General features: G+C 59.9%; 115 protein-coding genes (1 of these 115 only partly in view). 64 read left to right on the top strand and 51 right to left on the bottom strand.

What is annotated here, in order from left to right; genetic code table 11:
* Positions 1 to 236, bottom strand: the 5' portion of a protein-coding gene (locus tag ACXHRN_RS16200) for a transglycosylase domain-containing protein (RefSeq protein WP_488637340.1). 1,930 nt of this gene lie to the left of the window's left edge; the window shows 236 of its 2,166 coding nt (coding positions 1–236); the start codon lies at positions 234 to 236; the stop codon falls past the left edge of the window.
* A 72-nt stretch (positions 237 to 308) separates the two neighbouring features.
* Here ACXHRN_RS16200 and ACXHRN_RS16195 point away from each other — a divergent pair, with 72 nt between their 5' ends.
* From ACXHRN_RS16195 to ACXHRN_RS16180, 4 genes are all read left to right on the top strand, one after another.
* Positions 309 to 776: a YcgN family cysteine cluster protein gene (locus ACXHRN_RS16195; protein WP_488637339.1), complete on the top strand. Its 468-nt coding sequence runs from the start codon at positions 309 to 311 to the stop codon at positions 774 to 776.
* Positions 777 to 915: 139 nt separating this feature from the next.
* Positions 916 to 1,935: a sulfotransferase family protein gene (locus ACXHRN_RS16190; protein WP_488637338.1), complete on the top strand. Its 1,020-nt coding sequence runs from the start codon at positions 916 to 918 to the stop codon at positions 1,933 to 1,935.
* Between the two features lie 144 nt (positions 1,936 to 2,079).
* Positions 2,080 to 3,138, top strand: coding sequence for a hypothetical protein (locus ACXHRN_RS16185; protein ID WP_488637337.1), 1,059 nt, complete (start codon positions 2,080 to 2,082; stop codon positions 3,136 to 3,138).
* Between the two features lie 34 nt (positions 3,139 to 3,172).
* The gene (locus tag ACXHRN_RS16180) at positions 3,173 to 4,228 is read left to right on the top strand and encodes a hypothetical protein (RefSeq protein ID WP_488637336.1); all 1,056 of its coding nucleotides are present in this window, start codon (positions 3,173 to 3,175) and stop codon (positions 4,226 to 4,228) included.
* A gap of 3 nt (positions 4,229 to 4,231) precedes the next feature.
* Here the strand turns inward: ACXHRN_RS16180 and ACXHRN_RS16175 are convergent, their stop codons facing one another.
* Positions 4,232 to 4,558 (bottom strand): MmcQ/YjbR family DNA-binding protein, encoded by a 327-nt coding sequence (locus tag ACXHRN_RS16175; RefSeq protein ID WP_488637335.1) that lies wholly within the window; start codon positions 4,556 to 4,558, stop codon positions 4,232 to 4,234.
* Positions 4,559 to 4,768: 210 nt separating this feature from the next.
* A complete protein-coding gene (locus ACXHRN_RS16170) occupies positions 4,769 to 5,302 on the bottom strand; it encodes a hypothetical protein (RefSeq protein ID WP_488637334.1) in 534 nt (177 codons plus the stop codon).
* 169 nt (positions 5,303 to 5,471) lie between these two features.
* On the opposite strand from ACXHRN_RS16170, the gene ACXHRN_RS16165 reads away from it, so the two are divergent.
* On the top strand, positions 5,472 to 5,819 hold the full coding sequence (locus ACXHRN_RS16165) for a hypothetical protein (protein WP_488637333.1): 348 nt from the start codon (positions 5,472 to 5,474) through the stop codon (positions 5,817 to 5,819).
* 240 nt (positions 5,820 to 6,059) lie between these two features.
* On the opposite strand, the gene ACXHRN_RS16160 is transcribed toward ACXHRN_RS16165, so the two are convergent.
* The gene (locus ACXHRN_RS16160; RefSeq protein ID WP_488637332.1) at positions 6,060 to 7,043 is read right to left on the bottom strand and encodes an IS1595 family transposase; all 984 of its coding nucleotides are present in this window, start codon (positions 7,041 to 7,043) and stop codon (positions 6,060 to 6,062) included.
* Positions 7,044 to 7,237: 194 nt separating this feature from the next.
* Between ACXHRN_RS16160 and ACXHRN_RS16155 the strand changes: the two genes are divergently transcribed.
* From ACXHRN_RS16155 to ACXHRN_RS16135, 5 genes are all read left to right on the top strand, one after another.
* Entirely contained in the window at positions 7,238 to 7,777 is a 540-nt protein-coding gene (locus tag ACXHRN_RS16155; RefSeq protein ID WP_488637331.1) for a hypothetical protein, read from the top strand.
* A gap of 334 nt (positions 7,778 to 8,111) precedes the next feature.
* Complete coding sequence (locus ACXHRN_RS16150) at positions 8,112 to 9,386, top strand: DNA-packaging protein (protein WP_488641924.1); 1,275 nt, start codon at positions 8,112 to 8,114, stop codon at positions 9,384 to 9,386.
* A 266-nt stretch (positions 9,387 to 9,652) separates the two neighbouring features.
* Positions 9,653 to 10,306 (top strand): hypothetical protein, encoded by a 654-nt coding sequence (locus ACXHRN_RS16145; RefSeq protein ID WP_488637330.1) that lies wholly within the window; start codon positions 9,653 to 9,655, stop codon positions 10,304 to 10,306.
* 22 nt (positions 10,307 to 10,328) lie between these two features.
* A complete protein-coding gene (locus ACXHRN_RS16140; protein WP_488637329.1) occupies positions 10,329 to 10,646 on the top strand; it encodes a Dabb family protein in 318 nt (105 codons plus the stop codon).
* A gap of 199 nt (positions 10,647 to 10,845) precedes the next feature.
* Positions 10,846 to 12,558, top strand: a complete 1,713-nt coding sequence (locus tag ACXHRN_RS16135) for an SGNH/GDSL hydrolase family protein (RefSeq protein ID WP_488637328.1) — start codon at positions 10,846 to 10,848, stop codon at positions 12,556 to 12,558.
* A 21-nt stretch (positions 12,559 to 12,579) separates the two neighbouring features.
* Here ACXHRN_RS16135 and ACXHRN_RS16130 read toward each other — a convergent pair whose 3' ends face one another.
* Positions 12,580 to 12,960 carry a hypothetical protein gene (locus ACXHRN_RS16130; protein WP_488637327.1) on the bottom strand — a complete coding sequence of 127 codons (381 nt, stop codon included), beginning with the start codon at positions 12,958 to 12,960 and terminating at the stop codon, positions 12,580 to 12,582.
* A 136-nt stretch (positions 12,961 to 13,096) separates the two neighbouring features.
* On the opposite strand from ACXHRN_RS16130, the gene ACXHRN_RS16125 reads away from it, so the two are divergent.
* The gene (locus tag ACXHRN_RS16125) at positions 13,097 to 14,260 is read left to right on the top strand and encodes a phage portal protein (RefSeq protein ID WP_488637326.1); all 1,164 of its coding nucleotides are present in this window, start codon (positions 13,097 to 13,099) and stop codon (positions 14,258 to 14,260) included.
* A gap of 177 nt (positions 14,261 to 14,437) precedes the next feature.
* Here ACXHRN_RS16125 and ACXHRN_RS16120 read toward each other — a convergent pair whose 3' ends face one another.
* Positions 14,438 to 15,415, bottom strand: coding sequence for an isopenicillin N synthase family dioxygenase (locus tag ACXHRN_RS16120; protein WP_488637325.1), 978 nt, complete (start codon positions 15,413 to 15,415; stop codon positions 14,438 to 14,440).
* Here ACXHRN_RS16120 and ACXHRN_RS16115 point away from each other — a divergent pair.
* Positions 15,414 to 15,596, top strand: a complete 183-nt coding sequence (locus ACXHRN_RS16115; protein WP_488637324.1) for a hypothetical protein — start codon at positions 15,414 to 15,416, stop codon at positions 15,594 to 15,596. The two genes, ACXHRN_RS16120 and ACXHRN_RS16115, sit on opposite strands and share 2 nt — an antisense overlap.
* 173 nt (positions 15,597 to 15,769) lie before the next feature.
* Positions 15,770 to 16,090 carry a DUF6107 family protein gene (locus ACXHRN_RS16110; protein WP_488637323.1) on the top strand — a complete coding sequence of 107 codons (321 nt, stop codon included), beginning with the start codon at positions 15,770 to 15,772 and terminating at the stop codon, positions 16,088 to 16,090.
* Here the strand turns inward: ACXHRN_RS16110 and ACXHRN_RS16105 are convergent, their stop codons facing one another.
* The 3 genes from ACXHRN_RS16105 to ACXHRN_RS16095 all read right to left on the bottom strand — a co-directional run bounded on the left by ACXHRN_RS16105 (position 16,091) and on the right by ACXHRN_RS16095 (position 17,517).
* Positions 16,091 to 16,372: a type II toxin-antitoxin system YafQ family toxin gene (locus tag ACXHRN_RS16105; protein ID WP_488637322.1), complete on the bottom strand. Its 282-nt coding sequence runs from the start codon at positions 16,370 to 16,372 to the stop codon at positions 16,091 to 16,093.
* On the bottom strand, positions 16,359 to 16,622 hold the full coding sequence (locus ACXHRN_RS16100; RefSeq protein ID WP_488637321.1) for a type II toxin-antitoxin system RelB/DinJ family antitoxin: 264 nt from the start codon (positions 16,620 to 16,622) through the stop codon (positions 16,359 to 16,361). The genes ACXHRN_RS16105 and ACXHRN_RS16100 overlap by 14 nt, the downstream gene beginning before the upstream one ends.
* A gap of 61 nt (positions 16,623 to 16,683) precedes the next feature.
* On the bottom strand, positions 16,684 to 17,517 hold the full coding sequence (locus tag ACXHRN_RS16095; RefSeq protein ID WP_488637320.1) for an AraC family transcriptional regulator: 834 nt from the start codon (positions 17,515 to 17,517) through the stop codon (positions 16,684 to 16,686).
* Between the two features lie 143 nt (positions 17,518 to 17,660).
* Between ACXHRN_RS16095 and ACXHRN_RS16090 the strand changes: the two genes are divergently transcribed.
* The 15 genes from ACXHRN_RS16090 to ACXHRN_RS16020 all read left to right on the top strand — a co-directional run bounded on the left by ACXHRN_RS16090 (position 17,661) and on the right by ACXHRN_RS16020 (position 29,248).
* Complete coding sequence (locus ACXHRN_RS16090) at positions 17,661 to 18,221, top strand: HK97 family phage prohead protease (protein WP_488637319.1); 561 nt, start codon at positions 17,661 to 17,663, stop codon at positions 18,219 to 18,221.
* A 102-nt stretch (positions 18,222 to 18,323) separates the two neighbouring features.
* Positions 18,324 to 19,577 carry a phage major capsid protein gene (locus ACXHRN_RS16085; RefSeq protein ID WP_488637318.1) on the top strand — a complete coding sequence of 418 codons (1,254 nt, stop codon included), beginning with the start codon at positions 18,324 to 18,326 and terminating at the stop codon, positions 19,575 to 19,577.
* Positions 19,578 to 19,780: 203 nt separating this feature from the next.
* A complete protein-coding gene (locus tag ACXHRN_RS16080; protein WP_488637317.1) occupies positions 19,781 to 20,350 on the top strand; it encodes a head-tail connector protein in 570 nt (189 codons plus the stop codon).
* A gap of 1 nt (position 20,351) precedes the next feature.
* Positions 20,352 to 20,681 (top strand): phage head closure protein, encoded by a 330-nt coding sequence (locus ACXHRN_RS16075; protein WP_488637316.1) that lies wholly within the window; start codon positions 20,352 to 20,354, stop codon positions 20,679 to 20,681.
* A gap of 1 nt (position 20,682) precedes the next feature.
* The gene (locus ACXHRN_RS16070; RefSeq protein WP_488637315.1) at positions 20,683 to 21,075 is read left to right on the top strand and encodes a DUF3168 domain-containing protein; all 393 of its coding nucleotides are present in this window, start codon (positions 20,683 to 20,685) and stop codon (positions 21,073 to 21,075) included.
* Positions 21,076 to 21,153: 78 nt separating this feature from the next.
* Positions 21,154 to 21,561, top strand: a complete 408-nt coding sequence (locus ACXHRN_RS16065) for a phage major tail protein, TP901-1 family (protein WP_488637314.1) — start codon at positions 21,154 to 21,156, stop codon at positions 21,559 to 21,561.
* Positions 21,561 to 21,941: a gene transfer agent family protein gene (locus ACXHRN_RS16060; protein WP_488637313.1), complete on the top strand. Its 381-nt coding sequence runs from the start codon at positions 21,561 to 21,563 to the stop codon at positions 21,939 to 21,941. The genes ACXHRN_RS16065 and ACXHRN_RS16060 overlap by 1 nt, the downstream gene beginning before the upstream one ends.
* The gene (locus tag ACXHRN_RS16055) at positions 21,938 to 22,168 is read left to right on the top strand and encodes a rcc01693 family protein (RefSeq protein ID WP_488637312.1); all 231 of its coding nucleotides are present in this window, start codon (positions 21,938 to 21,940) and stop codon (positions 22,166 to 22,168) included. The genes ACXHRN_RS16060 and ACXHRN_RS16055 overlap by 4 nt, the downstream gene beginning before the upstream one ends.
* Entirely contained in the window at positions 22,155 to 22,694 is a 540-nt protein-coding gene (locus ACXHRN_RS16050; RefSeq protein WP_488637311.1) for a phage tail tape measure protein, read from the top strand. Before ACXHRN_RS16055 ends, ACXHRN_RS16050 begins: the two co-directional genes overlap by 14 nt.
* An 11-nt stretch (positions 22,695 to 22,705) precedes the next feature.
* Positions 22,706 to 23,344 (top strand): phage distal tail protein, Rcc01695 family, encoded by a 639-nt coding sequence (locus ACXHRN_RS16045; protein ID WP_488637310.1) that lies wholly within the window; start codon positions 22,706 to 22,708, stop codon positions 23,342 to 23,344.
* Entirely contained in the window at positions 23,341 to 24,225 is an 885-nt protein-coding gene (locus tag ACXHRN_RS16040) for a DUF2163 domain-containing protein (protein WP_488637309.1), read from the top strand. The genes ACXHRN_RS16045 and ACXHRN_RS16040 overlap by 4 nt, the downstream gene beginning before the upstream one ends.
* Positions 24,218 to 24,649: an NlpC/P60 family protein gene (locus tag ACXHRN_RS16035; RefSeq protein ID WP_488637308.1), complete on the top strand. Its 432-nt coding sequence runs from the start codon at positions 24,218 to 24,220 to the stop codon at positions 24,647 to 24,649. Before ACXHRN_RS16040 ends, ACXHRN_RS16035 begins: the two co-directional genes overlap by 8 nt.
* 49 nt (positions 24,650 to 24,698) lie before the next feature.
* Positions 24,699 to 24,947: a FitA-like ribbon-helix-helix domain-containing protein gene (locus ACXHRN_RS16030; protein ID WP_488641923.1), complete on the top strand. Its 249-nt coding sequence runs from the start codon at positions 24,699 to 24,701 to the stop codon at positions 24,945 to 24,947.
* The gene (locus ACXHRN_RS16025; protein ID WP_488637307.1) at positions 24,944 to 25,369 is read left to right on the top strand and encodes a PIN domain-containing protein; all 426 of its coding nucleotides are present in this window, start codon (positions 24,944 to 24,946) and stop codon (positions 25,367 to 25,369) included. Before ACXHRN_RS16030 ends, ACXHRN_RS16025 begins: the two co-directional genes overlap by 4 nt.
* Positions 25,370 to 25,405: 36 nt before the next feature.
* A complete protein-coding gene (locus tag ACXHRN_RS16020; RefSeq protein ID WP_488637306.1) occupies positions 25,406 to 29,248 on the top strand; it encodes a baseplate multidomain protein megatron in 3,843 nt (1,280 codons plus the stop codon).
* On the opposite strand, the gene ACXHRN_RS16015 is transcribed toward ACXHRN_RS16020, so the two are convergent.
* Positions 29,238 to 30,140: a LysR substrate-binding domain-containing protein gene (locus tag ACXHRN_RS16015; protein ID WP_488637305.1), complete on the bottom strand. Its 903-nt coding sequence runs from the start codon at positions 30,138 to 30,140 to the stop codon at positions 29,238 to 29,240. The genes ACXHRN_RS16020 and ACXHRN_RS16015 overlap by 11 nt on opposite strands.
* A 128-nt stretch (positions 30,141 to 30,268) precedes the next feature.
* Here ACXHRN_RS16015 and ACXHRN_RS16010 point away from each other — a divergent pair, with 128 nt between their 5' ends.
* The 14 genes from ACXHRN_RS16010 (at position 30,269) to ACXHRN_RS15945 (ending at position 45,902) form a co-directional block, all read left to right on the top strand.
* Positions 30,269 to 31,417 carry a TDT family transporter gene (locus ACXHRN_RS16010; protein ID WP_488637304.1) on the top strand — a complete coding sequence of 383 codons (1,149 nt, stop codon included), beginning with the start codon at positions 30,269 to 30,271 and terminating at the stop codon, positions 31,415 to 31,417.
* Between the two features lie 97 nt (positions 31,418 to 31,514).
* The gene (locus ACXHRN_RS16005) at positions 31,515 to 31,697 is read left to right on the top strand and encodes a hypothetical protein (RefSeq protein WP_488637303.1); all 183 of its coding nucleotides are present in this window, start codon (positions 31,515 to 31,517) and stop codon (positions 31,695 to 31,697) included.
* 133 nt (positions 31,698 to 31,830) lie between these two features.
* Complete coding sequence (locus ACXHRN_RS16000; RefSeq protein ID WP_488637302.1) at positions 31,831 to 32,118, top strand: hypothetical protein; 288 nt, start codon at positions 31,831 to 31,833, stop codon at positions 32,116 to 32,118.
* A 49-nt stretch (positions 32,119 to 32,167) separates the two neighbouring features.
* Positions 32,168 to 32,836, top strand: coding sequence for a response regulator transcription factor (locus tag ACXHRN_RS15995; protein WP_488637301.1), 669 nt, complete (start codon positions 32,168 to 32,170; stop codon positions 32,834 to 32,836).
* Positions 32,829 to 34,277 carry an ATP-binding protein gene (locus ACXHRN_RS15990; protein WP_488637300.1) on the top strand — a complete coding sequence of 483 codons (1,449 nt, stop codon included), beginning with the start codon at positions 32,829 to 32,831 and terminating at the stop codon, positions 34,275 to 34,277. Before ACXHRN_RS15995 ends, ACXHRN_RS15990 begins: the two co-directional genes overlap by 8 nt.
* A gap of 131 nt (positions 34,278 to 34,408) precedes the next feature.
* Positions 34,409 to 34,864 carry an RT0821/Lpp0805 family surface protein gene (locus ACXHRN_RS15985; RefSeq protein ID WP_488637299.1) on the top strand — a complete coding sequence of 152 codons (456 nt, stop codon included), beginning with the start codon at positions 34,409 to 34,411 and terminating at the stop codon, positions 34,862 to 34,864.
* An 84-nt stretch (positions 34,865 to 34,948) separates the two neighbouring features.
* A complete protein-coding gene (gene ccmI / locus ACXHRN_RS15980; protein ID WP_488637298.1) occupies positions 34,949 to 36,085 on the top strand; it encodes a c-type cytochrome biogenesis protein CcmI in 1,137 nt (378 codons plus the stop codon).
* Positions 36,082 to 36,537 carry a cytochrome c maturation protein CcmE gene (ccmE, locus tag ACXHRN_RS15975; RefSeq protein WP_488637297.1) on the top strand — a complete coding sequence of 152 codons (456 nt, stop codon included), beginning with the start codon at positions 36,082 to 36,084 and terminating at the stop codon, positions 36,535 to 36,537. The genes ccmI and ccmE overlap by 4 nt, the downstream gene beginning before the upstream one ends.
* Entirely contained in the window at positions 36,534 to 38,549 is a 2,016-nt protein-coding gene (locus tag ACXHRN_RS15970) for a heme lyase CcmF/NrfE family subunit (RefSeq protein ID WP_488637296.1), read from the top strand. The genes ccmE and ACXHRN_RS15970 overlap by 4 nt, the downstream gene beginning before the upstream one ends.
* Positions 38,546 to 39,001 (top strand): cytochrome c-type biogenesis protein, encoded by a 456-nt coding sequence (locus ACXHRN_RS15965; RefSeq protein WP_488637295.1) that lies wholly within the window; start codon positions 38,546 to 38,548, stop codon positions 38,999 to 39,001. Before ACXHRN_RS15970 ends, ACXHRN_RS15965 begins: the two co-directional genes overlap by 4 nt.
* A gap of 127 nt (positions 39,002 to 39,128) precedes the next feature.
* Entirely contained in the window at positions 39,129 to 40,697 is a 1,569-nt protein-coding gene (locus tag ACXHRN_RS15960; protein ID WP_488637294.1) for a Do family serine endopeptidase, read from the top strand.
* A 92-nt stretch (positions 40,698 to 40,789) separates the two neighbouring features.
* Positions 40,790 to 41,467 carry a response regulator transcription factor gene (locus ACXHRN_RS15955; protein WP_488637293.1) on the top strand — a complete coding sequence of 226 codons (678 nt, stop codon included), beginning with the start codon at positions 40,790 to 40,792 and terminating at the stop codon, positions 41,465 to 41,467.
* Positions 41,467 to 42,891, top strand: coding sequence for a sensor histidine kinase (locus ACXHRN_RS15950; RefSeq protein WP_488637292.1), 1,425 nt, complete (start codon positions 41,467 to 41,469; stop codon positions 42,889 to 42,891). Before ACXHRN_RS15955 ends, ACXHRN_RS15950 begins: the two co-directional genes overlap by 1 nt.
* 29 nt (positions 42,892 to 42,920) lie before the next feature.
* Positions 42,921 to 45,902: a bifunctional [glutamine synthetase] adenylyltransferase/[glutamine synthetase]-adenylyl-L-tyrosine phosphorylase gene (locus ACXHRN_RS15945; RefSeq protein ID WP_488637291.1), complete on the top strand. Its 2,982-nt coding sequence runs from the start codon at positions 42,921 to 42,923 to the stop codon at positions 45,900 to 45,902.
* Here the strand turns inward: ACXHRN_RS15945 and ACXHRN_RS15940 are convergent.
* From ACXHRN_RS15940 to ACXHRN_RS15930, 3 genes are all read right to left on the bottom strand, one after another.
* The gene (locus tag ACXHRN_RS15940) at positions 45,892 to 48,201 is read right to left on the bottom strand and encodes a PAS domain-containing sensor histidine kinase (RefSeq protein WP_488637290.1); all 2,310 of its coding nucleotides are present in this window, start codon (positions 48,199 to 48,201) and stop codon (positions 45,892 to 45,894) included. The genes ACXHRN_RS15945 and ACXHRN_RS15940 overlap by 11 nt on opposite strands.
* Before the next feature lie 139 nt (positions 48,202 to 48,340).
* Positions 48,341 to 50,989 carry an aminopeptidase N gene (gene pepN, locus ACXHRN_RS15935; RefSeq protein WP_488637289.1) on the bottom strand — a complete coding sequence of 883 codons (2,649 nt, stop codon included), beginning with the start codon at positions 50,987 to 50,989 and terminating at the stop codon, positions 48,341 to 48,343.
* A gap of 356 nt (positions 50,990 to 51,345) precedes the next feature.
* Positions 51,346 to 52,449: a methyl-accepting chemotaxis protein gene (locus ACXHRN_RS15930; protein ID WP_488637288.1), complete on the bottom strand. Its 1,104-nt coding sequence runs from the start codon at positions 52,447 to 52,449 to the stop codon at positions 51,346 to 51,348.
* A 211-nt stretch (positions 52,450 to 52,660) separates the two neighbouring features.
* On the opposite strand from ACXHRN_RS15930, the gene ACXHRN_RS15925 reads away from it, so the two are divergent.
* Positions 52,661 to 53,593 carry a DMT family transporter gene (locus ACXHRN_RS15925; protein ID WP_488637287.1) on the top strand — a complete coding sequence of 311 codons (933 nt, stop codon included), beginning with the start codon at positions 52,661 to 52,663 and terminating at the stop codon, positions 53,591 to 53,593.
* On the opposite strand, the gene ACXHRN_RS15920 is transcribed toward ACXHRN_RS15925, so the two are convergent.
* The 3 genes from ACXHRN_RS15920 to ACXHRN_RS15910 form a co-directional block, all read right to left on the bottom strand.
* The gene (locus tag ACXHRN_RS15920; RefSeq protein WP_488637286.1) at positions 53,590 to 54,732 is read right to left on the bottom strand and encodes an MFS transporter; all 1,143 of its coding nucleotides are present in this window, start codon (positions 54,730 to 54,732) and stop codon (positions 53,590 to 53,592) included. The genes ACXHRN_RS15925 and ACXHRN_RS15920 overlap by 4 nt on opposite strands.
* 78 nt (positions 54,733 to 54,810) lie before the next feature.
* A complete protein-coding gene (locus tag ACXHRN_RS15915; protein ID WP_488637285.1) occupies positions 54,811 to 56,142 on the bottom strand; it encodes an Hsp70 family protein in 1,332 nt (443 codons plus the stop codon).
* A gap of 146 nt (positions 56,143 to 56,288) precedes the next feature.
* Complete coding sequence (locus ACXHRN_RS15910) at positions 56,289 to 56,498, bottom strand: hypothetical protein (protein ID WP_488637284.1); 210 nt, start codon at positions 56,496 to 56,498, stop codon at positions 56,289 to 56,291.
* A gap of 246 nt (positions 56,499 to 56,744) precedes the next feature.
* Between ACXHRN_RS15910 and ACXHRN_RS15905 the strand changes: the two genes are divergently transcribed.
* The 3 genes from ACXHRN_RS15905 (at position 56,745) to ACXHRN_RS15895 (ending at position 59,659) form a co-directional block, all read left to right on the top strand.
* A complete protein-coding gene (locus ACXHRN_RS15905) occupies positions 56,745 to 58,406 on the top strand; it encodes an electron transfer flavoprotein-ubiquinone oxidoreductase (protein WP_488637283.1) in 1,662 nt (553 codons plus the stop codon).
* A 41-nt stretch (positions 58,407 to 58,447) separates the two neighbouring features.
* On the top strand, positions 58,448 to 59,047 hold the full coding sequence (locus ACXHRN_RS15900) for a hypothetical protein (RefSeq protein WP_488637282.1): 600 nt from the start codon (positions 58,448 to 58,450) through the stop codon (positions 59,045 to 59,047).
* 93 nt (positions 59,048 to 59,140) lie between these two features.
* Positions 59,141 to 59,659, top strand: a complete 519-nt coding sequence (locus tag ACXHRN_RS15895) for a GNAT family N-acetyltransferase (RefSeq protein WP_488637281.1) — start codon at positions 59,141 to 59,143, stop codon at positions 59,657 to 59,659.
* 3 nt (positions 59,660 to 59,662) lie between these two features.
* Here the strand turns inward: ACXHRN_RS15895 and ACXHRN_RS15890 are convergent, their stop codons facing one another.
* Positions 59,663 to 59,875, bottom strand: a complete 213-nt coding sequence (locus tag ACXHRN_RS15890) for a type II toxin-antitoxin system VapB family antitoxin (RefSeq protein ID WP_488637280.1) — start codon at positions 59,873 to 59,875, stop codon at positions 59,663 to 59,665.
* A 59-nt stretch (positions 59,876 to 59,934) separates the two neighbouring features.
* Here ACXHRN_RS15890 and ACXHRN_RS15885 point away from each other — a divergent pair, with 59 nt between their 5' ends.
* Positions 59,935 to 60,192 (top strand): hypothetical protein, encoded by a 258-nt coding sequence (locus tag ACXHRN_RS15885; RefSeq protein WP_488637279.1) that lies wholly within the window; start codon positions 59,935 to 59,937, stop codon positions 60,190 to 60,192.
* A gap of 75 nt (positions 60,193 to 60,267) precedes the next feature.
* Positions 60,268 to 60,885 (top strand): L,D-transpeptidase, encoded by a 618-nt coding sequence (locus tag ACXHRN_RS15880; RefSeq protein WP_488637278.1) that lies wholly within the window; start codon positions 60,268 to 60,270, stop codon positions 60,883 to 60,885.
* A gap of 18 nt (positions 60,886 to 60,903) precedes the next feature.
* On the opposite strand, the gene ACXHRN_RS15875 is transcribed toward ACXHRN_RS15880, so the two are convergent.
* Entirely contained in the window at positions 60,904 to 61,320 is a 417-nt protein-coding gene (locus ACXHRN_RS15875; protein WP_488637277.1) for a winged helix-turn-helix transcriptional regulator, read from the bottom strand.
* A 103-nt stretch (positions 61,321 to 61,423) separates the two neighbouring features.
* Between ACXHRN_RS15875 and ACXHRN_RS15870 the strand changes: the two genes are divergently transcribed.
* Positions 61,424 to 62,437, top strand: coding sequence for a zinc-binding alcohol dehydrogenase family protein (locus ACXHRN_RS15870; protein ID WP_488637276.1), 1,014 nt, complete (start codon positions 61,424 to 61,426; stop codon positions 62,435 to 62,437).
* Positions 62,438 to 62,484: 47 nt separating this feature from the next.
* Here ACXHRN_RS15870 and ACXHRN_RS15865 read toward each other — a convergent pair whose 3' ends face one another.
* Together ACXHRN_RS15865 and ACXHRN_RS15860 are read right to left on the bottom strand one after the other, a co-directional pair.
* A complete protein-coding gene (locus tag ACXHRN_RS15865; RefSeq protein ID WP_488637275.1) occupies positions 62,485 to 62,868 on the bottom strand; it encodes a nuclear transport factor 2 family protein in 384 nt (127 codons plus the stop codon).
* Positions 62,869 to 62,879: 11 nt separating this feature from the next.
* Positions 62,880 to 63,356, bottom strand: a complete 477-nt coding sequence (locus ACXHRN_RS15860; RefSeq protein WP_488637274.1) for an Lrp/AsnC family transcriptional regulator — start codon at positions 63,354 to 63,356, stop codon at positions 62,880 to 62,882.
* Positions 63,357 to 63,488: 132 nt separating this feature from the next.
* Here ACXHRN_RS15860 and ACXHRN_RS15855 point away from each other — a divergent pair, with 132 nt between their 5' ends.
* The 3 genes from ACXHRN_RS15855 to ACXHRN_RS15845 all read left to right on the top strand — a co-directional run bounded on the left by ACXHRN_RS15855 (position 63,489) and on the right by ACXHRN_RS15845 (position 66,878).
* Positions 63,489 to 64,403 (top strand): DMT family transporter, encoded by a 915-nt coding sequence (locus tag ACXHRN_RS15855; RefSeq protein ID WP_488637273.1) that lies wholly within the window; start codon positions 63,489 to 63,491, stop codon positions 64,401 to 64,403.
* Between the two features lie 255 nt (positions 64,404 to 64,658).
* Complete coding sequence (locus ACXHRN_RS15850) at positions 64,659 to 65,867, top strand: MFS transporter (RefSeq protein WP_488641922.1); 1,209 nt, start codon at positions 64,659 to 64,661, stop codon at positions 65,865 to 65,867.
* Positions 65,868 to 65,975: 108 nt separating this feature from the next.
* Positions 65,976 to 66,878, top strand: coding sequence for a diacylglycerol/lipid kinase family protein (locus ACXHRN_RS15845; protein WP_488637272.1), 903 nt, complete (start codon positions 65,976 to 65,978; stop codon positions 66,876 to 66,878).
* A 31-nt stretch (positions 66,879 to 66,909) separates the two neighbouring features.
* Here ACXHRN_RS15845 and ACXHRN_RS15840 read toward each other — a convergent pair whose 3' ends face one another.
* From ACXHRN_RS15840 to ACXHRN_RS15820, 5 genes are all read right to left on the bottom strand, one after another.
* Entirely contained in the window at positions 66,910 to 67,674 is a 765-nt protein-coding gene (locus ACXHRN_RS15840) for a class I SAM-dependent methyltransferase (RefSeq protein WP_488641921.1), read from the bottom strand.
* 2 nt (positions 67,675 to 67,676) lie between these two features.
* The gene (locus ACXHRN_RS15835) at positions 67,677 to 69,179 is read right to left on the bottom strand and encodes an AMP nucleosidase (protein ID WP_488637271.1); all 1,503 of its coding nucleotides are present in this window, start codon (positions 69,177 to 69,179) and stop codon (positions 67,677 to 67,679) included.
* Between the two features lie 76 nt (positions 69,180 to 69,255).
* Positions 69,256 to 69,429, bottom strand: a complete 174-nt coding sequence (locus ACXHRN_RS15830) for a hypothetical protein (protein WP_488637270.1) — start codon at positions 69,427 to 69,429, stop codon at positions 69,256 to 69,258.
* Positions 69,430 to 69,440: 11 nt separating this feature from the next.
* Positions 69,441 to 69,611 carry a hypothetical protein gene (locus ACXHRN_RS15825; RefSeq protein ID WP_488637269.1) on the bottom strand — a complete coding sequence of 57 codons (171 nt, stop codon included), beginning with the start codon at positions 69,609 to 69,611 and terminating at the stop codon, positions 69,441 to 69,443.
* A 251-nt stretch (positions 69,612 to 69,862) separates the two neighbouring features.
* Positions 69,863 to 70,198: a DUF2147 domain-containing protein gene (locus tag ACXHRN_RS15820; protein ID WP_488637268.1), complete on the bottom strand. Its 336-nt coding sequence runs from the start codon at positions 70,196 to 70,198 to the stop codon at positions 69,863 to 69,865.
* A gap of 255 nt (positions 70,199 to 70,453) precedes the next feature.
* Here ACXHRN_RS15820 and ACXHRN_RS15815 point away from each other — a divergent pair, with 255 nt between their 5' ends.
* The 3 genes from ACXHRN_RS15815 to ACXHRN_RS15805 all read left to right on the top strand — a co-directional run bounded on the left by ACXHRN_RS15815 (position 70,454) and on the right by ACXHRN_RS15805 (position 71,647).
* On the top strand, positions 70,454 to 70,924 hold the full coding sequence (locus ACXHRN_RS15815; protein ID WP_488637267.1) for a group III truncated hemoglobin: 471 nt from the start codon (positions 70,454 to 70,456) through the stop codon (positions 70,922 to 70,924).
* A gap of 47 nt (positions 70,925 to 70,971) precedes the next feature.
* Positions 70,972 to 71,142 (top strand): hypothetical protein, encoded by a 171-nt coding sequence (locus tag ACXHRN_RS15810; RefSeq protein WP_488637266.1) that lies wholly within the window; start codon positions 70,972 to 70,974, stop codon positions 71,140 to 71,142.
* Positions 71,143 to 71,383: 241 nt separating this feature from the next.
* A complete protein-coding gene (locus tag ACXHRN_RS15805; RefSeq protein ID WP_488637265.1) occupies positions 71,384 to 71,647 on the top strand; it encodes a sel1 repeat family protein in 264 nt (87 codons plus the stop codon).
* A gap of 128 nt (positions 71,648 to 71,775) precedes the next feature.
* Here the strand turns inward: ACXHRN_RS15805 and ACXHRN_RS15800 are convergent, their stop codons facing one another.
* The 4 genes from ACXHRN_RS15800 to ACXHRN_RS15785 all read right to left on the bottom strand — a co-directional run bounded on the left by ACXHRN_RS15800 (position 71,776) and on the right by ACXHRN_RS15785 (position 74,455).
* Complete coding sequence (locus ACXHRN_RS15800) at positions 71,776 to 72,294, bottom strand: hypothetical protein (protein ID WP_488637264.1); 519 nt, start codon at positions 72,292 to 72,294, stop codon at positions 71,776 to 71,778.
* 127 nt (positions 72,295 to 72,421) lie between these two features.
* Positions 72,422 to 73,534 carry a pyridoxal phosphate-dependent aminotransferase gene (locus ACXHRN_RS15795; RefSeq protein WP_488637263.1) on the bottom strand — a complete coding sequence of 371 codons (1,113 nt, stop codon included), beginning with the start codon at positions 73,532 to 73,534 and terminating at the stop codon, positions 72,422 to 72,424.
* Between the two features lie 66 nt (positions 73,535 to 73,600).
* Positions 73,601 to 73,960: a PilZ domain-containing protein gene (locus tag ACXHRN_RS15790; RefSeq protein ID WP_488637262.1), complete on the bottom strand. Its 360-nt coding sequence runs from the start codon at positions 73,958 to 73,960 to the stop codon at positions 73,601 to 73,603.
* 126 nt (positions 73,961 to 74,086) lie between these two features.
* Positions 74,087 to 74,455 (bottom strand): hypothetical protein, encoded by a 369-nt coding sequence (locus tag ACXHRN_RS15785; protein WP_488637261.1) that lies wholly within the window; start codon positions 74,453 to 74,455, stop codon positions 74,087 to 74,089.
* A 277-nt stretch (positions 74,456 to 74,732) separates the two neighbouring features.
* Here ACXHRN_RS15785 and ACXHRN_RS15780 point away from each other — a divergent pair, with 277 nt between their 5' ends.
* On the top strand, positions 74,733 to 76,103 hold the full coding sequence (locus ACXHRN_RS15780) for an MATE family efflux transporter (protein WP_488637260.1): 1,371 nt from the start codon (positions 74,733 to 74,735) through the stop codon (positions 76,101 to 76,103).
* Positions 76,104 to 76,120: 17 nt separating this feature from the next.
* Here ACXHRN_RS15780 and ACXHRN_RS15775 read toward each other — a convergent pair whose 3' ends face one another.
* The 7 genes from ACXHRN_RS15775 to ACXHRN_RS15745 form a co-directional block, all read right to left on the bottom strand.
* Positions 76,121 to 76,519: a type II toxin-antitoxin system VapC family toxin gene (locus tag ACXHRN_RS15775; protein WP_488637259.1), complete on the bottom strand. Its 399-nt coding sequence runs from the start codon at positions 76,517 to 76,519 to the stop codon at positions 76,121 to 76,123.
* A complete protein-coding gene (locus ACXHRN_RS15770) occupies positions 76,519 to 76,752 on the bottom strand; it encodes a type II toxin-antitoxin system Phd/YefM family antitoxin (protein ID WP_488637258.1) in 234 nt (77 codons plus the stop codon). The genes ACXHRN_RS15775 and ACXHRN_RS15770 overlap by 1 nt, the downstream gene beginning before the upstream one ends.
* A gap of 51 nt (positions 76,753 to 76,803) precedes the next feature.
* Positions 76,804 to 77,601, bottom strand: coding sequence for a 5-deoxy-glucuronate isomerase (gene iolB, locus ACXHRN_RS15765; protein WP_488637257.1), 798 nt, complete (start codon positions 77,599 to 77,601; stop codon positions 76,804 to 76,806).
* 230 nt (positions 77,602 to 77,831) lie between these two features.
* Entirely contained in the window at positions 77,832 to 78,731 is a 900-nt protein-coding gene (gene iolE, locus ACXHRN_RS15760) for a myo-inosose-2 dehydratase (protein ID WP_488637256.1), read from the bottom strand.
* Between the two features lie 18 nt (positions 78,732 to 78,749).
* Positions 78,750 to 80,600, bottom strand: coding sequence for a 3D-(3,5/4)-trihydroxycyclohexane-1,2-dione acylhydrolase (decyclizing) (gene iolD / locus ACXHRN_RS15755; protein WP_488637255.1), 1,851 nt, complete (start codon positions 80,598 to 80,600; stop codon positions 78,750 to 78,752).
* A gap of 254 nt (positions 80,601 to 80,854) precedes the next feature.
* A complete protein-coding gene (locus ACXHRN_RS15750; RefSeq protein WP_488637254.1) occupies positions 80,855 to 82,786 on the bottom strand; it encodes a bifunctional 5-dehydro-2-deoxygluconokinase/5-dehydro-2-deoxyphosphogluconate aldolase in 1,932 nt (643 codons plus the stop codon).
* 89 nt (positions 82,787 to 82,875) lie between these two features.
* Positions 82,876 to 83,751: a MurR/RpiR family transcriptional regulator gene (locus tag ACXHRN_RS15745; protein WP_488637253.1), complete on the bottom strand. Its 876-nt coding sequence runs from the start codon at positions 83,749 to 83,751 to the stop codon at positions 82,876 to 82,878.
* 192 nt (positions 83,752 to 83,943) lie between these two features.
* On the opposite strand from ACXHRN_RS15745, the gene ACXHRN_RS15740 reads away from it, so the two are divergent.
* Together ACXHRN_RS15740 and ACXHRN_RS15735 are read left to right on the top strand one after the other, a co-directional pair.
* Positions 83,944 to 85,056, top strand: a complete 1,113-nt coding sequence (locus ACXHRN_RS15740; RefSeq protein ID WP_488637252.1) for a Gfo/Idh/MocA family protein — start codon at positions 83,944 to 83,946, stop codon at positions 85,054 to 85,056.
* A gap of 98 nt (positions 85,057 to 85,154) precedes the next feature.
* Complete coding sequence (locus tag ACXHRN_RS15735; protein WP_488637251.1) at positions 85,155 to 89,018, top strand: caspase family protein; 3,864 nt, start codon at positions 85,155 to 85,157, stop codon at positions 89,016 to 89,018.
* 37 nt (positions 89,019 to 89,055) lie between these two features.
* Here ACXHRN_RS15735 and ACXHRN_RS15730 read toward each other — a convergent pair whose 3' ends face one another.
* Entirely contained in the window at positions 89,056 to 89,637 is a 582-nt protein-coding gene (locus tag ACXHRN_RS15730) for a cation efflux transmembrane domain-containing protein (RefSeq protein WP_488637250.1), read from the bottom strand.
* Positions 89,638 to 90,035: 398 nt separating this feature from the next.
* Positions 90,036 to 91,061, bottom strand: a complete 1,026-nt coding sequence (locus ACXHRN_RS15725) for a calcium-binding protein (RefSeq protein ID WP_488637249.1) — start codon at positions 91,059 to 91,061, stop codon at positions 90,036 to 90,038.
* 311 nt (positions 91,062 to 91,372) lie between these two features.
* On the opposite strand from ACXHRN_RS15725, the gene ACXHRN_RS15720 reads away from it, so the two are divergent.
* Entirely contained in the window at positions 91,373 to 92,023 is a 651-nt protein-coding gene (locus ACXHRN_RS15720; protein ID WP_488637248.1) for a class II aldolase/adducin family protein, read from the top strand.
* A 28-nt stretch (positions 92,024 to 92,051) separates the two neighbouring features.
* Here the strand turns inward: ACXHRN_RS15720 and dhaK are convergent, their stop codons facing one another.
* The 12 genes from dhaK to ACXHRN_RS15660 form a co-directional block, all read right to left on the bottom strand.
* Entirely contained in the window at positions 92,052 to 93,041 is a 990-nt protein-coding gene (gene dhaK / locus ACXHRN_RS15715; RefSeq protein WP_488637247.1) for a dihydroxyacetone kinase subunit DhaK, read from the bottom strand.
* A gap of 238 nt (positions 93,042 to 93,279) precedes the next feature.
* Complete coding sequence (locus tag ACXHRN_RS15710) at positions 93,280 to 93,690, bottom strand: hypothetical protein (RefSeq protein WP_488637246.1); 411 nt, start codon at positions 93,688 to 93,690, stop codon at positions 93,280 to 93,282.
* Positions 93,671 to 95,293 (bottom strand): phosphoenolpyruvate--protein phosphotransferase, encoded by a 1,623-nt coding sequence (gene ptsP, locus ACXHRN_RS15705; protein WP_488637245.1) that lies wholly within the window; start codon positions 95,291 to 95,293, stop codon positions 93,671 to 93,673. Before ptsP ends, ACXHRN_RS15710 begins: the two co-directional genes overlap by 20 nt.
* On the bottom strand, positions 95,283 to 95,579 hold the full coding sequence (locus ACXHRN_RS15700; RefSeq protein ID WP_488637244.1) for an HPr family phosphocarrier protein: 297 nt from the start codon (positions 95,577 to 95,579) through the stop codon (positions 95,283 to 95,285). Before ACXHRN_RS15700 ends, ptsP begins: the two co-directional genes overlap by 11 nt.
* Before the next feature lie 58 nt (positions 95,580 to 95,637).
* Positions 95,638 to 96,042: a dihydroxyacetone kinase phosphoryl donor subunit DhaM gene (gene dhaM / locus ACXHRN_RS15695; RefSeq protein ID WP_488637243.1), complete on the bottom strand. Its 405-nt coding sequence runs from the start codon at positions 96,040 to 96,042 to the stop codon at positions 95,638 to 95,640.
* Positions 96,039 to 96,674, bottom strand: a complete 636-nt coding sequence (gene dhaL / locus ACXHRN_RS15690; RefSeq protein WP_488641920.1) for a dihydroxyacetone kinase subunit DhaL — start codon at positions 96,672 to 96,674, stop codon at positions 96,039 to 96,041. Before dhaL ends, dhaM begins: the two co-directional genes overlap by 4 nt.
* 2 nt (positions 96,675 to 96,676) lie before the next feature.
* The gene (locus ACXHRN_RS15685; protein WP_488637242.1) at positions 96,677 to 97,693 is read right to left on the bottom strand and encodes an ABC transporter ATP-binding protein; all 1,017 of its coding nucleotides are present in this window, start codon (positions 97,691 to 97,693) and stop codon (positions 96,677 to 96,679) included.
* The gene (locus ACXHRN_RS15680; RefSeq protein ID WP_488637241.1) at positions 97,686 to 98,783 is read right to left on the bottom strand and encodes an ABC transporter ATP-binding protein; all 1,098 of its coding nucleotides are present in this window, start codon (positions 98,781 to 98,783) and stop codon (positions 97,686 to 97,688) included. Before ACXHRN_RS15680 ends, ACXHRN_RS15685 begins: the two co-directional genes overlap by 8 nt.
* Positions 98,784 to 98,791: 8 nt before the next feature.
* Positions 98,792 to 98,995: a hypothetical protein gene (locus ACXHRN_RS15675; RefSeq protein WP_488637240.1), complete on the bottom strand. Its 204-nt coding sequence runs from the start codon at positions 98,993 to 98,995 to the stop codon at positions 98,792 to 98,794.
* Entirely contained in the window at positions 98,992 to 99,945 is a 954-nt protein-coding gene (locus tag ACXHRN_RS15670; protein ID WP_488637239.1) for a carbohydrate ABC transporter permease, read from the bottom strand. Before ACXHRN_RS15670 ends, ACXHRN_RS15675 begins: the two co-directional genes overlap by 4 nt.
* A complete protein-coding gene (locus ACXHRN_RS15665) occupies positions 99,942 to 100,910 on the bottom strand; it encodes a carbohydrate ABC transporter permease (protein WP_488637238.1) in 969 nt (322 codons plus the stop codon). The genes ACXHRN_RS15670 and ACXHRN_RS15665 overlap by 4 nt, the downstream gene beginning before the upstream one ends.
* 169 nt (positions 100,911 to 101,079) lie before the next feature.
* Positions 101,080 to 102,411: an ABC transporter substrate-binding protein gene (locus ACXHRN_RS15660; protein ID WP_488637237.1), complete on the bottom strand. Its 1,332-nt coding sequence runs from the start codon at positions 102,409 to 102,411 to the stop codon at positions 101,080 to 101,082.
* Positions 102,412 to 102,834: 423 nt separating this feature from the next.
* Here ACXHRN_RS15660 and ACXHRN_RS15655 point away from each other — a divergent pair, with 423 nt between their 5' ends.
* The 5 genes from ACXHRN_RS15655 (at position 102,835) to ACXHRN_RS15635 (ending at position 109,454) form a co-directional block, all read left to right on the top strand.
* Entirely contained in the window at positions 102,835 to 103,122 is a 288-nt protein-coding gene (locus ACXHRN_RS15655) for a type II toxin-antitoxin system TacA family antitoxin (protein ID WP_488637236.1), read from the top strand.
* Positions 103,119 to 103,604 carry a GNAT family N-acetyltransferase gene (locus ACXHRN_RS15650; RefSeq protein ID WP_488637235.1) on the top strand — a complete coding sequence of 162 codons (486 nt, stop codon included), beginning with the start codon at positions 103,119 to 103,121 and terminating at the stop codon, positions 103,602 to 103,604. The genes ACXHRN_RS15655 and ACXHRN_RS15650 overlap by 4 nt, the downstream gene beginning before the upstream one ends.
* 141 nt (positions 103,605 to 103,745) lie before the next feature.
* Positions 103,746 to 104,675: an ImuA family protein gene (locus tag ACXHRN_RS15645; protein ID WP_488637234.1), complete on the top strand. Its 930-nt coding sequence runs from the start codon at positions 103,746 to 103,748 to the stop codon at positions 104,673 to 104,675.
* Positions 104,587 to 106,125, top strand: coding sequence for a Y-family DNA polymerase (locus ACXHRN_RS15640; protein ID WP_488641919.1), 1,539 nt, complete (start codon positions 104,587 to 104,589; stop codon positions 106,123 to 106,125). The genes ACXHRN_RS15645 and ACXHRN_RS15640 overlap by 89 nt, the downstream gene beginning before the upstream one ends.
* On the top strand, positions 106,122 to 109,454 hold the full coding sequence (locus tag ACXHRN_RS15635) for an error-prone DNA polymerase (protein WP_488637233.1): 3,333 nt from the start codon (positions 106,122 to 106,124) through the stop codon (positions 109,452 to 109,454). The genes ACXHRN_RS15640 and ACXHRN_RS15635 overlap by 4 nt, the downstream gene beginning before the upstream one ends.
* Positions 109,455 to 109,560: 106 nt before the next feature.
* Here the strand turns inward: ACXHRN_RS15635 and ACXHRN_RS15630 are convergent, their stop codons facing one another.
* Positions 109,561 to 109,980 (bottom strand): hypothetical protein, encoded by a 420-nt coding sequence (locus ACXHRN_RS15630; protein ID WP_488637232.1) that lies wholly within the window; start codon positions 109,978 to 109,980, stop codon positions 109,561 to 109,563.
* Positions 109,981 to 110,016: the final 36 nt, after the last annotated feature.

Genomic DNA, 110,016 nt, shown 5'->3' with positions numbered 1-110,016 from the left:
GCCAGCATCACGACCAGGCCCACCGAGCCCCAGGTCAGCGCCTCGCCGACAAGTTCGACGGGTATGCGCTTCCAGCCCTTGACCCGGAACTTCCGGAAGAAAATGGTGACGTCTTCCCATATATCGACGAAGTTGAAGCCGGCGTTCCAGAGCGTCGAATCGAGCCAGGCATCCAGCTTGAGGAAAAAGTGCTTCCTGAGCTTGGGTTCCTTGTCTTTCTCCGATGCATCACTCATATGGGGGAAATCCGATCGCGACCCTGGGAATTCAATGTTCCTAAAATAGGCTGAGACCTCTATAACATCTCAATGAACAACACAAAAATGGAAAATACCGCGCCGTTCTGGAAAACCAAGACGCTGCGCGAAATGAGTGACACGGAGTGGGAAAGCCTCTGCGACGGCTGCGGCCGCTGCTGCCTGAACAAGCTGGAATACGAGGATACCGGCGACATCGTCTTCACCAATATTCGCTGTCACATGCTCGATTCGGAGAGCTGTCGGTGCTCCGATTACGTCAACCGCAAGCAACATGTGCCCGAGTGCATCCGGCTGACGGTCGAGGAAGTGGAAACGCTGACCTGGCTGCCGCCGACCTGCGGCTACCGGCTCGTCAAGGAAGGCCGCGACCTCTACTGGTGGCACCCACTGCTGTCGGGCGACCCCGAAACCGTCCACGCCGCCGGCATCTCCGTCCGCGGCCGGACGGTCAACGAAAAGGACGTCGATTTCGAGGATTACGAAGACTACGAGGTGAACTGGCCGGCGGAGGAGTGAGGGGCGAAGACCCGGCGCCTGTCGTGAGCGCACTGCTTTTGCTGGGGCGTTGAGCTTTCCATCTCTCTCGCGGTCAGCAAGAGCCGAAAGGCACGCGCAAGATGTCATGCCTATCCCGGGAATGAACCGGAGTCCCGACATGGCGATCAACAGTCCGCAGGAATTGGTGCAGCGTTTGCGTGGGCAGAACAAGCCCAAGGCGATCCGTGCAATCGCCAATGAGGCGCTGTCGCAATGTGCGCCCGACCAGCAAAGCAGGCTGATGATGATCGGCTCCAACACCAGCCCGTTCTTCATTCCCAACACCGAACCTGGATCGCCCGGCATCAATCTTGCGCAATGGCTTCTTGCCATCGGCCAGGCGCGAACTGCCGCTGCCAACAGCGCCGCCGAGCACATTCTTGTCGCAGCCCCGATGAAATCCGGATCGACCTTCGTTGTCAGGGCGCTGGCGCAGGCCTTCAGCCTGCAGCGCAAGGGGCTCGCGATGCTGACCGGCTCGCCCTATGATTTCACGCTGTTCGGCGCCGGCCTGCAAGCGTTTCGCATCGATGAACTGTCGTTGGTGACCAATTGCCTCGCCGGCCCCCTGATCGCGCACCACCATGTCGTCTGCTCGCCACTGCTGGCGGGGCAACTGGAGGTCTATAACCTCCGTCCTGTGCTCCTAAAGCGCAACATTTTCGATTGCCTGGTCAGCCTTGACGAATTCTACCGGAAAGACAACGACGCTACGCAGAGCGGCGACGGCCTTTATTTCAATTCCGGTATGCCACCGCACTGGTCTGGCTTGGATGACGAGACGCGGATGCGGGCCATTCTCGACCGGTACCTGCAGTTTTATGTCGACTATTATGTCAGTTGGACGATGTGCGAGAAATACGGCCTGACGAGGCCGCTTTGGCTTTCCTATGAGAGCGATATTCTTGGCGATAAGGAGCGCCTGGCTGTTAAGGTTTGCAGCTATCTGGGTCGGCCGGAGCCCGATGTGGACAAGGTCGTCCGCGCGCTTGCCTCCTTCGACAAGGCGGAGAATGCCCTTTTCAACAAGGGCGTCAGCGGCCGTGGCGCAGTCATTCAGGGCCGGAACCGGGAGCGTGTACTGGAGGCTTTCGACATGTATCGCGACTATGCCGACTGGAGCGGGATCGTCGGCTAGGACGCTCGGCTGGCCGACGGAAAAAGGCGGTTGGCTGCGCGGACGAACGTTACTACCAAGAAACGATCGCTTGGCGATTTGCACCAGTCTCGCGAAAGTTTGCCCCGATAGCCTCGCAAAGTATTTGTTAAGATAGGGACGGACATGGAAAATCTGGCGCGGCAGGAAAATCTCGAGCAGGAAATCATGCCCTTCCTGCAAAAGATCGCGCGGATCGCCGATGTGGATCTCGTCAGCAAGCTCTGCCAGGAATTCATCTTTCGGTTTCCGCCGCAGCGCGGCCTGGAAATGGCCTCGCTGCTGAGCCATGCGAACCCATTCTTCCTGGCGGATATTCCGGCCGAAAGTGCCCGGCAACTCGCGGTCAATCTCGATCTCTTCGCCGAGATGGTCATGCGCGCCAAGCTGACGGCGTCTCATGCAAGGCAGTTGAACGTACTCGTCGCTTGCGCGCCGAAATCGGCCTCGACCTTCATTCAGAATGCGCTCATTAAGGCGCTCAGCCTGCCTTCCGGCGGCTTGTTCACGGCGACGATGGATGCTGCGTCCGGTTCGGCGCTCGGGGCGAACCTCAAGGAGCAGGAGCCGGACGAACTGGCGCTGATCCGCAATGGCCTTAACACCCGTGGCTATGTCGCGCAGCATCATGCGCGCTGCTCGCCCTACATGGCCAGGTTGCTGTCGTTCTACAATGTTCGGCCGATCGTCACCCATCGCAATATCCTTGATACGGTCGTCTCGATGGATGACATGATCATGGAATGGCGCATACCGGGCGCCTCGGCGACTGCCTATTTCTTCAACGATGGTATGCCCGGTAATTTCCAGACGCTCGACCGGACAGACCGGCTGATGATCCTCGCCCAGCGCTGGACCGCCTGGCTCGTGCAATTCTACATCACCTGGAAGAAGTGCGAAAAGCTCGGCCTGATCAAGCCGCTCTGGGTGTCGTATGAGCAGGATTTCCTCGGCGACAAGCACCTGCTTGCGACCCGCATCGCCACCTTCCTGGGCGCCGATATGGCCGCCGCCGCGCGTCTTACAGATGCGTTCGAGGATCGTTCTGATGCCGGTGCCAAGCGCCTCAACAAGGGTGTCGCCGGTCGTGGCAAGGACGTGCCGGACAAGGTGCGCGACCAGGTTCTGCGCATTGCCAGCTACTACAGCGCAGAAGAAGACATCTCGGCGCTGATCGGCGCGTGAGCATCCCGACAGGTTCGAACGGAAAGATACGCTTATGAGCATGGAACCCGCCGCAAATCCGGAAACCCTGGTTCGGCCGATGATGACCTGGATATCGACCAATACCGACCGGGAAGACATGCGCGCCAAGGCCGATCTGTTCATCAAGGACTTTTCACCGGAAAAGGCGCTCAGCATCGCCTCGGCACTGTCTTTTGCCAACCCGTTCTTCGTGCCCGATATTCCCGATGCTCCGGCACGTCAGCTTGCGGTTTCGCTCGAGAATTTCGCCGAATTCTCCATGCGCGCCAAGATGACGGCCAAGCACGCCGACCAGCCCAACATCCTCGTCGCCTGCGCGCCGAAATCGGGTTCGACCTTTCTCCAGGCGGCGCTGATCAAGGGGCTCGAACTGCCGCAGGCATGCCTGTTTACACCAACCCTCGATTGGGGATCGGCTGCAGCGCTCGGCGCCAATCTGCGCGAACAGGAGCCCGACGAGCTCGCGCTCATGCGCAACGGCCTGAACGCCAGGGGGTATGTCGCCCAGCATCATTCGCGTTGCTCGCCCTACCTCGCCCGGCTGCTCGGCGTCTACAACGTCAAGCCGATTATCACCCACCGCAACATCTTCGACACCATGGTCAGCATGGACGACATGGTGATGGAGTGGCGTTCCAATCCCAATTCCAGCCAATACGGCTACTTCAGCGACGGGTTGCCATCCAACTTTGAAACCTTGCCGCGCGAGGATCGCTTGCTGATCCTCGCCCAGCGCTGGACGCCGTGGCTGGTGCAGTTTTATGTCACCTGGAAGAAATGCGAGAAGCTGGACCTGACCAAGCCGCTGTGGATCTCCTACGAACAGGATTTTCTCGGTGACAAGCAGGTGCTGGCCAACCGCATCGCCGATTTTGTCGGACGCGACCGCGCCGATCCCGAAAAGATTGCGGCAGCCCTCGCGGACACCAGTGACGGCAAGGCCAAGCGCATCAACCAGGGCGTCGCGGGCCGCGGTCGCGACCTGCCGACCGAGGCACGCGAACACATCCTCTCGACCGCCGGCTACTACAGCGACGACGAGGACCTGACGCCACTGATCGGCGGCTGATCGTCACCGGCGTTTCTTGTTCGCAGACTTCGCAGTCACGTTCCTCCAGGCCATGGATAGCGTGTGTTCGGCGATGTCCTGCGGACAGTCCGGCAGTGCCAGATGCGTCCAGCCTTTCTGGCCCCAGGCGTTGGCAATGACTGAAAACAGCGGCCCATGCATCTCCACCATCATCGCCTGCTGGTCGGGCGAAAGTTTCAGCGCCGCCAGATCCGTTCGCGGCAGGCTGGCGAAGATTTTTGGCGCCCGAAAATCCCGCTTGCCGAAATGGGCGCTTTCGGTACTGCCGGGGAGCGCGAGCGCGAGAGTGGCGAATTCATCTTCGGTCATGGATCGGCCCCTGGTTGAGGTGGAAGTCCACCATGCCAAGGCTGCACTGACAAGAAAAATGCGACATAGGAAAATAATCCCAATTATATACTTGACGTACCACGATTGGAAATGGCATGATTCGCGAGCGTGACAGGCCGGTGGAGATTACGGAGGAGATGGTGATGGCGGGACTAGAAGTCTTCTGGTCCTATCTTTCAGATAGCTTGCCTACAAACTGGTCGATTGACTCGCGCGTTGTTCGCGAGATTTTTTCTGCAATGCAACGTGTTTCTCAATCTTTGGAATCAGGCGAACGGCACGGTCTATGATTTCGCCGATCTTGGTGTTGAGTTCTGCAAACTGTTCTGCGGTGCGATCAGGGTCGAGACTTTTGTGATAGGGCAATGATGGAGTTGGCGTTATCCGGCCTTCTTGGGTAAGGACCGACCACATTGTGTGTATGGCGGCGTTACGCTGGCCGGATAAAGTTTGGAGATCGTTGAAGACGGAAGCAAATTCAGTGGAGAGCGCATCGTCTCCCATAAGAGTAACCTTTCCAAGTTCACGGGTTACGTCTCGTTGCGCCGTATCGGCTTTCAACGCGAAGAAAATTGCTTGCGCTTCATCGTGAGTAAGTCTGGATAGGATACCGAACAAAACGAACACCAGCGATTGAGCGGTGTTCCATGCTATGGTGACGTGACCAATCACGCTAGCATGTATGTCTAGCGCGTCATTGATAAGGTCTTCAGGTTCAGACATGACAGGCACCAAAAAGACAGAGGAAGACAAAGGCGACGACGTTTTGAGACGGATGCTCAGGACGCCGCCCGATCCGAAAACCCCTCCCAAGCCAAAGCCTGGGAAGGAAGATAAGGAACAAAGTAACGATTAGCCGGTTACCCTACTGATCGTTACACGGAGTTCGGATTTGTCTTCTGAGATCGGTTTCTATCCCCTCGCGCAAGGCGAGCCCGCCGGGAACGTGGAGAGTGCAGATGTGCGTAGCTCCAGCGGCCCTAATGCTTCGCCATTTATGATGAAGCGTCAAGTTAGCGGTGAGACGTTGGTGGAAGTTTTCGGTTTCACCGATATAGACCGCATCCCAATTGCCATTGAGGGCCTTCCTACAGGTAATGTAGACGCCGGGCTTCTCGAAGTAGACGGCACCAATGGGATCAAGCTGGAACCCATAGGTCGTGCCGCTTTGGCCTCGCCAATTAATGATAGGTGGGGATGCAGGATTCGTTACAGGAAAGTTAGCCATTTTGGCTCCTAAAGTTTCGAGCCGGGCTTGACCAAATAGCGAATCCGGGAACATAACCGGGTGTACACACTACCATGTCCCGCAGCCAGACTCAGGGGTTGCGCGGGCAAATCAAGGCCGCTCGCGCCAACGAGCGGCCTTTCTGATTCGTCAGATAGCATTCTGCCGGTATTACGGGTGTGAATGTCAATCGGTACACCCGCCCGCTATTTGTTCTTCTTTCGTTTTCCCAACAGTTTGCGGGCTTTTTGCTTAGGCGTTAGCGGCTTCACCAACCCGCCGATAGGTCAAACGCTTATCGCGAGCGCCAGCAAGAAGCTGTTCGGCGCGCTCTGCATCCGAAATCTTGAGCGCAGCGCGGCGGTTATAACGGAAATCGAATTCCGAGAGATAACGGTGCAGGTGGGCTTCGCCGCAATGCTGGTAGACGCCGATCATGCCACGCTTGAAGACAGAGAACACACCTTCGATAGTGTTGGTGTGGACGATGCCATGAGCTTCGCGGCGAGCGTATTCCTTGGCGGAATGGCGCACCTTCTGGTGTGAAGCGTATTCCTCGCCTGTGCGGGTATAGAGGCGGCTTTCGTCGGTGTAGAGATTGGTATCGCGGGTTACGTTGCGGACCAGAACGTCACGAACGGTTTCAGCGGTAGCGTGGTTGATGTGGAAGGTGCGGACTTTGCCACCACGCTCGACCAGACCAACGATAACGCGCTTCTGAGCACCGCCAGCCTTGCCGCTCTTGGTGGGCGTGGCAACGCGACCACGAGAAAGCTTTGCAGGGGTTTCGCGCTTGCCGATATAGGTTTCATCGGCTTCCACGATCTTGCCTTCGCCGCCAAGAGGACCGGAGGACTTGTTATCTTCCTTCATGGCTTCGCGGATACGATGAGCCATGAACCAAGCAGTCTTGTAGGTGACGCCAAGCATACGGTGAAGCTGGTGCGCGCTCATGCCCTTCTTGGATGAAGCCATAAGGTGAGCGGCGAGTACCCACTTGTTCAATGCGATCTTGGAGCGTTCGAACACGGTGCCAACGGTGACGGTGAAAGGTTCGCGGCAATCGTTGCACTTGTAGACGCCGGGGCGCGTGGACTTGCCAGCCAGCTTGTGAATGCGCGTCTGATCGCAGTTGCCGCAATGAGGGCAGATCGGACCGTTGGGCCAGTGAATGGCTTCAAGGTGTTCGCGGGCCTTGTCTGCGTCGTGGTAAATCTCGTTGGTCAAATCGAACATTGCCGTCCCTCCGTTGTTTTCCTTATACGAAATCGAACGTGGTACGTCAAGTATATAATTAGGAAAATAATCCTTGACGGCGTAACGGTCGTTTGGTAGGTTTATGTCATGATCCGAAAAGTGCGGCAAACGCAGGCCACCGAGGCTGAAACGCCCCGGCTTTCTCGGTAAATCCGCAAATAGGAAAAAATTCCATGTTCGATCCGATCGACTTCGATCTGGCGATGGTCGCCCCATGGCCGGTTGAGCCGCGCCTGCCCGATTGGGCCGCCGAGGCGAGGGCGGCGGAAGTGGCGCGCGACATCCTGCTCGAGACCAAGGCGGCGGCCGAGCCCACGCCGGTCGAGGCGCTGCAGCTTCTCCTCAACGAGATGACGGTGGAGATGCGCCTGCAATTCGAGGCGTTCCGTACCATTCGCATGGATGCCGAGGCGCTGCTCAAGGGCGCGCCTGATGAAGCCGAGATCAAGCTCGCCAAGGCCGACATCAAGTCGGCCACGGATGCGCTGGCGCTATTGGTGCGCACCATCGAGAAAATCGACAGCCTGCAGCGGAGCCTCGCCGATGACCGGGAACGCGCCATCGAAAAGAATTTTGACGAGGCTGCTTACAACGACTTGCTGGCCGGAATCGAACGCAAGATCGAGACGCGGGCAAGGGAGCTTGCCACCATCTGGGCCGCTGAGGCTGATGATGCCAGGCTGTCAGGCACCGGGCCGCCCCTGGGAGCCTGACGAAGGGTTGAGCCAGCGCCACTGGCGGCTGGCGGAGAACGAGATTGCTGCGGAAGGGAAGGCGCGTGCGGTTGACATTGCCACCAGCTTTTTCAACGAGATGATGACGGTAGCGGACCCGGTTTTGATGCTGAGAGAAGCAGTGCGACAGAAGCTGCTCTATGCCGACGGCTATGTCGTCAAAAGCGATGTGTCCGTTAGTGCGGCTGCGCAGGCAGCGGAGAGTAGAGATGAAACTCCCTCTTCTCCCCTCGGGGAGAAGTGCCGAGCACAGCGAGGCGATGAGGGGGCGGCCACGGATGATGCGGTTTCTGTTCAATCGCCGCTTCTCCGAATGGGCGAAAGGCAAAGCGACGCGCTGCCAAGCGAGCAGACAGAGCTACTGCTAACCAGTGTCCGCGACAACTGGCGAACCCTCAATGCCCGGCCCGAACAGCTTGCGCCGCCCGGCGACTGGCGGACATGGCTGGTGATGGGCGGGCGTGGCTCGGGCAAGACCCGCGCCGGCGCCGAATGGGTGCATGAGATCGCGTCGACGGCAAAGCAGCCGGTGCGGTTCGCGCTGGTTGCCGAGACCTTGGCCGATGCCCGCGAGGTGATGATCGACGGCATTTCTGGCATCTGGCGGATCGCCACACGCTTCAGGCCGCAATTCGAGATCACCCGCCGGCGGCTGGTGTGGCCGAACGGCTCGGTGGCGCAACTGTTTTCCTCGGAGGACCCCGACAGCCTGCGCGGTCCGCAATTCGACTATGCCTGGTGCGACGAGCTGGCAAAATGGAAGCATGCGCAGGAGACCTGGGACATGCTGCAATTCGGCCTAAGGCTGGGTGTTCAGCCCAGGCAGATGGTGACGACGACACCCCGACCGGTACCGCTGATCCGGGCGCTGATTGACGATCCCGGCACCGTGACGACACGCATATCAACGCGAGCAAATGCCGCAAACCTTGCTTCCGGATTTATTGCCGCAGTCCAAAAACGCTACGGCGGCACGCGGCTCGGTCGCCAGGAACTCGACGGCGAGTTGATCGCCAATCGCGAGGATGCGCTGTGGAACCGTGAGATGCTGGAGCGGTTGCGGCTTCGCAATTCCGGTCCGCTGGGACGCATCGTCGTCGCGGTCGATCCGCCGGCGGCGGAAAAGGCATCCGGTTCTTGCTGCGGCATTGTCGTAGCCGGGCTCGATGCGACGGGCATGGGCGTCGTGCTCGCCGATCTCTCGGTCGAGAACGCCTCGCCGGGCGAATGGGGCAATGCCGTTGTCCGAGCCTTCCGGCGCTTCCAGGCTGACCGCGTCGTCGCCGAAGTCAACCAGGGCGGCGACATGGTGGCGGCAATCCTGCGGTCGATCGATGCCGGCCTGCCGGTGACCAATGTTCGGGCAACGCGCGGCAAATTCCTGCGCGCTGAACCCGTGGCCGCCCTCTACGAGCAGGGCCGGGTGGCGCATGCCGGCACCTTCGCCGCGCTGGAAGACCAGATGTGCGATTTCGGCCCCGACGGATTGTCGGGCGGTGGCTCACCCGATCGGCTCGATGCGCTGGTCTGGGCGCTGACCGCCTTGATGCTCGGCAGCCAGGGAGAGCCGCGGGTTCGGGGGATCTAGCCGACGACCGTCGTTTTGGCGGGTCGGTTTAAGGACCCCCCGAGGTTTGCTTTTCTGGCGCAAATCTATCCCCCGTCATTCCCTGCTTCATGCAGGGAATCCAGTAGCGCCGCGTCGGCGGCGCGAAAGAGTCTTTTGCGCTCAAGGACTTGAGCGCGCTGGATCCCTGTGACGAGCACAGGGATGAGGGGCGGCGAGGTTTTCGCGCACCTAGGCACTGGCCGCCACGACCAGCCACAAAAACCAACGCAAACACGGAGACACGCATGCCGATCAACCGAAAAATGTTCTTCGACGAAGCCCGGAAATCGCTGTTTTCCGGAGCGCTGACGCAAGGCCAGGTCCTGGGCACAGACGCCATTCTCGATGCCTGGGAGCAAACGCGTGCTACTGCGGATCGCCGCTTTCTCGCCTATATGCTGGCAACCACTTTTCACGAGACTGCCAGAACCATGCAGCCGGTGCGCGAGACCATGGCGGATTCCGATGACGAGGCTATTGCCATTCTCGATCTCGCCTGGCGCAAGGGCAGGCTGAACCAGGTGCGCGAACCCTATTGGCGGCGCGATGTCAGCGGCAAGAGCTGGCTCGGCCGCGGCCTCGTGCAGCTGACCCACAAGGCAAATTATGCAAAGCTGTCAGGTCCCGTCGGCGTCGATCTGGTCGCCCATCCCGAAATGGCCATGGAGATCGGCACTGCCGTCAGGATCATGTTTGCAGGCATGGAGAAGGGGCTTTTCACCGGCCGGCGGCTGGCGGATTTCTTCAATCCGCTGCGCGAGGACTGGGCAGGTGCGCGGCAGATCGTCAACGGTACGGATCGCGCGGCTGCGATCGCGGGCTATGCCAAGCGCTTCCACGCGGCACTTGGTCCGGTTGAAGTGCGGCAGGCCGCGTGCTACGCGGCGGAGCCGACTTGATCTATCGCCTCGAGGTGCCCGCGTGATCCGCCATATTGTGTTCTTTTCCGCCCGCAATCCCAGCGATATCGATGCCGTGCGCGCCGGCCTGTCGTTGCTGACGGCAAGCCCGCATGCGGACCGGCTGGAAATCGGCACCAATATCAAGACCGACCAGCTGGGCAGCGATGTCGATCTCGTCGTCTATGGCGAATTCCGCGACGAGGCCGCACTGGCCGCCTACAAGGCCGACCCGCTCTACCAGCGCTCGATCGAGATCGTCCGGCCGCTGCGGGAAATCCGCATGGCGGCGGACTATGATGTCGAGCGCGCAGTGCGCACGCCGGTCGAACGAGGCTGAGGCCCTTCGGGCAAAATCCGTTCGTGGACAGTCCAGTTTGAGCTACCGCCACCAGCGGCCGATGGCACCAATTCTGCTGCGGCAGCGTTGTTGCGCTGCACTCAATATTGAAAAACCTCGGCAATCCCGATTGCACTGACACTTTCTGATCAAATTTTACATGCTATGGTCCCCGCTTTCATTGAAGCAGGAGTCCATCATGGTTCACATCAAGAGACGAGGACTCCTCATGGCCGGCGGCCTATCACTCGGATTCGGACTGGGTCTTCCTTTTGCGCGTGCCGGGCTGGATATCAGCCTGTCGGGCCGCGGCATCGACGACACGGCAGCGCCTGGAACCACGATCGGCGTGCTATCGATGCGCAATGCCGGCGGCGGCAGCTGGACCTACAGCATACCAGACAACGCCGGCGGCCGGTTTGCACTTTCCGGCGCCAATGTCGTTGTCGGCGCCACCGCGCTCGACCATGCAACGGCGCCCACTCCGACCATCAAGATCGAGGCGACGGATGGTAGCCAGGCGGTGACGCGAACGTTTGCTTTGAATGTCCGCAAGCCATTGCCATCGCTGCCGCTGCCTGCCGGTGCGCGGCTCAACATCATTGGCCACAGCCAGCTTGCCTACACGCATTATTCCGGCATGGCCGTTCCGACCGCGGATGCTGCGGTCGGAACGGATGCCAAGGGCGTGCTTGCGGCCTATCACACGCTTGACCCGCGCTTCGACATGGACAGCTGGTACGACACCAGCGACCCGCTGGGCAGGAACATCGCCGGCGCCGATTACGCCGTGTTCGGCGCGCATCTCGATGCCATCGATGCGCAATTGACCATGGCGCTTCAACATAAGCCGCAGGCCATCGTCATGATGGGCGGCTCCAACACCATCTCAACCGGTGACGGCGATGCGGCTGCTCCCGCAAACATCCACTATTCGATCTCGAAAGTGGAGGCGCAGCTTCAGCGCTGCCGAAATGCCGGGATCCCCGTTATTCTGATGACGGATTATCCGCGTGGCACCTGGGTCGGCACCAGCCCCAGTGCGGCTGAAAAGGACGGTGCCGTGGTCGAGTACAATAAATGGGTGAAGGCCCAGACTGGGCGCGATGGCGTGCTAGTCGTCGATTTCTGGGATCTGCTTGCGCCAGGCGGCGTGCAGGATCCGTCGCTTTTCGAGGCCGATCTCACGCATCTCAGTCCAAGAGGCGCGGCGAAGGCGGCCGCCCATCCTGCAATGTCTGCGGCATTTCAGGCCGTCTTCGGCGCGGGCGAGCATTTCTCCACGGATCCGACGACTGCGGACCAGTTGCTCAGCGCCGCCAATCATGGCTGGGCCGCATCCGGTTCTGCCGCGACCGGCATGGTCACGGGCACGAAGGCGGCCGCACTGAGCTTCTTCAACACGCCGTCCGCCGGCTCCTCCGTGGTGTGCAGCATGGAGCAGATCGGCTCGACCGGCCGCTATAAGCAGGTATGCACCGTCACCCCGGGCGACAACGGATCTGGAACCCTTTACCACACGCTGTCGTTCCTGCTGCCCAACAGCGCCGTGACCGGCCTTGCTGCAGGCGACTGGGTCAGGCACTCGGTCATCGTTGAAATCGGCGGCGCAAGCGAAAACCTCGGTGAGTTGCGGGTCAAGCCGCAGGTCTGCCAGGGCTCCACGGTCCGCGCGCAGAGTTTTCTGTTGAACACAGCTTCGCCTGACTTTTCCATCTCGCCCGGATTGCCGGCGAGCACGCGAAAGGTCGTGTCTCAGCCGATACAGATTCCCGTCGGCGCAACCTTCGACCGCTGCCGATCCTTCGTGGAGCTCTATTGGCCACGGACGGTGGTGGGCTCTTTCCAGGTCAAGTTTCACAGCCCGAAATGGGCAAAGATCGCCGATCCCCGCATCGCACGGGGATATTGATCTGCAGGCTGCCTGAGGAATTTAACCCGTGATCCCCGGCTGCAGCATTTTCAGCAATCCGGCGTCCTTGAGGTCTCCCTTCAGGAAGGCCGAGAGAATGCCACGCTGGATGCACAGGATCAGATCGTCGCCAAGCTGCTTGGGAATGTCGGCCACGGTCTTGATTGGCTGCTTGGCGTGCAAGGCCAGCATCGCATTGGCCTGGCTCTGGCATCCGCCCTTTGCGAGCGTCGCCACCCGAGCCTGGAGGATTTTTGCATCGGCCAGTTTGATGTCGCTCTGCCGCTTTACCTCCAATGCCTGCGTCGTGTTTGCCGACCAGTGTGCGGAGGCACTGTAGACCGCCAGGCCGGCAACGATCGTGGCTGCTGCGACGGATAGAATCTTAAAGCGCATATCCATGCATATCTCCTGTCGCATGCGTCACATATGGCGCGCCGGCGCTGTGGAAGTCGAGCGAAATGCGTCGGCGATACCGTTTCATTCATGATCCATGCCACCGACCGGTCGCGGCGGGTCTCGTTTCGAGGAAACCAACATGAAATTTCCATTCAGGCTGCCGCGCCGCGAGGCTGCGGCGGGACGATCGGCCCCATCCGAATCCAAGGCCTTCGGCGGCTTCATCGCCTTTTCCGGCGAAGGCCGGACGCAATGGTCGGAGAAAAGCTATGCGGCGCTCGCCCGCGAAGGCTTCATGCGCAATCCGATCGCACACCGGGCTATCCGCCTGGTCGGCGAGGCGGCGGCGTCGGTGCCCTGGATGTTGACCATCGACGGGCGCGAGGAGCCCGACCATGGAAGCCTCGCGCTGCTTGCCGGCCCGAATGCCCGCCAGAGCGGCGCCGAATTCTTCGAAGCCCTGTTCGGACAGCTCATGATCTCCGGCAACGCCTTCCTGCTGCCGGTGAAATCAGGCACGCGGCTGGCGGAGTTGCATCTGCTGCGGCCCGACCGCGTGCGGATCCTCGAAGGCGCCGATGGTTGGCCGGAGACTTTGGAATATCGCCTCGGCGGGCGTGTGCGGCGCTATCCCATGCTGGGCGACGATGCCGTGCTGCATCTAAAACTTTTCCATCCGCTCGACGACCATGGCGGCTATCCGCCGCTGTCGGCCGCGACCACCGCGCTTGACCTGTTCAATTCGGCCAGCGCCTGGAACCGGGCGCTGATCGACAATTCGGCGCGCCCCTCCGGCGCTCTGGTTTACCAGCCCAAGGAGGGCGGCAACCTGTCGCCCGACCAGTATGAGCGGCTGAAGGCGGAGCTGACCGAGGGCTATTCGGGACCGGCGCGGGCCGGAAGGCCGATGCTGCTCGAAGGCGGGCTGGACTGGAAGACGATGGGGCTATCGCCCCGGGAAATGGATTTCGTCGAGGCCAAGAACGGCGCGGCCCGCGACATTGCCCTAGCGCTCGGCGTGCCGCCGATGCTGCTCGGCCTGCCCGGCGACAACACCTACGCTAACTATGCCGAAGCCAACCGCGCCTTCTGGCGGCTGACCGTGCTGCCGCTGCTTTCACGGACGGCGGCGTCGCTATCGGGTTGGCTGTCGGGGATTTATGGCGAGCCGTTGGTGCTTGGCCACGATCTTGACCAGGTGCCGGGATTGTCGCTGGAGCGCGATGCGCTGTGGGCAAGGGTGGGGGCGGCGGCATTTCTCAGCGACGAGGAGAAGAGGGAAGCGGTGGGGTATGGGAAATGAGGTTTTCCTCTCCCCTTGTGGGAGAGGATACGCAGGCCGGGCGAGCATGCGAGCCCATGGCCGAAGTTGGTGAGGGGTACATTGCCGTTGCTTCACCCCTCACCAAGCGCGCCCAGACGATCGGCTCCGCCGCTCGCGGGCTTGCTATCCTCTCCCACAGGGGGAGAGCAAGACCTCTCACATCACCGTCTTCTTGAACTTACCCATCAGATACGGCCCGGACAGGACCGGCTCGTATTTCGTAGCCTCGCCCTCCGCCAGGCAAGATGGCAGCGTCTCGATCGAGGCAAACCAGTCGGGCTGGTGGAAATAGGCCAAAGACTGTCGGCGCTTGAGGCCGCCTTCATTGGGCGAGACATTGACGACGCGATGCAGCGTCGACACCCAGCGGTCGTTGGTCCAGCGGGCCATCAGATCGCCGATATTGATGACGAAGGCCCCATCGACCGGCGGCACTTCCCGCCAGACGCCTTCCGGCGTCATGATTTCAAGACCCTTGGAACCGGGCTGCGGCGGCAGGATTGTCAGGCTGCCATAGTCGGTATGGGCGCCGGCGCGCAGCTGGCCGTCGGGTGGTGGAGCATCAAGCTCGGGATAGTTGAGCGCACGGAGTGCTGAGATAGGCGCGCCGATGAAGGACTGGAAATAGTCCTCCGGTAGTTCCAGCGCCACCGCAAAAACCCGCATGATACGCGCCGCGAGATCGGTGACGCCTGCGTAGTAGGCCTCCCATTCGGGACGAAAGCCCTGTGGGTCATCCGGCCAGATCGTTGCTGCGTAACAAAACGCAAGTGCTTCCTCGTCGGTCAGGCCGGGCGGCACGGAGAGGGGGCCGCCATTGAAACTTTCCTTGAGATCGGGTGGGGAATCCACGCCTTTTGATTTGGCCAGCGCCTCGGTGCCGGGGCCGAGATAGCCGTAGGGATAGCCTGGAAAGGGCGCACGCGACTGGTTCTTGACGCTGTAAGGCAGGTCGAAAAAGTCGTGCGCGTGGCTCCAGACGCCAGAGATTACGTCGTCCGGGATACCGTGGTTCTTGACCGCGAGAAACCCGGATGCGCGGCAGATGAGGTCCACCTCCCGCCCCATCTGCCGCCTTTTCTCTTCGCTCGTCGCCTCGAAGGCGGCGAGATCGAAAACGGGAAAGTCACTCATGGGAACGCTCCGGATGCTGCTGGGAGGCGAAACCTGCAATGATCAGAAGGGCTTGTCCAGCCATTCGGATTCAAATCGACAGCAAAGCGGTAGAAATCGCAGCGGCAGCGGCGTGCGGGATACGATGATTGATCTATCTTTTCAGGGGGATAGCGATCCAACCGGAATCATGCAGGCATGAGCCTGACCCAACTCTGCACAGATGTGACTCAACCTTTGAAGAAATGTCGCCAAGCGATTCCGGGGATTCAGCAATCCGCGATGGAGACCCGGCCGAGCAAGGTGAGGCCCGGTTGCATCCCGTCGGTTTTGAGTTGCCTTAATTAAGTACATGATAAAACAGAGGTATTAACAATGGCTGACTTTTCCGGCGATCCTGGCCTCTGGATGGAACGCACGATTGGTGCTTCGGCAGGGGCTGCGATCTCTCTCGTCTACATGCTGCCGAAGGGGCCGCGCGAGGCAGCGAGCCGCTACCTTACCGGCCTGATCTCGGGCCTGATCTTCGGTGGTCCGGCGGGCACGTTTCTGGCCGGACGCATGGGCCTCACCGCCGCACTCTCGGGCTCGGAAATCATGCTCTCGGGCGCCGCCGCCGTCAGCCTCTCGGCTTGGTGGGGGCTGGGACTGCTGCAGCGCATCGGCGAAAGGTGGGCGGCGAGGGTGAGGGGGTGATTAGAGTCCGAGCTCCGAATGAGAGCCTAGCCGCACCAACTGCAATGTATCGGCATCGGGCAGTCGATAGATCAGCACCAGATCCGGCTTGATATGGCAATCACGATGATCCTGCCAGTCGCCGGTGAGAGCGTGATCTCGGTATTTCGCGACAAGCGCCTCATCGTCTGCAAGCGCTTGAACCACGCCGGTCAGTTCTTTGCTTAGGACGTCGCGGTGGCGTCCCTTGGATTCGCGTTTGTAGTCACGTTTGAATTGGGTCGTCCGTTCAATCGTCCGCATCGAGGTCCGCCATCAGCGCCTCGACACTTTCGAATTTCGCGAGACCGCCGGCTCTCGCCTCACGCATTGCAGCGATTGTCTCGGCATTCGGCGTGAGGGGTTCGAACGGTAATGCCTTGTCGTGGGCGACTTTCGTCAGCATCAGCCGCACAGCGTCTGACACCGAAAGGCCCATGGATGCAAGGACCGCGGCGGCCTCTTCCTTGACCTTGCCGTCGATCCTTGCCTGTACCAGTGAATTCGCTGCCATTGTCATTCTCCTTCATGTGAATGACAATGTAATGCAGCAAGATGCAAATTTCAATCTCGACTTACTTCACCACCGGTATCCAGATCTCAAACCCGCCGGCGCCGGTCACGGAGTCGAACTCCGGCGGATAATACTCGATCAGCGGCACTTCGGCTGCCGAGAAGCCGGATTCCGGCAGCCAGCGGTTCCAGATCGTGCCGATCGTCTGGCGGATCAGGGTGATATGGCCGGGCTGCCTGAACTTGGCATAGGTCGCAGCAGCCACGGTGCGGCTGGTGAGTTCCGGCGGCACGTCGGTGAAGTCGGAGACTGCGACGCCGCACATATATTCGCAGCCGTTTTCCTCGGTGTAGCTGAGCGAGGCGCCATAGGCCGATTTGCCGATAGTATTGGGAATGTGGCGAGTATGGACGTTGAACTGCTGCCAGAGCGACGGAATGCCGCCGATCTTGTCCATCGGGAATTGTTTGATAAGGCCGACGAGGTGAAGTGCACCGTGCTTTTCGATGCGCGGCGGGGCGAGGTTCAGGTCTGGGGTCGTATCCATGATCATAGGCTCCATCAAGCTGAGCTGTTTCAAACTGCGGGCGTCGCGGACGCATTCCGGCGTCACGCCGAAATGCTCCCGGAACGCCCGGGTGAAGGCTTCATGCGATCCGTAGCCTGTCTCGAGAGCCAGGCCGAGGATATCGGGAACCCCGAGTGCCAGGATGCGGGCGGCTTCGCTGAGCCGCCGCGCGCGGGCATAGCGCATCAGCGAATTGCCCGTGACCGAGGCGAAGGCGCGCGTCAGGTGCGGAGGGGTAACTCCACACAGCGAAGCGATGTCTTCGAGTGACGCCTGGCTGCGGAGATTGCTCTCGACCTGCCAGATAGCGTTTTCGATCAGGTTCATGCGGCACTCATTTGGTTTCCGATGAGATGAAGTTAGCGGAACCCGCCGGGGTGCCGCTTGACCGTTCTTGTGGTGGACGAGGTTTTTTATCACTTCGCTCCTCCCGCCGCAAAATTCAGACTTTGATATCGAAAGGACATCGCATGACCGCTGACGCCATCATTGCCCGGCGCGAGAGAAAATTCGCGAAAATGGAGTTCAAGACGCTGACCGAGGCCGGCGTCTTTACCGGCTATGCCAGCCTGTTCGGCGAGGTCGATCTCGGCAAGGACCGGGTCGAGCGCGGCGCTTTTCTCAAGTCGCTCGCCCGACGCGGGGCGGCCGGCATCCGCATGCTGTTCCAGCACGATCCGGCCGAACCGATCGGCGCCTGGCGGGTGATCCGCGAGGACGGTCGCGGCCTCTATGTCGAGGGCGCTCTGTCGGACGGTGTCGCCCGCGCCCGCGAGGTGCATCAGCTGATGAAATCCCGCGCCCTCGACGGCCTGTCGATCGGCTTCCAGACGGTGCGCGCCAAGTCCGAGCCCAAGAGCGGCATTCGTCACATCCTGGAGGCCGACCTTTGGGAGATCTCCGTGGTCACCTTTCCGATGTTGCCGGGCGCCCGGATCGGTGAGGTCAAGGATGCGCCCTTTCGACGGCCGATGAACTCCGACCGCCGCCTGCTAGCATCGATCCACGAGGCGGCGCGGCGCATGGGCTGATCGCCAAATCACATTTGGCAGGCCCAATCCATATTCAGCCGGAATGTCCGGCATATCACCGGGCCGCAAGGCCTTTTTTATTGTCGAAAGGAAATTGCAGACATGAGTAAAACAGCAGCGACCGCAGCGCCGGAAATCAAGGCGGTGCCCGACACGATCGCCGACGCCTTTGACGGCTTCATGGGTGCCTTCGAGGCATTCAAGGATGCCAATGACCGCCGGCTCGACGAGATCGAGCGCAAGCTGACCGCCGACGTCGTGACCACGGAGAAAGTCGAGCGGATCAACAAGGCGATCGACGAGCAGAAGCGCGCCATCGACCAGTTCGTCATCCGCAAGGCGCGTCCGGCGCTTGGGCGTAGCGATGGCACCTCGCTTGAGGCGATGGAACACAAGGCCGCCTTCGAGGCCTATATGCGCCGCGGCGACGAAAGCGGCCTGCGCGAGATCGAAAGCAAGGCATTTTCCACCGGCACGGCCTCCGATGGAGGTTATCTCGTGCCTAATGAGACCGACACCGAGATCGGCCGTCGGCTCTTGACCGTCTCGCCGATCCGTTCTCTCGCGACCGTCCGCCAGGTCTCCGGCCATGTGTTGAAGAAGCCTTTCGCGCTGGCTGGTCTGTCAACCGGCTGGGTGGCCGAGACCGGCGCCCGCACCGAAACCACGACGCCGTCGCTTGCCGAACTCTCCTTCGAAACGATGGAGCTCTATGCGATGCCGGCGGCAACACAAGGGCTGCTCGACGATGGCGCTGTCGACATCGAAAGCTGGATCGCCTCGGAAGTCGACATCGCCTTTGCCGAGCAGGAGGGCACGGCCTTCGTCTCCGGCAACGGCACCAACCGGCCGAGGGGCTTTCTCGCCTACACCAACGTCGCCAATTCCAGCTGGAGTTGGGGCAACATCGGCTACATCGCCGCGGGCAGCGCGGGCGCTTTTGCCTCAACTGGACCGGGCGATGTGCTGATCGATGCGGCCTATGCGTTGAAGGCGGGTCATCGCCAGAACGCCAATTTCGTCATGAACCGCACCACGCAAGGGTCTATCCGCAAATTCAAGGATGCCGATGGCAACTATCTCTGGCAGCCGCCGGCAACACCCGGCCAGCCGGCCTCGCTGATGGGCTTTCCGGTGACGGAAGCCGAGGACATGCCGGATGTTGCGGCCAACGCCTACTCCATCGCCATCGGCGATTTCCGCGCCGGCTATCTGGTGGTCGATCGCACCGGCGTGCGCGTGCTCCGCGACCCCTATTCCGCCAAGCCCTACGTGCTGTTCTACACCACCAAGCGCGTCGGCGGCGGGGTGCAGAATTTCGAGGCGATCAAGCTGATCAAGTTTGCGGCGAGCTGATCGCGTCGACCATTCTGAAGATTCCCCTCCCCAACCCCTCCCCACAAGGGGGAGGGGCTAATCTGCCGCGGCGCTTCACCCAACAAAACCCGTTCCAGAGTTGGTCGCAGATGGTTTGCTGAGCGATCCGCAAGTTTAGCCCTCCCCCTTGTGGGGAGGGTTGGGGAGGGGTCTTTGTTCCCTCGCATTTCACAGGAATTCCCATGACCTATGCCCTGATCACTCCGCCGATCGCGGAGGCGCTGAGCCTTGCCGATGTCAAAGCACATCTGCGGATCGACAACCCGGACGAGGACGAGCTGCTTGAAAGCCTGATCCGCACCGCTCGCGAACATCTCGAACGGGTATCGGGCCTTGCGCTGATCAGCCAGGGCTTGCGGCTCTATCTCGATGCCTGGCTCGAGGACGGCATAGTGCCCATCCTCCGTGGGCCGGTGCAGGCGATCACCGAGATCCGCGTGTTCGACGCAGCTGGCGATGAGCAATCCATCAGCCTCGACGGCCATGTGCTGGATGGCAATGCGCGGCCGGCGCGCCTGTTCCTGCGCAATCGTCCAATCCCCGGCGAACCGTTCAACGGCATCGAGGTCGATTTCACCGCCGGCTTTGGCGATGCCGGCCTCGACGTGCCGGATACATTGAAGCGGGCGCTGCTGACGCATATCGCCGCGATGTACGAATTTCGTGGTGCGGTGACGCCTGCCGATCAACCAGCTGTCATCCCCGAGGGGTATGACAGGCTGATTGCACCTTTTCTGATCAGGAGGCTTTGACATGCAACTGACATTCTTCGATGCAGGGCAGCTGACAGCGCGGCTTGACCTTGAGTCAGACGTTGAGTCATCGGACGGCCAGGGCGGCCTGACGCTGAGTCATGCCGTAACGGCCTCGCTCTGGGCGCGGATCGAGCCCATTGCCGCCGAAATCGAGGAACTCGGCCACGCCGAGCGCGAACGGGTGACCCACCGGATCTGGATCCGTCATTCGGATGTCGTCAAGCCGGGCCTGCGCTTTCGCAAGGGTGCGCGGATATTTGCGATCCGCACGGTGCATGATCCCGACGAAAGCGGCCGCTATCTGGTCTGCCGCGCGACGGAGCAATGACATGCCAAATGCCGCCAACGCTCTGCAGAAAGCGATCTACGAAACGCTCGCCGGCGATGCCGAACTCATGTCCCTGGTCGGCGACAACGGCGTCTTCGATCACCGGGTCACCGGCAAGCCGATGCCCTACCTGGTGATCTCAGATATCACCACCAACGATTTCGGCCCCGAGGCCGAGGAGCATATGATGACCATCGAGGCCTGGTCGGACAGGCCCGGCCGGCTCGAGGTGCAGTCCATCGCCGGCCGGGTGATGGAACTCTTCGAGGAGACGCAGCCGACATTGAGCGAAGCGATCCTCGTCAACCTCCAGCACCGAACGACAAGGGTGCGGCGGGAGGCGAAGACCAACGCGCTGCTCGCCGAGATGAGCTTTCGGGCGGTGACGGAGTAACCATAACCCGCCTCATTGCATCCCCATTCAGGCGCCCTTCGTGGCGCCTTTTTCATTTCATCCCCGAAAGGAAAGATCATGACGGCCCAGAAAGGCAAGGATCTGCTTTTGAAGATCGACAATGGTGCGTCCTATGAGACCGTGGCCGGGCTGCGCTCGCGGCGGCTGGCCTTCAATGCCGCCACCGTCGATATCACCGACGCTGAAAGCGCCGGGCGCTGGCGCGAATTGCTCGAGGGTGCGGGTGTCAAGCGCGCAGCCGTTTCCGGTTCCGGCATCTTCAAGGACCAAGCGTCCGACATGTCGGTGCGTACGGCGTTCTTCGCCGGCACGATCCCGGACTGGCAGATTGTTATCCCGGACTTCGGCACGGTCACCGGCCCGTTCCAGATCACCGCGCTCGAATATTCCGGCCAATACAATGGCGAGGTGATGTTCGACCTGGCGCTCGAATCCGCAGGCGCGCTTGCCTTCGGTGCGCTCTGATGGGTGACCTCAGCAATGTCAGTCGAGCCAATGCCCGCCGGGGCGAGGTCGAGACCGTGATCGACGGCCAGCGCCGGATCCTTTGCCTGACGCTCGGGGCGCTCGCTGAAATCGAGACGGCCTTCGGCGTCGACAATATCGCTGATCTCGTTGGACGGATTTCCAGCGGCCGGCTTGGCTCCGCCGAGATGATCGCCATCTTGGGCGCTGCCCTGCGCGGCGGCGGCAACGTCGTCGCTGACGAGGACGTTGCCGATATGCGCGTCGACGGCGGGGTCGATGCAGCGGTCGGACTTGTCGCCAAACTGCTCCGCTCCACCTTTCTGCCGGAGCAGGAGGTGACTCGCCCAAACCCTCTCAAGCCGCAGCTGGCCGATTGATCGATGCCCGTCCGCCGCCTTTCCCCTGGGGCGCGGCTTTGCATTTCGGACTTGGCCTGCTGCGGCTTGCCCCCGCAAATTTCTGGATGTTGACCCCTTGTGAATTGATGGCGTTGTCGGGCGGCTCCCGCCCGCAGGCCGTAGCGACGGATCGCAACGCGCTCGAAGCGATGATGGCGCTCTGGCCGGATATACCGGCGAAAGGAGATGGCAATGGAACAGGCTGAAATGGATCATGCGCTGGAGACAGCGTCGGAATTGAAAGAGGTGCTGAATGATCTTGAGGATCGTTCGCGCTCGTTTGGTTCGGCAATCACCTCGGCGCTGCAGGGCGCGGTGCTCGATGGCGACAGCCTTAGCGAGGTGCTGCAGTCGATTGCGTCGCGGTTTTCGGCAATCACGCTCGATGCCGGCATGCAGCCGCTCGAAAATTCGCTGACTGGACTGTTTGCCGGCATGACCCATTCGCTGAGCAGCGCGATCGGCTTTGCCAATGGTGGCGTCGTCAATGCACCCACCTATTTCCCAATGAGCGGCAGCACCGGCCTGATGGGTGAAGCAGGCGCCGAAGCCATCATGCCGCTCAGGCGCGGTGCCGATGGAAGGCTGGGCGTGGCCGGCGGCGATGGCGGCGGATCGGTCCAGGTCGTGTTCAACGTTCAGGCCGCCGATGTCCAGAGTTTTCGCCGATCCGAAGGCCAGATCAACGCCATGCTGACCCGCGCCGTCGGCCGCGGCCGGCGGGGAATCTAGGAGATTTGCTCATGCCCTCATTTCATGAAGTGCAGTTTCCCCTGCGACTGGCGCTCGGCACGTCGGGCGGGCCGTCTCGGCGCACCGATATCGTTTCACTGTCCAATGGCCGCGAAAGTCGCAACCGCCGCTGGAAGGACGCGCGGCGCCGCTACGATGTCGGCTCCGGCTTGCGTTCGGTGGCAGACCTTTATGAGGTGTTGGCCTTCTTCGAAGCACGCGCCGGCCAGCTCTACGGTTTCCGTTTTACTGATCCTGTCGATTTCAAGTCCTGTGGGCCGGACGAGACGATCTCGTCGGCTGACCAGCGGATCGGCACCGGCGACGGTGAGACCAGGGTCTTCCAGCTCAAGAAGACCTATGGCGATGCCGGCGGCTCCACGGACCGGGCGATCGCTAAGCCGGTTGCGGGTTCGGTCGTCATGCAGGTCGGTGGTGTGCCGGCCGACGACACCGATTATGTGGTGGATAACACCACCGGCAAAGTGACGTTCACGTCGGCCGCGACACCTGCAAACGGCGCAGTCATTCGCGCCGGCTTCCGTTTCGACGTGCCGGTGCGCTTCGATATCGACCGGATCGAGATCGATCTCAACGCCTTCACCGCCGGCCGCATTCCCTCCGTTCCCCTGATCGAGATCATGCCATGAAGATTATAGGCGAAAACCTCAAGGCGCATCTCGCCGAGGACGCCACCACCGTCTGCCATGCCTGGAAAGTCATCCGTCGGGATGGCGTGTCGCTCGGCTTCACCGACCATGACCGTGACCTGCAATTCGGTTCGACGACGTTCCTCGCCGAGAGCGGCTACCAGGCAAGCGATTGGGAGGCCGCCAATGGCCTGTCCGCTCCCTCGAGCGACGTAGCTGGCGCGCTGAGCGCGGATGTCATCACCGAAAAGGACATATCAGCTGGAAAATATGATGGGGCAAGGGTCGAGCTCTACCTCGTCAACTGGCAGCAGCCGAGCCAGCATACCAGGCTGAAGGTACTGGAAATCGGTGAGATCACCCGTTCGCAGGGCCATTTCCGCGCCGAACTCCGTGGGCTGGCGCACAAGCTTTCGCAAACACGCGGGCGCATCTACTCGAGGCGTTGCGATGCTGCTTTCGGCGACCAGCACTGCGGCAAGAATGCCAACGCTTACAGATCCACAGGAGCTGTCGTTTCAGCTCCGGACGCTTCTCGTCTCACCGTCAGCGGCCTTGATGCCTTCGCTAGCGGCTATTTCCGCCATGGGCTGCTGACCTTCACCAGTGGCGATAGTGAAGGCGTTTCCGCCGATATCGAAAGTCATATCCGGTCGGATGGAAGGGTGACTCTGATCTTCTGGCTGCCGCTTCCGATCAAGCCGTCACCCGGCGATACATTCAGTATCGTCGCCGGCTGCGACAAGAGCTTCGAGACATGCAAGGCCAAGTTCGACAATACGGCAAACTTTCGCGGCTTCCCGCACATGCCGGGAGTGGATTTCGCCTATGCCTATGCGGACGGCGATACCGAGCATGACGGCGGGCCGCTCTATGAATGACCTCCCGCAAGTCACCATCGCCCGAAGCTGGATCGGTACGCCTTACCGGCATCAGGGCGCACAGAAGGGCGTCGGCTGCGATTGCCTCGGCTTGATCCGCGGGGTTTGGCGCGAACTCTACGGAGCCGAGCCCGAGATGCCCGGACCATATGGCATGGACTGGGCAGAGCGCTCCGGCGAAGAGCGGCTGCGTGAAGCTGCGGAGCGACATTGTGGTGGCGAAATCGGTCGAGCGGCGATGCACCCCGGCGATCTCATCCTGTTTCGCTGGCGAACTGGCTATGCCGCCAAGCACGCCGGCATCCTCAGCGGTGAACGCCGCTTCATCCATGCCTACGAGCAGGCTGGTGTCATCGAATCTGCGCTGGTTCCCGCGTGGGAAAAGCGGATCGCCGCCGTGTTTCGGTTTCCGCCTCTTGCGTGACCTGCAATCATTGATTAATTTGATTGCAGTGATTGCAAAGGTGATCCACATGGCCAGCATGACTATTCGAAATCTCGATGACACACTGAAGTCGAAGCTTCGCGTTCGAGCTGCTGCTCACGGGCGTTCGATGGAGGATGAGGCGCGCGATATCTTGCGGGCGGCGTTGGCGGGAGCTGAAAAGAAGCCCGAAAACCTTGCTGATGCCATTCGTGAGCTGATGGCTCCGTTTGGTGGTGTCAAACTCGAAATACCGCCGCGTGAGCCGATACGCGAACCACCCGATTTCGGCAAATGATTGTTCTGGACACCAACGTCATTTCCGAATTAATGGCTGCAAAGCCGTTTCAAGCGGTCCTCGATTGGTTCTCGTCGATTCCTTCCCAATCTGTTTTCACAACCTCTGTCACACAGGCTGAGATACTTTACGGTATTCGCATATTGCCGGACGGCAAGCGTAAAAACGGCCTGGATGCCGCTGCACAAGCAATATTCTCTGATAAGTTGGCGGATCGAGTCCTGTCGTTCGACATTAGTTCGGCTGACATCTACCCAGTGTTGGCAGCTAAACGACGTCAGATAGGTCTGCCGATTGGCCAGTTCGATGCGCAGATTGCTGCGATTTGCCTATCCCGTGGCGCTTCCCTTGCGACGAGGAACGTCGCCGACTTTACAGATATAGACCTCGAGATTTTCAATCCGTGGGATTTTCGCGGCTGAAGCCGCGCACCATTATTTCATTTGCGAGACACATTCATGGCAACTCTCCTGTTGCAGGCTGCGGGCGCGACGCTCGGCGGTCTGTTCGGTCCTGTCGGCGCGATCCTCGGGCGGGCTGCGGGCGCGCTGGCCGGCAATCTCATCGACCGCAGTCTGATCTCAGGCCTCACCATGATCGAGGGGACACCGCTTTCGGCTGCCCGCATTCCGGGCGCGGAAGAGGGCACGGCGATCAATCGAGTCTATGGCACCGTGCGGATCGGTGGTACCCTGATCTGGGCGACCCGCTTCGAGGAGGAGGTGACTGTCGAGCGCTCCGGCTCCAAGGCCAGTGGGCCGCGCGTCGAGACCTTCAGCTACTACGGCAATTTCGCCATCGGCCTTTGCGAGGGGCCGATCGCCGGCATTCGCCGGGTGTGGGCGGACGGGCGCGAGATTGATCTGGCCACAATCGAAATGCGGCTTCATCGCGGCACGGAGGGCCAGGATGCCGACCCACTGATCGAGGCCAAGCAGGGTATCGGCAATGCGCCGTCGTATCGCGGATTGGCCTATGTCGTGTTCGAGCGGCTGCCGCTCGACGTGTTCGGGAATCGCATTCCGGTGCTGCAATTCGAGGTCATCCGCGTGGTCGGAAGCCTTGAGAGCCGCATCAGGGCGATCACGCTCATTCCGGGCGCAACCGAGCATGGCTATAGCACTGTCACTGTGACGGAAAGGACCGGCGACGCCTCGGCCCGGATCATCAACCGCAACCAGCTCTACAAGGCGACGGATTGGGAAGCGTCCATCGACGAACTGATGATGGTCTGCCCCAATCTCGAGCGCGTGGCGCTGGTCGTGTCATGGTTCGGCACCGATCTCAGGGCAGGGCACTGTAAGATCCTGCCGGGTGTTGAAACAGATCATCGCGAGGCGGAAAGCACCGGCTGGCGCGTCTCGGGAATAACTCGCGAGGGTGCCCATCAGATTTCGCATGTCGGCGGTGGGCCAGCCTATGGCGGCACGCCGAACGATGCCAGCGTCGTCACGGCCATTCAGGATCTCAAGGCGAGGGGCCTCGACGTCTATCTCTACCCGTTCATCATGATGGATATCCCGGCCGGCAATGGTTTGCCCGATCCCTATGGGAGTGAGGCTCAACCAGCGTATCCATGGCGTGGGCGCATCACCTGCCATCCGGCAATCGGTCAGCCGGGAAGTCCGGATCAGACTGGGGATGCTGCAACCCAGGTGAACGCTTTCTTCGGCAATGCCGATGCGTCGGATTTTGATATCCTCGGCCCAACTGTCAGCTATTCTGGCAGCGACGAGGGGTATCGGCGGATGGTCCTGCACTATGCGCTGCTTGCCGAAGTCGCCGGTGGCGTCGATGGCTTCATCATCGGTTCGGAACTGCGCGGCCTGACACAGGTGCGCAATGGTGCGAACGGTTTTCCCGCCGTCTCCAGGCTCGTCGATCTCGCTGCAGATGTCCGGGCAATCGTCGGCAGCGGCACCAAGCTGACCTATGGCGCCGACTGGAGCGAGTATTTCGGCTATCATCCCGAGGGCTCCGGCGATGTGTTCTTCAACCTCGATCCACTTTGGGCATCGGATGCGATCGACGCGGTCGGGATCGACAATTACATGCCGTTGGCCGATTTCCGAGACGACGATTTCACGGCCGTCCATCCCGATGGTCTGCGGTTGGCAGCCGACAAGGCTGCGATGAAGGCGGCCATTACGTCGGGCGAAGGGTTTGACTGGTACTATGCCTCGCACGCCGACCGCATGAACCGAAACCGCTCGGAGATCTCGGACGGGCTCGCAGGCAAACCATGGGTCTATCGCTACAAGGATATCGAGGGCTGGTGGAGCCACCGACATTTCAATCGAAACGGCGGCTCGGAGGTTTCCTCGCCGACCGACTGGACGCCCGGCATGAAGCCGGTCTGGTTCACCGAACTTGGCTGTCCGGCCATCGATCGGGGTGCAAACCAGCCCAACGTCTTCGTCGACCGGAAATCCTCGGAATCCGCCCAGCCATATTTCTCCAGTGGGTTGCGGTCGGACGAAATGCAACGGCGCTTTCTCGATGCCCATCACGAATGGTGGACCAGCGATGCCGCGCCAGCCGGCATGGTCGATCCGCATCACATGTTCGTTTGGACGTGGGATTCGCGGGCTTGGCCAGCTTTTCCGGAAAACACGGATCTCTATGCGGATGGCGACAACTGGCAGACCGGGCACTGGCTGAATGGCCGCCTCGGCGCGGGCACGCTTTCGACTGTCATCGGCGCGATCCTGGAGGATAACGATATCGCAGGTTACGATGTGTCCTGCGTCTCAGGCGATCTCAAGGGTTACGTGATGGGCCGGCAGGCCTCGGCGCGGGACCTTATCGATCCGCTGATAACGGCCATGCGGCTGGATGCGATCGACGACAATGGCACTTTGCGCTTCCAGTCGCGCGGCGTCATATCCGCACCCGCGATCGAAATTGACGTCTTCGCCGATCCCGATGACGATATGCGCTGGAGCGAGACGATCGGCCAGGACGGTGATTTCGCCGGCGAGGCGATCCTCGATTTCCAGAGTGAAACCAACGAGTATGAAGAGGCGAGTGCCCGCTCGCGGCGGCTGCAACTGGCCAATGACCGGGTGCTGCGGCTTTCCCTGCCGGCCGTGCTGGGTGAGGACGAGGCCAACCATGCCGTGGAGGGACTGCTGCGCGATCACCGATTGTCGCGAAGGCAGATCACCTTTTCGATTTCGCCCGCCGACATTTCCCACGAGCCGGGTGATGTGATCTCGCTGGCCGAAGGTCCGGAAGGGCGCTTCCAGATCTTGCGGATCGAGGATGGTGCGGTGAGGCGCATCGAGGCGCGAGAGACCGGTTCGGGGGATAGTTCTGGCGATTATGGCCGGCAGAAGCGGCGAAGGACCGGCCGCAACGGAGATCGCGCTTTTGCCCCCATCATTCATCTGATGGATCTGGCCCGCTACAAGCAAGGCGAGGCCGGAGACTTTGCCGTGGCGGCGATCACGTCCAAGCCCTGGCGGCGCATCGCTCTGTCGGCGTCGCCCGAACACGAGAATTACGAGCGCCGCGCGGTGGTGACACAGCCGGCGCGCATCGGACGGCTTCGAGCAGCGCTCTCCAAGGGGCCAACAGCAGCCATCGACTGGGCCAACGAGATCCGTGTCAAGATGATCTATGGCGGTCTCTCGTCCGTCTCGGAACTGGCGATGCTGAACGGCGCCAACCGCGTGGCCATCCAGGCGCAAAGCGGCGAATGGGAGATCATCGGTTTTGCCAATGCCGAGGAGATCTCCGCCGATGTCTGGCGGGTGACGGGTCTGCTGCGTGGACTCGGTGGTACCGAGGATGCGATGGCAGCGGGCGCCTTGATTGATGCTCCATTCGTTGTTCTCGATCAATCGGTCAAAAGCCTAGGCCTCGACCCCGATGAAGCAGGGCTTGATCTCAATTGGATCGCCGAGAGCTATGGTCAAGGGGGCGGCCGCGCCGGGCCGATAAGCTTCGCCGGCAGGCTGCGGGCCGATACGCCGCTGGCGCCCGTGCATCTACGCGCTGAACGAACGGCGGATGGCGATATTGCGTTGGGTTGGGTGAGGCGCGGCCGGCTGGCAGCCGACGGCTGGAGCGGCGATGATATCCCGCTCGATGAGGATTTTGAGGCCTATCGCCTGGAGATTCTGGATGGTGGCGTCGTGGTCAGGACGGTATCGGCAACCAGCCGTGCCTCTGTCTACACATCGGTAATGGAGATCGCCGATTTCGCAGCGCCCCAGAGCGAAATTTCGTTTCGCGTCCGGCAGAAAGGATCTCGTGTGGCCTTGGGGATCGCGGCGGAAGCGACGGTCACCCTGTGACGCCGAAAGTCGCGGGCAGCTCCCATGCTAGGTCTTCAAAGGCGGACGCCGCCTTGCTGCGGTACCGCTCCTTGTGCCGGAGGAGATAAAAGGGACGCGATTGTGGCGGCCAGTCGACCTGTGACAGCAGGCCACCTCGCAACGCCGCCGATGCCGCACTTTTTGACACCAGCGTCGCACCGATGCCGGATTCGACGGCGGTGAGCACCGCCTCGTTGGTCGGCAATATCAGCGCGATATCCAGCAATGAGCGCGCAACGTTGTGCTTGTGGACGAGCGCATCGAAGGCGAGTCGCGTGCCCGAGCCGACTTCGCGCAGCACCCAGGGCGTTGCGGAGAGATCGATGGGTTCCTGTAGTGACGCCGTCCATGGATGATCCGGCGCTACCACCACGACCATTTCGTCCGTGGCGATGATCTCGGCGGAGAGCGCCTTGCGGTCGACGGTGCCTTCGACGATGGCGATCTCGCAGCGACCCGCCTCGACGGCATTGGCCGCCTCTTCGGTGTTGGTGATGTGAATATCGAGCGTGATATCCGGATAAGTCTTGCGATAGCGGGCAATGCGCGACGGCAGCCAGTAAGCGCCAACCGTCTGGCTGGCGGTGATCGACAATTCGCCCCGCATCAGGCCTGCGAGGTCATTGAGCGTGGCCTCCGCGACGCGCGCCCGCGCCAGCACCGCTTGCGCCTCGCCGAGAAAGATCCTGCCGGTCTGGTTGAGCACGATCGAACGGCCGATGCGGTCGAAGAGCTTGATATTGTGACGGTTCTCCAGCGCGCCGATCGCCGAACTGACGGCCGATGGCGTCATGTTCAAAGCCTCGGCGGCGCGGGTGATATGTTGGCGGCCGGCGACGTCAATGAAAATGCGGAGTTGTTCGAGCGTCATAGTGGAAATCCTCTCGAACGACCAATACCATATCGTTCGATTTTGTCGAATAATATGGTAGATATTATGCGATGGAGTGAATTGGTTTGAACGGGTATTCTCTTGCCAAGTAAATGAGGGGAACAAAATTGCTCGATCGACCGGTTTTAAGGCAAGTCATTTCGCGGCAGGAAGGCCGTCTGAACGAGATCATCCGCAATTTTACTCCCAACTGGTTCGCCGGAACCATGGGCACCGGCATCCTGTCGATCGCCTTGGCGCAGTTCCCCGATCATGCCGTGCTCTGGGCGCTGGGCGAAGCGCTGTGGCTCGCTAACATCGTCCTGTTCACCGTATTTTCTTTGTTCTTCGTGGCCCGTTGGGTGTTTTACTACGCCGAGGCTCGGGCAATGCTCCATCATCCGGTCATGCCGATGTTTCTCGGCTGTATCCCGATGGGATTTGCGACCGTCGTCAACGGCGTGCTGATTTTCGGCTTGCCACATATCGGCCCTAGCGCGGTCGCACTCGCCGAAATCCTCTGGTGGATCGATGTCGCCATGGCCTTCGCCTGCGGCATCATCGTGCCGTTTGCGATGTTCACGCGCCAGTCGCATGCGCTTGAGCAGATGACCGCCGTCTGGCTGCTGCCGCTTGTCGCAAGCGAGGTCGCGGCCGTTACGGGTGGTCTGCTCATCCCGCATCTCGCCGATCCCTCGCATCAGATGACGGTGTTGATGGTCAGCCTTTTCATGTGGTCGTGCTCGGTGCCGATCGCGCTCGGCGTGCTGGTTGTACTTTTCCTGCGCATGGCGCTGCACAAGCTGCCGGAGGGCACGATGGCCGCATCCTCCTGGCTGTCGCTCGGACCGATCGGAACAGGCGCACTCGCGCTTCTGGTTTTCAGTCAGGTGTCGCCTGACGTGTTGGCCGCCAATGGCTTAAGCGCGCTGTCGGCGGCAATCGCCGGCGCGTGCCTGCTCGGCGCCATCCTGCTCTGGGGCTATGCGCTCTGGTGGTTTGCCATCGCGCTGGTCATCACGGTGCATTATGTCCGGAAAGGCATTTCCTTCAATCTCGGTTGGTGGGGCTACACATTCCCGCTCGGCGTTTTCACCGTCTGCACGATCAAGCTCGGCCATGTCGTTCATTTCGCACCGTTTTCAATCGCAGGCGCCACGCTGACAGTGGCGCTCGGTGCGATCTGGTGCCTGGTGGCATCGCGGACCATCTCAGGCATCCGACACGGTTCGCTGCTCTGGGCAGGGACACCCGCGTTGCAGGCCAGCAAGGCATAAGCGCACCGCCACCCTATCTATCTCACAAGCTTCCAGCCAGCCGCGCCCGCAAGGACGCGGCTTTTTTCGTCCGTCATATCCAAGAAAGGACAATTCCATGAACGATGTGAAACAGTGGTATCAGTCGAAGACCGTCTGGGGTGCGCTGATTGCCATTCTCGCCGGTTTGCTGCAGGCTGGCGGGGTCGATCTCGACGCCGATGGTAGACCCAGCTCGTCGACAGTCTTGTGGCGATCTCGGGCGCCGTCGGTGGTCTTCTCGCGCTTTATGGCCGTCTGATGGCCGATAAGAAAGTCGGTTGACTATTTTTGCGATGATTGCAACTTAGCGGTCGCCACATTCATTTGCCATTCATTGTTGCTTCGCTAATTATGGCCTCAAGTTAAAGTTCCCGACGGGATATGTGAGAGTAATGGCCTCATTTTTGGTAACATCGCTGCTTGCTGCAGGTCTGCTGGTGAATCCACCGGCAGACGAGCAGTATATGGCCGATGATTTTGCGCCGGCTGACACGCAGGTAGTGCAGGCGCGCGGTGGCTGCGAGCGCGCAATCGAACAAGCGTTGGCGATGACGGGCGGTGAATTGTTGTCCGCGCGTCCGGCACGCAACGGGCGACCGGTCTGCGTATTGACCGTCCTCGTCGTCAATGCCAAGGGCAGGCCGAAAAAGGTCCGCATGCGCATTCCGATGGATTTCTGATAAAGATCCGCGCTACGTGCAATCAGCTTAAGGAAATCAGGACAGCAACATGCGGATACTCGTCGTTGAGGATGACCAGAACCTGAATCGCCAGCTGACCGACACGCTCAAGGAAGCGGGTTATGTCGTCGATCAGGCATTCGATGGCGAGGAAGGCCACTATCTCGGTGAATGCGAGCCATACGACGCGGTGGTTCTGGATATCGGCCTGCCGGAAATGGATGGCATCACCGTGCTCGAAAAGTGGCGCGAAGCCGGCAAGAAGATGCCTGTGCTGATCCTCACCGCCCGCGATCGCTGGAGCGACAAGGTGGCCGGTATCGATGCCGGCGCCGACGACTACGTCACCAAGCCTTTCCACATGGAGGAGGTGCAGGCGCGTCTCCGGGCACTGATCCGCCGCGCGGCCGGGCACGCGACATCCGAAATCAGCTGCGGCCCCGTCCGCCTCGACACCAAGAGCTCCAAGGTCACCGTCGACGGCTCGACATTGAAGCTCACCTCGCACGAGTTCCGCCTGTTGTCCTACCTCATGCATCACATGGGACAGGTCGTCTCCCGCACCGAATTGGTCGAGCACATGTACGACCAGGATTTCGACCGCGATTCCAATACGATCGAGGTTTTCGTCGGCCGGCTCAGGAAGAAGATGGGCATAGACATGATCGAGACCGTCCGCGGCCTCGGCTACCGTATCCAGCCGCCCAACAATGCCTAGGCTGAATTCGCTCACCGCCCGCGTTCTTGTCTACACAACGATCTGGTCGCTCTTTGCCATCGTCATCATGGGCGTTGTCATCTCGGCACTTTACGAGCGAAGCGCCGAAAAAGGCCTTCGTGATCTGCTGCGCGCCCAGCTGTTCTCGGCCATCAATTCCGTTTCCATCGATGCCAAGACGCTGAAACTCAACGGTTCGCCGCAGATGAGCGAACTCGGTTTCCAGCAGCCGGCCAGCGGCTGGTATTGGCAGGTGCTGCCGCTGGGCGACTACAAGGCGGAACCGATTTCATCGCTGAATTACGAGGGCGTGACGGTGCCGACGCTGTCGAACGCAGAGGCGCCCTTCAATCCCCGTTTCGAGCGCTATTATGCCACCGTGGACAGCGCAGGTAATCCGGTGCGCGTGGCTGAAGCGGAAATCAGCATGGATGTCGAGCCGACGGATGAGGATACCGACCTCAGTTCCGACGCCTCGGCCGAACCTGTGTCGCGGATCGTGCGTTTCCGGATGATCGGCAATCACAAGGTCGTGGAAGAGGATGTGGCAACGTTCAATCGTAGCCTTTATCTGGCGCTGCTGCTGTTTGCGGCGGGATCGCTTGGGTTGAATGCGCTGGTCATCTTGCTTGGTCTCAAGCCGCTCGATCACGTCCGCCGTTCGCTCGCGCGCATCCGCAATGGCGATGCCGAACGTCTCGATGAGAATGTTCCCCGCGAAATCCAGCCCTTGGCGCATGAAGTCAATGCGCTGATCGAGAGCAACAAGCGCGTCATGGAGAGGGCGCGCATGCAGGTCGGCAACCTCGCCCACTCGCTGAAGACGCCGATCGCGGTGCTTCTCAATGATTCCAGCCAGATGGCGGCGCCGCATGGCGATCTCGTGCGCGGCCAGGCGGAATTGATGCAAAGCCAGGTCCAGTCATATCTCAACCGCGCCCGCATCGCGGCCCAACGCGAAAGCATTCTTTCGCGCACCGACGCAGAGCCGGTGTTGCAGCGGCTTGCGCGCGTCATGCGCAAGCTCAACCCGGAAAAGACATTCACGCTTTCAGTGCGCCCAAAGGGACTGAAACTGGCAATGGAAGCGCAGGATCTCGAAGAAACGATCGGCAATCTCATTGAGAACGCCAGCCGGTTCGCGCGCAGGGAAGTAAAGGTTGAGGTCTACACGGCGCCTGCAGGCATCAAGGGGGAAGATCCTGCCCGCAAGAACTGGGCGGTTGTCACCATCGAAGATGATGGCCCTGGCCTCGAGCCCGATCAGATCCGGGAAGCGCTCAAGCGCGGCAAGCGCCTCGACGAAAGCAAGCCCGGCACCGGGCTCGGCCTTTCGATCGTCACCGAGATCGTTTCGGAGTATCAGGGACATTTTTCGCTGTCGCGCGGAGAAAGCGGTGGGCTGAAGGCCGAGTTGATCCTGCCGAGTTTGCAAGGATGACCGCCAACATTACGATATTGGCGGTGAGGGTTTTATGTTATGCGTTGGGTGATCCGCGCCATATTGCTGCCACGAGCTGGACGCAGGGAAGATGCGGGCGGCAGAAGATAAATCGATCTCAAGGGGCCATTGTGCATCGACTGAAATTCCTCGGTATTCTCCTTTTGTCGATTCCGCTTGCGGCTTGCAGCACGACATCGGGTTCCACTCGTCTTGACGAAACAGGCGAACGCCTGGCCACAGCCACAGACGATGGCACTGAGCCCGAAACCTCGGCCTACTACATCAAGGCGTTGCGCGGGGGACTGGTTGGCCGCATGCCGACCATCAAGCTTTCCAATGCCAATCTCAGCCGTGCACTGGAAGCCGAATACCGGGCTTTGGAATCTTCGCCGGGCGGTCAGCCTGTGGTCTGGGATGGCGATGGCGGCACACGCGGCGAGGTGATCGCAGCCGTACCCTATCAGGTCGGCTCGCAGAATTGCCGCCAATACAGCCATACGGTCACCTTGAAGGGCGCCGCACCACAGATCGCCCGTGGTGCCGCCTGTCGCAATGCCAGTGGCTCCTGGACGCCGTTGAGCTGATCTTGCGGCCAATCGCCTCAATTCTGCGTTATCTTTGATCTAGCGCATTGGAATGCGCGTGCCGATCAAGTAGTTGATTTCGCCATGTTCTGGTTCGTCGCAATTTTGCTCGCGGTGCTTGCCGCCCTGTTCGTCGCCTCACCACTGTTGAGGACGAGCAGGAATGATTCCAATGGCACGTCAAATGATGCCGAAGTCTATCGTGACCAGCTGAATGAAGTCGATCGGGACGAGAAATCCGGTTTGTTGCCGTCGTCAGAGGCCGCGCAGGCAAAAGCGGAAATTGCCCGGCGGTTGATCGCGGCAAGCGATAACCCGGCTGCGGTCCCGACGATCGCCCCGCGTCGAACCGCTACTCTTGCGATCACCGGGTTTCTCTGTCTTCTGATCCCCATTGTCGGCAGCTTTCTCTACGACCGGATGGGGCGACCGATGGATGCGGACCAGCCGCTCGCCGAGCGCATGGCAAGCAATGATCCCGATATCAACATCCTGATTGCCAAGGCAGAAGCCCATCTCGACACCAATCCGGGTGACGGCAAGGGTTGGGAAGTCTTGGCGCCGATCTATATGCGCCAGATGCGCGCCGCCGACGCGGCCAGGGCCTGGAAGAACGTCGTGACTTATCTCGGTCCGACTGCCGAGCGCTACAGCAATCTCGGCGAGGCGCTGGCTGCGGACCAAGGTGGGCAGGTCGGCGATGACGCCAAGGATGCGTTCAAGAAAGCCATCGCGCTTGATGCCAGGGATCCGCGCTCGCGGTTCTATCTCGCGCTCGCTGATGCGCAGGCCGGCAAGTTCGATGAGGCACTGGCCGCATTCAATGCGCTCCTCAAGGATTCGCCCGCCGATGCGCGCTGGGTCGACATCGTCAACATGCAGCTTGAGCGGGTCACCGCCGCCAAGGAAAACAAGGCCAAGGCGCCAGGCAACCCCAACGCCGCCGATGTCGAAGCAGCGGCCGGCCTCAACGATGAGGACCGCGCCCAGATGATCCGCACTATGGTAGAAACGCTGGACGCTCGGCTGAAGAATGATCCGGCCAATTTCGAAGGCTGGCAGCGGCTGATCCGCTCCTATGTCGTGCTCAATGATCGCGGCAAGGCGCTCGATGCGCTGAAAAGGGGACTTGCGGCCTTTCCGCCGGGCAGCGACAATGGCAAGGCGCTGTTGTCACTGGCCAAGGAGGTGGGTTTGCCGACGAAGGACGTTATCCAATGACCCGCAAGCAGAAGCGGTTGAGCCTGATCGGCGGCGGCCTGGCCTTCCTCATGGCGGCCGTGCTGTTGGTCATGTTTGCCTTCAGCCAGTCCGTCGCCTATTTCTACGTCCCGTCGGATCTGGCCAAGGCGAATGTACAGCCGGAGACCCGCATTCGCCTCGGCGGCCTCGTCAAGGAAGGCTCCTGGAAACGCGGGCAGGGGATGCATGAGACATTCGAGGTGACCGATACGCTGAGCACCATTTCCGTCGCCTATACCGGCATCCTGCCGGATCTTTTTCGTGAAGGCCAAGGCGTTGTCGCCGAGGGCAAGCTGAGCGCCGGCACCCCTCCGATCTTTGAAGCCGACAGTGTGCTCGCCAAGCATGACGAGACCTACATGCCCAAGGATGTCGCCGATCGATTGAAGCAAAAGGGCGTCGCGCTGAGTGGCAAGGAGACCATCAAGTGATCATCGAGCTTGGTCATTTCCTGCTGGCGCTGGCACTCGCAACTGCACTGGTTCAGGCGCTGGTTCCCATCGTTGGAACGATCCGCGGTGACACGCGACTGATGGAGATCGCTTCGACCGGTGCGCTGGCGACACTGCTGCTCGTGGCCATGTCATATGGGACGCTGACCTGGGCTTATGTCACGTCGGACTTTTCGCTGATCACCGTCTGGGAAAACTCCCATTCGAAGATGCCACTGATCTACAAGATCTCCGGCGTCTGGGGCAATCACGAGGGATCGATGATGCTCTGGCTGCTGATTCTGGTGTTCTTCTCGGCTTTGGTAGCCCTGTTCGGCCGTAATCTGCCCGATGTGCTGAAGGCCAATGTCCTTGTGGTGCAAGGCTGGATCGCATCGGCCTTCCTGCTGTTCATCTTGCTGACATCCAATCCCTTCATCCGATCCACCTCGATCGCCGAGTTGGTTCCCGCGCCTGCAGAGGGCCGGGACCTCAATCCGGTGCTCCAGGACTTCGGCCTCGCCGTCCATCCGCCGCTTCTCTATCTTGGTTATGTCGGCTTTTCCGTCTGTTTTTCTTTCGCGGTCGCGGCGCTGATTTCCGGCCGCATCGATGCTGCCTGGGCGCGCTGGGTGCGTCCCTGGACGCTGCTGGCCTGGACCTTCCTGACCGCCGGCATCGCCATGGGCTCTTACTGGGCCTATTACGAACTCGGCTGGGGCGGCTGGTGGTTCTGGGATCCGGTCGAAAACGCCTCCTTCATGCCCTGGCTTGCCGGCACGGCACTTCTCCACTCCGCTCTCGTGATGGAAAAGCGCGAGGCTCTGAAGATCTGGACTGTTCTGCTCGCTATCCTGACATTCTCGCTGTCGCTGCTTGGCACCTTCCTGGTGCGCTCGGGCGTGCTGACCTCGGTCCACGCCTTTGCCAGCGACCCCTCGCGGGGCGTTTTCATTCTTGGCATTCTGGCATTGTTTGTTGGCGGGGCCTTCGCGCTGTTCGCATTTCGCGCGCCGAGCCTTGCACCGGGCGGGCTGTTCCAGCCGGTCTCCCGCGAGGGGGCGCTCGTTCTCAACAACTTGATCCTCGTGGTGGCGACCGGTGCCGTGCTGACCGGCACGCTTTATCCGCTGCTGCTGGAATCGCTGACGGGCGACAAGATTTCGGTCGGTGCGCCATTCTTCAACATTGCTTTTGGCTGGCTGATGGCGCCGCTGATGCTGGTGCTGCCTTTCGGACCACTCCTGGCCTGGAAGCGTGGTGACATTGCCGCAGCGTCGCGGAAGCTGATGATTGCCTTCGTGGTGGCGCTGGCAGTCGCAATCGTGGTCTGGCTTGTCCGTCGCGACGGACCGATGCTGGCGATGCTTGGCGTTGTGGCCGGTCTCTATCTGATCTTCGGCGCGTTGACCGATCTTTGGCTTCGTGCCGGTTTCGGCAAGGCGGGTTTCGCCAACGGCATGCGGCGGCTTGCCGGACTGCCACGCTCGGCCATCGGCACGACCCTCGCCCATTCAGGCCTCGGCATTTCTGTTCTGGGCATCGTCCTGGTCAGCGCCTGGGCCACCGAGCATATCCTCGAAATGAAACCTGGCGAGGAGACGATCAACGGCGCCTATACCATCCGCTTCGATCGCGAAACGCAGGGCAAGGGGCCGAACTACAGTGAGGATATCGCCCATTTCACCGTCTTCAAAGACGGTGCACAGGTCGCCGAAACCAACAGCGCCAAGCGCATTTACACCGCCCGCCAGATGCCGACGACCGAAGCCGGCATCATGACATTCGGCCTTTCCCAGCTCTATCTGTCGATCGGCGACAAGACCGAGGACGGCAAGCTGGTGGTGCGCATCTGGTACAAGCCGTGGATCCTCTGCATCTGGCTGGGTGCAGTCATCATGGCAGCCGGTGGCGTCGTTTCGCTCTCCGATCGACGGTTGCGGGTTGGCGCTCCCGCGCGTCGCGCCAAGGCCGCGCCTGTTCCGGCAAGTTTACCAGAGGCCGCGGAATGAGGATTGTTGTCGCTGCACTGCTGTTCCTGCTGGCTGCGATCACCCCGGCGCTCGCCGTCAATCCGGACGAAGTTCTCTCCGAGCCCAAACTAGAAGCGCGGGCACGCACGCTCTCGGCGGAACTCCGCTGCATGGTCTGCCAGAACCAGTCGATAGATGATTCCAATGCCGATCTTGCCAAGGACCTGAGACTGTTGGTGCGCGAGCGCCTGAAGGCGGGCGACAGCGATGCTGAGGTGCTCGATTACCTCGTTTCGCGCTATGGTGAGTTCGTCTTGCTGAAACCGCACCTCAGCGCCCACACGGTGCTGCTCTGGGGCATGCCGATCCTTCTTCTGCTGGTGGGAGGGCTGGTGCTGTTGCGCCAGGCCTTGAGGAGGTCGCGCCCGGCACCTGTGCCTCCCCTCTCGGAAGATGAGCGGGCCAGGCTGGATGCCATCCTCAAGGAGTAATATTCCGTCACATTACGAAACATTCATGTGCTGGAAAGAATACTGCAAGGTGCACCGCGTTAGAGATTTCCCATCAAATGATTTCTCCGGAGTCGAACGGCTCCAAGTCAAGCGAAGGAAAATGAAAATGACCGGTAAGATTGCTTCCCGCGTGTCCCTCTCATCCATCCTCAAGGCTGGAACAATTGCCGGCGTTGCCGCAGCCGTCCTTGCGACCGGTGTGCCGATGGCTATCCACTCCGCCGAAGCCGCCGCGGTCAAGGTCGAAGGCGCGACGCAGCTTCCGGGCTTTGCCGACGTCGTCAGCGCTGTCACCCCTGCCGTCGTGTCTGTTCGCGTCCAGTCGCGCGCCACGCCCGCTTCCGACACTGAAGGCTACAACTTCGGCAACCCGAACTTCAACGACCTTCCTGACGATCACCCGCTGAAGCGCTTCTTCAAGGAATTCGGTGGCGATGACCAGTTCGGTGGCCAGATGCCCGGCCAGAACAACGACCAGGATCACTGGAAGAAGTTCGGCAACAAGGATGCGAAGCCCCGCTTGCGTCCGACCTCGCAGGGGTCCGGCTTCTTCATCTCCGAAGATGGCTATCTCGTCACCAACAACCACGTCATCTCTGACGGCAGCGCCTTTACGGTCGTTCTCTCCGACGGCACCGAACTCGACGCCAAGTTGGTGGGCCACGATTCCCGCACGGACCTTGCAGTCCTGAAGGTCGATGACAAGCGCAAGTTCGCCTATGTACAGTTTGCCGATGACAGCAAGGTGCGTGTCGGCGACTGGGTTGTCGCAGTCGGCAATCCCTTCGGTCTCGGTGGCACCGTGACGGCGGGTATCGTTTCCGCCCGCAGCCGCGATCTTGGCCAGGGCCCCTATGACGACTTCCTGCAGGTCGACGCGGCCGTCAATCGGGGCAATTCCGGTGGCCCGACCTTCAACCTCCAGGGCGAAGTGGTCGGTATCAACACCGCGATCTTCTCGCCATCTGGCGGCAATGTCGGTATCGCCTTCGCCATTCCGGCATCGGTTGCCAAGGGCGTTGTCGACAAGCTCATCAAGGGTGGTGACATCGAACGCGGCTGGCTAGGTGTGAAGATCGAGCCGGTGACGCAGGATGTAGCTGACTCACTTGGTCTCGCCGAAGCTGCCGGCGCCCTTGTCAACGAACCGCAGACTGGCTCCCCGGGTGAAAAGGCCGGCATCAAGACCGGTGACGTGATCACCGCCGTCGATGGTGAAACCGTCAAGGGCCCGAAGGAACTGGCTCGCAAGATCGGTTCGCTCGATCCCGGCAAGACGGTGGAAGTCTCCGTCTGGCGCGATGGCAAGGCGATGAGCCTCGGCGTCAAGCTCGGCACCCTGCCGGACGACAACGTCGCCTCTGCCCAGCCGCAGCAGGATGATCAGCCGCAGCCGCAGCCCGCCGAACAGGCGCTCGATCAGCTCGGCATCATGGTCGCCCCTGCCGATGATGGCAACGGCGTCCAGATCACCTCGGTCAATCCGGATTCGGATGCTGCCGACAAGGGCCTGAAGCAGGGCGAGAAGATCACCTCGGTCAACAACCAGGAGGTCACCTCTGCCGCAGACATCCAGAAGGTGATTGCTGGCGCCAAGAAGGACGGCCGCAAGAAGGCTCTCTTCCAGATCGAGGACAAGAACGGCAACCGCTTCGTCGCCCTGCCGCTCGGCTGATCCAAAGCCAAAGCCTGAATTTCATATTGCCCTTTCCCCGAATTCCGGGGGGAGGGCTTCCGGACACCTGTTTTCGCGAATATCCTATGTCAATGAAGATTCTCATCATCGAAGACGACCTGGATGCAGCGAGCTATCTCGTGAAGGCATTTCGCGAGGCTGGCCACACGATCGATCATGCAAGCGACGGCGAAAGTGGTCTCTTCATGGCCTCCGAAAACAGCTATGATGTGCTGGTTGTCGACCGGATGTTGCCGCGCAAGGATGGCCTGTCGGTGATCATGGATCTCCGTAAGAAGAATATCAACACGCCGGTGCTGATCCTCTCCGCCCTGGGACAGGTTGATGACCGTGTCACGGGTCTACGCGCCGGCGGTGACGATTACCTCCCCAAACCCTATTCCTTCACCGAACTGCTCGCCCGCGTCGAAGTGCTTGGCCGCCGCCGCGGACACCCAGAACAGGACATGGTCTACAAGGTCGGCGATCTTGAGCTCGATCGGCTCTCGCACGATGTCCGTCGCCAAGGCCGCGAAATCCTGCTGCAGCCGCGCGAGTATCGGTTGCTTGAATATCTGATGAAGAATGCCGGGCAGGTCGTCACCCGCACTATGCTGCTCGAAAATGTCTGGGACTATCATTTCGATCCGCAGACCAATGTCATCGACGTGCATGTCTCGCGTCTGCGCTCGAAAATCGAGAAGGATTTCGATCGGCCACTGCTGCGCACTATCCGAGGCGCGGGGTATATGATCAAGGATGATGCCTGATGGCTGTTCCCGGCCGGTGGCTGACGCTTTACAAGAATACCGCGGTCCGGCTGTCGGCCATCTACCTCCTGCTCTTTGCTGCTTGCGCCGCCATCCTAGTCTACTACGTCACGCAAGTCTCGGAGACTCAGCTGCAGGCGCGGATGAAGGATTCGGTTGCCCAGGAGGTCCAGCAGCTCGATGAGGTCTATTCCCAGGGCGGCATCGCTGCGCTCCTGAAATTCCTCGAAAGCCGTGCCCACCAGCCGGGCGCCAATCTCTATGTGATCGCCGGGCCGAATGGCGAGATCCTCGCTGGCAATGTCGCGGGCCTCCAGCCCGGCGTGTTGGACGAAGAGGGTTGGACGAACCGGCCGTTCCTCTATGACCGCTTCGGCGACGACAAGAAATCAAAGGATCGTCACGCAGCGATCGCGCATGTTTTCTTCTTCGAAAATGGATTGCGCATCCTCGTCGGCCGCGATCTCGGTGAGCCGGAGAATGCGCGACTGCTAGTGCGCCGCGCGCTGACGCTGGCGCTCGGCATCATGGCCATGGGCGCGTTGATCATCTGGTTCGCGATAGGGCGCAACGCTCTGAAACGCATCGATCGTACTTCGATCGCCGCGCAGAAGATCATGGGCGGCGACCTCTCCGAACGTTTGCCTGTGACAGGGGCGGGCGACGAGTTCGACCGTCTGTCAGTATCGCTGAATGCCATGCTGGCGCGTATGGAAAAGCTCAACGAAGGCCTTCGGCAGGTATCCGACAACATCGCCCATGATCTCAAGACGCCGCTCACACGACTGCGCAACAAGGCCGAAAGCGCGCTGTCGGGCGAACGCGAGGGCCAGGAATATCGCGTGGCATTGGAAGAGGTGATTAGCGAATCCGATCAACTGATCCGCACGTTCAATGCGCTGCTGATGATCTCGCGCGTAGAAGCTGGTTCGGCTGCGGCCGAAATGTCTGAGGTTGATCTCTCCGCAATTGCGGCGGAATTCGCCGAGCTTTACGAGCCTGTCGCCGAAGACCGCGACATACGACTGATGATGGATATCGAACCCGGCATCACCGTGCGTGGCAATCGCGAATTGATCGGCCAAGCGATCTCCAACCTCATCGACAACGCCATCAAGTACGGCGAGAACGACGAACGGCCGGAAATCGAAATCTCGGTCAAGATGGCCGACAAGCATGTCATGCTCGCGGTGGCCGATCATGGAACGGGCGTTCCGGAAGGCAAATACGAGGATGTGCTCAAACGCTTCTTCCGGCTCGACGAAAGCCGCTCGAAGCCCGGCACCGGTTTGGGTCTGTCACTCGCCGTGGCTGTGATGGAATTGCATGGCGGTCGGATCGAGCTTGCCGCGACCGACCCGAATGCCGTAAGCAATAGGGGACTGGCTGTGACGATGATCTTCCCGGAGGAGAAGGTCGGTTAGAGCCTGCAGGCATGGCGTGAGGAGGCGGTATGATCGTTGGAAATGTTGGTGGCGTTGCGACGTCGCCGGAAGCGCGGCTTCATGACCTCAAGCGCAATCCTCTGAAACCTTTCAGCCAACAGGACATCAAGTCGGTTCTCGCCGATCTCAAGGACTGGGCCAAGTCAGAGCAGGCAATCGCCGAGATGCTTTCCGAGGAAAGCGAGCGCAAGCAGTTCGTCATCGCTGCGCTGACGCTATCGCCCTTTCTCAGGGATGCTATTCGCGTCGATCCATCGCTGCTTGCTGTTGCGCTGACCTCGGATCTCCGAGCGGCACTGCGCGAAACCGTCGATACCGCCCGTCTCGCATGGCGTGGCGCGATCGAAGCTGAATTGATGACCGCGCTTCGCAAGGCCAAGCGCCGCGCTGCATTTCTCATCGCTATTGGCGATCTCTCCGGTCTTTTCTATGGTTCCGAGGCGACTGGTTGGCTGACCAGCCTGGCGGAGGCTTGCGTTGCCTCGGCAATCGATCACCTGCTGCTGGCCGCGCATCAGAGCGGCAAGCTCATCCTTCCCAACGAAGACCAACCTTCCCAGGCATCGGGTGTGATCGTGCTCGGCATGGGCAAGCTGGGTGGTCGGGAACTCAATTATTCCAGCGACATCGATCTTGTCGTCTTCTACGAACCCGACGCCGGTATCCTGGCTGTTCCGGAAGACGGCACCGAGACATTTGCCCGTATTCTCCGCCGCATGATCCGCATCCTGCAGGATCGCACTGGCGACGGCTATGTGTTTCGCACCGATCTGCGCCTTCGGCCCGACCCCGGCTCGACGCCGCTCGCCATTCCGGTCGAGGCTGCTCTCCTATATTACGAGGGCAGGGGGCAGAACTGGGAGCGCGCCGCCTTCATCAAGGCTAGGCCGATCGCGGGCGATATCGCTGCCGGGGACCGCTTCATTCGTGAACTCGTCCCGTTCGTCTTCAGAAAATATCTGGACTACGCGGCGATCGCCGACATCCACTCGATCAAGCGCCAGATCCATGTCCACAAGGGCCATGGAGAGATTGCGGTGAAGGGCCACAACATCAAGCTCGGCCGCGGCGGTATCCGCGAGATCGAGTTCTTTGTACAGACCCAGCAACTGATTGCCGGTGGACGGATGCCAGAGCTTCGGACGCTCAGTACCGAAACGGCGCTTGCCGCATTGGAAGATGCCAAATGGATCGACCGCGAGACCCGCGATGAGCTGACTGAGGCCTACTGGTTCCTGCGCGCGGTCGAGCACCGCATCCAGATGGTCAACGACGAGCAGACCCACAGCCTGCCGACGTCGGAGGCCGAACTGAGGCGCATCGCCTTCATGATGGGCTATGAGGATACCGGATCGTTTTCCAAGGCGCTGACACAGGTGCTGAAGACAGTCGAGAAGCGCTACGGCCGCCTCTTCGAACAGGAAAGCAAGCTGTCGACCGAGGCTGGCAATCTTGTGTTCACCGGCCAGAAGGACGATCCGGACACGCTGGACACGCTGAAGAAGATGGGCTTCCAGCGGCCTGCGGATATTTCCCGGACGATCCGTGGCTGGCACTATGGTCGCTACAAGGCGACCCAATCGGTGGAAGCCCGCGAGCGGCTAACCGAACTGATGCCGGATCTCCTGAAGATCTTCGGCCAAAGCAAGCGGGCGGATGAAGCATTGTTGCGCTTCGACCAGTTCATTTCCGGTCTGCCGTCCGGCATCCAACTCTTTTCCCTCCTTTCCACCAATCCCTCGCTACTCGCCCTCATTGCGACGATCATGTCGGCAGCGCCCAAGCTCGCCGCGATCATCTCCTCCAAGCCGCATGTCTTCGACGGCATGCTCGATCCGACGCTGATTTCGGAGTTGCCGACACGGTCCTACCTGCAGCAGCGCCTTTCGGTGTTCATCTCGGGTGCGCGGCATTTTGAGGAAACGCTTGATCGCCTGCGGATTTTTGCCTTTGAGCAAAAGTTTCTGATCGGCGTGCGTCTGCTGACCGGCTTCATTGGTGGCCAGACTGCGGCAAGGGCGTTTACCGACCTTGCCGACTTGGTCATCACGTCAACGCTCGCGGCCGTGCGCACTGAACTTGAATCCGTCCATGGCCCCTATCCCGGCGGCGAGGTGGCGATCGTCGGCATGGGCAAGCTCGGCAGCGGCGAAATGACCGCGGGCTCGGATGTCGATCTCATTCTGCTCTACGATTACGACGATGCGGCCTCGGAATCCCAAGGGCCCAAGCCACTCGATTCCAATCGCTATTTCTCCCGCCTGACCCAACGGCTGATTGCGGCACTTTCTGCCCCCACTGCTGAGGGTGTGCTCTATGAAGTCGATATGCGGCTCCGGCCGTCGGGCAACAAGGGACCGGTCGCCACGCGTATTCGCGCCTTCGAGAAATACCAGATGGAAGAGGCCTGGACCTGGGAGCACATGGCACTCACCCGTGCGCGTCTGATCGCAGGCGACGATGCTCTTGGCCGCGAGGCGGAAACGATCATCAGTGGGGTGCTCGCGCGTAAGCGGGATATCGGCAAGATCGCCGCCGATGTCGGCGAGATGCGGCAGATGATCGAGGATGAAAAGCCGCCAGCCAGCATTTGGGATGTGAAACTGATCCCGGGTGGTCTGGTCGATATAGAATTCATGGCGCAATACTTGACGCTCGTAGCACCGGCACGCGGGCTGGACACAACCAGCCATGCGCCTGGGACGGATGCGACGCTGGCGCATTTCGGAGCGAAAGAGATGGATGGCGCGGATGTCGACACGGTGCGGGCTGCGCTGAAGCTCTACTCCGACTTCGCCCAAATCGTCCGGCTCTGCATCGATGGTGACTTCGATCCCAAGGAGGCGCCGGAAGGTCTTAAGGAATTGCTCTGCCAGATCAGCGAAGTTCCCGACCTGAAGGTGCTAGAAAGCGAGATCAAGCGCTTCTCCCAGTCCGTCCGCAAGATTTTCAAGCGGACGGTCGGCACGTCAACAAAGTCTAAATCCTGACGACGATAATGGTGCCCCGGCCCTCGCGGGAGTGAATCTTCATCTCGCCACCATGCAACTGGGTCAGTGAGCGCGAGATCGCCAAGCCGAGGCCGGAGCCGCCTTGCGTCTTGGCATATTGGCTTTGCACCTGCTCGAACGGCTGACCGATTTTCTGCATCGCGGCTTTGGGAATGCCGATGCCGGTATCGGCGATCGTCAGGCAGATCGAGCCTGCCACGCGTTTGGCGCGGACGATGACGCGGCCCTTGGGATTGGTGAACTTCACGGCGTTGGAGAGCAGGTTGAGCAGGATCTGCTTCATGGCCCGGCGGTCGGCCATCAGGCTGAGATCGCCGACGATCTTCTGTTCCAACGAGATCTGCTTGTGCTGCGCCGCGACCGTCACCAGCCGCAGGCTTTCCTCTATGAGAGTCGACAAATTCGTCCGCTCTGTCTGAATCATCAGGTGACCCGCTTCGATCTTCGACATGTCGAGGATGTCGCTGATGACGTTCAGCAGATGCTTGCCGCTGTCGTGGATATCGCAGGAATACTCGTAGTACTTGTCGCTGCCGAGCGGTCCGAACATCTGGTTCTGCAGGATCTCCGAGAAGCCGAGGATGGCATTGAGTGGTGTCCTGAGCTCGTGCGACATGTTGGCGAGGAATTCGGACTTGGCCCGATTGGCCGCTTCGGCGCGTTCCTTTTCCGCCTGATAATTTGCATTGGCGGTTGAAAGTTCCGACTTCTGCCGCTCAAGCTTGACGCGTGAGGCCGAGAGGTCGCCAATCGTCGCCATCAGACGGCGTTCGGATTCGCGCAGGCGCTCCTGGTGCCGCTTCATCAGCGTGATGTCGGTGCCGACCGACACAAGCCCGCCGTCATGGGTGCGACGCTCGTTGATCTGCAGCCAGCGGCCATCGGCGAGTTGAACTTCGGTCGTCTGCGACTGGCATTGGCCGGGGTCGGCCAGCCGTCGCTCGATCACCGGACGCGACGCAGCGGCATGCACGACCGAGCGTTCCGCACCAGGCACTAGAACATGGTCGGGTAGGCCATAGGCCTGCTGATAGTGGGCGTTGCACATCACCAATCGATCGTTCTTGTCCCACAGCACGAAGGCCTCGGACGTGGATTCGATCGCGTCGGCCAGCCGCTGGTCGGCTTCAGCGTAGCGCTGCGCGAGCTTGTGCTGCTCGGTGACATCCATGGCAATGCCAATGAGGTGGGCACGGCGTGACGTCGATTGAATGATCTGCGCGCGCGCCCTGAGCCAGACATAGTGGCCGTTGGCATGGCGCATCCGGAACACCTGGTCGACCTGCATCAGGTCGCCGCGGGCGATGCCACGCGCCAGCGAATAGACCGAACGGTCATCGGGGTGCATCATCCGCGCCACATCGCCGAACGACAGCACATCCTCCTTGGGCGGCATGCCGAGCATCTCGTACATCGAACGCGACCAGAACAGCCGGCCATCGACCATGTCGAAATCCCAGAGACCACAGCGCCCACGCGACAGCGCCGACTCCACCCGCATGTTGGATTCGACGAAGATGTCATCGGCGTCGCGGGCGCGTTTCGCCTGGGTATAATAGGCATAGAGAATGACGAGGATGATCGCCGAAATGCCGGTGAACAGCGTGACGTTCAGCGATACTTCTTCGCGCCAGCGTTCGCTGATGCCGGCCGTCGGCGTTGCCGCAAGGACGTAGCCACTTTTGCCAGCCAGGATTCGGAAGTCAGTAAAATGGTCGGCGCCGCCGAGCTTGGTGATTTCGCCGCTATCGTTGGCGTCAGCATAAAGCTGCGGCACGATGCTCTGGATGTAGCGGCCCTCGTAGTATTCGGAATGGGGCGTCGCCGCGATGATGACACCGCTCCGATCGGCAATCAGCGCCAGCGTCGTGAGAAAAGCGTGGTTCTGCGGAAGGATGGAGACCAGATAGCGGCCGGCCTCATCCTGCTTGTCGCGCTCCAGCAGGTCGCCGCGCGCCGTGAAGGCAGCTGAAATGGTCGAGCCCATCAGTTCGGTCTGCAGCCGCGCCGTCGAATCCAGCCGCACCACTTCGCCATAAATGCCGAAAATGCGCGAAGCCGCGACCACCAGCAGGAATGCGGTGATCAGGATCGGAATGGAACGTTTGAGCAAAGGTTCGGCGCGCGATATCTCGATCTTTCCCGGCGCCGCAAATTGCTTCGCCTTTTCGCCGATGACCCGTTCGATCCCCGCAATCCAGCCATGTCTGAGCCGGTCGCCGGTTACGCTTCCCCGCCGCGCATCCGTCATCTGTTCCGCCTTGATTCTGCTATGCATTCGGGACGCCGCCCGCCCGAATCATAGCTAATGAATCACTGCCGAATCGCCTTGTCCAGACGCAGTTCTTAAAGCTTTTTTAACCCGTTCAAATGACTCGCAAATTTTTTCGACCGCAAGCCTGGCGAAACCATGTTTTTTAGGATTTTAGCATCCGGTCGATAAGATCGCGCACATCGGTCGAAAGCAGGCCGGATCGGTCTATTGTCAGAAGCGCCGCTTTGGCATGGGCCGCACGACCAGCTTCCAGCGAACGCCAAGAGCGCATCGAGGTCAGGATCCGTGCCGCGACCTGCGGATTGCGCTTGTCGATTTCGATGATCCTGTCGGCGAGGAAGGCATAGCCAGCGCCGTCGGCGCGATTGAAGCCGGTCGGGTTGGCCATGGCAAACGAACCGATCAACGAGCGCAGGCGATTTGGATTGTTCGGCGCGAAATGGCGGCTCGACATCAGTTCAGTGACGCGCGCCAGCGTCGTCTCGCTAGGAACCGTGGCCTGGATCATGAACCATTTGTCGAGAACCAGCGCATTGGCGCTGAATTTTTCTTCGAACGAACCAATCGCGCTTTCCGCTTCGGTAGAACCGGGGAACCGATGGGCGAGGATGGTCAGCGCGTGCGCGAGCTCAGTCATGTTATTGGCGCCGGCAAATGCCTTAGCCGCACGTTCCGGCGTAGCCTCCGCATAGGAGAGCCACGTCAGAGCGGAGTTCTTGAGCGACCGGCGGCCGGCACTCGCGGCGTCCGGGCTGAAGGCGTTGTCCGCCCGCATGGTGTCGTAAAGAGATTGCAACTGGCTTGCAATGCCGGTGGCGATCGAGGCGATCACGGCATCGCGGGCGATATGGATCGTATCTGTGTCGATATCATTGCCGATTTCGCGAGCAATGTCGGCTTCGCTTGGCAGCGCCAGCGCCTGGGCCCGGAAGGCCGGCTCCAGCGCGTCATCTGCAGCCGTGGCCGCAAGAATGGAAGCCAGCGCTTCGCTCGCAATCGCGGAGCCGCCTTCGCTGACGGTCCTGACTGCCTGCGTCAGGTCCTGGATCGCCAGGTGATTGATAGCCTGCCAACGCGAGAAGAGATCGCCGTCATAGCGCGCGATATGCACGACATCGGCGACGGGCTGGTCAAAATGCAGGTTGATCGGTGCGGAAAAGCTGCGGTTCAGCGACAGCGCCGGCCGGCTTGCCACATTGGGAAACACGAAGGTTTGCTGACGTTCGGTAAGATGCAGCACGCCATCGGCAAATTCGCCACCAGTCACGCCGGCCACCGGTGCTTCGCTGCCATCCTCCAGGATCAGGCCCATGGCGAGCGGGATGTGCATCGGCTCCTTGGTCTGCTGGCCGGGTGTCGGGGGGATTGTCTGCTCGAGCGACAGCTTGAACGATTTTGCCGCGGCGTCATAGGCGGTCGAAACCGACACCAGCGGCGTGCCCGATTGATTGTACCAGAGCGAGAACTGGCCGAGATCACGGCCGCTGACATCCTCGAAGCACTTGACGAAATCCTCGATCGTGACGGCCTGGCCGTCATGACGCTCGAAATAGAGATCCATGCCCTTGCGGAAGGTAGGCCGGCCCAAAAGCGTCGCGATCATCCGCGTCACTTCTGAGCCCTTTTCATAGACCGTCGTCGTGTAGAAATTGTTGATCTCGCGATAGACCTGCGGCCGTACCGGATGGGCGAGCGGGCCAGCATCTTCGGCGAACTGCTCGGCCTTCAGGTGGCGAACTTCGGTGATGCGCTTGACCGGGCGCGAGCGCTGGTCGGCCGAAAACTCGTGGTCGCGGAAAACCGTCAGGCCTTCCTTGAGGCAGAGCTGGAACCAGTCGCGGCAGGTGATGCGGTTGCCGGTCCAGTTGTGGAAATATTCGTGGGCGACGATCGCCTCGATATTGGCATAGTCCTGATCGGTAGCGGTCTCCGGATCGGCAAGGATGTACTTGTCGTTGAAGACATTCAGCCCCTTGTTCTCCATGGCGCCCATGTTGAAATCCGACACCGCGACGATCATGAAAATATCGAGATCGTATTCCCGGCCAAAGGTTTCCTCGTCCCACTTCAACGAACGCTTGAGCGCATCCATGGCGTAGGCGGCCTTGGCTTCCTTGCCGTGCTCGACATAGATCCTCAGCGTGACCTCGCGCTCGGTCATGGTCGTAAACGTATCTTCGACGACGCCGAGATCGCCGGCGACCAGCGCGAAGAGATAGCTCGGCTTCGGATGCGGATCGAACCATACGGCAAAGCGGCGGCCGTCACCGTAGTCGCCGGCGCCCAGGAAATTGCCGTTCGACAGCATCACCGGGTTGGCAGACGCTTCCGCAACCATGGTGATCGTGTAGACGCCCAGTACATCTGGCCGGTCCATGAAATAGGTGATACGGCGGAAGCCCTCTGCCTCGCACTGGGTGCAGTAGGTGCCGTTTGTCCGGTAAAGCCCCATAAGCTTGGTATTGGCTTCCGGATTGATGATCGTCTCGACCGTGACCTCAAAGGTCACCCCGATCGGAAGATTGCGGATCACGAGCGAGTTTGCTGTGACGGTGTACTGATCGTCCTCTATGGGATTGCCGTCGATCGCCACCGCTTTCAGATTGAGATCGTCGCCATCGAGCACGAGCGGTGCGTCGTCTGCCACGCCTTCCCGCCGATGCATCAGCGAGCGCTGGATGACCAGCGTTTCCCTCGGATCCAGCTCGAAAGTCAAATCCACGCGTTCCAGCACGAAATCGGTGGGGCGATAGTCCGCCAGGTGAATGACCTGACCAGCAGTGGCTTCCATTATTGTGTCCCGAATGGCAGTGGCCATTTTCTCGTGTTGAGCCGTCTCCCTGCGCCGCATTTCGGATCTGTGCGAAACGAAATAACGCAATTCCCGGCGGCATTATCGATGCCAATCACTGCATTATCGTTAAGCCAATCCCGAAATGGGACAGAATTCGATATTGCGCATGTTGTGCCTGCATCTTCTGGAAATGCAATATCCTGCACTCCAGTTATTGTCGATTGGCGGGACACGGTTGGTTGATAACGGTTTTCCTGTTCGGCGCGCAACGTGTCCTCCAACCGATGCGCCCAAGATGCCAGTGGCGTCCGCCTGGCAATCAATGGCGCCAAGGTGGGCGTTGCCGCCTGAGGTCAAATGCCGAGTTGGCGACGGATAAGTTCATCACTGTCCGTCTGTTGGATAATTGCGCTCGACCAGCCGAGTCCGTCATAATCCTCATAGCCCAGCGTCCTGGCGAAAGCGACGATGCTGCCATTGGGGAGATAGTAGCTGCCGCGCGCCTGGCCGCGATGATCCAGGGAAAAATGCTGATAGAGAAGCTCTGGCCTGGTGGTCGCAATCACCTTTCCCGTGCCATCGAGCAGAAGTACTGTTGTCCTGCTGGCAACCACAGGCGGTAGGTTCGCCTCTTTCTCAACGATCGCCATCCCCTGTTCCTGCCAGTCGAAATAGACGCCAAGCGCACCCAGCGACTGCCCGTCGGATTGTCCTCTCTCGCGGATCCCCGTCGCGTAGACCAGGCAATCCCTGCCAGCGTGCAGCTTCGACGGCTCGACATCCCCCACGACGTATTCTTCACCGGATTTCGTCGCCAGCGCATTTCGCACCCACCCGTCTCCGGCAAGGCTGTTATTCAAAATCGTCTTGCGAAATTTCGGGTTGGCGGAGGCCACGACCCGTCCTTGCCGGTCGGTGACGACCAGATCGAGATAGACGGTATAGAACTTGTTGATGACACCGAGCCGGTTGCATGCGTGATGGAAGGCGCCGTCGCTGGGATTGGCGAGCGCTTCCCAAAGCGCATTGTCGGTTGCCCACCAGCGCACATCGGCTGTCCGCTCAAACAGATTGCGGACGATGAGCTGCACCAGCGTCTGCGCCAGATCGACCAGCCGCTCTCCCTCCATCTGGCTTACCAGCGCCTCGGCGATGTCGCGGCCGATGCCGATCCTTCCCAAGACATTTTCCTGGAACCGTCCGGCGAGACTTGCCGAGATATCAGCAAGCCGCTGCACCTCTGATGCCACAACGGCAAACCCCTTGCCCATGTCACCGGCTCGTGCGGCCTCGATCGCCGCGTTGATAGCGAGCAGCTTGATCTGTTTGACGACGGACGAATTGTTCTCGCCGTAGCTGTCGAGATCGGCGGCGATGCGATCGGTGATGATCCGCATTGCACGCGGCGAGGCGATGTGTTCGTCGGTCTTGGTAACGCTTTTTCTGGCGAGAGACATGAAACCCCCTCGCATCTCCGCCGAGATGCCTAATATTTAAACGAATTGCACACAATTTATGCAACTTATAGTATTATATTATGGATAAAAATTTCTTTATGCGGGTGACCATTTTTGGGGAAATTCGCTTTTAGGGATTTCTCCTGTACCCACACTGCCGAGGCGGCTAAAGTGGAGGCTCTCCTCGCCAAAGATTCTCCCGGACGCCTTCATGGACAAGACCATCGCCAACCCGCTGCGCGGCATTGCCATGAAGGTGCTGTCGATCATGTTGTTCATTTGTATGCAGGGACTGATCAAGGAGGGTGGCAAGGGACTCGCAACAGGCGAAATCACTTTCTTCCGCTCCTTCTTCGCCATGATCCCAATCCTGGCGTGGCTGGCTCTGAGGGGCGAATTGAAAACTGGTTTCAAGACCGCCAATCCCATCGGACATTTCTATCGTGGTTTTATTGGTGTCTGCGCCATGACGCTTGGCTTTTACGGCATCGTTCACCTGCCGCTGCCGGAATCGATCGCGATCAGCTACGCCATGCCGCTGTTTTCCGTCATCGCCGGGGCAGTGTTGCTGAAGGAAGACGTCCACCGCTATCGATGGGGTGCCGTCTTTGCAGGCTTTATCGGCGTGGTGATCATTCTCTGGCCGCGCCTCGATATGATCCGGCAAGGTACGTTCGGTGTCGGGGCGACGACGGGCGCGCTCGCCGTTCTCTGCGCCGCAGCCCTTTCGGCAATTGCCATGGTGCATGTCCGGCAATTGGTGCGCACCGAGGGCACGCCAACGATCGTCTTCTACTTCTCGCTTTCCGCCACCGTCTTCTCGCTGATGACGCTGCCTTTCGGCTGGAATGCCATCTCGTTGCCGGCGGCATCGATGCTGATCAGCGCTGGCCTGATCGGTGGAGTGGCGCAGATCCTGCTGACCGAGAGCTATCGCTACGCCGACGTCTCCGCCGTTGCCCCGTTCGAATACACCTCGATCATCTGGGGCACGATCATCGGTTATTTCTTCTTCAATGAGTTGCCGGACGAGACCTTGCTCGTTGGTACGGTGATCGTGATCGGGGCCGGGATTTTCATTCTCTATCGCGAACGCCGGCGGATGATCGACACCGCCCGCAAGGACCAGTCGTTGACGCCTTAGCTCGGCCGGCGAACAATACGCCAGGCGGCATAACCACCGAACATGCCGAAGGTGATCGTCAGCAACAGCGGCAGCCCCGGCGCACCTAGCCGGGAAATGGCTTGGCCTGCCAACAGCGGGCCGGCAATGACGCCAAACCCATAGAGCACCGTCAGACCGCTGGAAATACGCACATATTCACCAGGATCCGCCAGATCGTTGGCGTGGGCGACGCACAGCGAATAGATCGGGAAGATCACCATACCGGCAGCAAAGGCCGCGACGTAAAGCATGTATTCATGCCGAGCATCGGCAAACACCATCCACAAGGACGCGCAGACCCCGAATGCGCCGCAGACCACCATCACCTTGCGACGATCGACATAGTCCGAAATCCGTCCGAGCGGAAACTGTGCGGTCATCGAACCGAGAATGACAGCGGCGATGATGTTGGCGCCACCAGTTTCCGACAGTCCTGACATTGTCGCGTAGACGGCGGAGAAATTCATCCATGCCGCAGATATGACACCAGCCAGAAACGTGCCGACGAAAGCGACCGGCGAGCGTTGCCACAATCCCTTGAGATCGAAGCCCACCTCGGTCGGCACCGATGGCGACGAGGCGGAGGACAGCGCAATCGGAAAGATCGCCACCGAAAACAGGATGCCCGCAACGATGAACAGCGTCGTGGTCTGAGCATCACCCCAGGCCGCGATGTAGGGGCCAAAGATCGACCCGGCCATGGCGACGATCATGTAGACCGAGAACATGAAGCCGCGATACTCGTTGGCCGCCTTCTCGTTGATCCAGCTTTCCATGATCATGTAGGAGCCGGCCATCGCAAAGCCGAACAGGCCACGAAATGCCATCCACGCATAGGGATTTGGCACCAGCGAGCACAGCAGGATCGAGATCGACAACGCTGCGATATAGGCGGCGAAGACACGGATGTGGCCGGTGCGGCGGATGAACTTCGGCGTGACGAACGACGAGATCGTATAGCCCAGCGAATAGACGGCGCCGATGAAGGATATGTCCTGCGCGGTCCAGCCTTCGCCGAGCGCCCGGATCTGCACGATATAGCTGGCGACGCCGAAACCGGTCATGACGATGAGGATCGTGACCAGCAAAGTCGATACGGCGCGAAGACCCTCGATCATCCCCCGCTCCGTGAATCGAGATGCAGTTTCACTTGATTCCAATAGGGTTTTTGAGGCTTGAACAATAGCCGGAAAGCGTCAGGCGCTGGCGTTGGCGCTTCTTGCCGCAGGGCTATTGCTCGCGACATTCGTCGTCCAGCGGTCGATCTCGTCGTTTTCGCCGATCAATGCCAGGCCATGGGCGATAGACAGAAGTTCGCCACCGCTCTCAATTCTATCTTTGGAAAAGCGTGCCTCGAAAAGCTTGCGCACGGCCGGCACGAAGGAGGTGCCACCGGTCAAAAACACCTTGTCGATGGCACCGGGCACGATGCCCGACTTGACCAGCACTTCATCAAGCGCGCCTTCGATTGCCTTGAGATCGTCGCTTATCCAGGTTTCGAAGTCAGCGCGGCGGATTGTCCGCTTGCTGTCGTTGCCAAGCGGCGCGAAGTAGAATTCGGTTTCCTCGGCTTCCGACAGCCGCATCTTGGCAGCCGATACGGCCTGATAGAGCGGATAGCCTTCATCATGCTCGATCAGGTCGATGAAGTTCTCTAGTTTTTCCGGCTCGAGACTTGAGCGAACCAGCTTCTTCAACTCCTGGAAATCCTTCAGCGTCTTGAAGATCGACAGCTGGTTCCAGCGGCCGAAATTGGCGTAGTAGTTCGACGGAACTTCAAGGATCTTGTCGAAACTCTTGAAATGACTCCCCTTGCCGATCTGCGGCGAGACGACATTGTCGATGATACGGAAGTCGAAATGATCGCCCGCAACGCCGACACCCGAATGCCCAACCGGCGTTGCAGTCAGCTTACCGGCATGCTTCTCGAAGCGAATGATCGAATAGTCAGTCGTGCCGCCGCCGAAATCGGCCACCAGCACCGTCGCATCCTTCTCGAGATGCTGGGCGAAGTAAAACGCCGCCGCCACCGGCTCATATACGAAATGCACTTCGGGAAATCCGAGCCGGCCAAGTGCAGTGTTGTAGCGTTCTGCCGCCAGTGTCTCGTCGGGGTTGTGGCCCGCGAATTTGACCGGGCGACCGACGACGATGCGTGCATAGTCCTTGGCGAAATCGTGGTTTGCGTAAGTCGAGAGACGTTGAAGGAAGACCTCCATAAGATCTTCGAACTGATGCCGGCGAGCGTGGATAAGCGTGCCCTGAAAAAGCGGGCTTGCCGCAAAGGTCTTGATCGACTGTAGAAAGCGGCTCTCGCCAGGATTGTCGATGAATTTCCGGATCGCCGCGCCACCGGCTTCGACATCGAGCACATCTCGCTGGGCACCCTTCATGAAGGACAGGCACGTGCGCATGCTGTCGGAATGGCCGGCAAGGCTGTCAAAGCCGATCGACTGCGTGCCTACGCCGTTCTTGACCGCCATGACGGTGTTGGTGGTGCCAAAGTCGAGGCCAAGGGCTGACGCCATGAGCGTTCTCCCGCGCAAGTCGCGCTGAATGAGGAAGTTTGCTGCACTGCGGCAGCTCAAGGGTCGGCCTCATGCCACGCCGAGCGCGGGATGGCAAGCGCGAAAGGTCGCACGGCTGCTATGCGCTGGGTTTGGTGCTCGCGCCTCTAACGCAGGCGTCTTGAAATCCACACCATTGCTATGCCGACGATGGCAAGGGTTGCGCCCCTGAGGATCCATGGCGACTGGTTGATCATCGGGCTCGTCTCTGGATAGGGTAAGATACCAGAGCCCTGCGAGGCCCACAACAGCCCCAGCAGGAACAACAGAATGCCGACGACCGTGAGTCCAATCTTCAGGATGTTCATGGTTTCCATCTCCCCGACTCCACCGCAGAGTCGCACGTCTTTATACAGCCGCAATGCCAACTGGATCACAGTTAGGCGCTCGAGGTGATTGGCGCTATAGGAAATCTCTATGAAGAGGTTCTGGAGCAAAGATATATAAGCCTCAGACCCGCATGATTTTGCCGCTAATCGGCTCGACAAGCCCAAGCCGATTTGACAAAAGACGGAGTGTTTTTCTATGCCGGTGCCCAAAGCCGGCGACTGGAGTTGAGGCAGATGAGCGAAATGGACCTTCCCGAACGCGAGAGCATGGAGTTCGACGTGGTGATCGTCGGCGCGGGCCCCGCCGGGCTGTCGGCCGCGATCCGCCTCAAACAGAACAATCCGGAGCTTTCGGTCGTGGTGCTGGAAAAGGGTGCCGAAGTCGGCGCGCATATCCTGTCGGGCGCCGTCGTCGATCCCATCGGCATCGACAAGCTGCTGCCCAACTGGCGCGACGAGGCCGACCATCCCTTCAAGACCGAAGTGACGGCGGACCATTTTCTCTTCCTCGGCCCCGCCGGTTCCATCCGCCTGCCCAATTTCATGATGCCGCCGCTGATGAACAATCACGGCAATTACATCGTCTCCCTCGGCAACGTCTGTCGCTGGCTGGCCACCAAGGCCGAAGAGCTCGGCGTGGAGATTTATCCGGGCTTCGCCGCAACCGAAGTGCTCTACAACGATGTCGGCGCCGTCATCGGCGTGGCGACCGGCGACATGGGCGTCGAGCGCAACGGCGAGCCGGGTCCCAACTTTGCCCGCGGCATGGAACTGCTCGGCAAATACGTGCTGATCGGCGAGGGCGTGCGCGGCTCGCTCGCCAAGCAATTGATTTCGCGTTTCAAGCTCGACGAGGGCCGCGATGTCGCCAAGTTCGGCATCGGCATCAAGGAACTCTGGCAGGTCAAGCCCGAGAACCACAAGCAGGGTCTCGTGCAGCATTCGTTCGGCTGGCCGCTTGACATGCGCACCGGTGGTGGCTCGTTCCTCTACCACCTCGAGGACAACATGGTCGCCGTCGGCTTCGTCATGCACCTCAACTACAAGAATCCCTATCTCTTCCCGTTCGAGGAATTCCAGCGTTTCAAGACGCATCCAGCGATCCGCGGCACGTTCGAAGGCGGCAAGCGCATCTCCTATGGTGCTCGTGCCATCACCGAAGGCGGCTATCAGTCGGTGCCGAAACTGTCCTTCCCGGGCGGCGCGCTGATTGGCTGTTCGGCGGGCTTCGTCAATGTGCCGCGCATCAAGGGCAGCCACAATGCCGTGCTGTCGGGCATGCTCGCCGCCGACAAGATCACATCAGCCATTGCTGCTGGTCGCGCCAATGACGAGCCGATCGAGATCGAAAACGCCTGGCGCGCCACCGATATCGGTAAGGATCTCAGGCGTGTCCGCAACGTCAAGCCGCTCTGGTCGCGCTTCGGCACGATCGTCGGCATCGGCCTAGGCGGTCTCGACATGTGGACCAACCAGCTCTTCGGCCTGTCGATCTTCGGCACGCTCAAGCATGGCAAGACCGACGCCGCCTCGCTGGAGCCGGCAGCGCAGCACAAGAAGATCGACTATCCGAAGCCCGACGGCGTGCTGACCTTCGACCGCCTGTCCTCGGTATTCCTGTCGAACACCAACCATGAGGAAAACGAGCCGGTGCATCTGCAGGTCAAGAACCCGCAGCTGCAGAAGACATCCGAGCACGATGTGTTTGCCGGCCCCTCGACCCGCTACTGTCCCGCCGGCGTCTATGAATGGGTGGAGAAGGACGGGCAGGACACCTACGTGATCAACGCCCAGAACTGCGTCCACTGCAAGACCTGCGACATCAAGGACCCCAACCAGAACATCAACTGGGTGCCGCCGCAGGGTGGCGAAGGGCCTGTCTATCCTAACATGTGATCGGAGGCGATGTTGCACCTGTGTCCCCCAAGAGCGGATTAATGGTTGCGAAGCTGAAGTGCTCTTTGAGAGCATTCCTTATGACCGGGTCTATCGGGCCGGTATCTATTGGGGCGCCGCTGAAAGATATTGGCGGACGCCTCGGTCCACCCAAATACTGGTCAGACACCTACGATGGTTGTGCGTTTCCGTGTTTCTGGGGCTATCAGCATCTGGAAATGAGGTTTTCAGCGCGGTCACCGCATAAGATCGTTTGGTTGCAGCTTAGCCGTGCTGATGACCTTCAGGGGAAGTCTGTTGATCTCGCCAGAAACCTGAAGTTAGCGCTTGATGGTCTGGATGGAGAAATGAGCCCATCTGCATTTCTTAAGCAAGATTTGTGGCCGGTCGATAAAGTGACCATCGATACTCAACTGATTGCTGGCGAGCTGCAATTGAGAATCGAACACTTCCCGATACAATTGCTCTACATCCTCTGGGATGATGTGGCTGGCTATGAGGACCTTGTTACTGGTTTCCATCGGCAGGATTGGAATGCTCTCGCTACTGCATTTGAGCAAAAATCTCGCCTTCCAGCATCGGTGCATATTCGACCACCGAATGGCGAACAACTCGGCACTGGGAAACCGCGCAGCGTATAAGTGCGAGCGGCCGAGAATACTCGGCTTTCGTGGCTGCTTTCTGAAGGCGTTGATGGGCCGGGCGCCTATGAAATGGACTATAAGCAGGTGAGTATGAGTATCACGCTTCGCCCCGCCGTCCCCACGGACTTCCCAACACTCAAGGTGATAGAGATCGACGCCTTCGAGACGCTGCGTGCGACCGGCGCCGTATCAGGTGAGGCGACGTCCAGCAGCGTCGATGACCTGCAGTATCTCCTCGATCACGGCTTGCTGCTTGTCGCGACGGATGCGGTGGACACGCCCGTGGGCTATGTCGGTGCGAGTTTTCCTGACGGCTGGCTCTATGTCGCCGAGATCGATGTCGCCCGTGCATGGCAAAGAAAAGGCATCGGCCGCGCGTTGATGCTGGCTGTGTTGGCTGAAGGCCGGAAACGAGGTCTTCGCGGCGCAACGCTCACGACGGACAGACATGCGCCGTTCAACGCGGCCTTTCATGCGTCGCTTGGCTTTCGGCCGCCGGATGCCAATGAACTATCTGACCATCTCAGCAAGACACTTGCCAAGGAATATGCCGCAGGATTGGATCCCCTGCGGCGCATGGCCATGCTGCTGCCGTTTGGCGCGGTCTAGGTTTCAATCCGTGTCGTAGATATGTTCGTCGAAATGGCGGCTTTTTGGCGAGTCGCCTTTCGGCTTCCGATCGCCAGAGCTGGCCGCTCTCCGAACTGTTTCCCGGTCGATAAGCGCCTTCAGCGCCTCTTTCATCAACGCTGACTCGCTTTTGATTCCGGTCAGTTCCACAGCACGCGCAAACAGTTCTGTGTCTACTACCTTGGTTGTTGGCATATATACCTCCTATTTCTGCCCAAAAAAGTAGCACAAATCGGCGCAACGATCCATGCCAGATGAAGGACTGGACAGGAAATTCGAAATTCTGTTCTCTAGCAATCATCCGAATTCGATGGATTTTCATGACCCACGACACCGGCATTAGGCCCATCGCCGTTCGCGCGCTGGCAGCTATGATGCTCGCTCTGGCGGCCGTCGCTGGGATGCCATGGCACGGCACGATCCTGATCGGATCGGTTCTGGTTATCCTTGTCGCCATTCCCACACTGGAAGGGATGCTCTCGAAGAGAAACGAGGGTCGTCTTAGCGTTTGAGAGCCCGCTTAACCCGACATTAACCATAATTCCTTAATTCTCGGCGGCATAAACCGGGCGTTAAGGATATTCTCGATGACGATTACGCGGCGCGGCCTTCTTCTTGGCATGTCGGCACTTCTCGCAGGCTGCACCACCGACCGCGCAACGCAAAAGCCAAATTATGCAGCCCGGCCGCAAGAGACCTATCCGCTGCCGGCCATGCCGCTCGACAAGATCAAGCCCGAGCTTCGCCGCACGGAAGTCGAATACTCATCGAACTATGCGGCCGGAACAATTGTCGTCAACACCCCGGAGCGTCGGCTCTACTACGTGCTGGGCGATGGCCAGGCCGTGCGCTACGCCGTCAGCGTTGGTCGCGAGGGGCTGGAACTGCGCGGCAATGCCTATATCGGACGCAAGGCGGAATGGCCGAGCTGGACACCGACTGCAAACATGATCCGCCGCGACCCGAAGAAGAACGGCAAATATGCCGGCGGCATGCCAGGCGGCCTTAACAATCCGCTGGGCGCGCGCGCCATGTATCTCTATCGCGGCGGCAACGACATTCATTTCCGGATCCACGGCACCAATGCGCCGAGCTCAATCGGCTACGCAATGTCGTCGGGCTGCATCCGCATGCTCAATCACGATGTCATTGATCTCTACGATCGTGCCCAGGTCGGCGGCAAGGTGGTCGTCATCCAGGCCTGAGAACGGCAAATCATCAGTTTAAGCCGCTTCCATTTCCTCGATCGTCTTCGCATCGTCGAGCGGGTTGCCGCCCGGCATCCGGATCAGCCTCTTGCCATCTTTGCACAGGACATGCTCCTTGCCCCAGGCGTCGAGCGCGTGGATGATTGGCTCGAGGCTCCGGCCAAGCGGCGTCAGCGCATAATCGACATGCGGTGGCACGACCGGATGGACGGTGCGAGAGACCAGCCCGGCTTCTTCCAGTTCGCGCAATTGCTTGGTCAGCATGCGCTGGGTTACCGATTTGATTTTCCTGCGGATTTCGTTGAAACGCAATGTCCCTCCAAGCAGGTGGAACAGGATCACGCCCTTCCATTTTCCATCGAGAAATGTCAGCGTCGCCTCCACCGGACAGCCGGGGAAATTGTTGACGAGCTTGGCGCGCGGTCGAGACATCGACAGTATCCTTTTGTGTACTACGTACAGAAAATGTGCATTCTTGCAGTGTTGGAACATAGCGCGCAAATAAGCTCTACGCAAACGCCTGAAGGAGAATGACATGCGTGCCGTAGCCTACAAATCAGCCCATCCGATTGCCGCCGATGCTTCATTCGTGGATGTCGACCTGCCGAAGCCTGTTGCGAACGGGCATGACCTGCTCGTCGAGATCAAGGCGGTCTCCGTCAATCCTGTCGACACCAAGATTCGTGCCAGCCGCACGGCACCGGAAGGCGAGTACGTGACGCTTGGCTATGACGCAGCCGGCATTGTTCGCGAAGTTGGATCCGCCGTGAGCCTGTTCAAGCCCGGCGACGAGGTCTTCTACGCCGGCGTCAACAATCGGCAGGGCACCAATTCCGAATTCCATCTGGTGGACGAGCGCATCGTTGGCTTCAAGCCGAAGAGCCTTGGTTTCGCCGAGGCCGCAGCCCTGCCGCTGACGGCGATCACGGCCTATGAAATGCTGTTTGATCGCCTGCGCATCAAGGACGTCGTGCCCGGCGCTGCCAATGCCATCGTGATTATTGGCGGGGCAGGCGGGGTTGGCTCGATCGCCGTCCAGCTCGTCCGCCAGCTCACCGATCTTACGGTCATTGCCACGGCCTCGCGTCCAGAAACCTTCGATTGGGTGATGTCGCTCGGCGCCCATCATGTGGTCGATCATTCCAAGCCGCTTGCAGCGCAGGTCGCTGAACTCGGCATTGGCGCGCCAGCTTTTGTCTTCTCCACTACCCATTCCGACCAGCATGCCCAGGCGGCGGCTCAATTGATGGCGCCGCAAGGACGCTATGGCCTGATTGACGACTTCCAGACATTCGACATCAAGCTGTTCAAGCCGAAGGCAATCTCGCTGCATTGGGAGATGATGTTTGCCCGTGCTGTGTTCCAGACCGCAGACGTGATCGAGCAGCACAAGCTCCTTAATCACGTCGCCGAGCTCGTCGACGCCGGCAAGATCAAGACCACTCTGGCCGAGAATTTCGGCACGATCAACGCGGCCAACCTCAAGCGAGCCCACGCCCAGATCGAAAGCCACACGACTAAGGGCAAGATCGTTCTGGAAGGATTTTGATCACGTGCGGAGGGGAGGCGCCTAGCGCTTTCCCTTTTGTCGCGAGATCAAAACATGCCGTTCGGATTGGCCGACGTTTCCGGCATGATCTGCAGCACATCCCAATGCTCGACGATCTTGCCGGCTTGATCCAGCCGGAAGATATCGATTCCGGCATAATCCTTGTCGCCGGGCCAACGCTGATGGCAGTGAAGCACCACGAAGTCTCCGTCCGCCAGCGCGCGCTTGACCTCGATATGTTTGCCCGGCCACTCCCTTGCCATGCGCTCGAAATAATCGATGAAGCCTTGCTTGCCTGAGACAACGTGCGGATTGTGCTGGATGTATTCGGCGCCAACATACAGCTCGATGGCCTTGCGCGGCTCGCAATCGTTAAACATCATCTCGTAGAAGGCAGCGACATTCCGCTTGTTCTGCTCGAGGTCGCTCATGGAGCTTCTCCTTAGCTATTTGCCTGCGGCAGTTTCAGTGGTCCGGCCGTCTTGACCGATCGTATCGCGAAATTCGACCTGATGTCGCTGACACCGGGCAGGGTCAGCAATGTCTCGGTCAACAGTTTCTCGTAAGCCGGAAGATCGGCGACGACCACTTCTGCCAGGAAATCCGCATTTCCCGAAATCATGAAGCAGGACACCACTTCCGGGATGCGGGCAAGCGCCTCGTGTTGGGCCTGCGCACTTTCCCGCGAATGATGGGCAACTTTGATCTCGACGAACACCGTCAGCCCGAGCCCCACCTCGTTGCGGTCGATATCCGCCCGATAACCGCGGATGATACCGCTCTGCTCGAGATTGCGAATACGCCGGAGACAGGGGGAGGGCGAGAGGTTCGCCTTCTCCGAAATCTCGACATTGGTAGCCCTTCCATCCTCCTGAAGAGCGTTGAGGATCGCAAGATCAAAATTGTCCAGTTTTGGCATAAGAGAAACCCTTGATGGCAGTCTGCGGCAGAATATTGCGCTGAAGCGCTTCTGACAAGCGGAGAACGCAAGGACACGCCTCGGCATGTCGCGGTAGATTTCTTCCATTGAACACTATTGGAGGACATCACCATGACATCGAAGGTCTCCGAAACTCTCTCGCGCAACAACCTTGCCGTCGGCTATGCCGCCGCTGGCATCACGGTGCTGATCTGGGCTTCCTGGCTGATCGCCACGCGCTATTCCGCCAGCACCCATCTTGGCACACTCGAACTCGGCCTCTTCCGCTTCGGCATTCCGGCGCTGGCGCTGTCTCCGGTGTGGTTGAAGAAGGGTGTGCTGCCAAAGGGCGTGCCCCTGCATCTCATCGCCATCATGGTGCTCGGTGCGGGTGCGCTGTTCTTCGAGGTGACAGCTGGCGCGATCCACCATGTGGAGGCAGGTTTCGCCGGCGTGATGCTCGGTGGCGGCATGCCGTTTGCGACCGCGATGCTCGGCGTTCTGGTGTTCGGCCAACGGCTGGACGGCATGCGGACGCTGGGCATGACGGCGATCGTCTCCGGCACGATCACGCTGCTGTTGCCCTTTATCATTGGCGGCAGTGCGTCCTGGAGCGGGGCCGTGCTGCTGCTGTGCGGTGCGTTTCTGTGGGCATCCTACACTCACGCCTTCAAGGCTTCCGGCCTCACGCCGCTGCATGCGAGCGCCATCATCGCCTTCTGGTCGTTCGTCATCCTGCTCGCGGTGGCGCTGGTGCGCGGCGTCGATTTCTCCGAGGTTTCGTGGACCGACAGCGGTTTGCAGCTTGTCAGCCAAGGGCTGTTGTCCGGTCTGGTCGCGACCTTCGCCTTCGGCGTTGCGATCAAGTCTTTAGGTGGCGTCCAGGCTGCGGCGTTCACCGCACTGACACCCGTGCTGGCCGTGCTCGGCGGTGCCGTCCTGCTTGGCGAGCAGCCCGGACCGAATGTCTATCTCGCGGCTCTGCTGACCTGCATTGGCGTGCTGCTTTCGACCGGGCTTTTCAGCCGCCACACAAGGGCTGCCTAGGGCTTCGGGCAGCCGGCGTGTTGCCGGCTGCCCACACCTCGGGATGGACAATGCGTGCAATGTTCAAATTTTTGTGTGCGCCGCACAATCCGCTTTTCGAAACAGCGTTTATATGCTTATAAATAGATGTAGTTCGCGACCGCTCCTCCCAAGCATCTCCTGGCGCGCGGCTCTCCCGTCAAACATATGACATTTCTGGCGATCGCGCCGGAATGGCTGTTCATTTGAAAGCATACGTCCGTGACCGACGCCACGTTGTCCGATTCCATTTCCGTCACCGATGGTGCGACGGAATTCACCAAGCTGCAGATCTTCCTCGTCATCCTCGCGCTCGCCTGTGGCGGGTTCGGCATCGGCACCGGCGAATTCGCCATCATGGGTTTCCTGCCCGATGTCGGTGCGAGCTTCGGCGTTACGACGCCGGTGGCTGGCTATGTCATCAGCGCCTATGCCTTGGGGGTCGTGGTCGGCGCTCCGGTCATCGCAGCGCTTGCGGCACGCGCCTCGCGGCGCAATCTGCTGTTGGTGCTGATGGCGGTGTTTGCGACCGGTAACCTGCTCAGCGCATTCGCGCCTGATTTCAAATCCTTCTTCCTCCTTCGTTTTCTGACCGGCCTACCACACGGCGCCTATTTCGGCGTTGCGGCGCTGGTCGCCGCTTCGATGGTTCCCTTCCACATGCGTGCTCGCGCGGTGGGCTGGGTCATGCTCGGTCTGACCATCGCGACCCTTGCCGGCACCCCGATCACCGCGCTGTTTGGCCAATTGTTGAACTGGCGGGTGGCCTTCCTGTTTGTCGGCGCCATCGGTGTGTTGACCGTCGCGCTCATCTGGATGTACCTGCCGAAGGATGAAGTCTCCGAAGGCGCCAGCATTCGTGGCGAAATCGGTGCGTTCTTTAGTCCGCAAATCTGGCTCACGCTGGCCATTGCCGCGTCCGGCTTCGGCGGCATGTTCGCCGTCTTCAGCTACATAGCGCCTGTTGTAACGGATGTCGCAAACATGCCGCTGACGATGGTGCCGGTGATCCTGGCGCTGTTCGGCGTCGGCATGAATGTCGGCAATCTCCTCGGGTCAAAGCTCGCTGACATGTCGCTGATGGGAACGATCGGCTCAATGTTGGCGTTCAATATCGTCATCATGCTGATGTTTGCCACAACCTCCGCCAATCCTTACCTGCTCTGCCTGTCTGTCTTCCTTGTCGGCTGTACCTTTGCAGCCGGTCCTGCGGTCCAGACGCGCCTGATGGATGTCGCGGCCGGGGCGCAAACGCTCGCTGCCGCGTCGATGCACTCTGCCTTCAACATCGCCAACGCCATCGGCGCCTGGCTGGGTGGCCTGGTGATATCAGGTGGTTTCGGCTATGCCGCAACCGGATATGTCGGCGCGGTTCTGTCGCTGCTCGGCCTGCTGGTGTTCAGTGTTTCGCTATGGCTTGAGCGCGAGAAGCGCACCGCGATCTGAGGCTGCTCGGACAGGCAACCCGATTGTGGCTTGATCGCTAGCCCTGAAGTCCCCACATTGCCAGTATCGGCGGCGCGTCGATGGTGCTTGGCCGCTCCGGGGATGTGCATGAAGATCAAGGCAGTATTGAACCGCGATGGTGGCACGTTCCGGACAACGGATATGCAGGCCTACGCCGAAAAGGCAAAGGCGGTCTTTGCCGAAGCAGGCGACGACCTTGACGTCAAGATCGTTTCCGGCAAACAGATGGTCGATGCGCTCGAAGACGCTGCCGACAATGACAGATGCGAAGCTATCATCGCCGGCGGCGGCGACGGGACCATCTCCGCGGCCGCGGGCATCGCCTGGAAAACCGGCAAGCCCCTTGGCGTTATCCCCGCCGGCACCATGAACCTTTTCGCCCGTTCGCTGAAACTGCCGCTCGACATCTGGGCAGTCTTGCCCGTGCTGGCCGAAGGCCATGTACGCCAGGCGGACATTGGCAGCGCCAACGGCCGGGCCTTCGTCCACCAATTCTCTGCCGGCATGCATGCGCGCATGGTGCGCTATCGCAATTCGCTTCGCTATCGCTCCCGCGCCGGCAAGATCGCCGCCAATGTCCGCGCCTCGGTGGGCGTGGTGATGAACCCGCCGGAATTCGAGATCGAGTTCGATGTCGATGGCCACAAGGAAAGCCGGATGATCTCAGCGATCTCCGTCTCCAACAATCCCTTCGGTCAAAACGGGCTGATGTTTTCCGACGACCTGACGACCGGCCATCTCGGTTTCTACATTGCCCAACCGCTCAGGCCGGCGAGGGCAGCGAAACTCGCCATCGACATCCTGCGCGGCAAGCTGAGTGAGAATGCGGCAATCACCGAGATGAAGGCCAAGACCGTCGACCTGCATTTCCCGAAACTCTATCGTTCCGCCAATTACGTTCTCGATGGTGAACTGATCCCGCTGGGTCGCGACATTTCCATCAAGCTCCATCCCGGTGAGTTGAAGGTGATCATGCCGAAGGATGCGTGAAATTGATCCTGCGAACGGCTGATGAAGCAGCCTATTTGGCCAGTCTCCCGATCGGAATAATTTCTTTCGAGCCTTCACTGTAAGCCGCGCCCTGCCAATCTCCCAGCCAGCGGTCGACCACCAGGCCTGCCTTGGCGAGCAATTCCTCCAGCCGTGATTTGCTGGCAAAGCGAATCTGCGATGCCGCCGACAAGGTTTTTCCCAACGCAGGTATCTCATAGACCGTCTGGTAGGTGACGATCTCGCTTACTGAATCAAACGTGACATCGTTCCATGCCTTGGCCTCGCCAAGGACCGGATGCGTCACCATTCGAGTGGATGCGTCCGGCGTCCATGTCCGCCATTCCTCGCGCGGCGGATTGCGGCTGTCGAAGATGAACCGCCCGTTGGGCGAAAGATGTCGGGCGATCGTCGAAAGTACGGCCGCGATGTCCTCGTCGGTCAGGAAAACCTGGAAAGCGTGTCCGGTCAGCAGGATCAAATCGAAGCGCGCATCGAGCCGCAGGCTTCGCGCATCCGCTTCCACCCATTCCACCATTTCGCCGCCCGGCCGTCTTCTCGCGACGTCGAGCATGGCTGCCGCCGGGTCGGCGCCGACCGCCCTGCGGCCGGGAGCGAGCATGACAGTCAGTTCTCCGGTGCCGCAACCGAGATCGAGGACGGAGCCTGCCTCAGCGGCCAGCGATCGGCAAAAAGCGAAATCATCTCTGCCCGACTCCACCTCGTCGCCGTTTTCGATGTCATAAAAGGACGCGAAATCCGGGTCGCGAAACAGCGGATCGTCCTCATTCTCCATCATTACTGGAACGCCGTCTCGAAGAAGCTTCTGAGCTTGCGCGAATGCAGCCTTTCCGATGGCATGGCCGATAGTTTTTCCAGCGCCAGGATGCCGATTTTCAGGTGTTGGCTGACCTGGTTCTTGTAGAACGCGGTTGCCATGCCCGGCAGCTTCAACTCGCCATGCAGCGGCTTGTCCGAGACACACAGCAGCGTACCGTAGGGAACGCGGAAGCGGAAACCATTGGCGGCGATGGTGGCAGATTCCATGTCGAGCGCAATGGCGCGGGCCTGCGACAGGCGCTTCACCGGCCCCGACTGGTCGCGAAGCTCCCAATTGCGGTTGTCGATCGTCGCCACCGTGCCGGTGCGCATGATCCGCTTCAGTTCATAGCCGTCATAGCCAGTAACATCGGCGACCGCGTCCTGCAGGGCCTGCTGCACTTCCGCCAGCGCCGGGATCGGCACCCAGACCGGCAGGTCGTCGTCCAGCACGTGATCTTCGCGCATATAGGCATGCGCCAGCACATAGTCGCCGAGCGTCTGGCTGTTGCGCAGGCCCGCGCAATGGCCGAGCATCAGCCAGGCATGCGGACGCAGCACGGCGATATGGTCGGTGATCGTCTTGGCGTTGGAAGGCCCGACGCCGATATTGACGACGGTGATGCCGGCATGGCCCTTCTTCTTGATGTGATAGGCGGGCATTTGCGGCAGGCGCGTGGTCGGCAGGCCCTCGGTCGGTTCGCTGTCGCCAGCCTTGGTGATCAGGTTGCCCGGCTCGACGAACTCGGTATAGCCGTTGCCGCCGATCGCCATCTGCTCGCGGGCCCAGTCGCAAAACTCGTCGATATAGAACTGGTAATTGGTGAACAGCACGAAGTTCTGGAAATGCTCGGCTTTGGTCGCGGTGTAGTGGCTGAGGCGGGCAAGCGAGTAGTCGATACGCTGCGCGGTAAACGGCGACAGCGGTCGTGGCGCGCCCGCCGGCGGCTCGTACTCGCCATTGGCGATCTCGTCGTCGGTGGTCGTAAGGTCGGGCGTATCGAAGATGTCGCGTAGCGGCACATCGAGCGTGGCGCCTGCGGATGCCTCGACATGAGCCCCCTCGCCAAATGCGAAATGCAACGGGATGGGTGTCGCCGACTCGGTGATGGTGATCGGCAGGCCATGGTTCTTGATCAACTGGCCGATCTGAGTCTTGAGATAGTGGCGAAAGAGTTTCGGGCGCGTCACGGTCGTCGAATAAAGGCCCGGCTCGGCCAGGAAGCCGAAGGGCATGCGCGAGTCGATCTTGTCATAGCGCACCGTGGCAATGCGGATTTCCGGGTAATAGGCGCGATAACGGCCATGCGGCTGCCCGCCTTTGACGATCTGCTCGAAGGCATTCTTCAGGAAATCGGTGTTGCGCTCGTAAAGCGCTTCGAGCGTATCGACAGCCGCCTCGGCATCGGTAAATGTCGCGGCGTCGAACGGTTCGGGTGAGTGGATGTCAAATACGGAGGAGGGGAAATTTCGTTTGGCCATGGTCCATTATAAGGAGGGATTCATGACAATCAAACGGGCAGATACGAATTCACAGCGGTTTTTTTGTGTAAGCCCGTCAACGCATTGCCGAACGCTGCAAGGACACGAACAGGACGAGTCCTGCACCCTGCTTGCTGATCGCAGGTGTCGTCATTGCCGGCGCGAAGATGGCAAGCGGCAGCGCGAGAAAGGGCAGGATGAACAGCAGCCCCTTGAGATTGCGAAGCGAAGTCAGAACGGTCGCAGTCATTTCGCTTCCTTTCAGTTGCTCGAGGTGCAGTGGATGCCGGCCGGCTGCGGGCAGGGCGCTCCAAGCGCGAACTGGCCATTGGTGGGCCGCCTGGCGTGGTTGTTGACCGTCATTGCCATGACAAGTGCGAAGACCATGAAGGTCAGGCAGATGATCGCAAAGCGCCGCAGCAGGATGGTCATTTCATATGTCCTTCGTCGTTGTTGTCCCATTCTTAGACAGCTGATGCTGAACTCACCCTGAGATCGGCATTCATTTTCAGTTCAGAATGGTTGCCGGACCCGAAGGGCACTACCTCTAGGCGGACACATCCGAACAAGGAGCAGGACACCATGGCGAAGCTCAGAAGATTCTGTTCGGCCAGCCGCGCCCGATAATTGATCAAAGGCGGAGGCAGGGTTGCTCGCAGCCCGCCGCCGCCTGTTAACGAAGGTTAGAGCCTGCTCCAGGTCTGCGACTTGCAGAACACCGACAGGACGCAGCCCTTCATCTTCAGCGCGTCGCCCGAAACCGTTCCATAGCCGCTGTAGGTTTTGTCAGCCACCGGGTCGGTGATCTCGCCGCTGTAGTCGGCGCCGCTGCCTGAAAGCTTGCCGATCTGCCTGCCGGCATATTTGCCGGTCTTCAGCGTCACGCAGAAGCCGTCGCCGCACGATGCGATCTCGGCGGTCTGGCCATTCGCGGTCTTCCATTTGCCCTCGATGGGCTCGGCTGCGAATGCTGTGCTGGCAGCAAACACCAATGCTGCTGAAATAAGAAGTTTTCCCATTCTATCCTCCCTAGAAAGTACCTGAATTCGCGCGACGCCCCCCAGCCCTAGGACCTCGATTGCCTGCCTTTCCGCAGAGCGGGCCGCCCGAACGACGCGAGTTTTATATTACGTTAACGTAAGCGTAAAGAGGTGTCGAGCCTGTGGCAGATTGCGACATGGCAATGAAAGGCGATATTGGTAGAAGAGACTTGGAAGGTCGAATGCTGGATGTCTGCGCTCAGGCGCCTGCCATCGTGTTTGCGGAGAATATATATGGATGCCAACGAGCGACGCCTTGAGGCGATGGCGCGCAGATCAACGGAAACCGGCGTCGATGAAGATGTGATCGAGTGTCTCGTCCGTGCCTTCTATGGCAAGGTGCGCAACCACCCGGTCCTGGGCCCAGTCTTCAACGAAAGGATCGATGATTGGGAGCTCCATATGTCGCGACTCTGCGCCTTCTGGTCTTCAGTGATCCTGGCTTCGGGAGCCTATGGCGGCAGCCCGATGCAGAAGCATCTCGGACTGCCTGTCGATGGTCGTCATTTCGATCTTTGGCTCGGGTTGTTTTATCAGACTCTGCAGGAAGAGTGTCTGCCGAGCGTGGCTGCGTTGTTCATGGAACGCGCCACACGTATTGCCGAAAGCCTGGAAACGGCCATTGCCGGCGAGCATGGCGTGCTGCTTTCGAAGGGCGAGCGGCTGAAGCGCCCTGACGCCGACGTTTATCTGCCAGCCGAGTAAGCCAAAGCTTCAGATCACTATCATTCGCAGCAAGGAGCCCGGGCGCGATGAAGCCCGCTGGCTTCATTTTGCCGTTTTCCGGCCCCTCCGCTCGTCAGAAATCGCCACTGGGATTTTCGCCGATGTTTTTCGTGGTGAATAATCAGTTGATTTCGCAAGATGAAATATTCGTAAAATTTTATCGGGAATCCCGGCAATCCGGCATGTCCGATGCTTAACAAAAACCTAGGTTTACCAACTGTTTGGACTTTGTTTTCCTGACATTAAGCATGCATTTTAAGCTGGTGTTGAAAGCAGTCCGGCATAGTGAAGCCATAACAAGGACGGGTAAAACTCGCCAAGCCGGAGAATAGATCGAACTAATCCGCACAAAAGACGGGACGATCGTTCTCCGGGCGCCTCTCAAGGCAAGACAGGGTATAAGTAAAACGAAACTGTACAAGGCAAGGGACAAGTAAAATGGCACGCTATGAAGTCAATAACATGGAGACAGCAATGGGTGGCGAAACCCGGGCCGACGTTCTATGCGAAATGGGCCTGATGTATGCTACGGGCCGCGGCTGCGATATCGACCTGGTCGCCGCACACAAGTGGCTCAACATTGCCGCCATCAAGGGCTCTGACCGCGCCGCATCTTTGCGCGCCGATCTCAGCGCCTCGATGACCAAGATGGAACTCGCCCAGGCGCTCCGCGCTGCCCGCGAATGGATGACGATGCATTGATCTGGTGGCCGAACGCGCGGCTCCAAATCGAGACCACGCAAAACGGCCAAATGGGATCGCTGCTGAACGGCGATCTTTCTGTGGCGCGGTACGCGAAAACGCACCTGCCGAATTCAGTTTCCAAGCACCTAGTGCGGATTGTACGGAAACAACGTTACGACGTTTTGGGTTGGAATCTCAGAAACTGCCACGACAAAATGCCCGTCGACATGAAGATGGGTGAATTCCGCACCGGAGGCATTTTCCACGCCGCAAACCAGGCTGTGGAACGGATAATTCATTCTGGTGCCAAAATAAGCTGTAAAGCTCGAGTGAAAATTCGTTGGATGCTGGAACGACAGAACATAGTCGGTCCTGAGATTGTCGACGAGGCCCCACTCCTCCTGATTGCAGGTGACAGTCTTGTTGCTGCTGCTTTGCAGCGTGTAGCCCGGTCCATCCTGCCCTTGCTTGGGTATGATCTCAAGATTGAGCCTCACGACTTTGCCGCCGCTACCTAGCACCTTCTCGAAAAACGCCTCAAACCCTGCTTCGTCAGGCTTTGCGTAGTCGAGCACCGCCGAGATTACGGGAACGTCCTCGTCAGCGGATGCCAGTGAGGGCGCAAGCGTTAACAATGCTGCAAATAAAGCACGCGATGGATGCATTTCACCCTCCCGGGACAAGCCGCACTTTCGACATAGCTCTAAGTTCTTCACGATATGAAGGTGAGGTTGTGCTCGTTATTGGCGATTGTCAACCGGAGTTGCGATTGAACGGAGTTCGCGGATCTGGTCAGCCCAGCGTCTGCAACACCTTCGGCAGGACCTCTTCCAAGAGATCGAGTTCCGCTTTGGGCCCGACACTGATGCGGATGCAGCGATTGAGCGGTGCCACGCCGGGCATCCGGATAAATACACCTTCCTCCATCAGCCCATCGACGACCGCACGCGCATAAGTGCCGTCGCGCCCGCAATCGATCGCCACGAAATTGGTGGCCGAGGGCAGGGGCGACAGGCCATTCCGTCGGGCGATGTTGGAAATCCGCTCGCGCGCCGCCGCGATTTTCCCCACGACATCAACCAGATAATCCTGGTCCTTCAGCGCGGCGATGGCCGCGGCGACGCCGATGCGGTTCAGCCCGAAGTGATTGCGGATCTTGTCGAAGGCGCGCGCCGTGTCTTCAGACGCAATCACATAACCGATCCGCGAACCTGCCATACCATAGGCCTTCGAGAACGTCCGTGTGCGGATAACATTCGGCAGGTCGATCAGCGCATCGGCCGGCGGAATAATACCCGCGGCTGCAGTCTCGCCATAGGCCTCGTCTAGGATCAGCATCGTGGTCTCGGGGAGGGCTCGCGCGAATTCCAGCACGCGGCCCGCTTCGATGGCGCTCCCCATCGGATTGTCCGGATTGGCGAAATATACGAGCGGCGCATCTTCTCGCCGCACGGCGTCGAGCAATCCGTCGAGGTCCTCGTGATCGTCCTTGTAGGGCACAGTGACGAGGCGGCCGCCATAGCCGACCACATGGTAGTTGAAGGTGGGATAGCCACCAAGCGAGGTGACCACCGGCATGCCGGGCTCGATGATCAGCCGGACGATCTGTCCCAGCAGGCCGTCAATGCCTTCGCCGACATTGATATTGGCACTGGAAAGGCCGTGATGGGCGGCGATCGCCCCGCGCAATTCGAAATTCTCGGGATCGGTATATTTCCAGGTCTCGCCCGCCGCCTGGCGCATCGCCTCGATGACCGATGGCGCCGGCCCGAAGCCGCTTTCATTGGCGCCGATGCGGGCCTTGACGGTCAGATGGCGATTGCGCTCGATGGCCTCGGGCCCAACAAAGGGAACCGTCGCCGGCAGGCTGCGGGCGAGGGTGGCAAAACGCTGAAATGTGGACATGCAACAAGAAACCCTGATTCAATGAGGAGCAGAGAATAGGGTATTCGATGTGATGCGCAAAGCGCCTTATTTGGTGAAGAAGTCGTTGCGGACGATGCCGGACAACAGATCGTCGGCCACAGCCTTGATGAACTTCACGCCGACGCGGTTGCCGTTGCGGTAAACCTCGGCGCAGCCGATGCGATCAGGCGCTCCGATGAAGGTGAGGTAGTAGTGATCCGGCAGGCCGATGGTGGTGGTAACCTGAATGCAGGCGCCGCCCTTGGAAATGTCGATGACCGAGCATGTCCTGGAGGTCATGCCGCTCAGCCCCGGATTGATCGCCATCAGGGTGGCAGGCTTGTTGACGATAAACCGCTCCCATTTGCGAGCTTCAAGCCCAGGCTGGGTATGCACTGAACTGATCGACATTTCTGCACTGGCCATCGCGGGACTCCCCTTTGGATGTGAGTTCGAATTTGGCACACAGGCGTTGAAGGCCAATCAATCAACAAGCTAAAATTTTATCGAAGCGTATTTTCTATTAGTGAATTGCCACAAATGACGGTTGCGTCAGACAGGATCGATCTCGATCGACGCCGTGCCGACGAGCGATTGCAGGAAGCCGGCATCGAGGAACATGTTGAACTTGGCCAGCAACTGATCGCCCTCGCGGCGATACTCCGTTGCGCCGATTTCCTCACTCGATCCCAGGATGACCAGGAAGAAGTTCTTAGGGATCTCGATATACCGGCTCATGTTCAGCAATGCGCCGCCGCAGGAAACGCTCTGGATCAGGCAGCTATACTGGGCCCTGATCGTCAGATGATGGCCGACGGGTATGACGATGCCGGGGCGATCGACCGTATGTTGCCGAAAGCTGCGCTTCGGGTTCTGCAGGAACAGTCGCTCGTTGAAATCCTTGAACTGTTGAAAATGCATGATCGTTTCTCGGGTCGTTTCCTTGCATAGGATTATACGCCTATAAGGTTTACCAACCTTGAATCCGATACGCGCTCGCTATGCGGGCAATTGCCAGTCGGGATTGACATTGTTTGAGGCAAGGCTGTAAACGCTCGCCATGGCTGAGGCGCCTGCCGCTCGCGAGCATATGCTCATGGTGAAGACCTCTGACTGGATCTAAGCCCCAAAACGTGAAAACGGGACGGCGGTAATGCGAGCACCTCCACAAATATTCCCGGCGTATTGAGAGGCTTCAATGTCGTCTACATCCAACGTGAATATGTATCTGCATGGCGGACTGGGCAAACTGTTCGCCAAGACTGCAACACCGATCATCCTGATCATGATCATCAACGGCCTTTACGTCGTCGCCGATGCCTGGTTCATCGGCTTCTATGTCGGTGCGTCGGCCCTTTCGGCGGTGACGCTGATCTTTCCGATGATGATGATGCTGTTTGCCCTGCAAACCCTGGTCTCCAACGGCATGGCGAGCATCCTGGCCCGCGAGCTCGGGGCCGGCCGGCGCGAGGCTGCAGGCGCCACGTTCACGGGAGCGCATCTGCTCGCCTGCGGCGTGGTCGTGTTTCTCTGGGCGCTGTATGGGCTCTTCGGCGGTTCGGTCATCGACATCGCCTCGGCGGGATCCGCGGATGTTGCGGCCAATGCCAAGGCCTTCATGCTGGTGACCATTGCCTTCGCGCCGATCGGTTTCATTCTGTCGCTGAATGTCGATGCACTCCGCTGCGAAGGCCGGCTCGGCTTCATGACCATCGTCACCGTCAGCGCCACCTTGCTCAACATCCTGTTCAACTGGGTGTTGATGGGCGTGTTCGGCTGGGGCGTCGAGGGTTCGGCGATCGGCACGGTGCTGGCGCAGTTCTTCTGCCTGACCTTCGTGCTGCTTTATCGCTGGCGCACCGCGGGAGCCCTGACGCTGTCGCGTCCAGGCCCGGTCAAGGAGTGGCGGCAGATCCTGGCGCTGGGGGCGCCGAACAGTCTGGGGCTGCTCGGCATATCGCTGACATCAGCGGCAATTATCGTCAACCTGCGCATCTGGCAGACGGAGAACTACGTCGCGACGATTGCGGCCTACGGCATCGTTACACGCATTCTGACATTCGCCTATCTGCCGATGATGGCAATCAACATCGCCTTCCAGACGATTTGTGGCAATAATTTCGGCGCGGGAATGATGAACCGCACCAACCAGAGCCTGAAGATCGCGCTCTGCACATCGGCTATCTATTGCGGCCTAGTGCAGGTCGTTTGCTATCTGTTTTCGGCGCATTTCGGGGCTGGATTTGCCAACGATCCGGTGATCGTGTCCGAAACCGCGCGCATCCTGCCATGGACGACGGCCGTCTATGTGCTGTGCGGCTTGCCGGTGACTCTGTCGGGCTATTTCCAGTCGATCGGCGATGCATCGAAAGCCGGGATATTCGGCCTGTCGAGAACCTATCTGTTCTCGATTCCGCTGATCTTCATCCTGCCGCACGTTTTCGGCGAGCGGGGAATATGGATGGCGGCACCGGTGGCCGATATTGGCATGGTGGCGCTGGTCGCCATCGTCTTGGCGGTGAATGCAAGCCGCCGCGGCTGGCGGTTCGGCGTGCTGCAGCCGGTGTGATATGCGGATTGGCCGGGTTACCAGACGCGACCCGGCCAGTCCTTGCGATCGGAAAGTTGGTCGAAGGCTTCATCTGCCGAGATCAAGGGAAGTTTCCGCTCGATGCAGGTTGCGGCAATCAGGCGATCGAACGGGTCACGATGCTCCCAATCAAGCGCGCCGGCCAGATTGCTAATTTCAGGCGTAATGGCGACGGCATTGGCGCCTTGGCTTGAAAGAATATTTGTCAACTGCTCGGCTTGCGGCGCCATCTCGGGCCATTTCCCAATACGAACCTTTTGGCGAATCTCATAAAATGAAATCGCGCTTATGCTGATCGTATCTGCTGAGGTAAGAAAGCCAGATATTCTCTGTGGTAGCAGAGCGCGCAACAAGCTCCATGCCCAGACATGGGTATCGAGCAAGTAGGATGTCACTATCGACCTTCCCAGAGACGAAGGTCTTCCTCATCCATCGGCTCGAAAAAGTCCGGCATGCCTTCTGCTGTCAGCACATCGGCAAGAATTCCCAGTTTGAATTTGTTTTTGCGCACAGGAATAAGTTCTGCAACGGGGGTCTGCCCCCGAGCGATGATTACTTCCTCGCCTTTTTCAACAGCTTCCAACAGTTTTGAAAGCTGAGTCTTTGCCTGGTGAACGCTAACCTGCATCGTTACCTCCTATGGTTAGCTAACTTAGCTAATCGTGAGGAGAAGTCAAGTTCACACCTTCATCAGCCACTCATGCTCCTTGGCATTATGGAACTTCCAGACTCGCTTCGGCCCGGCCATGACGTTGAGATAATAGAGATCATAGCCGTGGATCGTGGCGCAGGGATGGTATCCCTTCGGCACAAGCGTCACGTCGCCATCCTCCACGGCCATCGCTTCGTCGAGCGAACGGTCGTCGGTATAGACGCGCTGGAAGGCAAAGCCCTGTGGCGGGTTGAGGCGATGGTAATAGGTTTCTTCGAGATAGCTCTCGTTGGGCAGATCGTCCTGGTCGTGCTTGTGTGAGGGATAGGAGGACGTATTGCCACTCGGGGTGATGACCTCGACCACCAGCAGTGACTGCGCGGAGTTGTCGTCTTCTGGCATGATATTGGTGACATGACGGATGTTCGAGCCCTTGCCGCGGATAAATTGCGGATGGGTGCCGGGAGCAATCAGTTTGGTCTTGTAATCGCCGCCGCCCGGCGCCGAGCAGACCGCCAGCACGAGATCGGTCTCTGCGGTCACAGACCAATCGGATCCCGCAGCGATGTAGAGCGCATAAGGCGCACCTTCGAACGGTGTCATCCGCTCGCCGAGCACGCCGAACTCCTCACCGCCTGCCTTCGTCCTGCCCTTGCCGGAGATCCAGACCAGGCAGACTTCCTTATCGCCTGTCTGGCCGGACGCCGTTTGGCCCGGCTTGAGCTTGTGCAGATCGAAGCCGACATAGGTCCAGCCGGCATTGTCAGGCGTCACATGGGTGACGTGGCCTTGGTCGCCTTTGGGCTTTACGAGCAGTTTCGGCATGGACGTCTTCCTTCTCGATAGGTCTTCAATCTCAGCTGTTTTACCCCTCACCAAGCGCGCCCAAGCGATCGGCTCTGCCTCTCGCGGACTTGCTATCCTCTCCCACAAGGGGAGAGGCAAACTCGCCCTACCTCTCCCCTTGTGGGAGAGGATACGCAGGCCGGGCGAGCATTGCGAGCACATGGCCGAAGTTGGTGAGGGGTACATCACGCCCTCATAGCTTCGGCTCCTCAGCCTTTGTCCAGTCCCGCTTCCTTGGCAAACGCCTTCAGCGACTTCAGCCCCAGCGACTGGTACTCGAACGGAATACGCACCTTGGAATCCTGTTCGGCCTCGATCACCAGCCAGCCTTCATAGCTGTGAATCGCGGCAATCTTCAGCACCGGAAGGAAATCGACGCCGCCTTCGCTGTCGCCGGGCACGGTGAATACGCCGCGGCGCACACCTTCCAGGAACGACAGGCCTTCGGCCTCCACGACCTTGCGGATTTCGGTGCGCACGTTCTTTGCATGGATGTGTCGGACGCGGTGCATGTATTTACGCGCTATCTCCGCCGGGTCGCCGCCGCCGAACCAGGCATGTCCCGTGTCGAGCAGCAGCATGGTCGCCGGGCCGGTATTGGCCATCAGCTTGTCGATCTCGGACGGCGTCTGCACCACCGTGCCCATATGGTGGTGATAGACGAGGAAGATGCCCTGATCGAGGCAGTATTGCGCGATCGCCTCGACGCCGGCGCCGAACTTCGCCCACTGGTCGTCAGGCAGGTTGGGCTTTTCGGCCAGCGATTTGGAATCGTCGCCGTGGATGGCATTGGAGGTTTCGCAGACGATGCAGACCTTGCAGCCATTGTGCTTGAGCAGCTCGAGATGCGGCTGGATGGCCTTCTTTTCAGTCTCGATGTCGTTGACCAGCAGGTTCAGCGAATGCCAGCCGGACACGAAGACCAGCTTGTGGGCGGCGAGCACCTGCTTGAGCTCTTCGGGATCGGACGGCATGAGATGACCCTTCTCGATGCCGTCGAAACCGATTTTCTCGCAGTCCGACAGGCAATCCTCGAGCGTCAGGTGCGCGCCGAGGGTCTGGTCGTCGTCATTGGTCCAGGCAATGGGATTTGTCCCGTAGCGGATCATTCTAGTCTCCATTCGAATTCAATTCACGATCTGTTTCTTGCGCGCCTGGACATAGGCGGTGTGCGCCTTGACCACACTTTCGCGCGGGCTGACTTCAGGCACCGCGACATCCCACCAATGGCCGCCTTCATCCGTGGTGACCAGCGGGTCGGTGTCGATGACGATCAGCGTTGTCCGCTCATTGGCTTTCGACGCTTCGAGGGCTTGTTCCAGTTCGGCTATGGAATCCACCTTTACCGCAATCGCACCCATGCTCTCTGCATGCTTGCGGAAGTCGATGTCGGGCATCACCTCAAAATAAGAGTCCTTCAGCAGGTTGTTGAAGTTGGCCCCGCCGGTGGCCATCTGCAGGCGGTTGATGCAGCCATAGCCGCGATTGTCGAGCAGCACGACGGTCAGCTTCATGCCCAGCATTACCGACGTCGCAAGTTCCGAATTGAGCATCATGTAGGAGCCGTCGCCGACCATGACTGTAACGTCTGCATCCGGCCGCGCCATCTTCACGCCGAGCCCGCCGGCGATTTCGTAGCCCATGCAGGAAAAACCGTATTCCATGTGGTAGCTGCCCGGCGTCGTTGCCGGCCAGAGCTTGTGCAACTCGCCCGGCAGGCCACCGGCGGCGCACAGCAGCACCGAATTCTCGCCGGCCTTGCTGCGGGCCACCGCGCCGATTACCTGCGCGTCGGAAGGCAGCACCGCGTTTGTCGCGGTCATGGCAGTGTCGGCTGCCTTCAGCCACGCGGCCTTGAGAGAGAGCGCCTTGTCTTTGAGCGACTGAGGCGCTGCCCAACGACCAAGCAAGTTCGACAGCGCCGAAAGCGTTACCTTGGCATCGCCGACCACAGGCAGAGCATTGTGCTTGGCGGCGTCGAAACTGGCGGTGTTGACGCCGATAAACTTCACATCAGGATTGGAGAAGATCGACCACGAACCGGTGGTGAAATCCTGAAGCCGCGTGCCGACAGCAAGGATCACATCGGCTTCCTCGGTCAATGCATTGGCGGCTGATGTGCCGGTCACGCCGACCGAGCCCATCGACAGCGGATGCGTCTCGTTGATAGCCGACTTGCCGGCCTGGGTGACCACAACGGGGATATTGTGTTTATCGGCAAATGCCACAAGCTCGACCGTGGCGCGCGAATAAAGCACGCCGCCGCCGGCAATGATCACCGGCTTCTTGGCCGACTGAAGAGCGGTGACCGCAGCGGCGAGTTCGTCCTCGTCGGCGCGGGGGCGGCGGAAAGTCCAGACCTTTTCGGCAAAGAATTCCTCGGGATAATCGAAGGCCTCCGCCTGCACATCCTGGCAGAGCGACAGGCAGACCGGGCCGCAATCCACCGGATCGGTCATCACCTGCATGGCGCGCTTCAGCGCCGAGATGATCTGCTCGGGACGGGTGATGCGGTCGAAGTACCGGCTGACGGGGCGGAAGGCATCATTGGCCGACAAGGTGCCATCACCGTAGCTTTCGATCTGCTGCAACACCGGATCGGGCGCACGATTGGCGAAGATATCGCCGGGCAGGAACAGCACGGGAAGGCGGTCGACATGGGCAACACCGGCGGCGGTCACCATGTTGAGGGCGCCAGGGCCGATCGAAGTCGTGCAGGCCATGAAGCGCTGGCGGAACATCGCTTTGGAGTAGGCGATCGCGGCATGCGCCATGCCCTGTTCGTTGTGGGCTCGATAGGTCGGCAACTCGTCTCTCACCTGGTAGAGCGCTTCGCCCATGCCCGCGACGTTGCCATGACCGAAGATCGCCCAGACGCCACCGAAGATCGGCAGCTTCTCGCCGCCGATGATGGTCATCTGCGCCTTCAGGAAATGTGCGACGGCCTGTGCCATCGTCAACCGGATCGTCTTGCCCATCGTCTTTCCTCCCGCGTTCCGTTTTTCTGGGGGGAGAGGATTCACCCCTCACCAACTTCGGCCATGCGCTCGCGATGCTCGCCCGGCCTTCGTATCCTCTCCCACAAGGGGAGAGGCAAATCCGTTGCACCTTCCTTGCTCAAGGCGAGGCGGTGTTTGTGCTACCTTGCCTCTCCCCTTGTGGGAGAGGATAGCAAGTCCGCGAGAGGCAAAGCCGATCGCTGGACGCGCTTGGTGAGGGGTAAATCCCTCGTTTACAGTCCGCGCGTCCGAAGCCACGCTTTCGTCAATGCTTCAAAACGCCCGGCCATATCCGATATCGCCTGTTCGTCATTCATCGCACCGGACAGCCACTGTTGCGCCGCATGCGCAAAGATCGTCCGGCCGACGGCAAAGCCCTTGACCATCGGCGCAACCGTGGTCGCGGCAAATGCCTTTTCAAGTTCGGCCGCCGGCGCTTCGAGACCCAGCAGCACGATACCACGGCACCACGGATCGTTGTCGGCAATCACCTTCTCGATATTCTTCCAGGCCGCCGGCGAATGCTGCGGCTCGAGTTTCCACCAGTCCGGCTTGATGCCGAGCGCGTACATTTCGGTGATCGCACGCGAGATCGTCGTGTCATCGAGTTCGCCGTGCTTGCCGGCGATGATCTCAACCAGCAGCTCGCGACCGACCTTGCGGGCGGCGTCGAACAGCGTGCGGACTTTCTGCTGCTGTTCTTTCTTCAGCGTCTCCGGATCATCGGGATGATAGAAACACAGGCACTTGATGCAATGCTCGACCGGCCATTCCACCAGCTGCGAGCCGATATCCTGCGAAAATTCGAAGCGCAGCGGGCGCGAGCCGGGAAGCTCGACCGGACGGCCGATCCAGGAGAAATCTTTCTTTGCGGCGTCGAAAAACGCTTCGCGCCCAAACCGCTCGTCAATCAGCATGCCATAGCCCTCGCGGCCCTGGCTGACGCGACCGGCGGCTGCGACTGCGAGCCGCTTGAAGGAATTGATCCGCGAGTGGGGAACCTTCACCGCATCGGCAATGTCGGTGAGCTGCGAGCGGTGGTCGATTGCCAGCGCCATCAACAGCGGAATTTCCTTGCGGCGCGTCGTCGCCCAATGGATGTGGCTGATCGCCTCGTCCTTGCGCAAGGCCTTGAACTTGCTGCCGTTCTTCAGGAAATATTGCAGCTCTTCCCAGGTTGGATATTCCGGCGCGCAGAGCAGGCGCGAGACCGCAAAAGCGCCGCAGGCATTCGCCCAGGTGGCGGACGTCTTGTGATCCTCACCCTTCAGCCAGCCGCGCAGAAGGCCGGACATGAACGCATCGCCGGCACCCAGCACGTTATAGACCTCGATCGGGAAGCCCTGGCCGACGATGCCATCTTCCAGGTCGTCGCTGATTTCGCCGTCATAGACGATGCAGCCCATAGCCCCGCGCTTCAGCACGATTGTTGCTGGTGTCACGGCGCGGATTGCCTTGAGCGAACCCAGCACGTCATCGACGCCGGAGGCGATCATGATTTCTTCTTCGGTGCCGACGATCAGGTCGCAGTCGGGCAGCACGGATTTCATCAGCGAGGAGACCCGGTCGGACTTCACATAGCGCTCGAAACCCTCGGCATGGCCGGCAAGACCCCAGAGGTTGGGTCGGTAGTCGATATCGAAAATCACCTTGCCGTCATTCGCCTTGGCAATGCGGATCGCCTTGCGCTGCGCAGCCTCGGTATTGGGCTTGGAGAAATGCGTGCCGGAGACGAGCACGGCACGCGAGGAGGCGACGAAGGCCTCATCGACATCATCTTCCGACAACGCCATGTCGGCGCAGTCTGTGCGCACGAAAATCATCGGCGACACGCCTTCGGATTCGACCGACAGCAACACCAGCGCCGTCAGCCGCTCCTTGTCGATTGCAACGCCGTCAGTCTCGACGCCTTCGCGCTTGAGTTGTTCGCGAATGAAGCGGCCCATCTGCTCGTCGCCGACCCTGGTGATCAGCGCCGACTTGAGGCCGAGCCTCGCGGTACCGACGGAAATGTTGGTCGGGCAGCCGCCGACTGACTTCGCGAAGGATGCGATGTCTTCCAGTCGCGAGCCGGATTGCTGGCCATAGAGATCGACCGACGAGCGCCCGATGGCGATTACATCCAGCGTCTTTTCAGGACCGGTTCCCGGTGCGACTTCACTCATCTATTCCTCCCGCTAAGCGATATCAGTTTCGCTCCTTGGTATTGGGGTATTTTGAAACAATAATTCCGAATAAATGTCAATTGGAATATTTATTCCGAATGCGATTCACCGGTTCTGTCTCGCTCCAATTGCCGCCGCCGCTCGGCAATCGCCACCGGCAGGGCCATGGCCAGCGCCATAGAGGCCGAAAGCGAGCGGAAACCCGAGAAATCCGATTCTGCGACCTCGAACCAGCAGGCGGAAAACACCGCCAGCGGTGAGAAGACGGAATCGGTGATCGCCACGACAGGTACGCCGCGTTTGGACAGCGCCTCGGCCTGGGCGACGCTTTCAGAGGCATACGGCGAAAAACTCGCGGCAAAAGCCGCATCGCGTTGCGTCGCAAAGCGCGACATCTCCGGATCGACGCCATTGGGCGAAGAAATCATCGTGTAGCGGATGCCGAGCTTGCCGAACGCATAAGCCATGTGGGCGGTCAGCGGATAGGCACGACGCTTCGCGATCAGGTAGATCGTTTCGGCGCGCGCGAGAATATCTGTAGCCTTGGCAAACTGCGCCGGGTTGATCGAGGCCGCCAGCCGGCCGATTGATTGCGAGGCTGCATTGAGAAACCCGCTGAGAAGCTCGGCTTCCTCGACATGCTGGCGGTCGCGCTCGAGGATATTCAGCCGCTCTTCGTAAGAGAGGTTCTTCTCCTTCAGCCGATCGCGGAAAATGCTCTGCAGATCCGAAAAGCCTTCATAGCCGAGATGATGGGCCAGCCGCACCAGCGTCGAAGGCTGGACTTCGGCGGCGGTGGCGATGCTCGCGGCGGTTCCGAACGCAATCTCGTCGGGATTAGCCAGCGAATAAGCCGCGACCTGGGCCAGCCGCTTGGGCATATCGACCTTGCGCTCGATCATGACGGCCCGAAGGCTCTCGAAATCACGGGGGGCAGGTTGTCTGCCCAATGGTCGGTCGTTCATGCGCATCCTCTCGCATCGTCACGAAAGAACGGAACGCACGTTCCATTCCGAAATCGCTTATGCCGCAAATTGCAACGATTTGACAGGCTTTGATCGTTCATGCGAAAAATATTTTCTGAAAATGGAATGAAATCTCCAAAATATCCACTATGCTCGCACCGAATATTCCAAATTTGCAGGAGGAAATGCGACATGGGACTTGGCGTGGGATTGATCGGCAGCGGCTATATGGGCAAATGCCATGCACTGGCTTGGAATTCGGTGGCGCCGTTGTTCGGCGACGTCGAGCGGCCGCGGCTGGTGTCGCTTGCCGAGGTCACGCCTGAACTCGCCGATAAGAAAGGCCGTGAATTCGGTTTTGCCAAGTCTACAAGCAATTGGTCCGATCTGCTCGCCGATCCGGAAATCGATGTGATCTCGGTCGCAGCCCCCAACCAGTTCCACGCCGACATGGCGGTCGCCGCTCTCGATGCCGGCAAGCATGTGTGGTGCGAAAAGCCGATGGCGACCTCGCTTGCCGATGCCGAGCGCATGCGCGCCGCGGCCAGGAAATCCGGCAAGGCGGCTGTCATGGGCTACAATTACATCCAGAACCCGTTGATCCGTCACATGAAGGCGCTGCTTGAAGATGGCGCCATCGGGGCGATCACCCATCTCAGGATCGAGATGGATGAGGACTACATGGCCGATCCCGCCGAACCGTTTTACTGGAAGAGCGAGGCAAAATCGGGCTATGGCGCGCTCGATGATTTCGCCGTCCATCCGCTTTCGCTGCTCAGCGTGCTCGCCGGCTTGCCGGTCGAGGTTATGACCGACATGTCCAAGCCCTATGCCGACCGTCCCGCCAGGGATGGTGGTCGCAAAACGGTGGAAAACCATGATATCGCCAATGTTCTGATGCGGATGGAAAACGGCGCCTCCGCCGTGTTGCTCGCCAATCGCTCCGCCTGGGGCCGCAAGGGGCGCATCGCCGTGCAGATCTTCGGCTCGGACGGCTCTATCCTCTTCGACCAGGAGCGGATGAACGAACTCCAGATCTATGACCGCAATGGCCGCGCCACCGAGCACGGTTTCCGAACCATCCTCACCGCACCGCACCATCCTCTCTATGGCAAGTTCATTCCGGCACCCGGCCACGGCCTTGGTTTCAACGATCTCAAGATCATCGAATGCCGCGAATTCATGGCCGCAATCGAGGGCAAGCCGTCTTATGCGATCGACTTCGAGGCGGGATTTGCGATCGAAAAGGCGGTGCATGCGATGGCGCAATCCTTCGCCGAGCGACGCTGGGTAGAAACGCGCTAATATACGTTTACGCTGTTCGGCAAATTTTCTTCCGCTGGCGCATTGAAACTGACAGGTCCATCCGTAATACTTCTGGAAGAATTTCAGGAGGAATGGGCATGTTCATCCGGCAACCAAAACGCCGTATCCCTTTCGTCATTGTTTTCACGGCGGTTTTTGCGCTCGGTGGGACAGTGGCGGAAGCGGCGAAGCGGGTGGCGCTACTGATCGGCAACCAGAATTACTATTCGACGCCGGCACTCAGGAACCCTGCAAATGACGTCGAGTTGATGCGGCAGACGCTGGTCGCCGCGGGCTTTGATGATGTCGAGGTTGCCGTCGATCTCGATCTCGTCGGCATGCGCAAGGCGTTGCGCAATTTCGAAGACAAGTCGGACGGTTCCGACGTCGCCGTGCTCTACTATTCCGGTCACGGCATGGAAATGAACGGCCAGAACTACCTGATCCCTATCGACGCTACGTTGAAGACCGACAAGGACGTTGAGGACGAGGCCCTGCCGCTCGATCGCGCCGAACGTTCGCTGAACGGCGCGGCCAAGCTTAAGCTCGTCATTCTCGACGCCTGCCGCAACAATCCCTTCATCGACACGATGAGCCGTTCCTCTGGTACCCGCGCGATGACAAAGGGTCTTGCTAAGGTCGAGCCGGAAGGCGCCGACACACTGGTTGCCTATGCCTCGCGCGCCGGCACCGTGGCACTCGATGGCGCCGGCAAGAACAGCCCGTTTGCAGAAGCGCTCGCCAAGTACGTCGCCCAGCCCGGTGTGGATGTCCGCATTGCGCTCGGCCAGGTGCGTGACGAAGTGGTCAAGGTGACCCAGCGCAAGCAGGAGCCGTTCGTTTACGGCTCGCTGGGCGGGGCGCAGATCTTCCTATCGATCAAACAGCTCAACGTCACCATCAACAACGACCAGAAGGTCGAGAAGAAGGAAGACGCCGCCGCGCCGAACGGCATCTCAGCCGCCGCCGAGGATTGGCAGAACATCAAGGATCTCGCCGACAAGGAATTGCTGGAAGCCTTCATCGCCAAGCATGGCGCTGACCCCGTCTACAAGATGCTGGCGGAAAAGAAGATCAAGCTTCTGGCCGCCGCAGAACAGAAGGCCGATACGGCAGCCGACCAGATTGCCTGGGAAGCGCTGAAGGGCTCGACCGATGCGGCCGCACTGAAGCGGTTCATGGAGCGTTATCCCGACTCGAAATTCCGCCGCGAGGCCGAACAGGCGGTTGCCTCGCTGGCGCCGGCCCAGACGCCATTCACCACGGCGCTCAAGGATACGCCGGCCTCGCAGGATTGCTACCTGCTTGCCGGCGAACCGCAATCGGTGACCGGTTTTGCCGGCGTCCTGCTACCCAAGATCGATTCCAAGCGAGCACTGACCGCTTGCGCCCAGGCCGTCAACGAAAACCCCAATGACGGCATGCTGATTAATCTTCTCGGCCGCGCCCATGAAGCCGACCGCAATTATACCGAGGCGCACCGCAACTACGAAAAGGCGGCCGATCTCGGCGATATGTATGCGCTGACCAATCTCGGTTGGCTGTCAGTCTATGGTCTTGATGGTCCAGTCGATGTCGAAAAGGGCCGCCGCGATTTCGAGAAGGCTGCGATCGCCGGCAACCATTCCGCCCAGGCTTCGCTCGCCTTCCTCTATCGCGACGGTTACGGCGGTGTGCAGCAGGACAACAATGAGGCGATCCGCTGGTACGAGAAGTCGGCAGCGCAGGGCAACGCCACTGCGCTCGGCAATCTCGGCTGGTTCTATCGCGAGGGCGTGGGCGTCCCGCAGGATTATCAGAAGTCGCTGGACTACTACCGCCGCGGCGCTGACGCGGGCGACCTGAGCTCCATCGCTGCCATGGGCTACGCGGCCCAGAACGGCCTCGGCATGCCACAGAACTACGATGACGCGCGCAACTGGTACGACAAGGGTGCCAAGGCAGGCGACGCTTATTCGATGGCCTCGCTGGGCTTCCTCTATGACGCTGGTGCCGGTGTGAAGCAGGACTACGTCGAAGCCCGCTACTGGTACGAGAAATCGGCCGATGCCGGCAGCGCCTATGCCATGGGCAACCTGTCGCGGCTTTATGATCAGGGCCTTGGTACGGCGGTCGATGCAGAGGAAGCGGTCCGCTGGGCAGTGGCTGCCGTCGAGCGTGGCGACCCGGGCAAGACGAAGGAGCTCAAGGAACAGCCGTCGAACTTCTCGGCCAATTTCCGCCGCGCGTTTCAGGCGGTACTGCGCGATCGCGGCTACTTCAAGGGGGTGGTCAATGGCGATTTCGGCGCCGATACGTTTGCCGCGATTGATAGCCTTGCCGCCGGCCACGACCTGAACCCCAACCAGCAGGTCTCCGCCGATACCAATACCAACAACAGCAATGACAATCAGACTAACAACAATCAGAGCAACATCGCTTCGACGAGCATCGCCGACGCGATCACCTTCCGCCCGAACGTCAAGAGCCTGACACCGGAGGCCCGCGAATGCTATTCGCTGGCGGCGGAACCCGGTTCCGAACCCGGCTCGGATGGCGTGCTTTTTGCCAGCATCAACGTTCGCCAGACGATCGATGTCTGCACGCGCGCTGCTGCGAAAGATCCCGGCGATTCCATGCTTTATGACATGATCGGCCGCGCCCACGACATGGACCGCAACTACGATCAGGCGCGCAAGCAGTACCAGAAGGCCATCGACCTCGGCAATTCGCACGCCTATTCCAACTTGGCGTGGCTGGCGATCTACGGCAACGGCGAACAGCAGGATGTCGCCAAGGGCATGCGGATGATGGAGAAGGCCGCGGCTGCCGGCAACTCCTATGCCCAGGCCTCGCTCGGCTGGATCTATCGCGAGGGCTATGGCGGGATTTCCCGCAACTACAAGGCTGCTTTTGACTGGTACCTGAAGTCGGCCATGCAGGACTACCCCAATGCGCAAGCCTCGGTTGGCTGGCTCTATCGCGAAGGCCTCGGTGTCGACCGCGACTATGCCAAGTCACTGGATTTCTACCGCAAGGGCGCCAGCAACGGCGATCTCAATGCCATGGGTTCGCTCGGCTATGCCTTGCAGAACGGCCTCGGCACCGATGTCGATTTCGTCGAGGCACGCCAGTGGTATGAGAAGGCCGTCGAGCAGAACGACCCCTATTCACTCTCGGCGCTTGCCTGGCTTTATCGCGAAGGCAAGGGCGTCAATCAGGATTACGCCAAGGCGCTCGATCTCTACAAGCGTGCGGCCGATCTCGATGATGTCACCGGCATGTCGTCGCTCGGCTACATGAACCAGTACGGCCTCGGCACGCCGGTCAACTACAATGAAGCAATCCGCTGGTATGAGATGGCGGCGGCCAAGAACGACGCCTACTCGTTCTCTTCGCTCGGCTGGATGTACCGAGAAGGCGTGGGCGTTGCCCGCGATTATGCCAAGTCGCTGGATTACTATCGCAAGGGCGCCGATCTCGGCGATCTCAATGCGATCGGCTCGATGGGCTATGCGACGCAGAACGGCATCGGCACGCCGGTCAATCTTGAGGAGGCGCGCGGCTGGTACGAGAAGGGCTCGCAGAGCAACGATGCCTATTCGATGGCGTCGCTCGGCTGGCTTTATGAGAACGGCAAGGGCGTCAAGCAGGACTATATCGAGGCCAAATACTGGTACGAGAAGGCGGCTGCTGCCGGCAACGCCTATGCCATGGGCAATCTCTCCTATCTCTACGACAAGGGCCTCGGCACCAGCCCCGACGTACGAGAGGCGGCTCGCCTGGCGATTGCCTCGATGGAAGGCGGCGAGGCCCCGTTCATCACCGACATGAAGGGCGGCGCGACCACCTACTCGCCGGAGTTCCGCAAGGAGATCCAGCGGGCGCTTAAACAGCGTGGCTACTATACCGGCCCGATCGACGGCATCTTTGGTGCGACCACATCGAACGCCATCGACAAGCTGACGGGGCAGCGCACCTGAGAAGTGTCGCCAGTAAAGATGCCGCGTGGATCAGGATTTATGCAACGGCATCATGCTCTTCGCGCGCCGCGTGCCAAACTTCCCGCGCCGCGTCGAGGTTTAGCAGGGCAATGGCAAGCCCCACAATCATGTCGGGCCATGCGGATTGCCACAGGTAAGCCGTCACCAGACCTGCTGCAATGATGGCGATATTCGCAAATGCGTCATTGCGGGCGGACAGGAACGCAGCCCTCGTCAGGCTGCCGCCGACGTGACGATAGGCCACCAGCACATAGGCGCAGAACAGATTGACCGCCAACGCGCCAAGCCCAGTGAGGGAAAGAGCAAAAGCCGCGGGTGGAACGGGGTTGATGAACTTGGCCCATGCGGTCCAAAAGAAGGCGAGCGCGGGTACGAGCAGAATGAATGCCATGGCCATGCCGACCCGTGCGCGGCTACGCACCGACCATGTCATGGCGAAGAAGATCAGTAAGTTCACCGAGGCGTCTTCAAGAAAATCGACACTGTCTGCCAGCAGGGACACGGAACCAATTTTCAGCGCCACCGAAAACTCGACTCCGAAGTAGCCGAGATTGAGCAGAGCGACGAGAAGAACTGCGCGGTGGAGAGCATTTGGCATGGCGTTCCTATCCTTGGACGACCAGCGCCCGCACCAGCGCAAGAGGCGGCAACATTGTGTGGACCGCAGCAGGCAGTAGCGAAAGGATAGTCCGAGGTCAAAGACTTGTTTGCCTTGGCATAGAGTCTGTCAGAGCTAAATAGAGGCAGTTCTGCCGGAGCAGGTTTGTGTCGGGGCAGAGGCGATTGGCGAAGGTCATACCCGAAGGTATGGTCGAGCCAGTCGCCTCTGATCCCGGCGGAAAGATGCCCGGCCCTTTGGGTTGGCTGAAACGGGCCGGCTGTTTGAGCCAACAGAACTGCCTCTATTTAGCTCTGACAGACCCTAGGGCCTCGGGCTTGTACGAAAAAGCCCGCCGAAGCGATCCGGCGGGCTTTTTCGTTTTATATAGAGGCTAATCAGAGAATGAAGTCACCGTTGTTCATGGTGTTGAAATCGGCGACCCTTACCTCGAAATCAGCCTTGCCGTCGCCATCGACATCGCCTTGCAGCAGGCCGTTCTTGAAGCGCAATTCGCCGGCGACGTCGTGAAACGCCTGGGTGCCGATGAAATCGAATGCGTCGTCGCCGCCGCCCTTGACCGCATCGATCGCGGAAAGGTCGATCTTGTCGTTCTCGGAGCGATAGAAGTCCTTGATGACGTCGCGCTTGGAGCCGACGACGGAGTCCTGGATCGATTCGAAGATGAAGTGATCGGCGCCGGTGCCGCCCCATAGGAAGTCGTTGCCCCTGCCGCCGATCAGCTTGTCGGCACTGCCGCCGCCATAGAGGTCATCGTTGCCGTTGCCGCCATAGAGCTTATCATTGCCGCCGCGACCGTCGACGATGTCAGCGCCGTTCATGCCCCAGAGCTTGTTCTTGCCGTTGTCGCCCAGCACGTCGTCGGCAAAGGATGTGCCCTTTGCATTCTCTATGCTCAGCAGCACCTCAACACGGTTTCCGCCCGTGTAAGCTGTTTCGTCGGCGAGATCGATCGACACACCGAAACCGCTGAGATCCGGGTCGTTATCCTGGCGTAGGTAGCTGACCGTATCGACCCCGGAGCCGCCGTTGATGTAGTTTTCGAAGCCGACCGAGTTGAACGTGTCGTTGCCATCGCCGCCGTAGTATTTACTCAAGTTGGTGGAAATGTTGAACGTGTCGTTGCCGTCTTCGCCTAGAACCTTGTCCCACCGATTGCCATTATTGGTGAAGCCATTGCCGGTATAGGTGTCATCACCCGCGCCGAGATAGACGTCGTTCTGGAATTCGATGTTGCTCCTGACTACATCGTTGCCGTTGCCTGCGTCGACATAGGTCTGGTTCAAGGTCAGCGAGATCTGGTCGGCGCCGCCATAGGTGTAGATGTTGAACCAATCGTGGCTGCTGTTGTTTTTCTGGTTAACGACGTCCGCGCCGCTGGTGCCTTTATAGGTCTTGGCCATTTGGGTGTCCTTTCCTAGGCGGTCCGTTCAACCGCGTTTTTCCGCTCCTAGACCGTATTCGTGGTCGAATCGGGGCGTTTCTGATCCGTCAGCGCGGCGATATTTGTCATCGCAGGGCTTAACCCAGCCTGAAACCGCCGTTAATCTGCCGTTCATCTTGCCCCAGCCAACTGGCGGATTTGTGAGAGCCGAACGGCTGCGCATCGAACGTGGTTTCGTTCATGTTTTCAATATTCTCGAAAAAAGACAGTTGGAAGCATGAGCCCGCAACTATAAGAACAGCAAGGAAATCGCATGTTGAGGAGCGTGTCATGAATGAATTGGAAGTCCGCCGGTCGATTATCAAAAATTGCCTTTTCATGAACAGTTCGGGCCTCAACCAGGGCAATGCCGGCAATATCAGCGCGCGCTTCGAAGATCGGATGCTGATCACGCCTTCCTCGATTCCCTATGAGGAAATCTCTCCCGACATGATCGCCGCCATGCCGCTCGATGGCGAGTATGGCAGCTGGGATGGGCCCAACAAGCCCTCTACGGAATGGCGTTTCCATCTCGACATCATGAAGTCGCGGCCGGAAGTCGGCGCAGTGATCCACACGCATGCGTCCTACTCGACCATTCTCGCCATCGCCCGCAAGCCGATCCCGGCCTGCCACTACATGGTTGCGGCTTTCGGCGGCGACGATGTCCGTGTCGCAAACTATGCGCGCTACGGCACCAAGGCGCTCAGCGAGCATGTGCTCGAAGCGCTCAAGGGCCGCAGCGCCTGCCTGATGGCCAATCACGGCATGCTGGTCGTCGGCTCGACGATGAAGAAAGCCATGTGGCGCGCCGTCGAACTCGAGACCATCGCCAAGCAATATTATCATTCGCTGCTGATCGGCGGCCCAGTGCTGCTGTCGTCGGAGCAGATCGCCGAGACGATGGAGAGTTTCTCGACCTATGGGTTACAGGAAGCCTGACGCTGAGTCAGGCTTCTCGCTGAGTCAGCTACATCCCCCAGCGTAAGCCTGCGGTGTGCACCGGGCTGTCCCAGAGCCTGAGCATCTCGTCATCCATGATGACGACGGTGATCGAGCAGCCCGCCATGTCGAGCGATGTGACATAGGATCCGACCAGCGAGCGGGCGATGGTTACGCCCTGCTTTTCGAGGATCGCGCGCGCGGAATTGTACATCAGATAGAGTTCCATCAGCGGCGTGCCGCCAAAGCCGTTGATGAATAGCAGCGCATTGCCTCTGGCGCGATCGCCAAGATCCTTGAGAATCGAAGCGCAGATCTCCTCGGCGATAGTGTCGGCCGATTGCAGCTTGTCGCGCCGACGGCCGGGCTCGCCATGGATGCCGACGCCGAATTCCATCTCGCCATCGCCGATGTCGAAGGTCGGCTTGCCGGCGGCGGGCACGGTGCAACTGGTCAGCGCCACGCCCATCGAGCGGGCATTGGCATTGACCTTGCGGGCGAGCTCGGCGAGTGGCTCCAGCGCCATGCCTTCCTCGGCGGCAGCACCGGCGATCCGCTCGACGACCAATGTGCCTGCAACGCCGCGCCGCCCCGTCGTCCAGGTCGAATCCTCAACCGCGACGTCGTCATTGGTGATCACCTGGATGACCCGCCCCGAGGCCATCTCGGCGCCCATCTCGAAGTTCATCACGTCGCCTTCGTAGTTCTTGACGATAAACAGGCAGCCGGCGCCGGTATCGACCGCTGCGGCCGCCTCCATCATCTGGTCGGGCGTTGGTGAGGTGAACACCTGGCCGGGGCAGGCGGCATCAAGCATGCCATGACCGACGAAACCTGCATGCAGCGGCTCGTGGCCGGATCCGCCACCGGAGATCAGCGCCACCTTGCCCTGCTTCAGCACCTTCCGCCGGATAAACTTGCTGGATGGGTCGAGGGTCAGGATATCCTGATGTGCCGCGGCAAAGCCATGCAGGCTTTCGGTCAGAATATTGCCGACCTCGTTGATGAATTTTTTCATTGTGTTCCTCCTCCTAAAACTACCATTCGCGGGTGCGGCGCCCCCTCATCCGACCCTTCGGGCCACCTTCTCCCCGCTGGGGAGAAGATCAACTCGCGGCTCACTTCACATCATATCCATCGCAGCCGATAACGACGCTCAATTGGTGCTCGCCCCGGCAACAAACTCCCTCTTCTCCCCAGCGGGGAGAAGGTGGCGCGCAGCGCCGGATGAGGGGGCATGCATACGCCGACCCTCATCACCCATCCTTCCCCAGCAACGCCGCCATCTTGTGCGCAAATTCCGCGATGGCCTCGTCAAACCGGCGGTTCTTCTCATCGTCGCCCAGATCCGGCACCATCAGCGACATGTGCCTTAGCTGCGCCTCTCCCTCGGCTTCCTCCCGCTTTTCCGGGTGGGCGGCATGGTAGTCCTCGAGAAACTGCCGTTTCTCCTCGGCATTGAAATGGCAGACCGTGAAAATGACGGGCACATGCTTGGCCGGCAGCGGCGTGGCATAGGCGGTCGAGGTGATCTGGGTGACGAAGCTGCGGTGCTTGCCCAGCGCATCGGCGATCCGCTGGCGCGTGCCGGACGGCCGCTTGTCGATCAGCGCTGAAAGCCTCAGCTTGTAGGTCTTGACGGGATCGTCAATTGCGGCGTCTGTCACGCACTTTTCCTGCTCTGTTGTATTCCACTTTGGCAATCGCGGCTTTGACCGCTCCGATTCGCGCCGGCGCGACGGAAAGCGTCGTGACACCGGCTGATATCAACAGCGACACCATGGCCGGATCGCTGGCTGCATCGCCGCAAAGGCTGACCAGCCGCCTGGTTTCCTCTCCACATCGCGCCACATTCTCGATCAACTCCAATACTGCCGGATTGTCGGCCTGCGCAATTGCCGATAGAGCCCCATTGTCCCGCGAGGCGGCCATCACATATTGGGTGAGGTCGTTGGAGCCGATGGAAAAGAACGCCGCCTTGTCGAAACGCCACGGCGTGATCGCCACCGATGGCACCTCGACCATGATGCCGATCTCAGGCATCGCGCAGACAGTTCCGGCCTGGACCAAGGCGGCATATTCAGCATCGAACATCGCCTTTGCGGCAGTCAATTCTTCGGGCACGGCAACCATCGGCAGCATCACCTTGAGGTTTCCATGCACCGAGGCGCGCAACAGCGCGCGGATCTGCACGGCAAAGATCTCCGGTTTGACAAGGCAGAGCCTTATGCCGCGCACGCCGAGAAAGGGATTGGCTTCCTCTTCAGTGAAGCCGGGTACGGGCTTGTCGCCGCCAGCATCGACGGTGCGGATCGTCACCGGCTTGCTAGACGCCCATTTCAGCACCTTGCAATAGGCGCGATACTGGCTTTCCTCGTCCGGCAAGTCGTTGTTGTAGAGGAACTCCGTCCGCATCAGCCCGACGCCGTCGACATGGGCGATGTCTATGCTCTCCGTATCCTTGGGATCGGCGATGTTGACCAGCACTGTGATCAAATGGCCATCCGCAGTACGCGCAGGCTTGCCGGCAAAGACCGAAGCAACAAGCGCTTCGTCGTCGAATTTGCTCCTGTTGCGAAGATAGGTCTGCTGGGCCTCGGCGCCGGGCGCCAGGATCAGCATGCCAGCAGCGGCGTCGAGTAAGGCAGGGCCGAAGCCATCGTCCGGCTCGGCGCCGATTGCAACGATCATCGGCACGCCGCGCTGCCGGGCGAGCATCGCCACATGGCTGGTTGCGCTGCTCTTGCGCAGTGCGAGCCCGCCATTCGTCCAGTCGTGGGAGAGAAAGATGCTCGGCGTGATGTCGTCGGCAATATAGATCACCCCATCGGGAATGATCTCCTGGCCATCGCCGCGCAATTGGCTGAGCACGCGGTCGCGGATATCCTCGAGATCGGCAGTCCGGGCGCGGAAATATTCCTCCTCGGAATCGGCGTAGTTGGCAATCTCCTGGTCGAGCACTTCGCTCCATGCCTGGTCGGCCGGCATGCCGGCTTCGATCAGCGGTTTTGCCGTCTCCGGAAACGTATCGTCATCCAGCATTGCCAGTTGGAATTCGAGGACGTCGGCAGCATCCCCGTTGGCGCGCTGCATCAGCGACAAGGTATGCTTCATGGCGGTTTCGATCGACGAGATCAGATGGGCGAATTCGGCGTCGGTGGATTTCTTCCGCTTGTATTGGCCGCGCGTGCCATGGCCGGCAACGTAGATGCTGCCAGATGCAAAGCCGGGGCTGGCCGATGTACCGCGGAAGATGCGTTCATCCTTCATCGCCGCCCTCATCGAAATCGCGCTCGACCAGTCCACGCAAGGTCACCACGGCAGCATCGGCATCGGCACCATTGGCGCGGATATGCAGCACGGCGCCTTCTGGCACCTTCATCGCCATCACCTTGACGATGCTTTTCGCATCGATCCACGGACCATTCGAAGAAGGCGCGATCTCGGTCTTGGCCTCGAATGTCTTGGCAAGCTTGGTGAGCTTCACCGACGGGCGCGCATGCAGACCCACAGCATGGGTGATCGTCACCTCAGTTTCCGCCGTTGCGCCACTCATATCGTCTTCTCCATATGCCGGTTGAGCCGGACTTGCCGTGCATTTCAAGGTCGCCGCATCAGAGCGGCGACAATTCTTCCGCCGTGGCGACCACGGCTGCGAGCGTCGCGCCGCCCGATGCTTCGGTGGCAGCCATGACCGCGCCCTCGACCACCGGCGCATTGCAGATCCTGATCCGGTCGGAGCGGGGCTCGCCAATAAACTCGATGGCCATTTCCGAGTTGGTTTCGGCGCCGCCGAGATCGACGAGAACAGCCACGCCATGCTCGGTCCAGGCCTTGTCGATTGCCGCGATGATCGCCTCGACGGATGTTCCTAGCCCGCCTGAAGGATCGCCGCCACACCAGGCGAGCTTCACTTCGCTGCCGACCATCTGCCGTACCATGTCGGCCGTGCCTTCTGCCACCAGCGGCGAGTGCGACACAATGACGATGCCGACATTGTTTTCAGGCTGTGCACTCATCCGCGCTTCTCCAGGAATTCCGCAACTGTTTCAGTGATCAGCACGACCGAGCGCGATCCAGGATCCATGTGGCCGATCGAGCGCTCGCCAAGGAAGGACGCCCGGCCACGCGAGGCCAACATTGGCACGGTCTTGTCGGCTGCATCCCTCGCCACGGCAATAATGCCGCTTCCATCCGCCCCTCCATCCAGTGCATCGGCAATGGGGTAAAGCACATCGAGCATGGTCTTCTGGCCTTTCTCGGATTTGCCACGCGCCGCCACACTGTCGACTGCCTTGCGGAAGGCCGACGCCAACGCCGCGCGGTCCGGTACCTCGCCGATCTCCTTGCCCAGCGTCATCAATAACGTGCCGAACAGCGGTCCGGATGCGCCGCCGACCGTCATGACAAGCTTCATGCCGGCGGCTTTCAGCGCCTCGTTCAATGGCTTGGAGGCAAGCGCGTCGCTCTCTCCGACCAGGGCTTCGAAGCCACGCTTCATGTTGGCGCCATGATCGCCATCGCCGATTGCCGAATCCAGCGCCGTCAGTTCTTCGGCATGCGCCGACATCGTTTCGCTTACCGCGCTGATCAGGTCCTTGATATCGCCACTTGCCAGCATCGCCCGCTCCATCTCTGCCATTCCAGCCATGTTCATCCGATTCTCCTGCCGTCCGCACCGAAATACAGCGGCTTTTCCAGCGAAAGGTGCACGGGCTCGCCCGATTTGTACGGCGCCGAGGGATCGGCCAGCAGCACCAGTTTCTTGCCCTTGCAGGTCAGGTGCAGGTGTTTCTGGTCGCCGAGATGCTCGATCCAGTCGATCTCGGCATTGGCAGCGTGGCCGTTGACGGGTGATGCGATCGACAAGTGCTCGGTGCGAACGCCGATCGTTCTTGTAGAGGAGGGGATGTTGCCGTGGTCGATCAGGCCCGGCTCGATGAAGTTGATCTGCGGCTGGCCGAGGCGCGCCGCGACATGGATGTCGGCAGGCGTCTCGTAGATCTCGCGCGGGCTGCCTACCTGCACGAGCTCACCTTCTGTAAGAATGCCGATCCGGTCGGCCATGGTCATGGCCTCGATCTGGTCGTGCGTGACATAGAGCATCGTCGCCCCCAGCTCGCTCTGGATACGCTTGAGCTCGAGCCTGAGGTCGGCGCGAAGCTTGGCGTCCAGCGACGACAGCGGCTCGTCCATCAGGAACACCGAGGGATCACGCACCAGCGCCCGGCCGATTGCCACGCGCTGCATCTCGCCACCCGAAAGCCGGGTCGCCTTGTTCTCCAGCTTGTGGTCGATCCGCACCATGGCCGCGACCTGGCGCACGCGCGGGTCGATATCGGTCTTGGCCATGCGCCTCGCCGGCGATTTCAGCGGGAAAGCCAGGTTCTCGTAGACGCTGAGATGCGGATAGAGCGAATATTGCTGGAACACGAAGGCGGTGTCGCGGGCTGACGGCGGCTGGTCGTTGACCTGCTCGCCACCGATTTTGATCGAGCCTGCATCTGCCTTCTCAAGCCCGGCGATCAGCCTGAGCGTGGTTGTCTTGCCGGCGCCAGTCGGGCCGAGCAGCACGACGAATTCGCCATCGGCGATGGTCAGCGACAAGTTCTTGATGGCCTGGGTCGAGCCGAAACTCTTGCTCACCCTGTCGAGGCGGATCTCAGCCATGTGCGCCTCCATCGAAAAGTGCGGTCTGGATGGCGCGACCACTGGCCACATCGAAGAGCGACAGCTTCGGTCCCTCGAACAGCAGGCCAACCGTCTCGCCGGGCGTGAATGTGCGTGCCGATGAGGTGCGCGCCTTGATGATGGTGCCGCCATACTCGACCGCGACGATCTGCGAGGTTCCGAGATAGGCTGTTTCATAGACTTTGCCGCGCAAGGCGGAATTGTCGTTGAAGCGGATATGTTCTGGCCTGACGCCGAGCGCCAGCTTGCCGGGCGCACGATCCTCGTGGATCTCCGGCACCGCAACCTGCTGTCCGTCGATCGACACCAGGTTCGTGCCCTTTTCCAGTCCGCTTTCGAAGCGGATGAAGTTCATCGGCGGCGAACCGACGAAATCGGCGACGAACATGGTCGCCGGCCTGTTATAGACTTCTTCCGGTGAGCCATATTGTTCGATCACGCCATTGCTCATGATGGCGATCTTGTCGGCCATCGCCATGGCTTCGAGCTGGTCATGGGTGACGTAGACGGTCGTCGCGCCGATGCGATTATGCAGTTCCCTGAGTTCATGCACCATCTTGTCGCGGAATTCGGTATCGAGCGTACCGAGCGGTTCATCCATCAGGAAGCAGGCCGGCCTCCGGACGATAGCGCGGCCCAGCGCCACGCGCTGGCGGTCGCCACCGGCAAGGCCCGAGACCGAGCGGTCGAGCAGATGATTGATCTGCAACAGCTTGGCGGTTTCCTCGACCCGCGTCCGGATCTCGCTCTTCGGCAAGCCCTGGTTGACCAGCGGATAGGCCATATTCTTGCGCACATTCATATGCGGATAGAGTGCAAACAGCTGGAAGACGAAGGCAATGTCGCGGTCACGTGCCCGCCGCATCGTCACGTCCTGGCTGTCGAGCAGGATCTGCCCCGATGTCGGCAGTTCCAGCCCGGCGATCATCCTCAGCGTAGTCGTCTTGCCGCAGCCCGACGGGCCGAGCAGAGCGAGGAATTCGCCATCCTCGACGACGAAGTTGGAGTTCTGCACGGCATTGAAGCTGCCGAACGATTTCTGGAGATTTTCAACCCGGATTTCAGCCATGTCCGTGCTCACTCCGGAAATTTCGTGACGACGATGAACATCGCCGTGCCGGCCAGAAGCGTCACGAAGGAATAGGTGTAAAGCGACAGCGCAAACGGCTGAAACATCATCAGGAAGCCCAGCCCGATCAAACCCACCGCGATGTTTTCCAGCCGGCCCCGACGCAGCCAGGGCGATCTCGTCGTCGGCGTCTTTTGTTCATTCATCGTCATTTACGCACTGCTCCGAATGTGATGCCGCGCAAGAGCTGCTTGCGGAGAAGAATGGTGAAAATCAGGATTGGCACGAGGAAGATGGTCGTGCCGGCCGCAACAGCCGGCCAGTCCTGGCCGCCTTCGCCGATGATGGTCGGAATGAAGGGTGGGGCCGTCTGCGCCGTGCCCGATGTCAGCAGTGCCGCAAAGGCATACTCGTTCCAGGCAAAGATCAGGCAGAAAATGGCCGTTGCTGCAATCCCTGTGGTGGCTTGTGGCAGCACCACTTTCCAGAAGGCCTGCATGCGGGTGTAGCCATCGACCATCGCCGCTTCCTCATATTCGCGCGGGATTTCGTCGATGAAGCCCTTGAGCAGCCAGACGGCGAGCGAAACATTGACCGCGGTATAGAGAAGGATCATGCCGAGTGCCGTATCGGATAGTCCGAGCTCGCGATACATCAGGTAGATCGGGATAGCGACGGCAACTGGTGGCATCATGCGGGTCGACAGGATGAAGAACAGCAGATCGTCGGCGAGCGGCACCTTGAAGCGCGAGAAGCCATAGGCCGCCAGCGTGCCGAGAAACACCGCAAGGAAGGTCGATCCGAAGGCGATCACCAGCGAATTGACGAAACGCGGCAGGAAGTTCGACGGACCGGCAATCACCATATTGCGCTTGCGGGTGACCTCGTCGCAGGTGCCTTGCGGCGCGCCCAGCGAGGCGATGTATTCAGGCGTCTGTCGCGTCCGGGTGCTGAAAAGGTTGCAATAGCCTTCGAGCGTCGGCGTGAACACAAGCTTGGGCGGATAGGAGATCGAATCCGGCGGCGACTTGATGCTGGTCAGGAAGATCCAGACGAGCGGCACCATGGTGATCAATGCATAGATAATAATTATGGCACCGGCAATCCGCTTGCTGTTGGCGCTCGGCTCGACGACCGAATGGGCTGAGTTGGCGGAGCTCATCGCTGTTTCACCTTGTTGAGGGCCTTGACGTAGATGTTGGCGAGGCCAAACACGGCAACGAACAGCACGATTGCGAAGGCCGAGGCCCGGCCGGTTGCCCAGCTTTCGAACGCCTGTCGCTTGAGGGTGATCGAGGCGACTTCGGTGAGCGAGCCGGGTCCACCGCCGGTCAGCAAGGTCACCATGTCGAACATCTTGAAATTCTCGATCCCCCTGAACAGCACGGCCAGCATGATGAAGGGCAGGGCCATCGGCACTGTGATCGTCCAGAATTGCCGCCAGGTGGAGGCGCGATCGACCTCGGCCGCCTCATAGATGTAGTCCGGGATCGAGCGCAGACCGGCCAGGCAGATCAGCATCACATAGGGCGTCCACATCCATGTATCGACGATGATGATCGCCCAGGGTGCCAGCGACACATCGCCGAGCATCCTGATATCAGAGGTCGGAATGCCGGTGAGAAACGAAACCGCATAGGCGAACAGCCCGATCTGTGGCTCATAGAGAAAGCGCCAGAAATTGCCGACGACGGCAGGAGAGAGCATCATCGGGATGAGGATGATCGTCGTCCAGAAGGCATGGCCACGGAATTTGCGGTCGATCAGGTAGGCGAGTGTGAAACCGATCACCGTTTGCAGGACGATGGTCCAGAACACGAAATGGGCCGTTGTCTGCATGGCGGCCCAGATATCCGGGTCGTTGAGCACCCGCTGGTAATTCCTCAGGCCGACGCCCTCGACGACCGCATTCGGCCGGTTGGCGCGGAAATTCGTGAAGGAAAGGTAGATCGCCCAGATCAGCGGAAAGATGTTGATTGCCAGCAAGAGGATGATCGCCGGTGCAATGAAGACCCAGGCGATCGCCGTGTCGGATAAGCCCCGCACGCGGATCGCGACCGACTTGGGTGTTGTCCGCGCTGCGGCTTCGGCCGCCTTGTCGACAATGGATGAGTTGGAAAAAGCCAAGGTAGCACCTGATGCCTGTGAACTGAAAATGCGTTAGACATGCGACAAGTGGCGGTCCGGCTCGATTGCCGCTCCGGGCCGCCATTCGGGGAGAAATCCCGTGCGCCGTGGGGCGCTGTTCGCTAGAGCATCCCGGTTCAAGTGGGATCACTTGAACCGGAAAGATGCTCTAGATCTTGCCGTCGTCCTGGAAGACTTCAGTCCAGTCCTTTACGAGCCCGTCGAGCGCGTCCTTGGCCGTGCCGTTGCCGGCGACGACATAGTCATGGAAGCGTTTCTGCGACGCCTGCAGCAGCGAGGCGTAGCTCGGCTCGGCCCAGAAGTCCTTGACGATCGCCATCGACTCGAGGAACGTCTTCGCATAGGGCTGGCTGGCTACGAAGCCCGGGTCTTCGACCACGGCCTTCAGGCAGGAAAAACCGCCGAGCTGCCACCATTTGGCCTGCACGTCAGGCTGGGCAAACCACTTGATGTACTGGAGTGCAGCGTCCTGCTTGTCGGAATAGGAGACGACCGAGATGCCCTGTCCACCGAGCTGCGCGAATTGTTCGCCGTCCGGTCCCTTGGGATTGGCGAAGTAGCCGATCTTGTCGCCACCGACGGCTTCATCCTTCTGCAGGCCGGGCCAGGTGAAGGCGAAATTCATGTGCATCGCCACCTGTCCGGATTTGAAGGCGTCGACGCCTTCGCCCATGTAGCTGTTGGATGCACCGGGCGGGGTGCAGCAATCGTAAAGCGCCTTGTAGAATTCCAGGCCCTTGACGGATTTTTCCGAATTGACGAAGCCTTCCATGTCGTAGGGCTTGTCGGGGTTTTCGTATTTGAAGCCGAAGGAGTAGAGGACGTCCATGACGCCCATCGTCACGCCTTCAGAGCCACGCTCGGTGTAGATCGAGGCACCATAGACGGTCTTGCCGTCGATCTGGCGCTTCTGGAAGAACTCGGCGATCTGCTTGAGTTGCTCGAAAGTGGTTGGCGCGGCCAGATCCCAGCCGTACTTTTCCTTGAATTCCTTCTGCAGTTCCGGCCTTGAGAACCAGTCCTTGCGATAGGTCCAGCCGACCACATCGCCCATCGCGGGTAGCGCCCAGTAGTTGGGCGAATTCTTCGGCCATTCCGAGTAACCCACGACGGTCGCCGGCACGAAGTCATCCATCTTGATGCCTTCCTTGTCGAAGAAGTCGTTGAGCTTGACATAGTGGCCATTCTCGGCCGAGCCGCCGATCCATTGGCTGTCGCCGATGATCAGGTCGCAAAGCTTGCCCTTGGAATTCAGTTCGTTGAGAAAGCGGTCGGCATAATTGGTCCACGGCACGAATTCGAATTTCATGTCGATCTTGGTCTTGGCGGTAAAATCCTTCGACAATTCCACCAAAGCGTTGGCCGGATCCCATGCGGCCCAGCACAGTGTCAACTGCTCCGCCTTGGCGGTATTCCCAATGCCGAGGGTGAGCATCGCAGCCGATGACACGCCCAGGATAAGTTTTCCTAAGTGACGCATGATTTCCTCCCAAAAGGCGCCGACCCCATGCCGGCCCCGCTTCCGGTTCCACTCCCAGGAACCGAGTAACCCATGCATGCTGTTCCCATCGGCATGTTGAGTTATTTGTTTATATGGACACAGCTTACTAAACATGGCAATCGCAAAAATGTGCTGCGATGCAGCAGTTTTGTTGAGCGATTGCGAGAAATATGTTGAGTTTTGTTGAGTGATAATGTTGAAATTGTTGAGTTGGCAATTCGCGCAAGAGCTTGTTATGGTTGCAAAAATCGAACGGCTGAAACAGCCCTGTGCAATCGCGTTATCCCGGCTGAGAGATGGATTTGCGTTGGTCTTTTTCCTGAAACCTGACGAAGGAGAAGTCGGCGTCAGGCTTGAATTGTCCGGGGGTATACCGTACATTTCGTACGAAGGAGATTTCCAATGACCAGACAAGCGGCCCGTAGTGATAGGCTTGAAGCCCGCATCCACCCCGATACGCTGACGCTGGTGAAGCGTGCAGCCGAAATCCAGGGCAGGTCGGTGAGCGATTTCGTCGTTGCTGCTGCTGAGCAGGCAGCCCGTCAGGCGATAGAAGATGCCCAAATTATACGGTTATCGGTTGAAGGCCAAATGAAGTTTGCCGAAATGCTACTCAACCCGCCGGAATTGACGCCGGGACTGAAACGAGCTCGGGAGGCTCACGCCAAGCTGATCGTTTCCTCTGAATGATCGGTGGCTTTTCGATCGCTCCGCTTGCCGCCACGGATATCCGAAGTGAATTCTCGTGTGGCGCCGATGCATTGGATCGATATTTCCGAGAGATTGTTACGCAGGATATCAAGCGTCGCATAACGTCTTGCTATGTGGCAAAATCTCTGGATAAAGACACAATCGCAGGCTTTTACACACTTTCGGCCTCAAGCATACCGATGACTGCCTTGCCTGGAGTTTTGAGTAAAAAGCTGCCGCGTTATCCTGTCGTGCCGGTCGCCCGTCTTGGCCGGCTTGCCGTGGATGTCAGATTCAAGGGTCTGCGACTGGGGGCGGCCCTGATCTGGGATGCGATTGACCGCTCGGCACGATCCGAAGTGACCGTCTACGCTCTGGCCGTTGACGCCAAGGACGAGGCCGCTGAGGCATTCTATAAGCATTTGGGGTTTATCGCATTGGACCCGTTTCCAAGCCAGTTGATCTGGTTGATTGGCAAGTGATTTTATCCCTGATTAAACCCGTCTTTGTTTCAGGAGCCATCTCCTAAGCCGAAATTCCATCCTCCCCAACCTCTGTTGACTCCCACCCCCATTTGGGAGTTTAATAGAACACAACGAGAACAAAATATAGGACGCAACGTCATGGCGGAGGCTGCTTTGGCGCATGAAAGGCTTGTTGCCTTGCGCTCGGAAATCGGCCGGCTCGAAAGCCAGAAATCGGTGGCGCTTGCCCGCGCCGCCCGCGAAGACCCGTGGGATATGCCTGCCCAGAGCCCGGGTGCCGATGTGATCGCATCGGGCGCGGAGGGTTTTGACGCGGCCCTTGGCGGTGGCGTGTTGAAAGCCGCGCTGCACGAGATTCGCTCGGCTGCGACATCGGATAATGGTGCGGCAAGCGGCTTTGCGCTGGCGCTGGGGCGGCTTGCTTTGGGATCGAGGGAAAAATCGCAGCGGCTGCTGTGGATTGCTGATCCGATGGGAGCGAGCGAGAGCGGTCTGCCTTATGGGCCAGGCCTTGCCGCCCACGGCCTGCCGCCGTCTGCTCTTCTCTATGCGCGTCCCAAACATCTGAAGGATGCACTGATGATCGCTGAGGCCGCGTTGGCGGTCAGTTCCTTCGCTGCCGTGATCATGGAAGTCTATGGAAATCCAGCAAAATTCGGCTTGACTGAGAGCCGCCGGCTGCACCTGCGCGCCAAAGCCTATCGCCGGCCGCTTTTCCTTCTACGCGAGCGGGGCGAGGAGGAGGCATCCAATGCCGTCACCCGCTTTCTTGCCCGGCCTGCGCCGGCGAGCCCCTTCATTCTGCCGGGCGGCAAGCCCTATCCGCAGGGTATGGGCAACGCAGCCTTTCACATCACCATTGAAAAAAGCCGCAACCCGTCTCCGCCCGAATTCTTGTTGGAATGGAACGCCCATGACTGTCTCTTTCACCAACGCGACCCTGCCCGGGTCGCTCTTCCAGCCGGCCGGTCGGCAGAGGATTCTGTCGCTCTATTTTCCCTTCCTCGCGACCGACCGGATCGCGCGGGTCAGATGGGGTCAGTCATGGCGTTCCCGCGGGCGTCCTGATCATCCGCCCGTCGTTCTGGCCGGCCATGTCCGCAACGCCGTCCGCATCCTGGCGATTGACGAGGAGGCCCGCCGCGTCGGTCTCCGGAAAGGGCAAGGGGTTACCGATGCGCGCGCCATGATCCCCGATGTTGATGTGATCGATGCCGACCCGGCTGCCGACCGGGCTTTGCTGGAGGGGATCGCCGACTGGTGCGACCGCTATACGCCGCTGGTGGCGCTCGACGGCGAGGAAGGTCTGTTTCTCGATATTACCGGCTCGTCACATCTTTTCGGCGGCGAGAAGGCGCTGTTTGGCGATATCCTGTCGCGGCTGTTGCAGATGGGATTTGAGGTGCGCGGCGCGATCTCGTCCGCGCCGGGCCTATCCTCGGCAGTCTCGCGTTATGGCACCCCTGATGTCATCGCCCCCGATGCCGCCGAAGAAGCGCTCATCCGACTGCCGGTCCGGGCGCTGAGACTGGCGGAAGAAACCATCGATCTGCTGGTCAAATCCGGCCTCAAGCAGGTAGGCGACCTGCTGGGCCAGCCGCGCGCGCCGCTGGCTCGCCGTTTTGGCGTGATGCTGATGTTGCGGCTCGACCAGGCACTGGGCTTCGAGGAGGAGGCGATTTCGCCGCGACGGCCGGTCGCGGCACTCTCGACGGAGCGGCGGCTGAGCGAGCCGATCGTCGACGAGGACAATATCCTGCTTTTGCTCGGCAAGCTGGGCGAGAGCCTGAAGCGACACCTCGAAATCCGGGGCGAGGGCGGCAAACTGTTCGAATTGCGGCTGTTTCGCGTCGATGGCAAGGTGTTTTCCATTCGCGCCGGCACTGCCATGCCAGTCCGCGATCCCGCCCGGATCACCGCCCTTTTCCGCGCCCGCCTTTCGGCCATCCATGACGATCTCGATGCCGGCTACGGTTTCGAGACGCTCAGGCTGAATGTGCTGCAGGCCGCCCCCTTTATCCAGTCGCAGCCGGATTTCCAGGGCCGCAATCGCCAGGACGAGACGCTCGCCGACTTCATCGACCAGATGTCGGCGCGTTTCGGACCGGAACTGCTTGCCGTGCCGGTGCTGTTCCAGAGCCATGTGCCGGAACGCGCTGGCCGCCTGATGCCCGTGGCCGACGTCACCCAGGGTGACAGCGATCCCGCTTTCTACAGCGATATGCCCGTCCGACCCCTCAGGCTGTTTTCCCACCCCGAACCGGTCGAGACAACGGCGGAAATTCCCGATGGCCCGCCGCATTCCTTCCGCTGGCGCCGCACCTATTTCCGGGTTGCGCGCGCCGAAGGGCCGGAGCGGATCGCGGCCGAATGGTGGATCGATGGCGAGGCGGCGCCGACGCGGGATTATTTCCGCATCGAGGACGAAGGCGGCCGGCGCTATTGGCTCTATCGCGAAGGGCTCTATGAGCGTGGAGATGGCACGCCGCGATGGTTCATCCAAGGGGTGTTCGCATGAGCCAAGTGCCACAGTTCGCCGAGATCGGCATCCGCAGCAATTTCTCCTTCCTCGAAGGGGCATCGCATCCGGAGGAACTGGCTGTGGCGGCCAAGCGCCTAGGGCTGATGGGCATCGGCGTGGCCGACCGCAACACGGTTGCCGGCACCGTGCGGATGCATCTTGCTACCAAGGAAGCACAGCTGCCGTATCATCCCGGCGCGCGGCTGGATTTTGCCGACGAGACGCCGAATATCCTTGCCTATCCGATCGACCGTCCAGCCTGGGGACGCCTTTGCCGGCTGCTCAGCCAAGGCAATCTGCGCGCCGACAAGAAGGGTACCTGCGAACTTTACGAGGCCGACCTCATGGAATGGGGCGAGGGACTTCTGCTCGTTGTCATGGCTCAGCCCGAAAAACATGTCGAGCAATTGCCCGAGTTGCTGAAACGCCTGAAGGACAAGTTTCCGGATCAGGTCTATCTGGCACTGGTGCCGCGCTATGACGGCCACGACAAGCGGACCTTCAGCTTCTTTTCAGATCTTGCCGCCCAGGCAAGCGTGCCTGTCATCGCCACCAACGATGCGCTGATGCATGAGGCGGCACGCAAATCCATGGCCGATGTGGTTACCGCAATCCGCGAGCACGTACCTGTGCAGAAGGCGGGCTTCCGGTTCGCCGCCCATGCCGAGCGGCACCTGAAAAGCCCCAGAGAGATGGCACGAATTTTCCGCAGCTACTCCGTAGCGATCGACAACGCCTGCAAATTCTTCGACCGGCTGACATTTTCGCTGGAAGAGCTGAAATATCAATATCCGGACGAAAGTCTGCCGGGCGAAACGCCGGCAGAGACTTTGCGGCGTCTGGCCTATGAAGGTGCTGAAAAACGCTACCCAAAAGGCGTCTCGGACAAGGTCAAGAACCAGATCGAGAGCGAACTCGAACTGATCGGCGAGCGGCGCTATGAACCTTATTTCCTGACGGTTTGGAAGATCATGGAATACGCCCGGTCTCAGGATATTTTATGCCAAGGCCGAGGATCGGCAGCCAATTCCACCATTTGCTTTTGTATGGGCATCACCGAGGTCGACCCGATGTCGGGGAGCCGGTTGTTGTTTGCTCGGTTCATCTCGACCAGCCGGGATGAACCGCCGGATATCGATGTCGACTTTGAGCATGCGCGACGCGAAGAGGTTATCCAGCACATTTATGAACGGTACGGCAAAAATCACGCCGGCATTGCCGCCGCTGTCATCTCTTATCGTGCGCGTTCGGCCGGGCGAGAAACCGCCAAGGCATTCGGACTTTCAGAGGATCAGCAGTCAGCCCTATCAAGCACTGTTTGGGGTTGGTCGGCGGAGGCACTGGATGAACGGGATGTGGAAGCGGTAGGGTTGAATATCAGGGATCCGGTAACACGAATGGTTCTCGACCAGTCCGCGACATTGATGGGATTTCCGCGCCATCTCTCCCAGCATGTCGGTGGTTTCGTCATCACCCGAGACCGGCTAGATGAGGTCATCCCGATCATGCCGACGGCCATGCTGAACCGCTATCAGGTGGAGTGGGACAAGGACGATCTCGATGCATTGGGAATCCTGAAAATCGACATTCTTGCGCTCGGCATGCTGACCTGCATTGCCAAGGCGTTCAAAATTCTGGAGCGGCATTACCATAGCGGGCCACTCAGCATCGCCAGGCTTACGAAGGAACGACCTGAGATCTACGACATGATCTGTCGCGCCGATACGCTCGGCGTTTTCCAGATCGAAAGCCGAGCGCAGATGTCGATGCTGCCACGTCTTAAACCCAGAGAATTTTATGATCTGGTCATCGAGGTGGCGATCGTGCGCCCTGGTCCCATTCAAGGCAATATGGTGCATCCCTATCTTCGTCGGCGGCAGGGATTGGAGCCGGTGACATTTCCCAAACCTGAAATCGCAGACATTCTTGCGAGAACAAAGGGAGTGCCGCTTTTCCAGGAGCAGGCAATGGAAATTGCCATCCTGTCTGGATTTTCGGCGGCGGAAGCCGACAAGTTGCGGCGCGCTATGGCTACCTTTAAACGAAACGGAACCGTTGGAAATTTTCAAAAGAGGATGGTCGATGGTTTGGTGGAAAAGGGGTACCCGAAGGATTTCGCCGAACGCTGCTTCAAGCAGATCGAAGGTTTTGGCGAATATGGTTTTCCGGAAAGCCACGCCGCCTCTTTTGCAATCCTCGTCTACGTTTCGTGTGTATTAAAGGCATATTATCCCGATGTCTTCTGCACGGCCATCCTCAATTCCCAGCCGATGGGGTTCTACGCCCCCGCGCAGCTGATCCGCGATGCCCGCGAGCATGGCGTGGAAATGTTCGAACCCGACATCAACCATTCCACCTGGTATTCCGACCTGACTGACGGCGTCTTCGATCCCCGGCGAATCCATCCGCGCCATCGGGAAATGGATGGGGTGATCCGGACCAGAAAGGCGGTGCGATTGGGGTTTCATCGGGTCAAGGGGCTGTCTGAAGCCGATATGGATCGGCTCGTTGATATGCGCGGCAAGGGTTATGTTTCGGTGCGCGATCTCTGGCTGCGTTCGGGCCTGCCACGTTCGGCGATCGAACGATTGGCCGATGCCGATTGCTTCCGTTCGATTGGTCTCGATCGCCGTGCCGCGCTTTGGGCGGTCAGGGCGCTGGACGAGAAGAGTGCGGCCGAGCGCTTGCCGCTGTTCGAGAATTCCGGCGCCGACCTTCTTGAGCATGAGGCTCAAGTCAGTCTGCCCGTCATGCCGGATGCGGAGCATGTGGTCCATGACTACAAGACGATGTCGCATTCGCTCAAGGCGCATCCGGTGTCCTTCTTGCGCGAAGATTTCGGGGCGCTCGGTATAATACCGACTGCGCAACTCCATGATATGCCGAATGGAAGGCAGGTTACGGTCGCTGGCCTTGTGCTGGTGCGTCAGCAACCGGGCTCCGCCAAGGGCGTGATTTTCATGACTCTGGAAGACGAGACGGGTATCGCCAACGCCATCGTCTGGCGCAAGGTCTTCACGCATTATCGGCCTGTCGTCATGGGCGCGCGGCTGGTCAGCATCCGCGGCAAGCTACAGCAGGCCGATGGTGTTATCCATGTCGTCGTCGAGCATATCGAGGACCTCACCTCTCATCTCAGCAAGCTGCTATTGGAGAAGCCGGATATACCGACGCTGTCGCCAGCCGACGAGGTACGCCGGCCGACCGGCGATCTTCGTCAGAGCAGCAATTTCAGAAAAGAGCGCCTGATGGAGATAAGAGAGCAGATCCGAGCGCAATCCGAAACGGCCAGCGACGTCATGCCTGGCGGGCGGAATTTTCATTGAGCAGAAGTGAAAGAAGACGCCGAAAGTGCGCCTTCTTCCTTCATTGGCCGGTTAGAGCAGAACTACTCGAGGCCAGATTAAAAACTGATCGGTCCGATCGTTACAATCAGGCCGTTCCTTGGACAACCTCCGTCTTCTCCTCGTCGGCCTTCACTTGTTCGGCCGTCTTGTGATGTCCGGAAACGGTGCTGCCGGTAATGGAAACCGGGTCACTGGCGGGGAACGTGCCCTCCAGGCCTTCGTCCAGCTGTTCTTCCATGGTATAGGCGTCGCCCATGCTGCGGGCGCTACGCATATGCGCGGCAAACTCTGCCGGATCGGCTTCCACGAACTCGCCCTCTTCGAACGAACCCATTTCGACCAGAAGGGCCTTTGCCTTGTCGATGGCGTTCAGGCGATTGAGATTGCTCTCGTCGTCCTGGCGCATGAACACCGAGACGATTTCGCCCGTGTCGCCAACGAATTCCACGGTAAAACCAATCTTACCGCCATGTTCCGGGTGAACCTGTGTTTCGACATTATGCATGGTACAACTCCTGTTAACCACGCAGGGTCAACGCGA

It is taken from the genome of Shinella sp. OV683, assembly GCF_057787725.1.
This window is presented reverse-complemented; position numbering and strand designations above follow the sequence as displayed.

What these genes read in the sequence shown, in the direction of transcription:
- ACXHRN_RS15645 (WP_488637234.1), top strand. Translation starts at nt 103,746, where the DNA reads ATGGCGGAGGCTGCTTTGGCGCATGAAAGGCTTGTTGCCTTGCGCTCG.
- ACXHRN_RS15830 (WP_488637270.1), bottom strand. Translation starts at nt 69,429, where the DNA reads ATGACTGCGACCGTTCTGACTTCGCTTCGCAATCTCAAGGGGCTGCTG.
- ACXHRN_RS15840 (WP_488641921.1), bottom strand. Translation starts at nt 67,674, where the DNA reads ATGGAGAATGAGGACGATCCGCTGTTTCGCGACCCGGATTTCGCGTCC.
- ACXHRN_RS16045 (WP_488637310.1), top strand. Translation starts at nt 22,706, where the DNA reads ATGCCCTCATTTCATGAAGTGCAGTTTCCCCTGCGACTGGCGCTCGGC.
- ACXHRN_RS16130 (WP_488637327.1), bottom strand. Translation starts at nt 12,960, where the DNA reads ATGGATATGCGCTTTAAGATTCTATCCGTCGCAGCAGCCACGATCGTT.
- ACXHRN_RS16030 (WP_488641923.1), top strand. Translation starts at nt 24,699, where the DNA reads ATGGCCAGCATGACTATTCGAAATCTCGATGACACACTGAAGTCGAAG.
- ACXHRN_RS15780 (WP_488637260.1), top strand. Translation starts at nt 74,733, where the DNA reads ATGTCGTCTACATCCAACGTGAATATGTATCTGCATGGCGGACTGGGC.
- ACXHRN_RS15995 (WP_488637301.1), top strand. Translation starts at nt 32,168, where the DNA reads ATGCGGATACTCGTCGTTGAGGATGACCAGAACCTGAATCGCCAGCTG.
- ACXHRN_RS15955 (WP_488637293.1), top strand. Translation starts at nt 40,790, where the DNA reads ATGAAGATTCTCATCATCGAAGACGACCTGGATGCAGCGAGCTATCTC.
- ACXHRN_RS15885 (WP_488637279.1), top strand. Translation starts at nt 59,935, where the DNA reads ATGAAGGACTGGACAGGAAATTCGAAATTCTGTTCTCTAGCAATCATC.
- ACXHRN_RS15920 (WP_488637286.1), bottom strand. Translation starts at nt 54,732, where the DNA reads ATGATCGAGGGTCTTCGCGCCGTATCGACTTTGCTGGTCACGATCCTC.
- ACXHRN_RS16065 (WP_488637314.1), top strand. Translation starts at nt 21,154, where the DNA reads ATGACGGCCCAGAAAGGCAAGGATCTGCTTTTGAAGATCGACAATGGT.
- ACXHRN_RS16195 (WP_488637339.1), top strand. Translation starts at nt 309, where the DNA reads ATGAACAACACAAAAATGGAAAATACCGCGCCGTTCTGGAAAACCAAG.
- ACXHRN_RS16150 (WP_488641924.1), top strand. Translation starts at nt 8,112, where the DNA reads ATGGGCGAAAGGCAAAGCGACGCGCTGCCAAGCGAGCAGACAGAGCTA.
- ACXHRN_RS15750 (WP_488637254.1), bottom strand. Translation starts at nt 82,786, where the DNA reads ATGAGTGAAGTCGCACCGGGAACCGGTCCTGAAAAGACGCTGGATGTA.
- ACXHRN_RS15680 (WP_488637241.1), bottom strand. Translation starts at nt 98,783, where the DNA reads ATGGCTGAAATCCGGGTTGAAAATCTCCAGAAATCGTTCGGCAGCTTC.
- ACXHRN_RS16180 (WP_488637336.1), top strand. Translation starts at nt 3,173, where the DNA reads ATGAGCATGGAACCCGCCGCAAATCCGGAAACCCTGGTTCGGCCGATG.
- ACXHRN_RS16020 (WP_488637306.1), top strand. Translation starts at nt 25,406, where the DNA reads ATGGCAACTCTCCTGTTGCAGGCTGCGGGCGCGACGCTCGGCGGTCTG.
- ACXHRN_RS15990 (WP_488637300.1), top strand. Translation starts at nt 32,829, where the DNA reads ATGCCTAGGCTGAATTCGCTCACCGCCCGCGTTCTTGTCTACACAACG.
- ACXHRN_RS15630 (WP_488637232.1), bottom strand. Translation starts at nt 109,980, where the DNA reads ATGCATAATGTCGAAACACAGGTTCACCCGGAACATGGCGGTAAGATT.
- ACXHRN_RS16125 (WP_488637326.1), top strand. Translation starts at nt 13,097, where the DNA reads ATGAAATTTCCATTCAGGCTGCCGCGCCGCGAGGCTGCGGCGGGACGA.
- ACXHRN_RS15740 (WP_488637252.1), top strand. Translation starts at nt 83,944, where the DNA reads ATGGGACTTGGCGTGGGATTGATCGGCAGCGGCTATATGGGCAAATGC.
- ACXHRN_RS15730 (WP_488637250.1), bottom strand. Translation starts at nt 89,637, where the DNA reads ATGCCAAATGCTCTCCACCGCGCAGTTCTTCTCGTCGCTCTGCTCAAT.
- ACXHRN_RS15870 (WP_488637276.1), top strand. Translation starts at nt 61,424, where the DNA reads ATGCGTGCCGTAGCCTACAAATCAGCCCATCCGATTGCCGCCGATGCT.
- ACXHRN_RS15960 (WP_488637294.1), top strand. Translation starts at nt 39,129, where the DNA reads ATGACCGGTAAGATTGCTTCCCGCGTGTCCCTCTCATCCATCCTCAAG.
- ACXHRN_RS15815 (WP_488637267.1), top strand. Translation starts at nt 70,454, where the DNA reads ATGGATGCCAACGAGCGACGCCTTGAGGCGATGGCGCGCAGATCAACG.
- ACXHRN_RS15905 (WP_488637283.1), top strand. Translation starts at nt 56,745, where the DNA reads ATGAGCGAAATGGACCTTCCCGAACGCGAGAGCATGGAGTTCGACGTG.
- ACXHRN_RS16145 (WP_488637330.1), top strand. Translation starts at nt 9,653, where the DNA reads ATGCCGATCAACCGAAAAATGTTCTTCGACGAAGCCCGGAAATCGCTG.
- ACXHRN_RS16035 (WP_488637308.1), top strand. Translation starts at nt 24,218, where the DNA reads ATGAATGACCTCCCGCAAGTCACCATCGCCCGAAGCTGGATCGGTACG.
- ACXHRN_RS16170 (WP_488637334.1), bottom strand. Translation starts at nt 5,302, where the DNA reads ATGTCTGAACCTGAAGACCTTATCAATGACGCGCTAGACATACATGCT.
- ACXHRN_RS15825 (WP_488637269.1), bottom strand. Translation starts at nt 69,611, where the DNA reads ATGACCATCCTGCTGCGGCGCTTTGCGATCATCTGCCTGACCTTCATG.
- ACXHRN_RS15890 (WP_488637280.1), bottom strand. Translation starts at nt 59,875, where the DNA reads ATGCCAACAACCAAGGTAGTAGACACAGAACTGTTTGCGCGTGCTGTG.
- ACXHRN_RS15660 (WP_488637237.1), bottom strand. Translation starts at nt 102,411, where the DNA reads ATGCGTCACTTAGGAAAACTTATCCTGGGCGTGTCATCGGCTGCGATG.
- ACXHRN_RS15785 (WP_488637261.1), bottom strand. Translation starts at nt 74,455, where the DNA reads ATGCATTTTCAACAGTTCAAGGATTTCAACGAGCGACTGTTCCTGCAG.
- ACXHRN_RS16105 (WP_488637322.1), bottom strand. Translation starts at nt 16,372, where the DNA reads ATGCGGACGATTGAACGGACGACCCAATTCAAACGTGACTACAAACGC.
- ACXHRN_RS15700 (WP_488637244.1), bottom strand. Translation starts at nt 95,579, where the DNA reads ATGAGTGGCGCAACGGCGGAAACTGAGGTGACGATCACCCATGCTGTG.
- ACXHRN_RS16085 (WP_488637318.1), top strand. Translation starts at nt 18,324, where the DNA reads ATGAGTAAAACAGCAGCGACCGCAGCGCCGGAAATCAAGGCGGTGCCC.
- ACXHRN_RS15940 (WP_488637290.1), bottom strand. Translation starts at nt 48,201, where the DNA reads ATGCATAGCAGAATCAAGGCGGAACAGATGACGGATGCGCGGCGGGGA.
- ACXHRN_RS16025 (WP_488637307.1), top strand. Translation starts at nt 24,944, where the DNA reads ATGATTGTTCTGGACACCAACGTCATTTCCGAATTAATGGCTGCAAAG.
- ACXHRN_RS15685 (WP_488637242.1), bottom strand. Translation starts at nt 97,693, where the DNA reads ATGGCTGAGATCCGCCTCGACAGGGTGAGCAAGAGTTTCGGCTCGACC.
- pepN (WP_488637289.1), bottom strand. Translation starts at nt 50,989, where the DNA reads ATGGAAGCCACTGCTGGTCAGGTCATTCACCTGGCGGACTATCGCCCC.
- ACXHRN_RS15945 (WP_488637291.1), top strand. Translation starts at nt 42,921, where the DNA reads ATGATCGTTGGAAATGTTGGTGGCGTTGCGACGTCGCCGGAAGCGCGG.
- ACXHRN_RS15915 (WP_488637285.1), bottom strand. Translation starts at nt 56,142, where the DNA reads ATGGCGTCAGCCCTTGGCCTCGACTTTGGCACCACCAACACCGTCATG.
- ACXHRN_RS15865 (WP_488637275.1), bottom strand. Translation starts at nt 62,868, where the DNA reads ATGAGCGACCTCGAGCAGAACAAGCGGAATGTCGCTGCCTTCTACGAG.
- ACXHRN_RS15790 (WP_488637262.1), bottom strand. Translation starts at nt 73,960, where the DNA reads ATGGCCAGTGCAGAAATGTCGATCAGTTCAGTGCATACCCAGCCTGGG.
- ACXHRN_RS15770 (WP_488637258.1), bottom strand. Translation starts at nt 76,752, where the DNA reads ATGCAGGTTAGCGTTCACCAGGCAAAGACTCAGCTTTCAAAACTGTTG.
- ACXHRN_RS15855 (WP_488637273.1), top strand. Translation starts at nt 63,489, where the DNA reads ATGACATCGAAGGTCTCCGAAACTCTCTCGCGCAACAACCTTGCCGTC.
- ACXHRN_RS16135 (WP_488637328.1), top strand. Translation starts at nt 10,846, where the DNA reads ATGGTTCACATCAAGAGACGAGGACTCCTCATGGCCGGCGGCCTATCA.
- ACXHRN_RS15925 (WP_488637287.1), top strand. Translation starts at nt 52,661, where the DNA reads ATGGACAAGACCATCGCCAACCCGCTGCGCGGCATTGCCATGAAGGTG.
- ACXHRN_RS16095 (WP_488637320.1), bottom strand. Translation starts at nt 17,517, where the DNA reads ATGAACCTGATCGAAAACGCTATCTGGCAGGTCGAGAGCAATCTCCGC.
- iolD (WP_488637255.1), bottom strand. Translation starts at nt 80,600, where the DNA reads ATGGGCAAGACGATCCGGTTGACGATGGCACAGGCCGTCGCACATTTC.
- ACXHRN_RS15735 (WP_488637251.1), top strand. Translation starts at nt 85,155, where the DNA reads ATGTTCATCCGGCAACCAAAACGCCGTATCCCTTTCGTCATTGTTTTC.
- ACXHRN_RS15860 (WP_488637274.1), bottom strand. Translation starts at nt 63,356, where the DNA reads ATGCCAAAACTGGACAATTTTGATCTTGCGATCCTCAACGCTCTTCAG.
- ACXHRN_RS15950 (WP_488637292.1), top strand. Translation starts at nt 41,467, where the DNA reads ATGGCTGTTCCCGGCCGGTGGCTGACGCTTTACAAGAATACCGCGGTC.
- ACXHRN_RS15720 (WP_488637248.1), top strand. Translation starts at nt 91,373, where the DNA reads ATGAATGAATTGGAAGTCCGCCGGTCGATTATCAAAAATTGCCTTTTC.
- ptsP (WP_488637245.1), bottom strand. Translation starts at nt 95,293, where the DNA reads ATGAAGGATGAACGCATCTTCCGCGGTACATCGGCCAGCCCCGGCTTT.
- ACXHRN_RS16040 (WP_488637309.1), top strand. Translation starts at nt 23,341, where the DNA reads ATGAAGATTATAGGCGAAAACCTCAAGGCGCATCTCGCCGAGGACGCC.
- ACXHRN_RS16185 (WP_488637337.1), top strand. Translation starts at nt 2,080, where the DNA reads ATGGAAAATCTGGCGCGGCAGGAAAATCTCGAGCAGGAAATCATGCCC.
- ACXHRN_RS15795 (WP_488637263.1), bottom strand. Translation starts at nt 73,534, where the DNA reads ATGTCCACATTTCAGCGTTTTGCCACCCTCGCCCGCAGCCTGCCGGCG.
- ACXHRN_RS15910 (WP_488637284.1), bottom strand. Translation starts at nt 56,498, where the DNA reads ATGGAAACCATGAACATCCTGAAGATTGGACTCACGGTCGTCGGCATT.
- ACXHRN_RS16000 (WP_488637302.1), top strand. Translation starts at nt 31,831, where the DNA reads ATGGCCTCATTTTTGGTAACATCGCTGCTTGCTGCAGGTCTGCTGGTG.
- ACXHRN_RS16120 (WP_488637325.1), bottom strand. Translation starts at nt 15,415, where the DNA reads ATGAGTGACTTTCCCGTTTTCGATCTCGCCGCCTTCGAGGCGACGAGC.
- ACXHRN_RS15835 (WP_488637271.1), bottom strand. Translation starts at nt 69,179, where the DNA reads ATGGCCAAACGAAATTTCCCCTCCTCCGTATTTGACATCCACTCACCC.
- ACXHRN_RS15655 (WP_488637236.1), top strand. Translation starts at nt 102,835, where the DNA reads ATGACCAGACAAGCGGCCCGTAGTGATAGGCTTGAAGCCCGCATCCAC.
- ACXHRN_RS15810 (WP_488637266.1), top strand. Translation starts at nt 70,972, where the DNA reads ATGAAGCCCGCTGGCTTCATTTTGCCGTTTTCCGGCCCCTCCGCTCGT.
- ACXHRN_RS15875 (WP_488637277.1), bottom strand. Translation starts at nt 61,320, where the DNA reads ATGTCTCGACCGCGCGCCAAGCTCGTCAACAATTTCCCCGGCTGTCCG.
- ACXHRN_RS16175 (WP_488637335.1), bottom strand. Translation starts at nt 4,558, where the DNA reads ATGACCGAAGATGAATTCGCCACTCTCGCGCTCGCGCTCCCCGGCAGT.
- iolB (WP_488637257.1), bottom strand. Translation starts at nt 77,601, where the DNA reads ATGCCGAAACTGCTCGTAAAGCCCAAAGGCGACCAAGGCCACGTCACC.
- ACXHRN_RS16005 (WP_488637303.1), top strand. Translation starts at nt 31,515, where the DNA reads ATGAACGATGTGAAACAGTGGTATCAGTCGAAGACCGTCTGGGGTGCG.
- ACXHRN_RS15745 (WP_488637253.1), bottom strand. Translation starts at nt 83,751, where the DNA reads ATGAACGACCGACCATTGGGCAGACAACCTGCCCCCCGTGATTTCGAG.
- ACXHRN_RS16190 (WP_488637338.1), top strand. Translation starts at nt 916, where the DNA reads ATGGCGATCAACAGTCCGCAGGAATTGGTGCAGCGTTTGCGTGGGCAG.
- ACXHRN_RS16090 (WP_488637319.1), top strand. Translation starts at nt 17,661, where the DNA reads ATGACCGCTGACGCCATCATTGCCCGGCGCGAGAGAAAATTCGCGAAA.
- ACXHRN_RS15895 (WP_488637281.1), top strand. Translation starts at nt 59,141, where the DNA reads ATGAGTATCACGCTTCGCCCCGCCGTCCCCACGGACTTCCCAACACTC.
- ACXHRN_RS15800 (WP_488637264.1), bottom strand. Translation starts at nt 72,294, where the DNA reads ATGCATCCATCGCGTGCTTTATTTGCAGCATTGTTAACGCTTGCGCCC.
- ACXHRN_RS16115 (WP_488637324.1), top strand. Translation starts at nt 15,414, where the DNA reads ATGGGAACGCTCCGGATGCTGCTGGGAGGCGAAACCTGCAATGATCAG.
- ACXHRN_RS16060 (WP_488637313.1), top strand. Translation starts at nt 21,561, where the DNA reads ATGGGTGACCTCAGCAATGTCAGTCGAGCCAATGCCCGCCGGGGCGAG.
- ACXHRN_RS15930 (WP_488637288.1), bottom strand. Translation starts at nt 52,449, where the DNA reads ATGTCTCTCGCCAGAAAAAGCGTTACCAAGACCGACGAACACATCGCC.
- ccmE (WP_488637297.1), top strand. Translation starts at nt 36,082, where the DNA reads ATGACCCGCAAGCAGAAGCGGTTGAGCCTGATCGGCGGCGGCCTGGCC.
- ACXHRN_RS15805 (WP_488637265.1), top strand. Translation starts at nt 71,384, where the DNA reads ATGGCACGCTATGAAGTCAATAACATGGAGACAGCAATGGGTGGCGAA.
- ACXHRN_RS15650 (WP_488637235.1), top strand. Translation starts at nt 103,119, where the DNA reads ATGATCGGTGGCTTTTCGATCGCTCCGCTTGCCGCCACGGATATCCGA.
- ACXHRN_RS16100 (WP_488637321.1), bottom strand. Translation starts at nt 16,622, where the DNA reads ATGGCAGCGAATTCACTGGTACAGGCAAGGATCGACGGCAAGGTCAAG.
- ACXHRN_RS16050 (WP_488637311.1), top strand. Translation starts at nt 22,155, where the DNA reads ATGGAACAGGCTGAAATGGATCATGCGCTGGAGACAGCGTCGGAATTG.
- ACXHRN_RS15900 (WP_488637282.1), top strand. Translation starts at nt 58,448, where the DNA reads ATGGTTGCGAAGCTGAAGTGCTCTTTGAGAGCATTCCTTATGACCGGG.
- dhaL (WP_488641920.1), bottom strand. Translation starts at nt 96,674, where the DNA reads ATGGCTGGAATGGCAGAGATGGAGCGGGCGATGCTGGCAAGTGGCGAT.
- ACXHRN_RS16080 (WP_488637317.1), top strand. Translation starts at nt 19,781, where the DNA reads ATGACCTATGCCCTGATCACTCCGCCGATCGCGGAGGCGCTGAGCCTT.
- ACXHRN_RS16070 (WP_488637315.1), top strand. Translation starts at nt 20,683, where the DNA reads ATGCCAAATGCCGCCAACGCTCTGCAGAAAGCGATCTACGAAACGCTC.
- dhaM (WP_488637243.1), bottom strand. Translation starts at nt 96,042, where the DNA reads ATGAGTGCACAGCCTGAAAACAATGTCGGCATCGTCATTGTGTCGCAC.
- ACXHRN_RS16155 (WP_488637331.1), top strand. Translation starts at nt 7,238, where the DNA reads ATGTTCGATCCGATCGACTTCGATCTGGCGATGGTCGCCCCATGGCCG.
- dhaK (WP_488637247.1), bottom strand. Translation starts at nt 93,041, where the DNA reads ATGAAAAAATTCATCAACGAGGTCGGCAATATTCTGACCGAAAGCCTG.
- ACXHRN_RS16160 (WP_488637332.1), bottom strand. Translation starts at nt 7,043, where the DNA reads ATGTTCGATTTGACCAACGAGATTTACCACGACGCAGACAAGGCCCGC.
- ACXHRN_RS15635 (WP_488637233.1), top strand. Translation starts at nt 106,122, where the DNA reads ATGAGCCAAGTGCCACAGTTCGCCGAGATCGGCATCCGCAGCAATTTC.
- ACXHRN_RS16015 (WP_488637305.1), bottom strand. Translation starts at nt 30,140, where the DNA reads ATGACGCTCGAACAACTCCGCATTTTCATTGACGTCGCCGGCCGCCAA.
- ACXHRN_RS15965 (WP_488637295.1), top strand. Translation starts at nt 38,546, where the DNA reads ATGAGGATTGTTGTCGCTGCACTGCTGTTCCTGCTGGCTGCGATCACC.
- iolE (WP_488637256.1), bottom strand. Translation starts at nt 78,731, where the DNA reads ATGATCCGCTACGGGACAAATCCCATTGCCTGGACCAATGACGACGAC.
- ACXHRN_RS15670 (WP_488637239.1), bottom strand. Translation starts at nt 99,945, where the DNA reads ATGAGCTCCGCCAACTCAGCCCATTCGGTCGTCGAGCCGAGCGCCAAC.
- ACXHRN_RS15820 (WP_488637268.1), bottom strand. Translation starts at nt 70,198, where the DNA reads ATGGGAAAACTTCTTATTTCAGCAGCATTGGTGTTTGCTGCCAGCACA.
- ACXHRN_RS15880 (WP_488637278.1), top strand. Translation starts at nt 60,268, where the DNA reads ATGACGATTACGCGGCGCGGCCTTCTTCTTGGCATGTCGGCACTTCTC.
- ccmI (WP_488637298.1), top strand. Translation starts at nt 34,949, where the DNA reads ATGTTCTGGTTCGTCGCAATTTTGCTCGCGGTGCTTGCCGCCCTGTTC.
- ACXHRN_RS15675 (WP_488637240.1), bottom strand. Translation starts at nt 98,995, where the DNA reads ATGACGATGAATGAACAAAAGACGCCGACGACGAGATCGCCCTGGCTG.
- ACXHRN_RS15725 (WP_488637249.1), bottom strand. Translation starts at nt 91,061, where the DNA reads ATGGCCAAGACCTATAAAGGCACCAGCGGCGCGGACGTCGTTAACCAG.
- ACXHRN_RS15845 (WP_488637272.1), top strand. Translation starts at nt 65,976, where the DNA reads ATGAAGATCAAGGCAGTATTGAACCGCGATGGTGGCACGTTCCGGACA.
- ACXHRN_RS16110 (WP_488637323.1), top strand. Translation starts at nt 15,770, where the DNA reads ATGGCTGACTTTTCCGGCGATCCTGGCCTCTGGATGGAACGCACGATT.
- ACXHRN_RS16075 (WP_488637316.1), top strand. Translation starts at nt 20,352, where the DNA reads ATGCAACTGACATTCTTCGATGCAGGGCAGCTGACAGCGCGGCTTGAC.